We start from the raw sequence: 115,343 nt of genomic DNA, 5'->3' as shown, positions 1-115,343 counted from the left end.
TATTGGCGTACCGCTTTCATGCCAGTACCGGTAAAAGATTGATAGGTAGAAATTACAAGCCGATCCAAACCATATTTTAAATGAAGTGGATTTAATGCCATCACCATTTGAATGGTTGAGCAATTTGGATTTGCAATAATTTTAGTGCCTGCATGGATCGTGTCAGCATTAATTTCCGGAACTACCAAGGGACATGATGGATCCATCCGCCAGGCCGAAGAATTGTCAATTACATAACAACCGGATTGCGCAAATCTCGGTGCCCATTCCAAAGAGGTGGAACCTCCTGCTGAGAAAATTGCAATGTCAGGTTTTGATGCAACTGCATCCTCCATAGAAATGACTGTGTGATCCTTTCCATTCCAGGAAATGATTTTACCCACAGAACGCTCAGAAGCAACAAAACTTATTTTATCATAGGGAAGTTTGATTTCATTCAATAAATCCAAAACTACTTGTCCTACTAATCCTGTAACGCCAACTACTGCTAAATGCATACGCAAATTTTCACAAAGTTACATGTTAGCTTTTGAGATTGGCCTTTCTTGAGCTTATTAATAATTTTTTAGGATTTGGTAACTGTAAAAAACTTGGATATTTTAATTTTTTTTACCTTAGAGCTACTATGAGAACATATATGACCCTTATATGCCTGTTTGGCATTTCTGGGCTATTCGCCCAATGGAGTGATTCATTTAGTCAATCACTCAACCCTGCCTGGAAAGGCGATGTCCATAACTTTAAGGTTAATTCCCAAATGCAACTCCAGTTAATGGCCCCATCAGCGGGCAGTTCAACGCTGTTTCGATCGTTTCATTACGAAGACAGTTTGATTTGGTCATTCTATTTTAAATTGGATTTCAGTCCATCAGCTACTAATAAACTGGCAGTTGTTTTAATGGCCGATCAAATGGCATGGGATTCTTCGAAAGCTTTTTATATTGAAATTGGCGAAAATGGAACGAACGATAACTGGAAATTTTTTTATAAAGATGCTTCTATAAAGCAACTTTTGGGTTTTGGAGAATTGATGCAGCTTGCTTCAGATCCGGCATTAGCCAGGTTTGATATTTCATTATTTCAGGATTCTATTTGGAATTTTAAGGTAAATTATACTGGAGAATACCCATTAAATCTTGAACGAACCTTGTTTAAACAAATTCCATTTAAGAAGGACTCTTGCTATTTTGAATTTATTTGCACGTATACAGATACGCGCAAAGATCGATACTATTTTGACGATGTAAGTATTCTTAAGTTTGCTAAAGATACACTCATTCCTTTTATTCAATCCGTTGAAACCCTGGATGAAAATCGTTTGGAACTTCAATTTAACGAGGCACTAAATATTCAATCCTCGTTTGTAAAAACAAATTTTGAAATTGTTCATGTTGGCTTCCCGGATTCAATTTACTCGATAAACTCAAATTCTTGCGTGCTGCATTTTAACCAAAATCTCACATTCAATTCCAATTATATTTTAAAGTACTATAACATAGCCGATCTGAATTCAAATACCAATTCAGGCTCAGCGTTTGAATTTAAAGCAATCTTTTCTGTGCAACCGGAATACCATGATTTGATTATTACCGAAATCATGGCAGACCCCAGTCCACCGGCAAGTTTGCCTGACCGCGAATACATCGAAATTAAAAATATAAGTCCCAACATACTCAATTTGGAAGATTGCATTTTGTCAGATGGTTCTACTGAAGCCTATTTTGGGAAAAGCTCGATCAAACCAGATTCATTTTTAATACTATGTGCAGCAAGAGATACTGATTTATTTAAAGCGTATGGATCCGTGTATGGGTTAAATGAATTTCCTGCAATAAATAATGCTGCTGATGCAGTACAATTATACAACGCCGACTTTGAGTTGATAGATCTTGTGCAATTTGATGACAGTTGGTATGGTTCAGAAATTAAAAAAGAGGGTGGCTATTCATTAGAATTAATAAATGAATCCAATTTATGTTTGGGAAAATTTAACTGGACCGCCAGCCAGCATTTTAGTGGGGGCAGCCCTGGACACGAGAATTCTGTTGCTTCTCATGCAACAGTTGATTCAAATTTACTTGTATCTAGTTTATATGCTGTAAGTGAATGGGAAATTAAAGTCAGTTTCAACCAAAATTTAGATTTTAATACCATTTACCATCTTGAATGGTTAAAAATTACTCCCAATCGTTCATTGGCTACTTTGTCTTTTATTGAACAAAGAACCAACGAACTGCTGATCCTATTAAACGAACCTTTAGAAAAGGGAATCAACTACACCCTGGACTTTACCGGGATTCAAAATTGTGTAGAACAAAAATTTTATTTTAATTCAGAACCCTTCAATTTACCGGCAGAACCTAAAATAGGCGATTTAACATTTTCAGAGGTTCTTTTTAATCCAAACAGTGGCGGACAAGATTTTATTGAAATTTATAACAAGAGCCTTCAATCTTTGAAATGTTCCGAACTGATGATTTTAAATCCAAATACATCCAATACCTGGATGAATTTAAAGACAGATCAAGTTATTTTGCCCGGAGGATATTTAGCATTTAGTTCCGATCCCGAAAATTTGATAATTCAATACCCATTTCATGATTCCTCTAAAATTGTAGCATCAAATCTCCCATCAATTTCTGATGAAGGCGGTATTTTAATTTTAGCAGCCAGAGATCACAATGCACTTTTGGTTTTAGATAGTTTTCAATTTGATGAATCCTGGCATCATCCCTTTTTAAAGGACCCTGAAGGGGTTTCACTTGAAAAAATTCATTTAGAATTAGCTTCTGACAATAAACAGAATTGGCAATCTGCAGCCAAAACCTATTTTTATGCAACACCTGGAATTAAAAACAGCCAATGGCAAGATAGTTTAAAAAATGCTGATCAATTTATTCCAAATTTGTCATCGATTTGGATAAGTCCAAATGGTGATAACTTAATGGATTTCCTGGAAATTAAATTTCATCTGCCTAAGTCCGGATATAATTCAAGAATTGAGGTATTTGACCTTTCTGGGTATCGGGTCAAAAAGTTCGATGGTCAAGTTCTTGCAACGGATGATTTTGTAATTTGGAATGGTGATTCTGATCAGGGAAGCCGATTAGCCCGGGGGAATTATATAATTCGTATGGAATTACTTCATCCGGATGGAGACATACTCCAGTTTAAGAACAGAATTGTTGTAGATTATTAAACGCAAGTATAAATAATTGAAATCTGATGAAACAGTTGAAAACGCATCTTGAGCGTAGATAAGATTGAGTTAAGCACCTTATTTAATCTGTTTAATTGGATCGTTGATGTGATCCCAGGAGGCTATCAGAGTTCAAATAAGGCTTTAAGACGGGTCCTCAATTTTAAATCTGCATTATTTTGACTTAAAATGAAGCTTTAATTGAGGAATATACCAACTCTTGTGAGTTTTTAGAGCTTCCTTATAAATTGTAAAGTGCAATCATTAATTTTGTACATAGGATCAACAGAAATCAATTTTATTAAAACAATCAGCATATACATACCAGAAAAAATTCAGTGGATCTTGATTGCAATGATCTTGGGAATTTCCATATTGTTTATATTTCCACCAGCTTTTCTGTTGATTTATAGGTTTTCCGATTATGCAATTCATTGGATGCTTTTATGCCTTTTAATTGGCATCGTGTCATTGTTTATTGGCAATGAAAAGTTTTTATACAGTTGTTTTTTCTCTTCAGGAATCCTGGCTTTTTTTCTGATGAATTCTTTTAATACGGATTTGAGACTGGTTAGTTTAAATAATCCGGCCTCAATCAGTTTGTTATTTGTGAATCTGACATTTACAAACGATGACATTAATTCTTCTCTTCAGTCAATTTATAACATGGATCCGGATATTCTCGTATTGGAGGAATTATCGCCGGATAATATAGAAAAACTGCAATCAACACGAGCCAGATATCCTTATCAAACCATGTTGCCACGTATTGATCCTTTGGGAAAGGCCGTGTTGTCAAAATTTCCTTTTTATGAAGAATCCAGTTTTGGAATATTTGGAAATCCAATTTTGAGTCTTGGCTTAACGAACCAACTGAATGATAGTTTTAAAATACTAGTATCCAATTCTTTGCCTTTGGAATCATCTAATTCATTTAGCAGAATGAATGAATTTTTAGATTCTTTGAGTGTTAAAATCAAAAAAGATTTTCCAAATGTGATCCTATCTGCCAATTTTAATTTGGTTCCCTGGTCACGTGACTTACGTAATTTTAAGATAAAAACAGGATTGATGGCCAGTCGGAGGGATAATAATGAAGGAATTTCGAATACCAAAACACTCAGTATATTGAACACTCCGAATAATGAAATATTTTATACCAGGAGTCTGGAATGCTCCTATTTCAAAGTGCTTTTAGATAGCGAGGGAAATGAATTAGGTTTGTATGGAAGGTATCAAAAAAGAGTCGCTTTTTAATTGAGGGATGCCTTTAAATTCTTAATATTCCAATAATCAATTTTTAAATCCTTCATTTACAATAGTAAACTGGGAGTTTATAGAAAACAAGCTTTCCCAAGGAGTTTAAAGAGTTCCATATATGCGGATTTGTTGTATTTTTAATTTCAATTTGCTTTTATAGCATATGGCTTTACGATCTGATTTTACAAGTAATCGGTTGTTTTTAATTTTAATACTTATCCAATTGGTTGGATTAAGTATTGCAAATTCGCGGGAGCTAGACCAATCAGCGAGTCGAAGTATCCGTTTGCCATTTAAGTATGTTCAGTCATTTATAATCGTTGAACTGAAATTAGAGAACCTGATTCCGGTTAATCTGATATTTGATACAGGGGCTGAACACACAATCATGTTTGAAAAAAAATGGACGGATTTATTTCCAAATGTATATCAAAGAGAAATTAGAGTCATTGGATCCGATTTACAACAGGAAATTCCAGCTTTGGTTACCAGTCCTATGGGTCTGTCCTTTGGAGACCAATATTCAATTAATACACCGCTGATTGTTTTAAAGGAAAAGATTAATGACATTTCACAAGTGATTGGTGAACCGGTTCATGGGATTCTAAGTGCTGCCATTTTTAATTCGTACCAAATAGAAATAAATTATAAGCTCCGATTGATCATGTTGCATCCGAGTTCAAAAAAAATAAGTCCTTCCTTTACTGCTGTTCCAATTCAGATTTATAAAAACAAGCCTTACATAAGTACAAGAATTTGTATTTCTGATACACTTTCCCAGGTGTTCAATTTATTGTTAGATACCGGTGCGAGTTTGTCATTAATGATGTATTCAGATACTACAGGGAACCTGCAATTGCCAGATAAAATGATTCCGGGTTATTTAGGAAGTGGTCTTGGAGGTGTTTTAAACGGATATGTTGGTAAAATCAATTTACTTCAATTTGATACTTTTAAAATACAAGAGGTGATAACCCATTTTTTAAAAATTCAAACAAGTATTGGACGAACGGAAAGTCAAAGTAAAGCAGGTTTGATTGGGAATCACATCCTGGATAAGTTTCAACTAATATTTGATTACCAAAATGAAAAATTGTATCTAAAGACAACCAGAAATTACAAAAGAAAAATAGACTATGATAAATCCGGAATGATCGTAATTTCTGGGGGACTGGATCTCAATTCATTTTATATAGCACATATTTTACAAGGAACACCGGCAGCAAACGCAGGTCTTATGGAAAATGATCAGATTATAAAAATTAATTCATGGCCGACGTCTTTCTATTCATTGTCAAAGATTAATAGAATGTTACAACAGAAAGCTGGAAAAAAAATCAAATTGAGTGTTCGAAGAAATGGTCAGAAACTAAAATTTGAATTTTACTTAAAGCCCCTGATTTAAATACGCTTAATACTAGATATCTTTTAATTTTGTGCTTCATTATAGATACTGTTTATGAAATCAATGTTTGAAATGATCCAGGCCTTCCCAACTCAATTGGAGCAAGCTATCCAAATTGGATTAAATGCTTTAATTTCGGGTCATTCCAAGCGCATCCAACGGATTTATGTTAGTGGAATGGGCGGTTCTGGTATTGGCGCCGATTTTGTTGCCTCATTTATTAAATCATATGCTGAGGTTCCTTATATCGTTGGAAAAACGTATGATGTTCCTGCATTTGTAGACGACGAAACACTGGTAATCATCTCATCCTATTCGGGAAATACAGAGGAAACCATCGAGAGTTTTGGTAAAATAATTTCCAGAGGTTCAAAAATAGTTTGCATTGCATCAGGGGGGGAAGTATTGCGCATGGCAAATCAATATCAGTTGGATTATATTCAATTACCATCTGGTTGGTCATCACCGAGAGCTTGTCTGGGATTCTCACTGGTGGCCCAGTTATTTGTCATTCATAAATTAGGAGTTATACCGGATCATTTTATTTCAGAATTGAATTTGGCGATTGAAAAAATGAAGCTTGAATCAAATGCCATCATTGAAAAGGCAAAACACCTGGCTTCTTATCTGGAGGGAAAAATTCCTGTAATTTATTGTGCAGATACTATTGAACCGGTTGCAGTGAGATTTAGACAACAGCTCAATGAAAACAGCAAAATTCTTTGCTGGCATCATGTAATTCCGGAAATGAATCACAATGAGTTGGTAGGATGGCGTTGGCCTCAAAATGCATTAGCGCCTGTTTTTATAAGAAATGCCAGTGATCATCCACGCATTCAGGCTCGTATTGAATTGACAAAAGAAGTGGTATCTCATTATACTCAAAATTTAATTGAAATTTATTCTTCCGGTGATTCAATTATTGTTCGTTCAATTTACTTAGTTCATTTATTGGATTATGTCACCGTTTTTTTGGCAGATTTTAATCAAATAGACGCAGTTGAAGTTCGGGTTATCGATTTTTTAAAAAGCGAACTTGCAAAACTATAGTTAATAAAAAGAACAGGGCAAGCACACTAAATATCAAACAAACGTAAGCAATCAAATCACCTGTTTTATAATAAATTGTCTCATAACTTGAAAATGCCATTGTGTTCGTTATGCTGCCTTGAGTTCCATATGCAAGTGGATGGCTTATATCTCCACGTGCATTTACAAAACAGGAAATTCCCGTATTTGCGCATCGTGCAATTGGTCTTCGGAACTCAATAGCGCGCAATGCTCCAAAAGCTAGATGTTGTTTATGTCCGGGTGTATTATCCCACCATCCATCATTTGTCATAATAAAAATCGCTTGTGCACCTTTCCTGATATAGTCGCCTACATAATTTCCATAAATAGATTCATAACAAATAACAGGTGCGATTGACAGCGATTGATTGTTAAAAACAGAACGCTCCTTTTGGATTCCTAAGCCATGTACAGAACCTCCAAGTTTATCAACAATAGGTTTAAGAAAAGGTAATAATTTGCGATAAGGGAAAGTTTCAACTCCAGGGACTAGTTTAGATTTTACATATACTGGAATTTCACTTGAATCAGATTTTAACTGGATTGCACTATTTTGAATTTCAAAGTATCGGGGATATCCGCCTCGTTTATTTTCTCTGGCTGCTGCAGACAAGGGTTCACCCTCCTTAAATGGTTTAAGAGTAGTTAATCCTGCAACCAGACACAAGTCAGACCCCTTGCCAATAATTTCTTTCATACGCTGAATCCGCCAGTCAGTATCAATTTGATCGATTTGGATGTATTCAAAACTGGTCTCAGGCCAGATTAGATATTTCGTATTGGGAGTGCAGGCAGCTTTTGACAAGGCTTCAAACCGTAGCATTTGTTCTCGTTGGTCAATGGAAAATTTTTCAAAATGGGGTTCATAATTAGGTTGAATGATTCCAACCTCAATATTTTTTCCATTTAAATTAACCCGATCGTATTTATAGTATCCTATCCAGACAGGAATTAAAATTAGCATGATAGCGCCCGGTATATAAGCCCAATTCCATTTATTATTTTGATATGTTTTAGAAAATAGAAGATTGACTAATAAAATCCACAAGCTGCCCCCAAAAGTACCTGTGCAATCATACCACTGAATCCATTTTGGATAAAATGCAAATCCATTTCCAAGGCTAAGCCAAGGCCAGGAAATTTCCCAGCTTTGATGAACCCATTCAAAACTAATCCAAAAAAACAGCAATGAAAATCCCATTATTTTTGGAAAATGCCTTTCAAATACAACCGAGGCGCACCAGGGAATGGCTATAAAAAAGCTGTTTAGCAAAATGGCAACAAAACCCGGTATCAATGCAGCATTGGCAACCCAATAGGTAGCGCATATATTCCAGACCATAAATGCATTAAATGCATAAGCTCCATGAACCAGTAGCTTTGGTCTTATCGCTCGGTTTTCTAGATTGGATTTTAAAAAAAGGAGTGGAATGAATCCAATAAAAAGTAGCGGACTGTCATAAACGAAGGCTTTTCCTAATAGAATACCCGATAACAAACTAAGCCAAATCCCTGATTGATTTTGAAATAGCGACTTCGAATAGATTAGCAATCCAAATATTAGACTAAACCACAGTGGAAGTATCAAGAATAGTGGGAAATTGCCCCAAAAGGTATGCCCAACCATATAATTGGAGGCAAAAACAACCATAATGAGGGAGCCTCCTAATAATATCCCGATTTTTAATTTTGAAATATGCATAAATTCTTGGGCGGCAAGTTAATACATTTTGAAAATTGTGATATTATTAATTGATTATCAATATGTTACAATAATTTTGATCTTGAAAACCCAAATTCTTTCTTTAAATTCCAGTATAAAATGTATCTTTGCATTCCAAATTTTCAAAAAATGAAAAAAGATATACATCCGGCTGGTTACCGATTTGTGGTTTTTAAGGACTTTTCTTGTAATGAAGCCTTTTTAACCCGCTCTTGTACTGCAACAAAAGAAACCATTGTTTGGGAAGATGGGAAAGAATATCCATTAATTCGTTTGGAAATTAGTTCTAAATCCCACCCGTTCTTTACTGGTAAAATGAAGTTCATTGATACTGCTGGACGGATTGACAAATTCAATAAAAAATTTGCAAGCACAAAATTCGCAAAAAGTTAATAATTTAAACCCCGCCAAAAGCGGGGTTTATAATTTATGGACACTAGGAATTTAATCTTTGTTGAACCCGATCACCGGGATAGTTTGAAACCATTTTCATGGTCCAGACCGGTATCCAGTTTTAGAATTGGCATTTTAACCATTGCTGAAAAATGGGAACGCCACTTGAATGCAAAATCATCCAATTTTATTCCTGGATATTTGCAGGATAAATTTAAATGCAGCATTGAAGCAGACAATCTATTAATCAAATCACATTGCATTCCAAATCAAACATTGCTTCAATTAGTGAATCAATTAAAACTCGGAGAATTCATCCGTTGTGATCAAGATTGGATTGCTGCCCGATTGTCTGATCAGCAATGTGAAGATTTTTTAAACAATCCGGGTTCTTTCAATATTTCGGGATCCAGGGTAGCTGCTGATCAATTAAATTTATTGATGAATCTTTGGGAGATTTTTCAATGGAATGATGCCGGATTAAAAAGTGATTTTAATTTAATATGCAATGGACGCAAATCTCAACCATTGGATAATTCCAATCGATTGATAGGAAATTCAATTTTTATCGAAGAGGGAGCTGTGATTTCCCACAGTGTGATCAATACAAATACCGGGCCGGTCTATATTGGAAAGGACGCTGAAATCATGGAAGGATGTATGATACGTGGAAGTTTGGCCGTATTGGAAAAATCTCAACTGAAAATGGGTTCAAAAATTTATGGAGCAACTACCATTGGTCCTGAATCAAGAGTAGGAGGGGAACTCAATAATGTTATAATTCAAGGATTTTCAAATAAAGCGCACGATGGATTTTTAGGAAACAGTGTCATAGGGGAATGGTGTAATTTGGGTGCTGACAGTAATAGTTCCAATTTGAAAAATAATTACGAAGAAGTAAAAATCTGGAATTATCCAACAAAACGCTTTATTAAAACGAATTCATTATTTTGTGGATTGATGATGGGCGATCATGCTAAATGTGGAATTAATACGATGTTTAATACCGCAACTGTAGTTGGGTTTGGGGCAAATGTATTTGGTGATGGATTCCCAAGACAGTATATCCCTGAATTTTCATGGGGAGGCGCATCTGGTTTTTCTACGTTTAAACTAGAGAAGTTTTTTCAAACAGCGATGGCTGCCATGAGCAGACGTGGACAAGTGTTTAATGAAATTGATCAGAATATTTCTAAAGAGATCTATGCTTTAAGCCAATCATTCAGAACATGGGATAAACAGGATTGACCATGAATGCAATCAACTAAATTAATATTGAAGCAATTACTACAAATTAATCATGTTTAAACTAAAGTACTACCTGAGTTTTTTATTTGATGTACTGCTTGAACAACATGAAACTCCTATTAATCCGCTCTTAAAATTGTATCTTTCTCAAGGACAGCTTAAATTGGTTTCTTCCAATGCTGTTTATTCTTATGGTAACCACTACTATAATTTCAGAGATAGCTTTTCCATTTTGCATTTAGACCAATTTAAATTAAAGGATATACTTATTTTAGGTTTAGGTACCGGAAGTATTTTGCAAATTCTCGAACAAAAGTATAAGATACATGCTGCATTCGATGCCGTGGAAATCGACCCGGTAATCGTTTCTATTTTTGAAAAGTACAAAAACGAAATATCTAATAATTCATGTAAGATCTTTGTAAAAGATGCTTTGGAATTTATGAATTCCAACCAAAAAACATACGATTTAATTTGTATGGATATTTTTAATGACCGGACTGTTCCAGTACAATTCGAAACCAATGATTTTTTAATTTCTTTAAAAAATTCTTTGACCGATCATGGTATATTAATTTATAACCGAATCAATTATAATGGAATGGATCAGGATAAAAATGAACAATTTTTTAAATTATTTGAAGAGGTATTTCCTAATGCAGGCATTATTAAATTGGATTTTAACTGGATGTTTGTTGTTAAACCTGGGGGCTTACTAAAATAAAACATGGGCTCTGTAGAAAATTGAAGCTAAACATCATTTTATTATACATAATATGTGATCGAATCAAATAGCAAAGGATTCTTACAATTTGAAGTAAAAAAAGATATCTTTTAATCATTCCATCCTTCGATAACATTTTACTTACTATTTTGGATTCGGATCAGCATAATTGCTGCATATAGTTCAATTATGTATAGGAATGTAAACAAATAAATAGCTCTTAGGAATATTAAATGTCCTTGCAATTGACTGTAAATGTTTCCATAAAGAAGTTAAAATAATTGCAATTGAAGTAGGGCTTAGGCTATTGAATGCTATCTGACTTCAATTTCCCCAACAAATAACCAGGCTTTATGTCCAGCACCATTTTGATTGCCTTCTATCATTCCGTGATTTCTAACTTTGATCTGTATATAACGGGCAAAAACATGCTCTAATGGAATAAAGGGTTGAATGTGTTTTGATTCCGTTTCATTGATTTGATAAAATACCGGAGTACTAAAATCTGTACCATTCAAGCTGGTTGAAATTTCCAAATCTTTTGGTCTGTAGATCCATGCAGTAGGATCGTGGAAAAATTGAATTTTTACAGATTTAATGGAGTCAATTTTATCTAAATCAATACGGGCAGTAAAATCTTGTCCTTCAAGTCCAACCCACTCGGGTCCTCCATATCTCTTGTGAGGCGATTCGATTCCATTTACAAGGCATTGTGTTCCACCCTGAAAATATTTTAATGCGGGTGTTTCAGTCAGCGTGATTTTTTTTCCACAGGCCTTATGATTTTTAAAATCAATCAAGAGGGGTTTGCCGAGTGATTTATTCGTCAATTGATACCAAGCTTTAAATTGAATGTCTTTATTTAAAACAAAGCTATCTTGTTTTAAATATTCAGCAACATTGTCTCCTCCACGTTCAGATTCAACCAGGATTTTTCCTTCAACAGGTGGTTTTTGAAATACCAATACAATTCCATTTTGTGAAGGAATGGTTGTATAATCAATATCAAGAACGCCCTGTGTAATCGTCATGTTTTTAGTTTTAAACCAAGGGACATGAGATTGCAAACGGTTTAAAAAACTACTGTAGTTTTTGTTGGATTCAGCACTCCAGTTTACTTCAGCTAATGCCAGTGCTCTTGGATAACTCATATACAAAACCTGTTCTTCAGTTGGCATGTATTCAGTCCACACATTGCCTTGAGCTCCTAGAATGTAATTTTTATCACCAGGCTTCAGACTATCTGGTATTACTTGAAAAGAATAGGTTTTCTTAAGCGAGGTATATCCACCTATTGCTAATGGTTCGCTGGATTGCATTGACTGATAATGATCAAAATAACAATGACTGCCCGGACACATAATTACTGGATGCTTTTGCTTTGCAGCTGCAATTCCACCTTCAACACCCCGCCAAGACATAACGGTAGCATTTGGTGCAAGACCGCCTTCCAAAATTTCATCCCAACCAATTATTTGTTTTCCTTTAGAGTTGATATATTTTTCAATTTGACGGATAAAATAACTTTGAAGCTCTTCTTCTGATTTTAAATTATTTCTACGTTTTACGGCTTGGCATTGCTCGCAGGCTTTCCAATTTTCTTTAAGACATTCATCTCCACCGATGTGGATATACTTTCCTGGAAATAAATCGCAAACTTCATTTAATATTTCTTTTAAAAACCATAAGCTGGTATCTTTTGTACAATAAATTCCCGAATCAAATACTCCCCAGGAATTAGCAACAGCAGATGGGAGTCCTTTACAACTAAATTCAGGATATGCTGCCAATGCAGCAGCACTGTGTCCTGGCATTTCAATTTCAGGAATTACAGTGATAAATCGTTCGTTTGCATATTGAATAATTTCTTTGACCTGTACTTGTGTATAAAAACCACCATAACGGCTTGTATCAAATTTTTGAGGACGATCTCCTGGTTTACCAATCAGAGTTCCTTTTCGATATGCACCAACTTCTGTCAAATTTGGAAATCTTTTTATTTCAATTCGCCAACCTTGATCATCGGTCAGGTGCCAGTGAAAATAATTGTATTTAAATCTGGCCATTAAATCCAGATAATTTTTAACAAAAGATACCGGAAAGAAATGCCTTGAAACATCTAAGTGCATTCCTCTATAGGGAAATCGAGGTTCGTCTTCTATAATGCAATATGGTAAAAGATTGGCATCGCGTTTTGTGTTTTCATTCAATTGTACAATTTGATTTAATGTTTGTAAAGCATAAAACCATCCCCGATCTTGACTTGCTTGAATCCAAATGCCATTTTTAGTAATATGTAATTTATAATATTCTGGTTTATCAGGATTTGAAATCAGACTAAGGGTAATGCTTTTGGATTTTTGAACGATGGTCCCTTTGATCCTTTTTACCGGCAATTCCGACAATCCCAATAAATTTTGAATTCCCCTTCCAATTTTAAGTGCATTTTCGGCTTTTGCCGGGATAATAATTTGCTTTAGAGTAGATGCTTCAAAATTACCACCTACGATTTGTTCTGATTTTGGTTTTGGAATCAGGGGAAGTTCTTTTATGATACCTGTTTGGGCATTGACAAAGAATAAATTATAAAGTAGCAAAAAGTATAATGTGATTATATAGTTCATGACTAAAAATAGGACTGCGAAATTAGGACTTACAACTCAAGAAAAATCAATTTATTGTGTAATTCTACATTTCGAAATGCAATTTTTGCTTTGATGCTTTCGAGCAGATGGTGAAGTATCCTCCTAAAGAGTAATTCTCAATACCTCTATTCTTTCTGGTTTCTCAAATTTCGATGGAAATTTCACCAACATAGCGGCAATGGGAGCTTGGATACGATTTTTAATGTGCTAGATTTATTCATAGTATCTAGCTAAGCAATTTGCTTTTACCTTTGCAAGCCCAAACCAGTTAAATTAAGTCACATGTTTACAATCAATATATATCTAAAATTTGCTTTGATTGCGTTGTTTTTGGGCGGCGGTATTTTATTAGCCTTTACAATCAGCTTTTGGTATGCATTGCCCTTGATCCTAATAGGCTTAGGATTATTAGCCAGTTATATTTTTCTGGGTACCATTCAATCAGCAGCTTTATTGATGCAAAAAATGGACTTTGATGCTTGCGAACAACGATTAGCCCTTACGTTCAAACCAAATTGGTTGTATGTAACCAATCGTGCATATTATTTTTTGATCAAAGGTTCCATCGCAATTCAACGCAATCAAGCAGAAGATGCGGAAATATGGTTTAATAAAGCCCAAAGTCTGAAATTGCCTTCGGATAATGAGCGGGCCATGATACTCATTCAAATGATCAATATCCATTTAACCAAAAACAGAATTACACAGGCAAATAATGCCTATCGTGAATTAAAAAAATTAAACCTGACCACCGATATGTTTAAAGATCAAATTAAAATGATTGACGACGTTATGAAACAACAAGGCCGCATGAAAATGGCAGGTCAAATGGACCAACGAATGATGTTTCGACCTGGCGGAAAACGAAAAATGCCCAGAATCAGATAGAATTATTTCCAATTGTAAATTGCAAATTCAATTTTTATTTCATCCCGCGAGTACGCGGGATGTCCGCTCCGTTCCCATAATTCTTAATTCTTAATTCTCAATTCTCAATCCTCAATCCTCCCCCTTCCCTCTTATGTTTCCACCTCCTATGTGTCCATAACCAATTTCCTGGAGCATCTTGAATGTTTTGCTCTACTGCAGCCATATACATTTGTGTCAATTGTCCGGGAGCTAACAATTCAGCTTGTTCGGTTAATAAAGAAAAACTCATCGTATAATATCCTTTTTTAACTCGCCTAATTGATCCAAAAATTACAGGTAACTTATATTGTTTGGCATATTTTTCTATGCCATGCAAACATGCAGTTTCCTGATTTAGAAATCGAGTCCAAATTGCATCTTTTATATTTGAAGGGTTTTGATCACCCATTAAAAGTATTATCTTTCCTTTAGGAATTTCTTCTGCAATTAATCGGGTTTCACGTGTAGATAATAGTTGAATCGTTGATTTAGCACGAAGTGAGTTGATATAATGATTTAAATATTCATTTTTTATTTGTTTATAAATTCCAATGCTTTTGTTTTTGAAATAATAACCAAATTGCAAAACGGCCCATTCCCAATTTCCAATATGGCCATTAGCTACAATAACTGATTGGTTGTTGTTGATGTATTTAAATATTAGCTCCGCCTGTTGAAATTTAAATCTTTCATTCAAGGTTGCTTCATTAAAACTTAGTCCCTTTATGCCTTCAATCGTAATTTCAGTTAAATTTCGATACGTATCTTTTGTAAGTAAATCCAATTGACCCTTTGATAAACCAATGTAACTATTGGTTAGGTTGTTTTTAACTACCGTACGTCGATATCTGATGAGATAGTATAATATGAAGTACAAAAACCTGCTTAAAATATAAATTGCATTGTAGGGAATTAAACTTAAAACTTGTATGAGAAATCTTATGACTAAATAAATGAGTCGCTGCATAGGGGTGTAAAATTAATAATAAAACGGTTCTTTGTGTCCTTGTACACTTTGACAGTTTGAATCGATTGACGATGAAATAATTAAGCTAAGCTTCTTAGATTGAAAATACATTCCGGTTTGACTTATATTTGAGAATCCAATTGGATGTCAAATAAAGATTTTAATGAAAAACGCATTAGGATTTTCTGAATATACAAACGTGTTTCGGTTGCTTTGCATATGCTTATTTACAGCATGTTGCTTGACCGATGGACTTGCAATCAATCAATCCAAATTTAAGGCGGGCCATCTTGCAACCGATACCTCTAAGCGCAAAGTCACGAACTTAAAAAAGGCCACTGGAGTTATTCAAGATTATGCCGCATGGGTCAATCCATTTGTTGGAACCGGAGCCCATGGTCATACCTTTCCAGGTGCCGTTTATCCATTTGGAATGATGCAGTTAAGTCCAGATACCCGACTTGAAGGTTGGGATGGATGTTCGGGTTACCACGATTCCGATTCTTTGATTTATGGTTTCAGTCATACCCATCTTTCTGGTACCGGAGTTCCAGATTATTGTGATGTATTATTTATGCCAGGAACAGGATCGCCAGTTTTTAATAATGGTGCAGATGGGCAAGCAGGTTATGCATCTGCTTTTAAAAAATCCAGCGAGAAAGCGAGTCCGGGTTATTATAGTGTTTTTTTAGATAAGGATAAAATCAGGGCAGCGTTTACAGTTGGAAAACGCACAGGGATTCATCATTATACTTATCCTAAGCATACGGATCAATGGATCATCATAGATTTAAAACATCGTGATAAATTATTCAGCGGTGGTTTCACAAATTCAAGCAAAAACTCAATTGAAGGATTTAGAATTTCAATTGGTTGGGCGCGAAAACAATACGTTTATTTCAAAAGTATTTTTAGTAAGAATATTAAATGGATTCAGTATAGTCCGGATTCTTTAAAAGCCATTATTCATTTTGAAGAAAATGGATCAAAGGAATTATTTGCCCAAGTGGGAATTTCAGCTGTAGATGCTACGGGGGCAGCCAAGAATCTTGAAAGTGAATTTGATGAATTCAATTTTACTAAAATGCTTACCAATACAAGAGATCTATGGAATAAGTTGCTTGGTAGAATTCAAATTAATGATCCGGATTCTAAAGAAAAACTTGTTTTTTATACTGCTTTATACCACAATTTAATTCACCCAAGTTTGTTTCAGGACATTGATTTACGCTATCGGGGAATGGATTTAAATATTCATTCAACGCAGGCTGATGATCAGTTTACTGTATTTTCATTATGGGACACCTACCGCTCTACACATCCTTTATATCAATGGATTTATCCGGAATACAATTCTAAATTTATTAGAACTTTTTTGCGTCAATATCAGGAATGCGGTCATTTGCCAGTTTGGGAATTGGCAGGGAATGAAACCTGGTGTATGATTGGAAATCATTCAATTCCTGTTATTGCAAATGCTTTTCACCATAAAGTATTTGATTTTGATACAATCCTTGCGAAAGAGGCCATTCAAAATACTTTACTTAATGGAAGCAATACAGGAATTAAATTTATGCCAAAAGGATTTATTTTATCAAATGAGGAATCCGAATCAGTTTCTAAAACCATAGAAAATAGTTTGGATTTTGCAGCAGCAGCTTCAATCCATTGTAAAGGGCTGGAACGTTACAATGCAAATTCATATAAAAATTTATACAATCCGGAATCTGGTTTTTATCAGGCTCGTTGGAATAACCAATTTATAAAACCCTTTGATCCCCTTGAGGTCAACCATCATTATACAGAAGCCAATGCCTATCAATATCTTTTTGGTGCACACCACGATATTGAAGGGATGAAGCAACTTTTTTTACTTTCTGACAAAGATGAAAACAAAGAACGCGTATTGTTAAAACGACTGGATGACTTGTTTTACAATAAAGCAGAAATGACTGGTAGAGTTCAGCCGGATATCACCGGATTAATAGGTCAGTATGCACATGGCAATGAACCCAGTCATCATTTAGCATATTTATACAATGATGCAAATGCCCCGGAAAAAGCACAAGACCTCATTAAGAAGATTAAAGAAGAATTTTATAGTAATACACCAGAGGGTCTGATAGGCAACGAAGATTGCGGTCAAATGTCTTCGTGGTTTGTTTTTAGTGCTTTGGGATTTTATCCGGTAAATCCTTTTAATGCAAACTACGCAATAGGCTTTCCAAGTTTTAGAAATGTTAGCATTCAAATTCCAAATCAGAAACCAATTACAATTAAAACAAGCTCTTCGTCAAATTCCAAATACGTAACTAATCTTTTAATCAACGGAAAGCCCGTATCAGACGATTTTAAATTAAATGCCGGAGATCAAATACAATTTCAACTGGGTGAAAAACCCTACCAGGTACGGTATCAAAAATCCAGGCAAACAGGTACGGAGTATTCAGTAAGACCTTATGTATATTCTGGCCAACGCGTTTTTAAAGACAGCACCCATGTGCGTCTGGTTTCAATTGATAGGAAACCCATAGAATTTTGCTATGATACAACTACCGGTCAACGATTTATATTTTCAAATGATTTGATATTCCATACTGAGACGCGACTTTACTTTAGAAATAAATCAAATAGTCAAACAACAGAATGGTTGTTTGCAGATTTTATCAAAAAACCTCAGGGCATGCAGCTTAAATTGAATGCTGAATATGCAAATCAATATGCAGCAGGCGGCAATGATGCATTGATTGATGGTTTGCAAGGCAGTATGGATTTCAGAGATGGATTGTGGCAAGGATATCAGGGAAATGACATTCATCTGGTGCTGGAATTTTCTGAAGAACGAAATTTAAATTATTTGGGAATTCGTTTTTTACAAGATCAGGGACCTTGGATTTTAATGCCTTCTCAAGTTGAGTTTAAGATATCTGAAGATGGAAAGCACTATGAATCCCTCGATCTGATTCGAAATCAAATATCACAGAAAGAGGAAGGATCTATTTTGCATGAATTTAAAACCAGTCAAAATTTTAAATGCAGATTCATTCAAATAAAAGCAAAAAATGCAGGACCCTTGCCGGATTGGCATCCTGGAGCGGGTGGATCCTCCTGGTTATTTACGGATGAAATTATAATAAGATAGTTATGTTTAATCGTCGCACATTTTTAAGTTCAACAGCCATTGGAATAGGTAGTTTAGGTTCAGTTGATCATTTGACAGATTGGTTTGCTGGATTTGGAAAGATTCGAAAACCTGTTGTCATTGCTACCTGGAATAATCGGAAAGCTGTAGAAGCAGCTTGGAATGTTTTAAATTCTAAAGGAAAAGCCTTGGATGCAGTGGAAGCCGGAGCCCGGATACCGGAAAGTGATCCGGAAGACACCTCTGTTGGATATGGAGGGTTTCCGGATCGGGATGGATTTGTCACTTTGGATGCTTGTATTATGGATGAATTGGGTAATGCCGGTTCTGTCGTTTTTTTAGAACATATCATACATCCAATATCCGTTGCACGACGTGTAATGGAAAAAACACCCCATGTAATTCTTGCAGGATCAGGAGCACATCAATTTGCAATCGAACAAGGATTTAAAGAAGAGAATTTATTGACCGAAAAAGCACAAAAAGCCTTGGAATCCTGGCGTATAAAGGCAGAATACAAACCCAAAATCAATGTCGAACGACATGATACGATCGGGATTTTAGGTTTAGACCAATTTGGCGATCTTTCAGGAGCTTGCACCACCAGTGGATTGGCATTTAAAATGAGAGGAAGGGTGGGCGATTCACCAATTATTGGCGCCGGTCTTTATGTTGATAATGAAGTGGGGGCCGCAACTGCAACTGGCTTAGGAGAAGCTGTTATTAAAAAAGTTGGGTCTTTTTCAATTGTAGAAATGATGCGTCAGGGAATGCATCCAGAAAAAGCTTGTAAAATGGCAGCTAAACGCCTTCTGGGGATTAAAACACAGGATGAATTTCAAGTAGGATACATTGCAATAAATAAAAAAGGTGAAATTGGCGCATATGCACTTCGATCAGGATTCGAAGCAGCAGTGATCACGCAAGAGGGCTTCCAGCTGATAAAAGCAAATTCCATATTGTAAAAACCCATAAGAATTAGCTATTTCCAAAGAATTTATTAAAATTCTTGGTTAAAGTTTTGTGCATGTGCTACGACGGGAAAACAAGGAAGTATATTTATCCCCTCATTTAAATCCTGTTTCCCTAAAAAGAAAATTTGTTACCAATGAAGTTTTTCTACTCTACCATTTACAAGATTAAATTCCTGTTTATCCTGCTCCTATCGCCTGTGTTTATGCCTTTTGTTTCAAGTCAAACCGGTGGAACCCTTGATAATAGTTTTGCAACCGTAGGATTTACATCCTTCGGATTTCCCCAAGCCAATGCTACGTGCAGTGCTGCTGCATTGCAATCAGACGGCAAATTGATATTGGCAGGTCAATACATCTCTGGAAATACAGGCACCCTGGCTGTAGTTCGTCTAACGAATATTGGATTACCTGACAGTACCTTCGGACTTAATGGACAGGTGTTACTACCATTTTCTAATGTAAATGTTGAAGCAACCACTGTTCAAATTGTAAGCGATGGTTCGATATTAATTGCAGGAAAATCAAACAATTTGCCCCTCCTGATTAAAATGAGCCAAACAGGGGTATTGTCTGGTAATTTTGGTACTGGAGGGATCTTGAGTTTTGATAATGGTTTAAGCGGAATAATCGATCTTATCCTATTGGAAGATGGTAAATTATTGGGATGTGGCAAGAAAGCAGATCAGTTTTGTGTTTTCAAAAGAAATGAAGATGGTTCAGAAGAACTTAGTTTCGGGATTGCAGGATTTAGTTGCATCGATGCTGGTCCACTTTCCGTTCTCAGTCGGATGACGCTTCAAGCAGACGGTAAAATATTATTGACTGGGAGTTTAAATGCTACAGCTACAAAAAATGACATCGTGGTCATGCGACTTACTAAATCTGGATCACTGGATAATACATTTAATAATACTGGAACTGCCGTATTGGCCCTTGGAAATGCTGGAACGGATGAAGTTGGAAATGCAATTCGTGTTCAAAAAGATGGAAGAATTGTTGTTGCCGGGAATTTTGTGGATTCTTCAAAAACGAAATTTATCGTAGTAAGATTATTGCCGGAAGGCGTGATTGATACATCATTTGCCTCAACCGGATCTGTGATTGTGGCATTCAATACGACGAAAGATGAAGCAAAGGATTTAGTAATTCAGGCAGATGGACGTGCATTGGTTTGTGGCACAACAAATACTGGAAATGGAAGCAATGTCGCCATGGTTCGATTTAAAACAGACGGCAAACTGGACCCAAATTTTGCCGGACTAGGAAAGATTAGTAGTAAAATCGGAAACCGTGCAAATGGAGAAGTTGTCTTATTGCAACCTGACAATAAAATTATAGTCGCAGGTTATGCCATGTTTTCTAATCAAAACCGCTTCATGGCTGCTCGTTACAATCCAGGCGTTGTAGTTGGAACAAATGAAGCTTCAAAGAAAAAATTATCAGAGATTGTACTGTGGCCAAATCCAATTCAACCAGGCAATAAAATATATGTCCAAGGCAATTTTACATCATCAGAACAACTTAGGATTAAGCTAACAACTTTAGACGGGAGACAAGTGCATAATTGGGCAGTTCGTGCCCCGCAATTTGAAAATCAAGTGATTGAATTGGAATTGCCAGCGGATCTTTATCCGTCTGCATACTTGATGAATTTTTATTCAAATTCAATTTCAGGAGGAAAATTGGTTGTAATAGATTAGGTAAGTTAAATATTATATTACTGATTATCAATAATTTATATTTAATTTAGTCTTTTAATAGGTCAGCTTTGATGGCCTAAATCCCGCTCAAAAGGATTCTAGAGGCTTGAAGCTTATACCACCAATCCTCAGAAAACCCTAATTCCAATTCAAGTTTGTATTCAATCTATGTGAGCATTGCGCAAACATTCTGATGTTTTAATCCATTCAAAAACCACTTCACAAGACCTGGGGTTTAAGCCCCAGGTCTTGTGAAGTCATTTTTTGAAGGCGAGCTTCATTTTAAAAAATAACCAAGAAAAGTAAATTTAAATTACAATATAAAATATATATTAATAATTAATAATCAATAATATATAAGTGTAATATAAATATAATCTAATAATAAAATAAAATCAGCATTATACATATTATAAAAATTTGGCATATGTTTTGTTGTGATTAAGCGGGGTATTAAAAATCCTCGATTAAACGACTAAACATCTGCTTATGAATCTGCATTGCTTTACTCAAAAGATTAGCCTTTACATTTTTTGTACGCTAATGATCCCTTTGATCAGTTTGGCACAACCTACCAACTGCATTGAAAACTTTAACAACCAATCTGCATTAGGTCCTGTGACTCAGGCAGGAAATTGGAAATCGGTAAATTCATTTTTGTATTTTCAAGTTGATGCCATTACATCAAGTATGGTACTTAGAGCATCTGATGATTCAGGTGGTTCTGTTTTTAGTAATATTACCGATTACGATTTTAACTGGTATTCACAGTATGGTGGTTGCCAATTTTGTTTTGATATCCGCTACGATGGGGGACCCAATAATCCTGCTTTAGGATTTAATCCTATTTCCATCTTTCAAAATGGACCCGTAGGAAATCCGATTCCATCTTCCGCTGCGATCTATGCAACTTTTCAGGTTAATAGTGGCATCGGAAATAACTGGGTACGAATTTGTCTACCAATTGATAAATCAAGTGGAGGAAATTTGCCATCCAATTCATATGGAACCTGGGTTGGGCCCAGTGCCGCGCAGTGGGATAACTTGATTCAAAATGTAGATGGTATTTCAATACCGGTTGATTTTGCCGGTGGATCCAATCCAGTTGAAAATATTTATGTAGATAATTTTTGCTTTGATCGTTGTCCGCTTCCAACCTTAGCCTGTGATGATCACGTAAATGTCTCTTTAGACAGTACCTGTTGTGCAGTAATCACCCCAGCCATGGTATTGGAAGGCAATTATCCTACAAACTGTTTAAAAGTAGTATTAAAAGATAAGTATGGCAATGTGATTCCAACAAGTCCAAAGATTTGCGGACCGTATATAAATCAGACCATCACGTTTGAGTTGATCGATACATGTACTAAAAATAAATGTTGGGGAACATTAATCGTTGAAGATAAACTAGGGCCAAAGATTGTTTGTCAAAATCCGGATACCGTATTATGCAACAATACAGGTTACAATTGGACGATTCCACCGGGCGTAGATAATTGTGGAGGTCTTGTAAATACAATTGTGTTATCAGATGAAACAACAAAATTACCCTGTGATTCATTTTGTATTGCCCGTCGTAAAATTACGTATTGCTATCAGGATCAGTATGGAAATCGCAGCGATACTTGCGTGAAAGAAATATGCTTCAAGAAAATAGAATTTAAAGATATCGTTTGGCCAAAAGATACTGTATATAGTTGTGAGGTATGGGATACCATTCCACCACCATCTGTGTCCGGTGTACCTACTGCAGGGGGCTATCCCTTATATCCGGATTGGTTTTTATGCAAAATGGCCGTTACCTATGAAGATCAATTAATTCCAATTTGTCCAAAAACATTCAAAGTATTGCGTACTTGGACGGTATTGGATTGGTGTAAAAGATCACCTGAAAATGTATACAAGCATTTCCAAATTGTAAAAGTCCTGGATGAGAAAGGACCCCAATTGGAATGTGCGCCCGATGTGACTGTGAGTACCGACGTATGGAGCTGCACTGGAACAGTTATAATTCCACCTCCGCAAGTTAGCTGGGAATGTTCGGATAGTGTGTATGTATCTGTTGAATATAAGATCACTGGAAGAAACGGACAGTTGACATTTGAAGGAACAAGTATAAATAATATTAAAAAATTACCCAATGGATATTTTTCAATAACAGGACTATCGATGGGATTAAATCTGATCATATTTCATGTTACGGATCAGTGTGGTAATTCGAATGAATGTATTACAGAAGTTACAGTGGAAGATCATATTCCGCCAGTAGCAGTATGCGATCAAAAAACAACGGTTGCATTGACCATAGATGGAACAGCTAAAATTGAAGCATACACCTTTGATGATGGTTCACATGATAATTGTGGAATCGATTATTTTGAAGTAAAACGCATGGATGATGGATATCCATGTGATACAATAAGAGGAAAAGAATGGGGACCTTATGCGTTTTTCTGTTGTGAAGACATTGGCAAAACAATTATGGTAGCGATGAGAGTTTGGGATCGTGCAGGAAACAGCAATACCTGTATGGTAGAAGTTGAAGTTCAAGATAAAATCCCACCGGTAATATTTTGTCCACCACATATTACAATTAGCTGTGAATACGACTATCCGGATCTGAGTGTATTTGGAACCGTCGTGTCGGATATCAGCAAACAAAAAGCAATTGTAATAAAAGATCTGAAAGTAAAATTTAGCGGTCCGGCTATTGATGGTTATGCCTATGATGGCTGTGGTGTCAGCGTAGTTGAATTGCCTCCGGTATATGCGCTTCCATGTGGTAAAGGTACCATAACCCGCACTTGGGAAGCAACAGATCCAAGAGGACTTAAAACGAGATGCAGTCAGGTGATTACAGTAAATGATTACAATCCGGATAATGTTACCGTGGTATGGCCAAGAGATACATTCAGTACCAGCATCTGTACCAGCAAACCAGATTTTGATGCTGATCATTTAGGAAGACCAAAAGTATATGGAGCTGATAAATGCAACACGATTATGATCAACTATACAGACCAAATATTTACATTGGAACCGGATGCGTGTATAAAAGTCTTAAGAAAATGGACGGTGATCGATTGGTGTATTTATCAACCAAATAATCCACAAACAAAAGGATATTGGAGCTGGATTCAGGTAATTAAAGTAAATAATTTTATTGCACCAAACTTTACAACATCGTGTAAAGACAGAACAGTTGCAGTATTCGGACCAGGCTGCGGCGGTCAAGTTGATTTAAAAGCACAGGCTACAGATGATTGTACGGATTCGGCTGATTTGGTTTGGTACCATGAGGTAGATTTATACAATGATGGCTTATCACCAGGAAATGAATATTTGCATTCAGGTCCGGGTGCCGATGCATCTAATTATTATCCGATCGGTACACACAAAATTACATTTAGAGTAAAAGATGCATGCGGCAATGAAAGCTGGTGTGTGTTTTTGATAAAAGTAATCGATGGAAAATTACCAACCCCATATTGCATTGGAAACATTGTAACGACGGTGATGCCAACAACTAAAAACATTGCGATTTGGGCAAAAGACTATAATCTAAATTCAGAAGACAATTGTACGCCAAAAGATAAATTGGAATACTTCTTTCTGGTAAATAATGTATTAGTTCCATCATTGACATTGGATTGTTCAAACATAGGAATCAATAAATTAAGAGTCTATGTACGCGACGAGGCAGGTAATTTAGATTACTGTGAGGTAAGCCTTGATTTACAAGATCCAAATCATGTATGCGGTACCAGTAACCTGGGCTTAAGTGGTAAAATTACTACAACCGACAATCGTACGATGAAAGATGTAACAGTTATCATGGAAAGAAATAATCCAATTGGAATCAATCAGAGTTATACAGATAGCCAGGGTGGTTATAATTTTAGCAATCTGACCAAAGGAGCAGACTATCAGATAAAAGCCAGTTACAATCAAAATCACATCAATGGAGTTAGTACACAAGATATTGTAATGATCCAAAAACATATCTTAGGAATTCAGTTGTTTGACAATGCATACAAATACATTGCAGCAGATGCAAACAATAGCAATACTATCACTGCAGCAGATATTGCAGAAATACGGAAACTGATATTAGGAATTACCAACCAATTTACTAAGAATGAATCCTGGAGATTTGTACCTAAACAAACAGTCTTTAATGATCCAAACAATCCATGGCCCTATACAGAACAAATCAAACACCAGGAGTTGTTGACTTCAAAATTGAATGATGATTTTTATGCTGTAAAAATTGGAGACCTGAGTGGAAATGCAACACCAACTGGTTTCCAGGGAACCGCATCAAGATCAAATGAAAGCTATGCAATAGCAATTGCAGATCATTCTTTTACTAAAGGACAAGCATTAAGAATACCAATATATGCAACAGAGCAAATGCTGGTGTCCGGAATGCAATTGGAATTAGAAGTAAACGCAATTGGAACATTGACTGGAATAGAATCTGGTGTAATTAATCTTGAAGATGATAATTATTTGATCCGTGAAAATCGCATCAGAATCAGTTTTGCAAGCATGCATGACCAGATTATAAAATCTGGAGATGTTTTGTTTACGATCCTGGTAAATGCAAAGCAAAATGGAAGCATAAATCAAATCATTAGTCTAAATACCAATACGATAGCAGCTGAACTTTATGATAATAAGATTGAGGCAAATCGATTGAAACTTGATTTTGATACAAATTCAAATGAACAGACTGGTTTGAAACTGTTACAGAATGTACCAAATCCTTTTGATGAAAGCACGAGCCTGCGATTTGAGTTATTAAAAGCGGATGAAGTACAATTGAATGTATACAATCTGTCAGCTGAATTAGTTTACTCTATGAGAGATGGATTTACAGCAGGAAAACATGAATTTCAATTAAATCAGAATCAATTAAATGGTTCGGGAATATTCATAGTACAAATGAAAACATCGGATTCCAACCAGACCCAGAGAATTATAAGAATTCAAAAATAAAGATTGAGTATTTGCAGTGTTATTGCCTGATCATGGAAACATGGTCAGGCTTTTTTTATTTTAGAGATCATTAAATGGTCGGTACTTCGTTGAAGCATATTGTCTTTTTAATCTGCTTTTCATCTCTAATTTTAGTAAATCTCAGCAAAGAAAGCCGTTAATTTTCCACTATTCTCATGTGTGTTTGAAGCAATTTCTAATTTAATATTAAGGTAAAGTGCCATGTATAATTAATTGAATTTTGAAATCATTACGTCTGAAACACAATACTGATATAATGATTTTAAATTTATTTTTCAAATATCATATTACATTTATTTGCCATGTATAAAATATTTATTATTAGCCTTTTAGTCAACTTTTGTTGATTATAATTGCATGATTTTCAAGGGCTTATATTGACTGCTACTCCATTTTTGGCACTTATTTTGCTTAATCATAATATGTTCGACGAATTACCAGGAAGTACACATGGATAGGATACGTTATGTGGTAGCAGATGACCATCAACTTTATGTTAAAGGATTTAACCTGCTCCTGCAACGGATCAAAACCAGATTCCCCTTAGAATGCATCGGCGAAGCATTCAATGGTCAGGAACTTCTGAGATTGATCAATCCGGATTCTGTGGATTTACTGTTTCTTGATCTGAACTTGGCAGATAATGATGCCGCCCTTTTAATACCTAAACTCAAAGAATTGCATAGCAATCTGAAAATTTTATGCATCAGTATGTATACCGATGATAAAGTAGTTCGGGAAGCTTTGCGAAAAGGTGCCGACGGGTATCTTTCTAAAAATACAGACCTCGATGAATTATCCAATGCAATTGATGCGGTAATGGATGGTGAAATGTTTCTCGGATCAAATATCCGAATTACTAATCCGGAACGCAAAACAGTGCAAGCTAGTCAGAGTATCAATCGCTTTAATGCAAAATACCAACTGACCAAACGCGAACGTGAAATTCTCGAACTCATTGCAAAAGGTAAATCCAATAAAGACATTTCAGCTTTATTGTTTATCAGCAAAGACACGGTCAGTGTTCATAGAAAGAACCTAATGAGAAAACTGAATGTAAAAAATGCATCCGGTTTAATCAAAGTCGCCTATGAGTTTAATTTGATTTAACCCCCAATTAAATCTTGATAAAAACGTGCATGCCTGTTATGCAGGAATGGACTAATTATAAATAACAAACATGTATTACTTCAATCCTTTAAACCGAGTAAAAAAATGAAAAAGGAAATTTTTACAAATTATTTAAAAAACGGAAGTTATGACTTCTCGCGGATCCTATTGGTTTCCGTGATGATGTTGTTTACATTCGTTCAATTCAGCTATGGGCAATGTCCACTGGCCTGCGACAATTTAGTCCAGGTTTCATTGGATGAAAGATGCAAGGCTGTAATTACTCCGGACATGATCCTTGAAGATATGGGTCAATCTCCATGTATTTACACAGTAGTTGTATTTGGAACGAACGGGCTTCCATTGCCAAATGCTACTGTAACCAGTGCACATATTGGCAAAACATTGACTGTCGCAGTTTACCTGGACAATAATTCCTGTTGGGGATCTATCTTTGTTGAAGATAAATTACCTCCTACCATTATTTGTCCTCCTGACGATACTGTATTTTGTAATCAGACAAAATATGTTTTATTACAACCAACAGTTTTTGATAGCTGCTCAGGTGTTACAAAACATTTACTTTCTGATGTAATTACAAAGTATCCTTGCGATTCTGCATTGGCAGGAAAACGGACTATTACGTATTATTACACGGATGCAAGTGGAAATCATTCTGATACATGCAATCAATGTGTGTATTTTAGAAAGGTTGATCCGGTTGTTAACTTAGTGTGGCCAAGAGATACCGTTTTTGGTAAAGACACCATACTTTGTATTAATGATATTCCTTTACCTGATATTACAGGTGTACCAACAGTTGCAGGTGAACCCTTGTATCCAGATTGGTCTGTTTGTAAAATTGGTGTAACATACGAAGATCAATTAATCCCGGTTTGTCCTTATACCTTTAAAGTATTGCGTAAATGGACCTACATCGATTGGTGTAGACCTTCCGGTCAAAATGTATACACACATTATCAAATTATCAAAGTACTTGATGAAAGAGGGCCTGTAGTTTCTTGTGGCCTGAATGTAACTATAAGTACAGATATTTGGACTTGTACCGGTACAGTTATATTACCAATTCCAACTGTTATTAAGGAGTGTTCAAAAACTACCGTTCAAGTTGGTTATAAATTAGTTAGAAATGGAGATACAGCCACTTTGGATGGAACTTCAACCAATGGGGTTACTAATTTAGGAAATGGTTTTTACAGTGTCTCCGGATTGCCTTTAGGATTAAGCTGGGTTATTTTTAGAACTACAGATGAATGCGGTAATTATACAGATTGTGCTACGGAAGTTTTAGTAGAAGACAAAGTTCCTCCAACTCCGGTTTGTGATCAGAAGACAGTAGTTACTTTGACTATAGATGGTACAGCTAAAGTTGCTGCGGAAACATTTGACGACCGTTCGCATGACAATTGCGGCATTGATCATTTTGATGTGAAAAGAATGGACGATGGAGTTCCTTGCGGTACTAAAAATGGCGATCAATTTGGTCCTTATGTTTATTTCTGCTGTGCAGATATCGGAAAGACATTAACAGTAATCCTGAGAGTATGGGATATCCATGGAAATTACAATACCTGTATGGTAGACATAGAAGTTCAGGATAAATTACCTCCTGTGATTGTATGTCCTCCTCACATTACCGTTTCTTGTGAATTTGACTATACTTCATTGGATGCATTTGGCACAGTTCGTGACAATGTCGCAAATCGAAAACCGATTACTATAAATGATAAGTATAAAAAATTCAGCGGTCCGGCAATTGATGGATATGCATACGATGGATGTGGTGTTACGATAACGGAAGTTGTTACTAACAACACAAAGTGTGGAAAAGGAATTATCCAAAGAAGATTTACAGCTACCGATCCGGGTGGATTGAGTTCATATTGTGACCAATTTATCACGATTGTGGATTCAACTGCTGATAATGTAAAAGTTGAATGGCCTGTAGATTATTACAGTTCTACGATCTGCATGGATAAACCGCATCTGACACCTGATATTACGGGTAAACCTAAAATTACAGGTGCCGATAAATGTGCAAATATTATTCAAACCTATGATGATCTTGTATTTACATTAGATCCAGATGCTTGCATTAAAATATTAAGAAAATGGATTGTGATTGATTGGTGTGTATATGATCCAAATCTTAAAAATTCTCCGGGTTATTGGAGTTGGACACAAGTTATAAAAGTGATCAATACGGTGGCACCAACTTTCCAATCGAATTGTAATGACCGCACCGTGGATGTATTTGGTCCAGGTTGTGCAGGTCAGATTAGTCTCATCGCATCGGCAAAAGATGATTGTACGGATTCCACTTTACTAGCCTGGACTTATCAAATTGACTTATACAATGATGGTTCGACAGATATCAATGGATCCGGAAAAGATGCTTCAGGCAATTACCCAATTGGAACACATAAAGTTACTTTTAGAGTAAGAGATGCTTGTAATAATGAAGCCGTATGTACCTTTTTATTAACTGTGCGTGATGGAAAAAAGCCAACACCCTATTGTTTAGGTCATATTGTAACGACTGTGATGCCAAGCACACAAAATATTGAAATTTGGGCAAAAGATTTTAACTTAAATAGTGAAGATAATTGTACTGCAAAGGAAAATTTGAAATACTATTTCCTAATTAATGGTCGATTTGAACCATCTATGTTATTTAATTGCTCAAATATTGGTAAAAATATACTTAGAGTTTATGTTGTTGATGAAGCAGGAAATTCAGATTACTGTGAAGCAACACTTGAAATTCAAGATCCAAATCATGTTTGTCCTACTGGATTAACGATCCACGGAACTATACAGACCATTACCAATAAACCAGTTAAAGATGCTTATGTAACCTGGGAACGTACAAGTCCTGCTGGAAATAATTCTACCTATACGAGCGATAATGGCGAATTCAGTTTCCCAAGTTTGACTTCAGGAATGAGTTACACCATTAAAGCTGAAAAGAATTTTGGATTCATCAATGGAGTCAGTACGTATGATATCGTGTTGATTCAAAAGCATATTCTTGGAACGCAAGTTTTTGATTCACCATTTAAATATCTTGCAGCAGACGTCAATGCAAGTTGTACAATAACTGCAGCTGATATTTCAGAAATCAGAAGATTGATTTTAGGAAAGATTAATGCGTATGCACAAACTCCTTCCTGGAAATTTGTACCACAAAACAGTTTGTTACCAGCAAATACACCTTGTGGTTTTGAGCATATCCTTGAATTTAACCTGATCAACAGAGATCATATGGATGCAGATTTTTATGGTATAAAAATGGGTGATATCAACATCGATGTGGATTCAGGAAATGCATTGAATACAACAACTCGTAGTGATAAAAAAATTCAGTTGTTTGTTCAGGATGTTGAAGCGACCCCTGAGGAAATCAATAAAGTAGCGGTCTATGCATCTGATGTTATTGGATTTGAGGGAATGCAAGCATCCTTTGCTTTTGATGCAGATTATATGCAAATAGAAAATCTGGAAGCTGGACAATTAAATGTGAATGGTGACTTTTATTCAATCCAGGGCAACCAGTGTTTTGTTTCGTTGAGTGGACAAAGTGGTTTAACCATTGATCCTACCCAGCCTTTATTCTACATGAATGTAAGAGCAAAGCAAAATGCACGTTTAATTGATCACATTCGTTTGAATGATGATTTATTAAAAGCAGAATGGTATGATGAAGGATTAAATATTTACAGTTTGCAGTTTAATGCTAAAAATTCAAATGCAAAGCCGGGTGAACTTACAACAGTGCTTTACCAAAACAAACCAAACCCATTCAATGAATCAACTGTGATTGGATTTGAGTTGGCAAGCAAACAAGAAGTAGAATTCATATTTTATGAAACCAATGGAAAAGTAATTTATCGCAAAACCGGTACATACAACAAAGGTTATCATGAATTTGAAATTAAAAAATCAGAATTAAATACATTCGGTGTTTTCTTTATGCAGATGAATACCAATGATTTTACAGATACAAAACGAGTAATTCTTATCCGTTGATAAGGATTGAGTAAATGCAGTGTTATTGCCTGATCATGATTACATGGTCAGGCTTTTTTTTTAGTTTCAAGCAAGGATCCGTCTTCGTGGCCCTTAGCGATGACGCCTTCGGGAACTGGTTGATTGGTAATTAAAGCTCAATTTTTGAAATTCCTTGAATCGGATCCAGCTCCCTTTATAAATTAAATGCTCGCCGACAAATTAGCCTTGGTTCCCTGGAGCCGGGCTCCAATTTCAAAGCAAGTCAAATTCTAATTTTTGGCCGAATTATTGCTGTAAATCGCATAAATAATTGTATATTTGCATAGAAGACCCACAAATTTCAATAGTTTTCAATCAAAGCCACTCAAAACTTATTGCATCCGGGAGTGAATTTCCGGGTAAAACTTAAAATATCCTGAAAATGGAGTATTGTATTATGAAAATTGATAATATTCATTGAAAAGATTATTAAACACATACTAAATTTGTTCCCGGTTTGGAATCCAATTTCTGCCCAAATCCAGTAAACTATGAAAAAATACATAATTTCTTCCTTTATCCTCTGTACGGTGCTACTCGCACAAGCACAGGTGAATTTTCAAATTGCCAGTGTTTCAGGTAATAAAAATGACACAGTATCCGTAGCGGTTACTACTACTGGCTTCAATAATGTGGTGGCTACTCAATATTCCTTGAATTATGATTCATTGGTACTGGCTTTTATAGATGTAACAAAAACAGCCAATTATGATGTGAATTTTGCATCACATGTAGGCAGTGCATCAGTTAAAAATGGCCAATTGGGATTTACCTGGGATGCCCCGGGTGGGGTTGGAAAATCATTGGCAAATGGGACTTTGCTCTTTACGATTAAGTTTAAACTGATTGGCAAAGAATGCGATTCATCATTTATAAAATTAGCGAATAAGCCTACTTCAATTGAAGTTCTGGATGGAAATTTTAACAATCTCACCTTAACAGCTCCTGATGGAAAAGTGAAAATAAATGGAGCAGGTTGCCAGGGCGGTGGTCCACCTCCGGATACTTCGGGCTTGCAAATCATAGCTTCCACCGAAACAACACCACAGGGGGTTGTGAAGTGTATAAAAGTTACAGCTAAAAATTTTAAAAACATACAAACAGCCCAATTTACCATGCATTGGGATAAAGCCGTTGCAACCTTTGATACCTTAAATTCAGGGGCAATGACCCTCTCATGGGGTCAGAATTACGCAGCCTTACCCGATCGTTCGGGTGTTGGGATCAATTGGGATGCAGGTGCCAATCCTGTGACGATTGCCGATGGAGTAACCCTGTTTGAAGTTTGTCTTAAACCTGTAGGTGCTCCGGGAACCAGTACCAATATTACCTTCGATGGAACTCCGGTTTTAGTCGAAATTACAGATGGCAATGGGAATGTCGTTACACCAAAATTTACTACCGGTAAACTTAGCATCACCAGTCCCCCAGCTGCAAATATTAATTTATATGTACGGGATACTACGGTTGAAGAAGGTGGAGAATTCTGCATTCCAATCCGAGTAGACGGTTTTAAATGCGTTCAAAGTTTTCAGTTTAGTATAAAGTTTGATAATACCAAATTGAAATTCAATAAGATTTCTGGAATTGGAACAGCCCCTTTAAGTTTGGGAGGAAACAATTTTAATATCGTTAAAGATTCAATTCGGGTTACCTGGGATGCTCAGTCTGGACCGGTTGATCTTCCAAATGGCGGCATTTTATTTTCTGTTTGCTTTGAATCAATTGCCGCAACGCACCCTTTTGATACAAAACTACTTTTTACAGATCTTTTAGGGAGTCCACTTGAATTTTCAGATTGTAATAGCAATAATTTTGGAGTTACAAAAGGTGAACCGGATTGGACAGTTGCTGCTAGAACAGTTGTGACTCACGTAACCATAGTCGGCGGAGGTTCAACAGTTCCGGTAAAATGTTTTGACGATTGCAACGGTTCAGTTACCGGGCTTTCATTAAAAGATGGCAAAGGACCTTTTGAATATGAATGGAGACTGCAACCTTCCGGAGTGGTTGTTTCAACCGTATTAGCTCCTACTGACCTGTGTGCAGGAAAATATAAACTTTTTGTAATTGATAGAGGGGATAACAACTACACCACTTCTACACCTGAATATGAAATTACAAGTCCGGAAATACTGGCATGTACTGCAACCATTACCCACGTTTCCAGCACAAGCAGTGGTAAAATTGACATAACGATTAGTGGAGGAACGCCACAATATTCCGTCATGTGGTTTAATCAATCCGGAACCAAAATTTCCTCCAATGAGGATCTTTCAAACCGGTCTGCAGGGACCTATACAGTGATGATTACAGATTCTAAAGGTTGCGTAAAGAATGATACGTTTGTAATTAATCCGGCACCTTTGTTTTTAGATCGATTCACACTTCTAGATTCCAATAAATGTTTCGGCGATTGTCGTGGAAAAGTAACCGTTTCTATTGGTGGAGGTAAAATACCTTATACCTATTTATGGAGCAATGGCGATAAAACGGCTACAGCAGATTCAATTTGTAAAGGAGATGTGACTGTGACGGTCACAGATGCAACAGGAGCCACCCTTGTGGAAACGTATAAAACTATCAGTGAGCCAGATAGAATAGATATTACTTTAGATAGTATTAGAAAATCCAATGGCACCAATGGTGGTGTTTTTGTAACAATTAAGGGGGGAACACTTCCGTATAAAACTTACCAATGGCGAAATACCGCTGGTAATGTGGTTAGTAATGTAGAAGATTTATTGAATGTACCTTCAGATACTTTTACACTTTGTGTTACAGACAAAAATGATTGTGTACAATGTGTAAAATACTTTGTAAGTGCCGAAAACTCAACACCACCGACCATTACAGTAGATTTAAAAATAGAAGCAAAAGCAAATGGCCAAGCCATCAGTTGCGTAGGAAGATGCGATGGAAAATTAGTAGTCACAGTAACTCATTCTGATCCAAGACCTCATACTTATAGGTACCGATGGTCCCACGATGCAGCATTAAATTCAAATGTTGCACTGGGATTGTGTCCTGGCTCCTATTCAGTAACCGTTACAGATGAGGCTGGAAATTCAAAAGTTTCAAATAATATCACCATTCAAGATGCACCATCAATCAGTCTGACGGCAAAACGCATCAGCTGTGCATCAACCAATACATCTTCCGATGGAGTCTATGAAGCCATTGTAACAGGTGCTTCACAACCTATATCGTATTCATGGTGTAGTGGAAGCACTTTAGTTAGGGCAAATGATTTATCAGCAGGGGAATGTACGCTTACAATAACGGATGTAAATAATTGTACAGCAACAGAAACCTTTACTGTCTGCGTTGGAAATGAACCGGAAGATTGCTATAAAGGCCGTCTGGCAATTTCACCCAATGGGGATGGATTCAATGAAGTTCTTGAAATTACCTGTGCAAATTTGAATGATAATGTTTTAACAATCTATGATCGTTGGGGAAATCAGGTTTACTCAAAAATTAATTATGTAAATGATTGGAATGGTAAAGACGAAGATGGAGACGATTTGACTGAAGGAACCTATATGTGGGTACTGAAAGTCAAAGAACCGGGTAAAAATGATGCTTATTTTAAAGGCACTGTAACCATAGTACGTTAATGTTTAACGCATACAAAGTAAATATTATGAAAAAATATAATATATTAAGTCTTGTAATTATGATCCTTGCATTTGGTAGTCTGAATGCTCAGGATTATGCAAAAGCCTTGAAAACGCAAGCGGTTTATAACCATTATTATGCAAATCTTTTTTTGGTTAATCCAGCCAATACAGGGTTTAATGGTACGTCCAACTTGCTTTTTAACTTTAGAAATCAATGGGCTGGTTTTGATGGGGCACCGAAAGGACTTACTTTAGGAATAGATGCCAGTCCAGCCAACAATATGGGACTTGGAGCCATGATTTATTCTGAAAATTATGGAGTTGCCAACCGATTTCAAGGTCAGATAAATTACGCTTACAATTTTCGACCAAGCGATAATATGCGGATGTCTTTTGGACTTTCCGGAGCATATATCCAATATAACCTGGATAATGAAGCAATTACAGATCCGTTGCATGAAAGTCCGGATCCATATATCAACAGTGCAGTAAATGGCGAAAAGTACTTTGGTGCAGATTTTGGTTTGTATGCCGAAATCCAGGATAAATTCCGCATTGGAATCAGCATTCCTCACTTGGTGGAAACACGATTAGACAATTCTAATAAAACAACCACAGGTCCAAAGGAAGATAAACCGGTGAGTTTTACCGGATTCTTAGGAGCTATCTGGAGACTGCCTGAATATCGTATGGTCATTGAGCCATCGATTGGACTGCGAAAAATATCGGATGTACCATTTGGCACAGATTTAAATGTATTAGCTAAAATGCTGGATGACAGGTTGTTCGCTGGTTTTACCTATAGTTATAATCCATCCTGGCATCGGGTTTCACTCCTCGGTGGGGTGAAAATCGACCGGTTTAGTTTCATGTATTCCTACGATCAGTCCTATTTGGAATTTCAAAACTTTAATAATGGGTCTCATGAACTTACACTTGCCTTTGAATTGTACAAGGCCAAGCCTAAAGCTCCCAAAATGGATGAAGGGATGAGTAAATCAGAACCAGAAGCAGTTCCGGCAATGGAAGAAAAGAAGTAAGGAATTTCAGATTTTATAAATAATTTTGCATCTCCATAAAAAGCTTGCCTTGCGGTAGGCTTTTGTTTTTTAAACCTGATATTAAATAAATTTATCATATCTGTTTAAATACAGGATTTAAATAATAGATGACGCATGAATTAGGGGATTCGGAATAATTATTTAAATGCATGTTTCCAGATAATGAATTTATTAAATTAATTAACCTGGATCTTATAAATCTGAATTGAACCTATTCCTAATGCTAAATCTTCCCATTATATTCAATGATTTAAAAAGCTATGGAAGCTACTTGCTATTATTAATAGTTTGTTCTTTCCATCTCAGCTGTTCCAAATCATCTGAAATTAAAAAAACTACTTCAGATCCTTTGTTTGTGCTGCGGGATTCCACGCAAACCAATATCAACTTCATAAATTATGTTGAAGACGGGGAAGAAATTAATATGTTTAATTATGAGTATTTCTACAATGGGGGAGGAGTAGCAGCTGGTGATATCAATCAAGATGGCCTGGCAGATCTTTATTTTAGTTCGACTATGGGTTTTTGTAAACTGTATTTGAATCTGGGCAATTTTAAATTTAAAGACATTACTCAAGAAGCCGGAGTTGATGGTGGCCTTGGAATCAAGACCGGTATTTCTATGGTTGATTTAAATGGTGATGGCCTATTAGATATTTTTGTAAGTAAAAGTGGTTTGTTTGATCCAATCTACCGGGAAAATATAGTTTACATCAATAATGGAAATTTGACATTTACAAATCGCGCCCCGGAATACCATCTGAATGATCAGAGTTTTTGTACGCAAACTTATTTCTTTGATATGGATCTGGACAATGATCTGGATGTATTTATGGTAAACCATCCGGTGAGTTGGCAGGATATTAATAATATTTATATCTATCAAGATGAAAAAGGCCGTTATTATGTACCGGAAGATACGAGTCGCACCTATATTAGTAATCGTCTTTATGAAAACTTAGGCAATGGCAATTTTAAAGACATTTCTTTAAAAGCTGGGATTGGACATGTAGCATTTGGTTTAAGTCTATGTGTTCTGGATGCAAACCAAGATGGTTATCCGGATTTATATGTATGCAATGATTACCTTCAACCGGATGTCTTATTTATTAATAATAAAAATCACACCTTCACAAAATCATTTGAAAAATATTTCAGTCATCAATCGCACTCTTCGATGGGTTCAGAAATTTTTGATTTAAATAACGATGGCAATTTTGATTTGATGACAGTTGATATGAAGCCGGAAGATAATTTGCGTCAGAAAACCTTAATGGACGATCAGAACTATGATCGTTTTTATAAAATGGTGAAGTATGATTTACAAGCCCAATTTTCAAAAAATTGTGTTCATTTAAATAATGGAAACAAGTCTTATAGTGATATTTCATTTTTGTTGAATGTTGAACATACAGACTGGTCATGGGCTCCCATTGCTGCAGATTATGACAACGATGGATTCGAAGATCTTTACATTACCAATGGGTATCGAAGGTATGTTACCAACATGGATTATAAGAAATTCACACTCGATTCATTGATGAAAGCCACTGGTGGTCGCGGTGCAATTTCATTTCCGGAATGGAAAAAAGTCTGTCCGGAAGGAAAAATCCAAAATTACTTTTACAAGAACAATGGTAATTTAAATTTCTCCAAAGTTAGTGATGAATGGAATGCCGGCCCGGATTCCTATTCTAACGGGGCTGCCTATGTCGATCTTGATAATGATGGGGACTTGGATATTGTCACAAATAATATAAATGATCATGCTTTTGTATTGGAAAATAAAGCCACTCAAAAATTCAAGTATAATTTTTTGAAAATTAAATTAAAAGGAGCAGGAAAAAATACAGGAGGAATAGGTGCAAAAGTGATGTTGCAGTTAGCTGGTGGAAAACAACAATTTCGATATGTTAATCCGGTTCGCGGATTTATGTCATCTGTTGATCCGATTATTCACTTTGGCTTAAAAGACGTCGCACAAGTTGATTTTGTAGAAGTACATTGGCCGGATGGGATAAAGAAACGTTACAATACAATCCAAATAAATGCAATCAATACGTTAGATAGTAAAGATGGAACGGTTATCCAGGATTCAAAAAACAAACAAGACCAAACGCTTCGGTTTATTGAAGAATACGATGCGGGTATCAATTTTGTGCATCGTGAAGACTACTTTACAGATTTTAAAAGAGAGCCAATCATCCATTTAAAAAATTCAACGGAAGGCCCGGCCCTGGCTATTGGTGATGTAAATAAAGATGGTACTGAAGATGTTTTTTTAGGAGGAGCTGTTGGGCAGGAAAGTGTCTTGTATTTTCAAAAGGAAGGTTCATTTAAAATTTCCACTCAAACTGCTTTCAAAAACGACTCAAGTTATGAAGATGTCTCTGCTGCATTTATAGATATAGATCAAGACCAGGATTTGGATTTGTATGTGGTCAGTGGCGGCTATTTGTGGGACAAAGGAAATAAAATATACCAGGATCGTTTGTATTTAAATGATGGCAAGGGCAATTTTTCCAAATCGGATGGACTCATTCCACAAGAATTTCAGAATGGATCTAACGTAATTGTCATTGATGCAAATGGAGATGGTAAGCAAGATTTATTTGTTGGAGGAGGCGTATCACCTGCTGCATATCCTTATGCTGAACAATCCTTTTTATTAATTAATAAAGGAGGAAGTTTTACAAATGAAACAAAATCCTGGTTTAATAAAGATACATTATTTGGCATAATTAAAGATGCTGTGGCCTGTGATTTGAACGTCGATGGTAAAATGGATTTGATTGTTTGCGGAGAATGGATGCCAATAACTGTTTGGATCAATACAGGAACCGGGTTTGAAAATAGAACAAAAGACTTCAATTTAAATGGAACGGAAGGATGGTGGCAAAGTTTGCAGGTTGAGGATTTAGATGGAGATGGAGACCTTGATGTGGTAGCCGGTAATTTAGGCCTTAATTCGAAATTCAAGGCAAGTGCTACCGAGCCAGTTGAAGTGTTTGCTGCAGATTTTGATAATAGTAAAACCATGGACGCAATTTTAAGTACATACGTATTTGGAACTTCGTATCCTGTTGTTTCAAGAGATCGCTTATTGGAACAAATGACCTCGCTTCGAAAAAAATATTTGAGATATGCTCAATATGGAATTACCCCTATGAATAAAATTGTCGCAGAAGATAAATTGGAGAAAGCATATCACCTGAAAGCCTATGAAATGTCGAGTTGTATTTTTTGGAATGAATCCGGTAAATTTAAAAAACAATTAATGCCGGCAGAGACCCAGGTTTCTATGATTAAAGGGATTTTAATTCAGGACATTGATAAAGATGGAAAAAAGGACCTGCTGACCTGTGGTAATTTTTATGATACCGACATAGATTTTGGTCGCTATGATGCATCTATTGGATGTCTGTTGCTCCAAAAGAACCAGGAATCAGTTGCTACTTTTCAACCGGTGCCAGTTTCGAATTCGGGTTTTTATGTTCCAGGCAATTTGCGTCGAATGAGATTTATTAAAGTAGCGGATTCAAAAAGCATCTTGGTTACTGAAAACAATGGTAAAACCAAGTTATTAAAAATCAGAAATAACTAATGGGATGAATAAATTATTATTTATTATTTTAATATCTGGACTCGGAGCTTGCACTCACAAAGAGCAATCTGCTGCTGTTGATGAATCTTTTATTCATTATTGTACAGATAAAATATTGGATATAACCATGGAGGATATCTATTCTCCGCCGGTCGCAAGTCGTGTATTCGTTTATCCTTATGTTACTTGTTATGAAGTTATGGAGAATGGTTCTGGACGTTCTTTTATGAAGTATATTTCAAAAGAATGGAATCCGAAACCAGATTTTGATACGTCAGGTATTTCATATCCATTGGCTGCTTTAAAAAGTTTTTGCATTGTTGCAAAGGGGATGGTCTTCAGTGAATATCTGATCGATTCGCTAACAACAGAATTTGAATTGAAGATTAAGGATGTACCAAAGGAAACCCGTCAAAAATCAGAACTTTATGCTGAATTTATTGCTAAACAGGTTAAAGCCTGGATTTTAAAAGATAATTATGCTTTTGTAAAATCAGCTGCACAATATACCATCCCTGATGCGGATAGTACCTGGACCATCACGCCTCCAAGTTATGATAAAGCACTTGAGCCAAATTGGAAATCTTTACGGTATATTTTATTGGATTCCATTAATCAATTTTTCCCGCCGGCTCCTCCACTATTTAGTAAAGATAAGAATTCGCAATTTTATAAATATACTAAAGCGGTATACGATACCAATAATTTAAAAAATAAGGATTTCCAATTATTGGCAAAATACTGGGATGATAATCCAAATGAATATTTTACTACTGGACACAACACCTATTTTACACATCGCATCAGTCCTCCGGGTCATTGGTTAAACATTACCAAAGAATTTTGCAAAAAAAATAATTTAAACCTGCACGAATCCTCTAAAATTTATGCACACGTTTGTCTGGGTATATTTGATGGCATTATAAGTTGTTGGAATGCAAAATATACCTGTCAACTGATACGTCCGGTAACTTATATCAATCGATACATCGATCCGAAATGGACTCCATTTATCCAAACACCACCTTTTCCTGAATATACCAGTGGTCACAGTGTAATTTCAGGTGCGGCTTCGGAAATCTTAATCCACTTTTTTGGAGATAAGTCTTTTCAGGATTCAACCATTGTTCGTTGGGGATTTGATGTAAGATCCTTTAATTCTATTTCTGATGCAGCACTGGAAGCTTCAAGAAGTCGTTTTTATGGCGGCATCCATTATGAGTTTGGTATCAATGAAGGATTGATTCAAGGTCGGAAAATAGGTCGGCATGTAATTAATAAACTGGATTTATTATCAAAAAATAATTCAAACAATGAGAATTCAAAATAAATTGAATTCAGCTGAAATAAACTTGGATTTTAGTATGCTAAAGTGGACACATGATACTGTTTTTATTTTGAATAAAAGATTGATTCAATTGATAATTGGAATTGGGCTTTCCTTTTTACTAACAAATTGTACAACAAAGAATACCCAAGCAGATGAGAAATCTGAGCAAGGAGTTTTTGAGCTTATGGATTCATCAAAAACAGGCGTTTTGTTTAGGAATGATATTGTAGAGTACGATAGTTTTAATTATTTTTATTACGATGAATTTTATGAAGGGGCAGGTACTGGAATTATTGATGTCAATAATGATGGCTTGCAGGATTTGTTTTTTGTATCAAATCAGGGACCTGAAAAATTATACTTAAACAAAGGAAATTTTCAGTTTGAAGACATCTCAGCGAAAGCGGGTATTGAAGGTGGTATGGAATGGTCTAACGGAGTAACCATAGCCGATGTTAATGGGGATGGCTTTCAGGATATTTATATCTCATGCAGGTTATCCGACATAAAGGATTACCGCACAAATCGATTGTATATCAACAATAAAGACAACACATTTACAGAGCGAGCGAAAGAATATGGAATTGATGATGCTGGTTACACGGCACACGCAAGTTTTTTTGATTTTGATTTAGATGGTGATTTGGATTTATATGTAGTCAATCAACCTCCAAATAGCAGGAAGTATAAATTTGAAATGACCGGCAAAGTAGATTTTCAATATACTGATCATTTATATGAAAATGTTAACGGTCGGTTTGTTGACATTACTAAGAAAGCAGATGTAACAAATTATGATTACGGATTGAGTGTGATGATTGGGGACATTTCAAATGATGGCTATCCGGATATTTATGTAGCAAATGATTTTGATCATCCTGATATCTTATTTTTGAATAATCAGGATGGCACTTTTAAGGATATTACCAGTATAAGTCTTAAGCATATGAGCACTTTTAGTATGGGTGGTGATATTGCCGACATGAATAATGACGGTTGGTTGGATTTGATTGTGGTGGATATTGTTGCTGAAGACCATTATCGGAACAAGACCAATATGAGTGGAATGAATCCCAAGAAATTTTGGGATCTTGTTAAACATGGCTATCAGTATCAATACATGTATAACTCATTCCAATTAAACCAAGGCAACGGCTTATTTAGTGAAATAGCATTGATGTCTGGTATTTCAAATACAGATTGGAGTTGGACAACCTTACTAACTGATTTTAATAATGATGGAACCAAGGATGCATTTATAACAAATGGACTTTTAAGAGACGTTCGAAATAAAGATTTTAATACCAAGTGGTTTGAAAAATTAGGGGGAGATATTTCAAGTATGAATCCAATAAATGCAAAGAAAGGTTCTGTCCTGGAGATGATCAATATGGCTCCTTCATACAAGATTAAAAATTATATGTATTCAAATACCGGGGATCTATTATTTAAAAATGTTACTGATTCCTGGAATGTAAACCAATTGTCATTTTCCCAGGGAGCATCAAGTGCAGATTTGGATAACGACGGCGATTTGGATTTAATAGTTAACAATATGAATGACCTTGCTTTTGTTTATCGCAATAAAACAACTGATTTAAAATTACATAATTATTTTCAAATTAAATTGGAAGGACCATCAGGGAATAAAGATGGTTTTGGTACTCGCGTAAAATTATTTATTAAGGATCATTTTCAAATGCAGGAGATGACCAATGTAAGAGGTTATATGTCAACTTCTGAACCTTTATTTCATTTTGGTCTTGCTTCTGAGACTAAAATTGATTCCATTTTATTAAGATGGCCGGATGGGACATATCAAATGTTTAAAGATGTAAATGCAAACCAACGAATAGTAGTAAAATATACAGACGCAAATCCAAATAAAATTGAACAGTTGGATTTTTCTACAAAGAATGTATTTTCTGAAGAAATTTCAGAGCAATGTGTTCCGGGGATCAGCTATCAGGAAAATGAATACGATGACTTTAAAAAGGAAGTTTTACTTCCGCATAAAATGTCCACTTTAGGACCTTGTTTAGCAACCGCAGATGTCAATGGGGATGGCAAGGAAGATTTTTATTTAGGGGGTGCAGCTGGGAAAAGTGGTCAGTTATTTTTACAAAATGACCAACAGACTTTTGATCAAACTGCAAATGGTCCCTGGTTATTACACAAAGCCCAAGAGGATTTGGATGCCTTATTTTTTGATGCAGATGGAGACGGGGATCAGGACCTTTATGTAGTTTCTGGTAGCAATGAATTTGAAGAAAATTCGCTGCTTTATCAGGATCGTTTGTATTTAAATAATGGTAGTGGAAACTTTCAGGATGCGACAAAAAATTTACCAACTATGCTCAACAGTAAATCTGTGGCAAAAAGTGGTGATTTTGACGGGGATGGAGATCTTGATTTATTTGTAGGAGGAAGACAAGTCCCAATGAAATATGGTTTATCAACGAGAAGTTACATCCTTATTAATGAGAAAGGAAGTTTTCAAGATCAGACCGAACGCATCTGTAGTGAGTTGAATGGTTCATTTGGAATGGTAACCGATGCCTGGTGGTTGGATTTAGACAATGACAAAGATTTGGATTTAGCGGTAGTGGGGGAATGGATGCCACTTACGATATTAATAAATGATGGTGGTAAATTAATTAATAAATCAAAGGAATGGAAAACAGATCAATCTGAAGGTTGGTGGAATACTTTGGCCTATGTTGATATCGATGAGGATGGGGACATTGATTTACTTGGAGGCAATTTAGGTTTGAATTCTAAATTTAAAGCTTCCTTAGATAAACCATTTAATGTTTATTTAGGTGACTTTGATAAAAACGGAACACATGATACCTATCTGGGAAGTTTTGATAAAGATGGTAAAGTGTATCCGGTAAGAGGTCGGCAATGTTCATCTGAACAAATGCCATTTATTAAAGACAAATTCAGAACGTATAACGAATTTGCTTTAGCATCTATTGATCAGGTATTAGAAGGAAAGTTAGATGATGCGGTAATTAAAAAAGTACACGAGTTTCGATCCGGTGTTTTTGTAAATATGGGAACTTATTTTGAATTCAAAGCATTTCCCAATTATGCACAAATTGCTCCAATTTATAGTTTCGCGCTCATTGATATTAACCGGGATAAGCATGTAGATTTAATTTATGGTGGAAATTATCACAATCGTGAAGTAGAAACCACGCGGAGTGATGCAGGAGTTGGTGGGATTTTATTAAATCGCGGAAATTTGAAATTAGAATCTGTACCAAGCAATCGGACCGGTTTATTTCTTAACAATGATTTAAGAGAAATGCGTTTGATCTTACTTGGAAATTTCCCGGTTTTATTAACCGCAAATAATAATCAAATCATGCAGGCTAATAAAATTTATATTTATTAAGAGCTTTTGTTTTTAACTTTTCGTTAATAGTTCTTGGATATGATAGATTCTAATTTTGTAAGTTTTAAAATTGAAAGATGAACACATCAAACTATTATTTTTTCGTTTTAATTATTTTTGGATTTATTGGGTGTACTAAATCAAAAAACAATAAATCCGAATCAGGTACCCTGTTTACACTAATGGATCCGAAGGAGACGGGCATACGCTTTGAAAATACCATTCAGGAAACCGAACAACTTAATTATTATTATTATGATGGAATTTATCAAGGCGCAGGAACTGCTGTACTCGATATTAATAAAGATGGTTTGATGGATGTATTTTTTGTTTCCAATCAAGGGCCGGAAAAATTGTATCTAAATAAGGGTGATTTTAAATTTGAAGATATTTCCAATACTGCAAGAATTGAAGGTGGCCCTGAATGGACCACGGGGGCCACGGTTGCGGATGTCAATGGTGATGGATGGGATGATATATTTATAAGTTGTTTTTTATTGGAAAATGTTGAATTGCGAAAAAACAAATTGTATATAAATAATAAAGACAATACGTTTTCAGAACGTTCAAATGAATTTGGATTAAACGATTCAACTTATACAATTAGTGCAACTTTTTTTGATTATGACCTTGATGGTGATTTAGATATGTTTCAGGTTAATCAGCCACCAAATATCGTTTTAAGAAGAATTTCTTCGAAGTTATGGGAGGCAAATCATTCATGTAAGTTGTTTCGAAATGATAATTTTCATTTTACTGATGTAACAAAAGAAGCAGGCGTATTCACACTAGGATATGCACTGAGTGCAGTGTCTGCTGATGTTAATAACGATGGGTATCCAGATTTGTATGTTACGGTAGATTATAAAGAACCAGATTTCTTATTTTTAAATATGAAGAATGGCACATTCCGGGATGTTGCAAAGTCTGCAATGAACCATTTCTCTTTGTTTAGTATGGGATGTGATATTGCGGATTATAATGACGATGGCTTTTTAGATATTTTTTCAGTGGATATGGTTGCCGAGGACCGGTATAGAAATAAAACCAATATGGCAGGGATGGATATACCTAAGTTTTGGAAAAATGTGGAACTCGGATTTCATTATCAATACATGTTTAATTCTTTACAACTAAATCAAGGCTTCGGTTCGTTTAGTGAAATAGCACAATTGGCAGGTATTTCAAAAACAGATTGGAGTTGGTCGGTTTTATTAGCAGATTACGATAACGATGGAGCTAAGGATTTATACATTACAAATGGTTTAATGCGGGATGTAAGAAATAGAGACTACCAAGCCATGTTTGAACAACCGTTTGATTCAATTAAGAGCAAACTGGAATTGGTTAAGAAGGCACCTTCTGAAAAAATCGTGAATTACATGTACCACAATGTAGGGGAATTAAAATTTAAAAATGTGGTAGATGATTGGGGTATGGCGCAAAAAAGTTTTTCAAATGGTGCATCATATGTTGATTTGGATAATGATGGTGACCTGGACCTCATTGTAAATAATATTGGTGATAATGCTTTTATATATCAAAATAATGCAAATAATCGTCCCGGTAGCAATTACCTGCGTTTGAATTTAGTGGGTCCTGAAGGCAACTACAGATCGTATGGGGCGCGAGCAGCGATTTATTATGATAATGGTAAAATGCAAATGTTGGAATTAACAAATGCACGCGGTTATATGTCAACTTCAGAACCTTTCATGCATTTTGGAGTCGGGTCGGTTGAAAAATTGGATTCATTGATTGTACGATGGCCATCCGGTAAAACTTTAAAAAAGAAAGCTGTTAAATGCAATCAAACACTTACTTTAAAAGAAACTGATGCAAGTGAGGAAACGGGAGCACAGTTATTTGAGTTAACTGGAACCGTTTTAACAAAAGATGTTACTCAGGAAATAATTGGTGAAATTCATTCACAGGAAAATTATTACGATGATTATAAAAAGGAAATATTAATTCCACATAAAATGTCTACACTTGGTCCTTGCTTAGCAACAGGTGATGTTAATGGAGATGGAAATGACGATATTTATTTAGGAGGTTGCGCGGGTACAAATGGAGTTTTGTATATTCAACAAGCAGATGGAGGATTTTTACCTTCAACTTCCAGTCCGTGGAATGCACATAAAGCATCCGAAGATATCGATGCATTATTTTTTGATGCAGATGGAGACAAGGATATGGATCTGTATGTTGCCAGTGGGTCCAATGAATTTGCAGTGGGTTCACCACTTTATAAAGACAGACTTTATATTAATGAAGGTGCAGGAAAATTTAGTGATGGAAGCAATCGGATTCCTGCATTGACATTTAGCAAAGGAGTAGTTCGTGCGGCGGATATTGACCAGGATGGAGATCAGGATTTATTTGTTGGAGGAAGACAAGTCCCAGGTTTTTATGGTAAGTCAGAGCGCTCTGCTTTTTTAATAAATGAAAAAGGAACATTTGTTGACAAAACGAAAGACTTGTGTCCTGAAATGGCAACTGCAATTGGCATGGTTTCAGGCGCAACATTTGTGGATCTGGATAAAGACCGTGATTTCGATCTGGTCGTTGTTGGAGAATGGATGAGTCCAATGGTATTTAGTAATGAATCTGGTAAATTTAAAAACGAAACGACTAAATATGGAATGGAGAATTTAAAAGGTTGGTGGAATGTGATTCTATCAGAAGATGTGGATGGAGATGGAGATCAGGATTTAATTGCAGGTAACCTGGGAATGAATACTAAATTTAAAGCAAGCGTTGAAAAACCATTTAAAGTATTCTTAAAAGATTTTGATGAGAATGGGACTTGGGATATTTACCTGGGTTCTTATGATCGCGATGGAAAATACTATCCGGTGAGAGGCAGACAATGCAGCAGTGAACAAATGCCGTTTATTAAGGAAAAATATAAAACCTACAATGAATTTGCTTCACATTCAATCGATGATATTTTAGAAGGCATGAAAGAAGGTGCTATTGTTAAGGATGTAACGGAATTTCATTCCGGTATATTTATAAATGAAGGAGGTTCATTTGCATTTAAGCCATTTAATAATATGGATCAAATTGCACCCATTCAGGATGTTGTTGTGTACGATGTAAACAAAGATGGATACAAAGACTTAATCTATGGTGGAAATTATTACAATCGGGAAGTTGAAACTACACGAAGTGATGCAGGAGTTGGAGGTATCTTGTTAAATGATGGAAAAGGTAATTTTAAACATGTACCTTCGAAACAAACCGGTTTAAAATTAACCCAGGATTTGCGAAAATTGCGCTATGTAAAAAGTGGACCCTATGACCTTATGATAGCTGGATTCAATAATGCCAATTTGAAAGCATATTTATTAGGGCAACAGTAATTGGATTTTTAAAAGAATATAAAAGAATGAGATTAAACATAATAAACTGGATCACCGGATGCTTTGTATTGCTAACGATTAGCAATTCATGTAAAAATGATTATGCTGATTTAAAAGAAGGGACTACAGACCATGGTTACCATTTTATTTGGGCTCGAAATGAAAAGACTCCTGTGGTAAAACCGGGTGAAGTCATTTTTTTTAATGCAGAACTTTACGTGGGGGGTGTATTGGAGCGGAGATCCCAAGACTTGGGGCGAACTATGAAAAAACTCCTTGAGCCTAAAGACAGTTTGCTGCTTGGAACTAAAAAGGTTCCCATTGATCAGTTTTTTCCAATTGCTGAAGTATTTTATTATGTATCTAAAGGAGATAGTATAATAATAGACAAAACAGGAATGTACAAACCGGAAGACAGTTTAAAAACCAAGGAAATAACCTGGAAGATTTCAATATTGGACATCAAACCAGTAAAAGTTGTAGAAGAAGCGGAAGCAAAGCGACTAAAGAAACTTGAAAAGGATAAAGAAATTTGGGAAGGAACACGTAGGGCCGTAGAAACAAATTTTGGACTTTATCTTAAAGATATTGAAGACGGTAATAAATTGGGCTATACCAGTTATACAAAAAGCAATGTCAAGGTTGTGATTTTAAAACCAGGAATGGGTTTAAAACCCGTATTAGGGGAAAAGGTTCGCTTTCATTTTTATGCAAAACATGCAAAATTGGGGCTTGTTGAAGAATCTTACTCCAGAGGAAATCCTGAACAAATTATTGTTGGAGCATTTGCATTAAATATAGGAATTGAAGAAAGCTTATTAGAAATTCCAAAAGGAAGCAAGGCCATGTTGTTTATTCCAGCCAAGATTGCTAATATCTCCTCTAAAATTCCAAGTGCGATCCCAGAAGGAACTAACCTGGAAGTCTTTATAGATTTGCTGGAAGACGAGCCGGAATATTAAATGATTCTTAAAAGTAAGTTAAAATTTTATATATTAAATATAAATCGAATATGAAAATTACCACTTTATTGGTAATGCTAGCTATGTGTCGATTTCTATCTTTGTGCATTCACTGCCCTGTTGTGGGTTGTGATGAATTATAAATAAACCAAACTCAAGACTTAATCTACACGGACGAAGCAATCCCCACTAGTATAAGTCTTTATTTAATGATGTGATTTCAATCAGGCTGTAATCGGCATTGGTAAATCATGTTGTTGTATTTAAAAGATCATTTGATTGTAATAACAATCAGGTGAGCTGATTTGAAACCATAAGGGTTTTGATGCATAGCAGTATGTCTCAAGGCTTTTTTGATAAAGATTTTTTTAACTTAATAACCAAAACTAATTCTCATGAAAAGAACGAATTTGAGACTTTTGGAAAAAGTTGGATCTGCAGGCTTTATTCTATTGTTTATCCTTGCATTTCAATTTTCTTCAATAGGTCAAACAGTGAACTTGGCGAATGCCCCTTTGCCATTTCCAGCGTTAAAAGACCGGGTTAGTGCGATCAACACGATCGATCAGGAATTCCAGACTTATCAATCCTATAAGTCAGGTGTCTTGAACGTAGGTGATCCACAGTCTTTTATGTTACGTGCACGGATTTTATCCCGCTTACGCGAGATCGCTCAATCCAATGCGAGCATTTCTACGTCATCTTGCTTGACGGAAGTATTTTTTGACACCAATATTGGGTATACTACCAACCAAAGCATCAACAGCTTTTATGCTGGAATTTGGCCGGATGAATACAAATATGTGGTTAACCTACTGAAGCGTTAATCTAAATGGCTGTCAATAATCAATTTAAAAAATCTTAAAAACAATATCTCATGAAAGATGTCTTGACATTAATTTCAAAATTTCCCCGGTTCAGCTTGCTGCTTATGGTAGCTTGTTGGGGATTGAATGTGCAAGCTCAAACGTTTACATTTCCAGGCGGTTCAACCGTTTTTGATAATACTTGTACGTTTGCTGCTGCCATGAAATCAACAACAACAGCTTCCGGTTTAACTAGTTGCCACCGATTGGCAAGAGTTACTTTAACTTATACCATGGACTGGCAGACGGACGTTTATTACGGTCTTCAGGCACCAGGTGGTAGAAGAATTTCTTTGTTCACTGGTTCTGGCTGGATCGCTGGAGGTACACATACCTTCAACTTTAATGATACAGCATTGCAGTCAGCAACAGATGCAGGGTTCTTCTTAAATGCAAATCCATATAAGCCAGATGCTACAATCGGTTCCAGTTCTTGGGCTTCAAGAAATGGTGTTGGTTGTTCTACTGACTTCAATCCTCAATTCTGCTCATTAAACGACCTGACCAGTACTACTGTTGCTGGAGATCGTATTGGTGATGTTGCGAATTTGAACGGAACTTGGACTATGGTAGGTTATGATACCTGGGGTGGAAATCAAGGAACGTTTGTTACTGGTAACGTAATATTCGAACAGGCTGCAAACATTGTTGGTTCTCCTACTCCAATTATACTTCCATTGGCTCCAGGGTCATGTTCTCCTGCTCCTATTGCATGTATTGCTTCAACAGGTTGTGCTCCAACGCAACCAGTTCGGACTGAATATAGCTTAACTCCGGTTAGTGCAACCTGCTTTAGTTCTTTAACAGGATTTCGAAGCTGTCCTGCTGGTGGTGTTGTAATTGGTCAAGCTGGTACGACCAGATTGTACTGGAGAACTCGTGCTGGTAGCGTTGACGATACAGCTTCTCAAACCATTGTAATCGCAGATACAGAACCTCCTGTATTTAATCCGGCTTGCCCTAAAGGAGGTCGTGTTAACTTAAATGCAGGTCCTGGCGAATGCGAAGTGGCTTGGAATGCTCCTATGTTTATGGCGATGGACAACTGTCCTTATCCATTAGTATTCGGTCAAAACGTAGGTCTTGTTGGTTGTAATTCATATGGTCAGAATTTCTGCGGGATCAACGCATGCGGTGACTCTGGTGGTTATTTCTTTGACATTAGAAATAAAAGCAACTGTCCAATGTATATCCGCGGTTTTGCAAGTGTATTTACCAGTGGTGCGAATACCACAGCAGGTACCTTCGAGGTTTATACCCGTAATACTGCAAATACATCTTGGAGAGCAGCTCCAACTGGTGGTTGGCCAGCAGCAGGTAATACTTGTTTAAACAATATGCCTAAATCTGCCTGGACTCTTTTAAAAACTACTGGTGCAACTGACTCAGTTCGTACCTATGCATGGACGAATGGTGCGGCTTTCCAAAAAGATACGATCTATTTGGCTAAACCAGCAGCAGGTACACGTCAAGGTCCAATTTGTAATGCGAGCAATGTAACTCAAACTGCAAGTGGTAATGGTGGTATCTTATTGAATCCTGGTGAGATCAGAGGTTTTGGTATCTTAGGTACTATCAACTCTGGTATGAGTATGAACTTACCTGGATTTGGTACTTGCGTTAATACTTTCCAAGACAGTATCATCGCAATCAATCCAGTTCACAACTCTCCAGCAGGTAGTGTCGGTGTTATTTCTGTTAACTTAGCAGGAGCTAACTTCGGTATTGCTTGTAGCCCATTCGGATTTCCTGGTGAGGTATTGTATTCAAGAATTGACCCAAATGGCTTAGGTATGGTTCCGGTTATTCAAACCTGCGGACAACCTTATGGTCCTGGATCTTATTTCCCAATTGGTTGTAAGACATTATGCTATGAAGCTGTTGATGCTTCAAATAACCGTACAGTTTGTCAATTTGACGTATGCGTACTTCCTTATCCAAATACAGTAACAGCTTTAGCATGTCATGATGAAATTCAAGTGAGCTTGGATGAAAACTGTTTTGCTACAATTGGCGCTGATGAGGTATTATCCGGTGGCCCATACCGTTGTTACGATGATTATACTGTAGAGGTTCGTGATTGGATTACCAATACCATCATCGATCGTCAGCCTAATGTAACTGGATCTCAGGTAGGTAACCAAGATATCGGAAGAGAATTAAAAATTACTGTACGTGATCCACAAACTGGAAACAGTTGCTGGGGACATGCTACCGTTGAAGATAAATTACCTCCAGTATTAACATGTGCAAGAGATACTTGCGTTCCTTGTTATTCTGAAACAACTCCGTTCTTTACAGGTACACCTGGTGTACGTGAAAACTGCGGAAGCTATACAATTTCTTACAAAGACAATGTAACTCAAGGTTCTTGTGCAATTGGCAACGACCGCGTTATTAGACGTACCTGGACTGTTGTTGATGCATCTGGCAATAAAGCTACTTGCGTTCAGACAATTACAGTTGGTTTAGGTTTATTAACAGATGCTGTTGTGCCTTTAAATTATGACAACATTGAAAATCCAATGTTGAATTGCAATGAGAAAATCTATGATAAAGACGTTACCCCACATTACTTAGCATACCCATATTGTGTTGATGGCTACTTGTTAGACTCTGCACATTGGTTTGCAACAGGTGGTTTCTTACCAAGTCCTAATGGTGACTTAGCCGGAGAGCGTTTACCTAGAGTATTAGGTTGGAATTGTTTGGATTCAGGTCCATACCAAGGCCACCCAAATCCTTACCCAGTGTATTACCCTGCACACCCAAGCTGGAGAGCAAACAATCCAGTATGTTGGGGACCAGATGAGGTAGTTATGTGGCAAGGTACAGGATACCCAGGTGGTATCAACTGCCGTAACTTAGGTGTTACTTACAAAGATATCGTTATTGACTTGGCTCGTCCAGGTTGCGATGCAGGACCAGTAGGTTGCTATAAAGTATTAAGACAATGGACTGTTTTGGATTGGTGTACCAGCTTAGTTGGTGGTCATAACCAAATCATTAAAGTTGCTGATGCTTATGGACCAGAAATTCTGTATCCAGATACAGTTAACGTTAATATGGAAGTTTGGACATGCACAGGTCGTTGGGAAGTTCCACCAGCCTGGTTGAGAGACAATTGTTCAAATGAAATCCACTATACAGTTGAAGTTGAAGATGGTACTGTTTTGGGTGACGAAAATGCAGGATATGTTGTAATCAACATGCCGGTTGGAATCCAAAGTGGTTATATCATTGCAGAAGACTGCTGTGGTAACGTAACTAAGAAAAGAATTGCATTAAACGTATTTGATAACGTGCCACCAGTTGCAGTTTGCGAAGCTAAAACTGTAGTAAGCATTAATGGTAATCAATCACCTGGTGAAAACTTTGCAAAAATATTTGCAGAATCTTTTGATCAGGGAAGTTTTGACAACTGTGCTCCTCATATCTTCTTCAAGGCAATCCGCATGGAGCAGTTAAGAGGTACAAACAACGGTAGCAATGCAAATCAGGCTGATAACGGTACAAACTGTGCTGGAATCAATGGCGATGACAACTCAGTTTTGGATGGTAACCAAATTTATTTTGATGACCATGTTAAATTCTGTTGTTCAGATGTTGGTAAAACAGTAATGGTTGTATTCCGTGTATTTGATCGCGATCCAGGCGCAGGCCCAATTGCACCAAACCGTATGAACCCAGGTGGACCATTGTTCAACCGCTTCAGCGATTGTATGGTTGAAGTTGAAGTACAAGATAAGAGTGTACCTACAGTAGTTCCACCACCAAATATCGTGGTAAGCTGCTGGTTCTGGTTTGACGTTGATAAAATTGACGATCCAAACGATCCAACATTCGGTCGTGTAGTTACTGACTTGTCTCAAAGACATAAAGTAGTTACTAATGACTTAGTATGTTACAAATATTGTGTACGTAATGATTATACTGGTTACCCAGGATATGTACCTGGTGCACCACCATCAAACCCACCAGCTTGGAACAGAGCTTGTGATTACTACAGAAGCTTGTTTGATACAGCTCATTATGACAGAAAATATGAATTGGTTTGGGGATTTGACGGATACGTATTAAGCGCATGCGGTAATACACCAACCATCAGTGTAAATGATAACAGAGAGTGCGGTCAGGGTCAAATTACCCGTACGATCGTAGCTCGTGGACCAAATGGTATCAGCGTAACAGGAACTCAGATTATCTGGGTTGTTGATTGCGATCCATTCTATATCAACGGAGCTGACAATTGCGATCCAGATGATGACATTACCTGGCCAGGTAACTGTACAGGTCAGGCAACTACTATTGATGGTTGTGGAGCTGACATCAGCCCAGACAATCCATTATTAGGAAGACCTGTAGTAGAAAACGGAGCAGACGATCTTTGTGCATTAATCAGTATCGAGTATGTGGATGAAATATTCACAATCGAACCAGATGCATGCTTCAAAGTATTACGTCATTGGACAGTAATTGACTGGTGTCAATACGATCCAAGCATCGATCCAGAAAATGGTCGTTGGGAATATTTACAGATTATCAAAGTTCATGACACAGACAAACCAGTTGTAAGTATCAGCGTTGGAGATTGCGAACCAGCAGTTAAGAATGCAACAGACAACATTTGTTATGGTCACATCAGCTTAACAGCAGATGCAACAGATAACTGTAGCCCATTGGATTGGTTATTCTATGACTATAAAATTGATTTATTCAATGATGGTAAAGGACAACATTCAGGATATGACTATAAAGTAGGTCCATTAACTCGTAAAGAGTTTGCTGCAGGTCGTACACCATTGTTCCACCATAACCCAGCTGCTGACGATGAAAACAATCCATTCGATGCAAGCGGTAACTATCCAGTTGGTATCCATAAGATCTGCTGGTTTGTAGAAGATGGTTGCGGAAACATTGGAACATTATGCCAATTATTTGAAATCAAAGATTGCAAAGCACCAACACCATATTGTTTGACCGGAGTAATTACCGTACCAATGCCAACAAGCAAGTGCGTAACAATCTGGGCAAAAGATTTGGATAGAGGAAGCTATGACAATTGTACAGATCAGGATGACCTGAAATTCTATTTCAATGGAGATCCAAATGCAACAAGCATTACAATATGCTGCGATGATTTCGTAGCAGCAGGTGCAAATGACGAGTTGTTAGTAGATGTTCAAATGTGGGTAGAAGATGAAGAAGGAAATACTGACTACTGCAAAACAGTAATCATCGTACAAGACAATCAAGATGTTTGTCCTAATACAGGTTCATTCGGTAATATTACTGGTGAATTGAAAACTGAAAACGACGATCAGACTGAATTATCTAATGTTGAGTTATTAGTTTCTTCAAATATGATGAAGAGTATGGTTACCAGCAACGATGGTAAATACTTATTCGGAGATTTGAAACCTAATACATACCGTGTTAAACCTACTAGAAATGACGATCCATTAAATGGAGTATCTACTAAAGATATCGTTAAGATTCAAAGACATATTCTTGGAATTGAGACTTTAAACAGTGGATACAAAATGGTTGCGGCTGACGTTAACAACAGTGCTACAATTACTGCTGCAGACGTATCTGAAATCAGAAAGTTAATCTTAGGTGTAAACAGCAACTTCTCTAAAGTACAATCTTGGACATTTATTCCTAAGACTTATGTTTTCGGAAGCAATCCATTCATTGCACCAAGAGAATCTAATCAGGTTATTACTGCTCAAGAAAAATTGATTGAAAACTTTGTAGCCGTTAAAATGGGTGATGTAACAACTGACGCCAGAGGCCACAACGTTGCAGGAAGCAGCAGCAGAAATAATGGTAAATTACATTTAGAAGTTGACAACAACGTAACTGTTGCAGGTGAGCTTTATAAAGTAGCTTTCAAATCAAGCGACTTTACAAATATCGCAGGTTACCAGTTTACATTGAAATTCGACCGTCAGGCATTGGCATTCGAAGGAATCGAAGCAGGTGCATTGAATGTTGATGAGTCAAACTTTGGAACAACTCAAGTAAGCAACGGTATTTTGACTACAAGCTGGGATAGCAAAGTAGCTCAAAGTGTTGATGCAAATGCAACCTTATTCACAGTTGTATTCCGCGCAAGTAGCCAATCAAGCATTGGAAGCTTGTTAGCAATTACAAGTGATGTAACTACAGCAGAAGCTTATGATGCTCAATTGAGCACAAAAGACATCAGCTTAGGTGTACGTACAGAAAAAGGTGTGGTAGAAAGTGGCGTATTCGAATTGTATCAAAACAGTCCGAACCCATTTGCTAAAGAAACTGTAATTTCTTACAGACTTCCACAAGCAGGAGAAGCTAAATTGAGTATCTATGACGTAACCGGCAAGGTATTGAGAGTATTTGAACTCAATGGCGTAAAAGGAATGAATACTGTTAAAGTACAGAAATCAGAATTGAACGCTACCGGAGTATTATACTATCAGTTAGATGCCGCTGACCATACAGCAACTAAAAGGATGGTAGTGATCGAATAAGATCACTACTTTCCCAAAATCCTCTTAGTTAGCGATGATATATTATCGACGATTGAGAAAAAGTTAAATCGGTTTTTGGGATGGCCTCTTCTCGAGTGATCGGGAGGGGGCTTTTTTTTTGTGGCAATCTCAGATTTTAGGTTTCCACCTTATCTTAAGAATATACTTCAATCAAATTTTATTTCACCTCTTCTCGAATGATCGGGAAGAGGTTTTTTTATAATGTAGATCCAATCAAAAAATTATCCCTGAACTTTGATATCTACTAAAGTCAGGAATAGTATTAAAATTTGTTTGAGATTTAAAGAAGTTACCAAGACTATACTTCAAGTAAAAATTTAGCTGAAGAAGGTTTTTCAATTTTCTACTAATCAAATTGCAAATGAGCTAGCAGAATTTAAAACTATTGTCCACTACAACATACCCTGTGAGCATTAGACAATAAAATCAAAGGGCAATTCTAGAAAAGTAAACTTCCGGACATTGGAACTTTAAGCGTTCAAATTAGAAATATGCTGTATTGAGGAAAATGCTAAGCTACTTTTACTAAAGCCTTCTTTGGTATTGATTTTAAATACCGAATAAAATGTAAGAACCTTATTCTTGGTTCATAAAGGCCTAAATGGCAAAATCACCCATTCTCATGATGCCTGATTATTGAATGTATGTGATTCATTCTGCTAAAATTCTTATGACATTAGGTTTTATGATTTCGATCCATATGCATTTGCTAACAATAACTAATTAAAAATGAGCGAATTAGAAACCTGGTTTATATATAGGAAATAAAAATATTAAAAATACCCAAACAATTGTATTACAGACTAATAAACATTATATAATTTTGTAATATGAAATAAATTCCATTAGTGAGTTTATTTGAACATCCCTGATTCTCCCACCCATACAGTTTAATTTAATCCCAATACGGTAGCCTGTATTCCAGACTTACACACAGAGGTTTATTCCTCAAATTTTACATTGACCATTCAGGTAAGACATAGGGTTTCTTCGGTTTTCCCAACCGGATAAGCTTGATTTAGGATTTAGCAAATTACAAGTATATGTGCACCGTAAACTCTTTAGCAGCCTATTGGCTTTGTTTTTTTAGTAATTCATCCTGTCGGACTGTCCTGATTGCCTGCTTAATTTGTTGGGGTCTGGACAGTTCGAGTGCACGTGCAGAAAACGCGCCGAGTTTGAATTTTCAATTGGTGGCTCCGCCGGATATTACCATTCAAATAAAGAGGCCTCAAGCATGTGATACCCTGTTTAATATGCCTGCGGCAAGTGTGAATTATTCAGGTGCTTGTCCAACCGCGATTACATATACAACTTCCAATGTTTTTACTGCTTTAAATACTAATGGAGGAATCCTGTTTTTTGCTACGGGTGTTTACAAAGTGGTATATACGGTTACTGATCATTGTGGAATGTCAGGCAGAGATTCTACTTATGTAACCGTTTACGATGCCTCAGTACCGAATTTAGTTTGCAACCCACAACAAACAATTAATTTACCAAGTCCAGGCTTTGCAGATATACCTGCAACAGTTTTTGATGCAGGTTCTACTGATAATTGTGGTCATGTGTATTTCAAAATTAAACGGATGTTTAATCCATCCGGTTACTCATGTTCAAATCCAGGGAATCCGGCAAATCATTTTGATGATAAGATTCGTTTTTGCTGTCAGGATGTTGATTCATCTAGTATCCGGGTAATTTTAAGAGTTTATGATGTCTATCCAGGTGATGGTCCTGTTTCAGATTCTTTGCATCGCGGACATTATGTAGACTGTATGATAGAGGCAATTGTACTTGATAAAATTGCCCCCGATATTACCTGTCCTTATAATGTAACTGTAAGTTGTGGTGCAGATTTGGACAGCGTGTTGCTCACAATGGGTGCTTTTATAAGTGATAATTGCGCCTTGTTATCTATTGATACAATTATTGACAATCAATTGGATGCATGCGGTTCTGGTGAAATAAGAAGAACATTTATTGCTACAGATATTCACAGGCAACAAAGTTCATGTACCCAAATAATTACCGTATTAAAAACAAAAACATTTAATGGCTTAGATCCAAATCAACTCAAATGGCCAGAACATAAAATTGTATTTGCATGTCGCATAGATTCAGATACCATCAATGCGGGAATACCAATTATAAACGAAGATGCATGTGCCAACGTCCAAACATCCAAGAAAGATGAAAAATACAATTTTGACAGAGGGGGTGTTTGTGCAAAAATTTTAAGGTATTGGTATGTTATTGACTGGTGTCAATACAATCCAAATCTTAAACCGAATCCTAACATTGCGGCGAATGGATATTATTCTTACATACAGGAGATTAAAATAATGGATACCGTTGCTCCTGTATTGACAGGACTCGTGGATACACTTGTTTTTATTCAGACTCCTGCTTGTCAACCAGGACAAGTAATCTTACCAAATATTATTGCATCTGATTGCGGATCAACCTCCAATTTGACCTTACATTATACCATTGATTTTAATGGAGACGGACAAATTGATGTTCAACAAAATGGGAATAATGCCAGTGGCATGTACCCATTAGGCAGGCATTTGATTTGTTTTTATGCGAATGATTCATGTCATAATACAGGTATCTTAAAGACCGTCATCGAGGTTCGAGATGGAAAAGCGCCAACAGCAACTGCGATTTTCGGACTATCCAGTAGTTTGATTCAAATGGCAGCCGGCCCTATGGTATCAATTACCGCAAGAAGTTTTAATTTAAAAAGCACAGATAATTGTACTTCTGATTCTGATTTGCGATTTTCATTTTCACAGGACATAAATGATACACTGCGCATTTTTACCTGTGACAGTATTGGTAAACGCGATATCCATTTATATGTATGGGATTTAGAAGGAAATGTAAATAATGTAACAACATTTATAGTGATTGATGATGTTAATAATTTGTGCCCAACCAGTCTTCAAAACGTAAGCATTTCAGGTTTGGTACAAACTAAAACTAATCAACTTGTTAAATCTGCATCAGCTAATTTAATTGTTGATAGCAAGGCATACGGAGTTGCAGCAGATAAAAACGGGTACTATTCCTTTAGCAATATTCCAGCAAATAAAATTTTCAAATTAGGAATGGTTTCTAGTCAAGCAGATCCTTCCGGCATTTCAACAGCTGATATTATTAAAATCCAAAGGCATATTTTAGGAATTGAATTACTTGAAGAAGTTGAAGATTTACTCGCAGCTGATGTAGATTTGAGTAAATCAATATCAACAAAAGATGTAGCATACATCCGTAATTTAATTTTAGGAAGAGTCACTGAATTTCCTTCGCACAAAACCTATCATTTTATAAATAAAGACTACAAATTTATAAACCCAAATGATCCATTTGAAGAATTGGATGCCAGTTTAGAGATTCAGGAAATTGCCAGCAATGATATGCAGCATTTGGATTTTATTGCCATTAAATTGGGAGATGTTAATCAAAGTTATCAAAGCTCCAATTTAAATCCAAAGTATCCTTCATCCACTGGATTTAATGTAGTTACAACACCAGGCTATATAGAAATTTATCCTTTGTGGAAGGAATTAATTTATGGATTTCAATTTGAGTTAAATGTAAAAAATATTTGTGCTGACTTTGCGACGAAATTGGAGTCTAGCCTTCAGGATTTTAATGAATCCAATTATCAAATTTCAGGAAATACGGTAAAAGTTTCATATGCATCCGTTAATCCGTTGTCGCCTGAATTTATTATACGTATTCCAATAAATAACGAACAACAACACTGTCAGGCAAATTTAAAGTTGAACGAATTTTTCTTAAATGAAGTATATGGATTAAATACCACCATACACATTGACAATCTATACTATAATTTGATTGAAGATAAAGCAGAAGTAGCATTATATCCCAATCCAATCACGGATAGATTGTTTGTAAACTTGAAGCATTTTGAAAACTCAGAAGTATTAATAGAACTTTTTGATGTAACAGGAAATCGTGTTGAAAGCAGAAAATTTAATATCCAGGATATTTTTGAAACAATTGAGTTTAACGATAAAAACATTTTAAATAAAGGAGTATACCTGGTAAAAATTTCAAATAAATCATTCTCTAATTACTATAAAATAGTTGCTGAATAATAGTTGTTTTTCGTCAATTGATAAATTGCAAATTATGAAAACTACATTTTTAATAAATCCCATCCCAAAATTTTTGAAAAGTGTACAACGTATTAAGACACTATTCATTTATTCCGGTTTATTACTCTGTTTAGACTTGAAGGCCATTCCAGAAGATTGGCCTTCAACAGACAGATTAGAAAAACCATTATCAGTGCAATCTGTCGATGCCCAAGCCATAACTTGCATAGGGAATTTGCAAATATCTTTGGACTCACTTGGCAAAGCTTTATTGACCCCTCAAATGTTGCTAGTGGGTTATTATCCATCCTATAATGGATTTAAAGTTATAATTAATCAAACGAATAGTAATCTTGTTACATGCAATGACATAGGTAAAAAGCTATCAGCAACGGTCATTGACACAACCAATGGGATGATGTGTTGGACGCAAATACAGGTTGAGGATAAATTAAAACCGGTAATTACATGTATTGCTGATACCATTTCATGTGCAAATGACCCATTTACATTTGATTATTCACCATTCGTACAAATTACAGATAACTGCGATCAGGATGTTGATCGATACTACGATCTTACACTGAGTTTATTTGATTGTTCAAATACACGTTATTCGGCAGTAGTTCATTTAAAATGGACGGCAATTGATAATTATGGAAATACAAATGTATGTATACAGGATATTTATTTTAAGAAAGCATCCGTAGACAGTGTAAGTTTTCCGGTTAATGATACGGTGTATTGTCCTAATCCTGATTTAAGTGCAACCGGTGTACCATTAATGTTTGGTGATACCGTTAGTCATTTATGTAATTTATTGGTAACACATGTAGATGATTCAATAATAGTTTGTGGTGGAATGATGAAAATCAGAAGACTTTGGTCAGTGATGGATTGGTGTACGCAAGCCATTCGTTCGCAAACTCAGGAAATACTTGTATCAGATACCACCAGACCTGATGTGATATGCCCAAAAGATACGATCTTATTTTCAGGGTATGCAAGTTGTAAAGTAAATTACACCATTCCTGTTTTTAATGCCAGTGATGCATGCAGTCCTTCCAATTTGTTGATACTTGTTGTTCGATTAGATAGCAGTATTTTATTGAGACCCGGTCAAAGCATTTTACTTGATTCTGGTAAGCACAGTTTAAATTATATAGCAATTGATCCATGTGGCAATTCGGATACATGTACTTCATATATCTGGGTAAAAGACCGGATTACACCATCATTGGTGTGCCCACCTGCATTGGTTGTGTCATTAGACCCTCGAGGGCAGGTAATATTGTCTGCAGAACATGTTGCTTCAAGAGGCTTGGTTACAGACAATTGTTGTATTGATACCGTATTAATTAGAAGAATGACTGCTTCATGCGGTTACCCACAAGATACCTTGTATAGTGATGAAGTCCATTTTTGTTGTGAAGACATTCGGGATACGATTATGTTGGTTTTGAAAGCAACAGATTGTAGTGGAAATATGAATTTCTGTATGATTCAAATTTATGTCCAGGATAAAAATCCGGTCGCACCCCCGAGTTGTCCAAATGATATCACGATATCTTGTTCAGTAGATTATACTGATTTGGGTGAAACAGGTGCCTATTATGTAGTTACTTCTTGTTTGGATTCTATAACAAGCACTTTTAGGGATAGTCTTGCAATAGATAGTTGTAAGAACGGAGAAGTCTATCGTAAATTTTATTTGACCTATCCAGATGGTAGTTCCGATAGCAGTTGTACTCAGATTATTAGTATATTAAATAATTACCGGTTTAGTTCTTCTGATATTATTTGGCCAAGAGATACAATAGTTCCAGAATGTGTAAGTCATAACCCAAATGCACTTGGTAATCCAATAGATCCACTGGATACCTGCAATAGCGTTTATTTTAGTTATACTGACCTTCAACTTCAGTTTACTGCAGACAGTTGTGAAATTACAGACCGGGTTTGGTCTGCTTATTCAGCGTGTACGCAAGAAACGGTCAAGGATACGCAGCGGATTATTTCTGTTAGTTTAAAAAGATCCAGGTTAAGTGTGGCAAGAGATACGACCGTTGCAAACGGACCGGATTCTTGTTATAAATATGTAAATCTTGTAGCAGCAAGTTTAAGTGGATGTACTCGTTTTGCAACGATTACTAATTCATTCAATAACGGAGGCGCCAATGCCAGCGGAATTTATCCTGTTGGAACTACGCATGTCATTTTTACAGCTAAAGATTCATGTGGAAGTATTAAAGATACCACTACAATCATTGTATTGGATCTTGAGAACCCACGCATAAGTTGCAAGGTATTGTTTTTAGATATGAATTCCAATGATACCATCCAATTGACAGCCAGAGGTTTGCTTAATAGTTATGTAGACAATTGTACTGCTCCGAGTCAGTTAAAAATTTCCTTTAATGCCTCAAATCCTAATGATACCATTAAATACATTACTTGTGCAGATCTTCAAACCATTCCGGATACGTTTGATTTTGCTGTATTTGTAAAAGACTCGTCAGGAAATGTTGGAAGTTGTACGGCAAAGGTGCATGTCCGGGATCCAAACTTCTATTGTACAACTACAGTCAGAATAGGATCCGTAAGTGGGCTCATCAAGTCGCATACCAAAGGAGCCATGAAAGAGGTTGAAGTATTCTTGGAAGGTTGTAACAAGCAAGTAGCAACTGATGATTTAGGAAATTATTTATTTTATAATATTATCACCAATCAAGAGTATATCATTAAGCCACAATCAGACAGAAATTGGCCGGAAGATTTAAGCACCCTTGACATAGTAAAAATTCAAAGGCATATATTGGGCATTGAAGAATTTACTTCGCCCTTGGAATGGATCGCAGCAGATGTAGATCACAATAGCAGAATTACGACAGCTGATATAAGTTGGTTGCGTAAAATTATATTAGGTAAAGTCAATGCGGTACCTGGTAATAAATCCTGGAGATTTATTCGCGATAATTATACATTTAAGGATCCTGAATACCCACTTGAAGAATTGATTGACGAGAATATCTCATTGAAGGGAAGATGGCAGGATACCGTTGTGAATTTTAAAGCTATTAAAGTTGGAGATGTCAGTGGTATTAATTCCTATCAATTACTCGAATCCAGATTGCGAAATACTGATTTAATTATTGACAACAAAACGTATCAGGAAGGGGAGTTAATCCAACTGGATATTCGATTAAAGAAAGAAATGGAAGTTGAAGGCATACAAATTGCTTTAAATTTAGATGCAAGCTCCTTAGAGCTTTATAGAATTGATGAATTTTTAAGTGCAGAAACCGGGAGGGCATTGCATCAGGATGAGTATGTGTATGATGGTAAGAATCTACGCTTTGTTGTGATTCACTCCGATTCAAAGCCAGCAACCAAAGCGAATAAACTAATCCGTCTGGTATTTAAGGCACAAAAAAAGAATACTGTTTCAAATAGTATACAATTAAATATTCAGGAAAGAAATGAAATTTATCCCAGTTCAGATGTGCCATTAAAAGTCAATTTGAATTATGGAGATGTATTCGATAGCAATGAGCCTTTGACAGATTGGCAAATTGATCCAAATCCATTTAAGGATAGAATTTGGATAGGCTTTAATTCAAAAGCAGCGCAGACCGGAACATTTAGCTTATATGATCTGACCGGAAAGTTAGTACTTGAAAGAAAGCTGGCAATTCAAAAAGGCTCGAATGGATTTATATTAGAATCTAAAGAATTACCTCAAATTGGGACATATATTTATTCCATAAGAGATAATCAAAACAGCTACAACGGAAAGATTATCTATGTAGAATAGCCAAGGAGCATCAAAACTAGGATATAAATCAGAAAAATGGGGTTCCCATTCCAAAAACGCATACCCCACTGCCAGGAAACGCATAAGTAAATATTATTAATCATAAAATATTGATTAATAATAATATATACATAATATATATTAATAATATTAAATATCACCATATTTGGGTATATAAAATCTATATCTATCAAATACCTTTGCCATTGTATTACAACAAATAGCTATTTGTAATTGCTTGAAAAAAAATAATTAACAAATAGTTGTAAGTTTGAATATAATTTCTACCTTTGTTGTGGAAATTGTCTTTCCAACCCCAGAAATAATAAAGATCCTCTCTTTAAAGCATACGTTTTAGCGCGTATTTTTTTCTCAACCCAACAATGATTCTAGACCTTCTATTCTGTATTTAGGTTTATTCTATTTTAATAAACTTTTCATACAGGTTCTCTGAAGGATTTTTTCACCTGTGCGCATTGCATGGGGACTAACTACGTATTACTTATTTTTTAACAATTAAATAGAGGATCTCATGGAGAAAACGAATATTACGTTTGACTTCCGCAGATTAAAAAGTTTTCAAATATTTTCTATCTGCCTTTTGTGGCTGGTTTCGACGCTTCATACCAGTTCGCTAAACGCCCAATGTTCACTTGCTTGTAATGGTTTAATTCAGGTTTCACTGGATCAAAATTGTCAGGCAACAATTACACCGGCAATGATGCTGAATGATACATTTACAAGTTGTAGAAATGGTCAATTCAGTGTTCGTGTATTAAAGTATGACAAGTTAATTCCAGGTTCGCCTGTTGTTACTGGTTTATACATTGGTGAAACATTGAAAGTTGAAGTAACGGATAATATATCCGGTAATCGTTGTTGGGGTTACGCCAAAATTGAAGATAAGCTACCGCCAGTAGTTGAATGCACCTTGGATACCATTCCTTGTTTTGTCGCATCAGCTTACATACCGTATGCTTATGATAATTGTGCATTTGATAAAATCGTCTTAGTGGATGAAATTATCACTCCAATTACTTGTAATGAAAATGTTATTAAGGAAGTAATCAGGAAGTATGTTGCTTATGATAAAAGCGGCAACAAATCAGCAGTATGTGCTGATACAACCTATTTAAGAAGGTTTGATACTGCAAAAGTAAATTGTCCAAAAAACTGGACGCTTGCTAACAATTGTCCGATTTCTTGTAAAGATATTTATTATAACAGAATCCCACTCGATAAGAATGGCCATCCCGACCCGAGCTATACAGGAGTTCCAACATACACAGATACCGTAACAAAAAATCCGGTGACTACTCAGACTATTGATCTGTGGCCGGTGCGTGATATCTATTGCAATATTGCTGTTACGTATGAAGACATCGATCTAGGAATAATAGGTTGTGTGCATAAATACATGCGTATGTGGACCATTCGAGAATGGTGGTGCAATACCGAACGCGTTCGGATTTGTATTCAGATTCTTGAAATTGTCGATCGGGAAGCACCTTATGTGCATGCACCGTATGATTTTGATGCTACTACTGATGGTGGATATAAATGTCAATCTACAGTAGTCATCCCTCCGGCTGTTGTATTTGATAGTTGCGGTGGACCGGTACGTGTAGACGTTGTGTATCCAGGAGGAATTCTCTCCAATAAAAATGGTGGAGTAGTTGTACTTCCTGTTGGTGATAATGTGATTGAATACCGCGTCTATGATCAGTGCTACAATTCAAGTTCTGATGTAATGACCGTTCATGTTTTAGATAAAACGGCTCCTGTTGCAGTATGTGATAAAGAAACAGTTGTGTCTTTATCTATTTACGGAACAACGCATGTTTATGCTAAAACATTTGATGATGGTTCATATGATGATTGCCATATCGATTCCTTCCTTGTTAGGAGAATGGATAATGGGGCACCTTGTGGACAGAATGTTTGGTGGTTTAGACCTTATGTAGAGTTCTGTTGTGAAGATGTTGGTAAATCAATCACGGTTGTATTCCGTGCAAAAGATAAACATGGTAATTACAATGATTGTATGGTCCAGGTTGAAGTACAGGATAAAATTAAACCTACCTGTTATGCTCCAATCGATTTGACAGTAGCATGTGATTTCCATTTCGATATCAAGGATCTGTCAATTTTTGGATTGATCCAAACAGACTCAGCTTATTTTAATAATAAGCGTTCAATCACATTTAAAGAATATAATGGTTTAAGTAAAACGATCAACTTCCACGATGGTTTTGCGCACGATAATTGTGATTTTACAATCGAACATTCAGCTGTAGACAACAGAACCCAATGCAACGTAGGAACAATCGTACGTACATGGGTAGTTAAAGATAAAAACGGATCAGATACCTGTCGTCAGGTGATTACATTCTTCAATTACTCACCATATGATTTTAAAGACATTTGGTGGCCAGCAGATACTACATTATATATGTGCTTGGATTTGGCTGCATTAACTCCAGAAGTACTTAATAGTAAGCCTATTTTGCACAACGAAGACAAATGTGATTTGGTTGGTTTAAGTTCTGAAGATCATGTATTCAGAATTGTACAAGGTGCTGACGCTTGTTATAAAATTATCCGTAAATGGAAAGCGCTGGATTGGTGTCAAGGATACTATGATCAAACTGGATTCCACTATCCATTTGCAGTCCACGAACAAATTATCAAAATACATAATTTAGATGATCCATTAGTTAATGTAATTCCGACCACAGATACGACCGTATGTACTTTGGATTCATGTACCAATGGCTATATCAGCTTGCTTGGATTTGGTTCCGATTTATGTACACCAGGAAACGAACTTGCATGGGAATATTTAATCGACTATTATAACAATGGCACATTTGATGTTGTGCGCAGTGGTGTAGGAGATGAAATTGATGCCAGTGGACGCTATCCATTAGGTAAACACAAAATCAAATATGTATTTGAAGATCGTTGTGGAAATAAAACTGCAGTTGAAAAATTATTTACAATAATAAATTGTAAAGCACCAACACCATATTGTATTAATGGAGTATCCATCGATTTAATGCCGGTTGATACCAATAGAGACGGTAAGATCGATTGGGGTATGATTGAAGTTTGGGCAAGTGATGTCGATTTAGGAAGTTACGGTGCTTGTAAAAATCCGATTGTACTCAGTTTTTCAAGTGATACCAATATTCGTTCACGGGTTTTTGATTGCAGACATTTAGGTCAACAAACGGTTGAACTTTGGGTTACAGATAGACTTACAGGAAATCAGGCATTCTGTCGCACATTTATTGAAATTCAAGACAATAATAAAGCTTGTGGCAGAACATTTACCGGAGGAACTATTAATGGTTTGATTTCTAACAATACTGATAATAATTCAATGAATGATGTTGAAGTATTGTTGGTTGATAATGCGACACCTTCTAAGCAAATTATGTCAAACATTCGTACAATAGCTGATGGTAAATTTGCTTTTGCCAACATGCCGTTTACTAATGGTAACTACAGCGTTGCACCTGGTAAGAATAATGATCCTTTGAATGGAGTTACAACTTCTGATATTGTAAAGATTCAAAGACACATTCTTGGAATAGAAACATTAACAAGTCCGTACAAAATCATTGCAGCAGACGTTAATAACGATAAGAAAATTACAACTAAGGATATTACAGATCTTAGAAGATTAATCCTGGGTGTAACGGATCGATTTGCAAACAATGAAAGCTGGGCTTTTATAGATGCTAAATATAACTTTATTAACTCGGATGAGAATGTATTAGGTGAAACTTACCCAAGAACCTATACAATCAGTCCATTCAATAAAGATGTAAATGGAATTGACTTTAAAGGAGTTAAAATTGGAGATGTTTCAGGAAATGCATCCGCAGGTCTAAACGCTGGAATTTCTTCTCGTACCGGATCTAATGAGATTTTATTTATTGCAGATGATCGTGAATTTGCTAAATCTCAGGCAGTTGATATTCCGGTATTTATTGAGAAGAAAGCCAATTTGGTTGGATATCAGTTTACACTGAAATACGATCCAAGCAGATTAGAATTCGAAGGAGTTGAAGCAGGTTTGTCTAACATTAATCTGGATAATTTAGGTCTCTCCAGATCAAATGATGGATATATCAGCTTTAGCTGGAACTCAAATAAGAATATCGAATTCAATGAAAGTGAAGCAATCTTCACGCTCAAATTCAGCGCTCTTTCACAAGGTCAGGTTTCAAACGTACTACAATTAAATTCAATAATAACTTCTGCACTCGCATTTTCAACTGAGGCGGAAGATATGGATATCAGTTTAGGTTTTAGAAATTCCAAAGGAGTTATCGAAAGTAATTCCGGACTTATTCTGTATCAAAATCAACCCAATCCATTCTCAGATTTCACAACTATTGGCTTCGAGTTGTCTCAAGCAGCTCCTGCAACACTTACGATTTATGATCTTAATAGTAAGGTCTTATTTAAATCGGATCTAAAAGCAGTAAAAGGATACAATAGTATAGAAATCGCAAATGCGCAATTAGGAGTAACCGGTGTGTTATTCTATCAAATTGATGCAGCCGGTTTTACGGCAACCAAGAGAATGATTGTTATCAAGTAAGGCTAAATTCGTTTTGTTCTAAAGAGTTTACTGTTTTTGGGATGGGACCCCTCTTCGCAAACGTTGCGAAGGGGGTCTTTTTTTTTATTAAACAATTTAAGCTTAATTTTGCTTTATAGCTATGGGCAGAATTGTTGGCATTGATTATGGACTTAAGCGAACGGGATTATCTGTTACCGATCCGCTGTGCATCATTGTCAATGGATTGGATACGGTACCCACTGTAAGTTTGTTGGATTATCTGCAGAACTATTTTAAAAACAATGAAGTAGAAAAACTCGTTTTGGGGTATCCGGCAACAAATTCAAATCAAGTGAATCAAATGGGTGAGCTTGTTATTAAATTTAAGAAAACTTTGGAAGATAGTTTTCCAACAATGCAGGTAATATTATTTGATGAACGAAAAACTTCAATCCAGGCAATGGAAATTATGTTTAAGTCTGGAATGCGAAAATCACAGCGAAGAGACAAATCAACAATAGACAAACTGAGTGCAGTTTTAATTTTGCAAAAATATTTAGGACATATTTAATAGAAAATGGTACTTCCAATTTATTTATACGGAAAACCTGTTCTAAAACTCAAAGGACAGGACATTCGAAGTGATTATGAAGGGCTTCAAAAACTAATAGCAGATATGTGGGAAACCATGTATTTTGCAAAAGGTGTTGGATTGGCTGCTCCACAAATCGGTTTAGCGATTCGATTGTTTGTGGTAGATTCTACAGCATATTATGAAAAGGAAGATGCCCTAAAAGGAATCAAGAAAGTTTTTATAAATGCACAGATTCTCGAAGAAACTGGGAAAATCTGGGGATTTGAGGAAGGTTGTTTAAGTATTCCTAAATTGAATGCTGAAGTTAACAGACCTTCTAATTTAAAAATCAGGTATTTTGATGAACACTTCCAGGAACATACAGAAGTGTATGATGATATGAATGCTCGGATTATTCAACACGAGTATGACCACATTGAAGGTATTTTGTTTATCGATAAAATCAGTCCGATTCGGCGAAAAATACTTCAAAAGAAATTAGACAAAATCCGTAATGGATTGGTTTCAACCTCATATCCCGTGAAAGCCTGATTGGATTCGTATTTTAGAATTCAGCGGTTTATCTTTGTGGAAATTGTACACTTATGAAATGTAAATTATTATTAATATTAGGTATAAATTTAATTTATAATTTATTAGCTACTAGCCAATTAAAAGAAATATTAGTATTAAATGAGGGCTCTTATGATTATACTTCCGGAAAAATATTGGTTCCAGTAACCGTTGGAGTATTTGATTTGAATTCAAACAGTTACCAACAATTAAATATTATTGAAAATGCTCGCTTTGCCTCAGATATTATTTTAGATCAATCGAATTACTGGGTAGCAGCAGATCAACGGATTTTGAAATTTGACTTATTGAATCGTCAGTTACTGGCTTCAATGGATTTGGAAGGGGTTAGAAAACTTGCAATCCATAAGGACCTGTTGATAGTAACCAGAGGCGAGTATCTTAATAAATTGGATGCATATGTTCAAATATATAATAAGAACTCATTCAAATTATTATTTGAAATACCTGCAACTGATTTGCCCTACACAACGGAGTCCATAGTTATAAAGGATGACAATGCATACATTGCGGTAAACAACGGATTTGATTTTGGAAATGAAGTTGGCAAAATTATTAAAGTGAATTTGAATTTATTGAAAGTTGAGTCCATTGTTGATTTAGGTTTGGAAGGGAAGAATCCTGAAAATCTAATGTTAAAGGATAATTTGTTATTGAGCCTAAATAACAAAAGTTTCAATGGAAGTTCAGTTAGCTTGATTGATTTGGAAAATTCCGGAGTAGAGACTTATAATTTAAGTAATGTGAATTCATTATGCGGGACGTCTGTTTTAACTGGTGAGTCAATTTTATATCAGGAAATTAATAAAACAGATGTCGGTAAGTTTAATATTGCATTTAAGCAATCAGGTTTTTATAAAGACCTCGGTCGTAGTTTTTATGGAATGAATTATGATCCAATAACAAAATTATTATGTGCAGGTGAAACAGATTTTAAAACATCTGGAAAAGTACATGTATATGATGAGCAATTTGATGAGAAATACCTTTTTGAAGCTGGAGTAACTCCGGGTTATTTTGCATTTGTTGATGCTTCATTGGTGGCTAGCAAGCAAGTTCATCCTTTAGAATTTGAAGTGAGTCCAAATCCGGTTGTAAATAAAATTCGGGTAATTTGTCAGGAAACCGTAATAGAAACCCAAATATTGGACTTATATGGAAAGACCTTATTGAAGAGTCAACAAAAATCACTTGATTTGGAGTCTTTGCAAGCTGGTGTATATATTTTAAATGTTAAAGCCCGGGATCAGATCGGATACAAACGATTTGTTAAACGATCCAATTAAAAGGGTACACTCAAATTGGTTGCAAAGAATAGGATGCCGTTATAGAAATTAGTTATAATTTTGCGGTTCTGGAAGGTTGCAAGAGCGGTTTAATTGGCACGCCTGGAAAGTGTGTGTACTCCAAAAGGGTACCCAGGGTTCGAATCCCTGACCTTCCGCAAAAAAAAGGGCTTTAAGAATGATTACATTTAATATTTGTAATCTGATTTATAGTTAAGCGAAAGTTCTGAAGTAGTCGCAGCCCAAAAATTGAGTTTTCTCAGTTTGAAGATTACCTTCAAGAAAATAGTAATTTATCTTATTTACAGCAACTTGGAAATCTTCAAGAAGATTGAAAATCAATTTGTTTAGATCTTAATTATTCTTGAATTTAATAATGTTCGTTTTGAAGATATTATTGTTATAATCTATATTTGAATATTAAAATTCTAGATCTATAATTTATCAACAATATGCATTAATATGAATTTCAAAATCCTAAATTGTTATTACATTTATTTAGCAACATAACGTTGGGATATTTTAATTAGAGATTTTCGTAGGTAGTTGCATAGTTCTCAAAATGGAAAAGGCCTTCTGCGTTTTCAGTTGTTTTAATTGCAATAGTTTCCAGAGAAAGATCAAGTATTTCAGAAATTTTTTCTGCTATGATTGGTATGTAAGAAGATTCATTTCGTTTTCCTCTAAAAGGTACGGGAGTTAAGAAAGGGGAATCGGTTTCTAAAACAAGATGTTCTAATCCAATTTCAGCAATAATATTTTTTAAGTCAGAATTTTTATAGGTTACAACTCCTCCAATGCCTAAAAGAAAACCAAAATTAATAATTTGTTTTGCTTGAGTTAGGTCACCTGTAAAACAATGAAACACTCCCCTTAAACTACCATCCTGATGTTTTGATACCAATTCGATGTTTTGAGGAATACTTTCTCTTGAATGAATTATTATAGGAAGTTGTAATGTTTTGGCCCACTCAAGTTGTCTGCTAAAAGATTTGGTTTGATTCTCCCAAAAACTCAAATCCCAATAGGCATCGGTTCCAGTTTCTCCAATGGCAATAAATTGCGTATTGCTAAATTCCAGTTCCATGGAATCAAGAATTGTCATGTAATTTTCTTTTACATCACAAGGATGCAATCCAATGGTAGGATAGCAAATTCCAGGAAATTCTTTAGCAAGATTTAGTTGATCCTGATAACTGATAAAATCAATATTAGGTAATACAATTTTGGTTACTTTTGATTCTAAAGCCCGTTGAATGATCTGTGTTCGATCTTCTGTAAATTCCTTCAAATATAAATGTGCATGTGTATCTATAAATTCCATCAGCATTAAATGGTAAAATCTAAAAAATATTATGTTGTATGGCATGGGAATCAACCGGGAATCTATGATTCATGGGCTGATTGTCTTGCTCAGGTTAAAAATTTTCCAAATGCAAAATACAAAGCTTTTTCAAGTAAATCACAAGCAGAGGAGGCTTATTTAGGAGCATATGAAGAACGACCCCAACTTCGGAAATCCAAAGTAAGTCAGGGCAACTGGCAAAATGAAATAAAGCCAGGGAGTGTTGTAGTGGATGCTGCTTGCAGTGGGAATCCCGGTGATTTAGAATATCAAGGTGTCAATCCATTTAGTGGCGAAAAATTATTTCATGTAGGCCCACTTGCAGAAGGGACCAACAATGTGGGTGAATTTTTGGCGATCGTGCATGCATTGGCTTTATTAAAGAAAGCTCAAAAGGATCAAACAGCTATTTACTCAGATTCTAAAATTGCAATCAACTGGGTAAAACTTAAACATCCAAATACCAAATTGGTCTTTTCGAATAGAAATCAGATATTATACGATTTAATTCAAAGAGCGGTTAAATGGTTAAATGAAAACAAATACAACAATCCCATATTAAAGTGGAATACCGAACAATGGGGGGAGAATCCTGCAGATTTTGGTAGAAAGTGAGCTTATTTTTTGTAATCTGCTGCAGATCTTAAAAATCGCATGGTCAAAACTCCGGACAATGCTTCTTTAATAATATAAATATTCATTTTTGATTTTCCTCGAATTCGGTCTGGAAACTGAATTGGAATTTCTTTCATTTTAAAACCAAGTCTATGTGCAGCGTATTTCATTTCAATTTGAAATGCATATCCAATGAAACGAATATTATCCAGGTTTATTGAATTTAATACATGTCGAGAATAACAAACATAACCTGCGGTTGGATCTTTTATGTTCATACCGGTTATCATGCGTACATAGATAGAAGCTCCTTTGGAAAGGTAAAGTCTGGATTTAGGCCAATTAATCACTCCGCCTCCTTTAACATAACGCGAACCGATACTTAGGTCAGCCGTTTTTGAGGTGCATGCTTTATACAGTTCGATTAATTTATCTGGCGGGTGCGAAAAATCGGCATCCATTTCTGCAATGAATTCATAATCGCGCTCCAATGCCCATTTAAATCCTGCAATGTAGGCTCTTCCTAAACCCGATTTTGTTGTTCGTTCTAGAATGTGAATCCTGTTTGGAAATTGATTTTGAAATTTTATAACTGCAGCAGCAGTTCCATCCGGTGAACCATCATCCACGACCAACACTTCCACGGGAATCTCTAATTGCATAATGGTTTGTAAAATCGATTCAATGTTTTCGATTTCATTATACGTTGGAATTATTACCAATAAACGATTTGTATGATTTGGTTCCTGCACGCAGTCTAATTATCAATTGAGTAATTGGAATTTATTCTGGATAATTTGATGGATCGTATTCATGCATCATTTTTAAAACAGTTTCAATAATATCTTCAACACCTGGTTTGGAAAAATAATCTCCGGCACTTCCATAGGGTGATCGATGATCTCTTCCGGTTATTGTTTGAGGCGGACTGTCCAAAAACTTAAAACCGTTTTGTTGTTCTAATATTTGTTGTAACATGTAAGCACTGGCACCACCTGGCACATCTTCATCGACTATAAGTAATTTATTGGTTTTCTTAAGTGATTCTGATATGGTTGCACTGCGATCAAATGGCAGTAAAGTTTGGATATCGATTAATTCAATTTCAATACCAAATTCTAATAGTCTTTCAACAGCTTTTTGTGCAACTCGAATACAGGATCCATAGGTAACCAGCGTAATATCTTTACCTGTAGTCAGTATTTCAACTTTACCTAAAGGAAGTGTAAATTCATCTAAATTATCAGGAAGCTTTTCTTTTAAGCGGTATCCATTCAAACATTCAATGACTAACCCTGGATCGCCACTTTTTAAAAGCGTGTTATACATTCCTGCTGCTTGTGTCATATTTCTTGGCACACAAATATATATACCGCGAAGTGAATGCAACAACATTCCAATTGGTGAACCGGAGTGCCAAATCCCTTCCAACCGATGGCCTCTGGTCCTTATAATGACAGGTGCTTTTTGTAATCCGCCGGATCGGTATCTGAGGGTTGCCAGGTCATCCATTAAAGGGGAAAGTGCGTACACGATGTAATCCAGATATTGAATTTCTGCTATGGGTTTTAAGCCCCGCATGGCACTGCCTATGGCTTGACCGACAATGGTCCATTCTCGGATACCTGTATCAAAAACCCTGCTAATACCATGTTTTTCCTGTAAACCCATAAAACCTTGGTTCACATCGCCAATCTGTCCAACGTCTTCACCGAAAGCAAGAATGCGGTTATCTGATGCTAAACACGTATCAAAAAATTGATTGAGGATTTGATATCCATTCACTTCTTTTGATTCTGATGAGTAAACTGCTTCAACTTCTGTAACCTGGATTGCTGAATCAGTTGTTTGAGAATACAGGTTTTTATGAAATACAACATCTGCTTCTTTAAATTGCTTATCGATCCATTCTTTCAATTTAATTTTTTGACTTTGATTTATAGCAGTCAGTTGTGTATTTCTTGCAATTTCTACCAATTCATTCCATCCAGGCTCCTTGAGTGAATTTAATTCGTTGGAAGCATGTAATAATTGATTTTCATTACAAATTTCAAGAAGCTCATTTTTTAATGTTAAAATGGGTTGCAAATAATTTTGCCAGGCCTTTTGTCTTTCTTCTTTTACATGTTGTTTAGCCAACTCTTTAATTTCTTCCAATTTGGCTGCATCCAAAATGTTTTTAGACAATAACCAATCGGCCATGATTTTAATGCAATCATTTTCTACTTCCCATTCCATTCGGGATTTCGATTTATAACGCTCATGTGAACCTGAAGTTGAATGCCCTTGAGGTTGGGTCACTTCTTGAATATGAAATAAGGCAGGCATATGATGGGTACGAACATATTCAATCCCATTTTTATAAGTGCTTACCAGCTCAGCGTAATCCCATGCTTTTGCTGTAAAAATTTTTATTCCTTGAGCCGGCCCTTCTGATTCAAAACCAGCAACTGCTTTGGAGATACTTCCTTTCGTTGTTTGTAATTCAATGGGTACCGATATACCGTACCCGTCATCCCATACTGAAACAGCTAAAGGAACTTGTAAAACACCTGCTGCATTAAGCGTTTCCCAAAACACGCCTTCAGAAGTGGATGCATCGCCAATGGTACAAAAAGAAACTTCATTTCCTGATTTGGAAAAATTGGAATTATGAGAAAGTTCTGGATGTTGTCTGTAATATTTGGATGCAAACGCCAGTCCAAATGCACGCGCCATTTGGCCACCAGTACTTGAAATGTCAGATGAAATATTAAATCGTTCGGTATGGTTTAACCAATTACCCTGCGAATCAATTAATTCAGATGAAAAATGGGCATTCATTTGAAGACCTTTGCTAAAGGGATCATTGTAAGGGTCTGCATACAGTTGGGCAAAAAAATCTTTAATGGTACATTGCCCGATAGCCATCATAAAAGTTTGGTCCCGGTAATAGCCTGATCGAAAATCCCCTTTTTGAAATGCCCTAGCCATCGCAACTTGCGGGACTTCTTTGCCATCTCCAAGAATTCCAAATTTTGCCTTACCGGTTAGCACTTCTTTTCTGCCTGCAATCGAACATTCCCTGCTGACCTGACAAATCCAAAAATCTTTAATCAATTCCTGTTTAAAATCAGCATATTTTCCTTTTACGGAATTGAGTAAAGCTTGAATGGGTTCCAGAATCTGCATATCCTTGGTTTCAGCTACAAAAATAATCCAATAAACGAAACAAGCGTTCTGGGGATTTGAGTATGACGCAATGGTCTTTAACTTTTATTGACAATTGAGTCCTATTTAATGTTTGAAACGGCCTCAATATTTTTGGCTGAGTACAGCTTTAACTTCGTTTTAAGGAATGTGAAAATCCAGGATTAATGCTTGATTTACTGTTATTTGAATATATGATAAAATTCGATAATTCATATTTAACACGGACTTAACACACAATTTTGGTATTTTTGTAACTAGATACGGTATGAATATCGTTAAATTTGTAATCAATAAAAAAATTAAATACATGAAAAACATTTTATCTCTTATTGCAATGGTTTTCTGTGTAGGATATCTGTCTGCTCAGACTGCAGCTCCAGCGTCTAATACAACACCAGCAAAAACAGGAGGGCCGCATCTTCAATGGGAGGCAACTGTAATCGATTACGGCGAAATCAAAAAAGGATCTGACCCATTACGTAAGGCTTTATTTACTAACACTGGTACGGAGCCTTTAATCATTAAAAGTGCACGTGGAAGTTGTGGTTGTACCGTTCCAACTTGGCCAAAAGATCCAATTATGCCAGGTGAAAAAGGAGTAATTGAAATCAGATACGACACACAGCGCGTTGGTCCAATCAACAAATCTGTAAGCGTTTCTACAAATGAAAGTGATGAAGAAACCCGAGTTACCATCAAAGGAAATATTTCATCAGATGAAGAACAAACACTTCCTAAAAGTGAAGGAAATGTGTTAACCCCAAAAGGATAATTCATATCCAAACAAAAAAAAAATCCTACCGGATTCCGGTAGGATTTTTTTTTGCACTTTATTGAACACCTTATTTATTCATATTTAAAATGATTTCATCCCCAAATTCACTGCACTTTAATAAACTTGCACCTTCCATTAATCGATGAAAATCATAAGTCACCCGCTTGGTCCGAATTGCTTTTTCTAATCCGTTTATTATAAGCTGAGCAGCTTCATTCCAGCCCATATATTCAAACATCATTACTCCTGACAGGATCACTGAACTAGGATTTACTTTATCTAATCCGGCATATTTAGGGGCAGTTCCATGCGTAGCTTCAAATATGGCATGTCCGGTTGTATAATTAATATTTGCACCTGGAGCAATACCGATTCCACCGACTTGTGCGGCTAAAGCATCTGAAATATAATCTCCATTTAAATTTAAGGTAGCAATTACATCGTATTCTTCAGGACGCAATAAAATTTGTTGAAGAAAAGCATCAGCAATGACATCCTTAATGATAATCCCATTGGGTAATTTCATCCAAGGTCCTCCATCTAATAATTCTGCGCCATATTCAGTTTTTGCCAATTCGTAACCCCAATCCATAAAACTTCCCTCAGTAAATTTCATGATGTTTCCTTTGTGTACAAGGCTAACAGATTTGCGTTTATTATTAATTGCAAATTCAAGGGCAGCGCGTACTAAGCGAAACGTTCCTTCTTTTGAAACTGGTTTGATACCAATACCAGTAGATTGTGGGAAACGGATTTTTTTAAATTTATCAGGAAAATTGGTTTTTAGCCAATCCATAAATTTTATTGAATCTTCTGTTCCTTCCTGAAATTCAATCCCTGCATAAATGTCTTCTGTGTTTTCCCGATAGATGGTCATGTCAACTTTATGAGGCTCTTTAACTGGTGATGGAACTCCTTCAAACCAGCGTACCGGACGAACGCAAGCATATAAATCAAGCTGTTGACGCAAAGCCACATTTAAAGAACGGATGCCACCACCAACGGGTGTTGTCAAAGGTCCTTTTATAGCAACCAGACATTCCTTAATTACATCCAAAGTTTCTTCGGGTAACCAATTTTTCGTTTGATTAAATGCTTTTTCACCGGCTAATACTTCTTTCCAACTGATCTTTCTCGTTCCCTGATATGCTTTGTCAACGGCAGCATCAAATACACGGACAGAGGCAGCCCAAATATCCTGGCCCGTTCCATCTCCTTCAATAAAAGGAATAATTACATGATCCGGTACATTCAACTTTCCATTAGCAATCGTAATTTTTGTTGCGTTCATATTTTTATAATTTAGGCGACAAAAATAGCTAAGATGGTCTTTAGATTCAGGATGAAGACGTCTATTAGCAATTTATTAAAGACATAATTTACCTAGATTCAAGGTGTTATTGGCATTTGCCTGTTGAAAACTGTATTTTTGCAGAAAGTTTAGGAGAAAATCACGATGCGTAACCCAAATCTGGATGGAGATGCCCAAAATCTGAATATCGATGACAAGCAAGTCGAACGGGCCTTACGTCCTAAAGAATTACTTGATTTTACCGGTCAGGAATCGGTTGTAGATAATTTAAGAATTTTTATTGCAGCAGCTAAACTAAGAGGCGAAGCTTTGGATCATGTCTTATTGCATGGGCCACCAGGTTTAGGAAAAACAACCTTATCACATATCATTGCCAATGAATTAGGGTCTGATTTAAAAATGAGTTCTGGTCCGGTGCTCGAAAAACCTGGAGATTTGGCAGGATTGCTGACAAATCTGCAAGAAGGGGATGTTCTGTTTATAGATGAAATACACCGACTGAATACGGTAGTTGAAGAATACCTCTATTCTGCTATGGAGGATTATCGGATCGATATCTTGATAGATACTGGTCCAAGTGCCCGGTCAATCCAGATTAATGTAAATCCATTTACCTTAATTGGCGCAACAACCCGTGTGGGAATGCTAACCGCCCCTCTTCGTTCTAGATTTAGTATTACCTGCCACCTCGATTACTACAATCACAAACAATTGGAAATTATCTTGAGGCGTTCCGCTCAGATTTTGCAAATTCCATTTGAAGAAGAAGGCATTCAGGAAATTGCCCGCCGAAGCAGAGGCACTCCTCGAATTGCTAATGCACTATTGCGAAGGATTCGTGATTTTGCTCAAATTAAAGGAAATGGAAACCTGACTGCAGAAATCGCTTCTTTCGGATTAAATGCTTTAAATGTAGACAGCTTAGGTTTGGATGAAATGGACAATCGAATATTAAGTTCAATTATTGAAAAATTTAATGGGGGTCCGGTTGGTTTATCAACCATAGCCACAGCTGTTGGGGAAGAAGCTGGAACGATTGAGGAAGTTCATGAGCCCTTTTTAATAATGGAAGGGTTTATTCAACGCACTCCAAGAGGCCGCATTGCAACTCCAAAGGCTTTTCAACATATGGGGTATCCAGGCGGGAATAGTAACCCTGGGCTATTGTTTTAATGGTCTCCCTAAACAACCATGCAAAGGCAACGATATTGTTTAAACTATAGAAAATCTTCCTTTAATTTTAGCAAGCTGAAAGCGCTGGAACCTAGAGGAATCGTATAGAGTTACCTGACAATTAAGCTTGAGCAGTAGGCGTATTAAATGACATCGGTGGCATCATTTGAGGTTCAGGATCAAGGATTACACCATATTGATTTTCATACTTAGATAAATTATCATTGAGTGCTTTTAAAAGTCTTTTGGCATGCTGCGGTGTGAGCACGATGCGCGATTTTACTTTTGCTTTAGGTACATTTGGCATCAACCTTATAAAATCAACTACAAATTCGGAATGAGAATGTGATATAATGGCTAAATTCGAATAAATACCTTCTGCTATTTCTTCAGTTAACTCAATATTTAATTGGTTTTGGTTATTTTGTTCTTCCATGGTTTTTAATTTTAGGCAAATTTAATGAATTCAGTGTATGACAGAGAAACGGTTTTTAGATCAGGCTTATTTTGATGAAAATAGTGAATCCTGGGATAAGCGTGTTGCAATTCATGAAAAGTCATCATTCTATGACTTAAATGGATTTTTAAATGGGAATAATAGTCTAACTGAGATAGAACAAACAGAATTAGGAGATGTTTCGGGAAAGCGTCTTTTGCATCTTCAATGTCATTTTGGAATGGATACGCTTTCATTAAGTCGTTTGGGTGCCGATTGCGTTGGTATTGATTTTTCCAGAGAGGCTATTTTAAAAGCACGATCTTTAAACGAACAATTAAAATTGAATGGTAGTTTTTATGAGTCGAATGTGCTCGATGTTTTAGACTTAGGACTTGGTTTATTTGATATTGTCTTTACAAGTTATGGTACCATTTGTTGGTTGCCGGATTTAGATCAATGGGCTTATGTAATTGCAAAATCACTCCATAAAAATGGCATGTTTTATTTTGCGGATTTCCACCCATTACTTTATTTATTTGATTTTAATTCCAAAGAAATTCGATATTCTTATTACAATTTAAGAAAACCATATACCGAAATTGAAACAGGAAGTTATGCAGAAGTGAATGATCCATCAACATTTAAGTCGCATTTTTGGTCTCATTCAATAGATGAAATCATTGGCGTTTTATTGAAAAACAAACTTGAAATCAAACAATTAAATGAGATAGATTATTCTCCTTACAATTGCTTTCCAAATTTAAATCCTATTGGTAAAAATAGATTTAGATTTGAATTAGAACATACGAGCCTTCCGCATGTTCTATTAATCAAAGCATTTAAAAAGTAACATGGATTCAATAACTCAGGTAATTCTTGGCGCAGCTTGCGGAGAAGCAGTTTTGGGTAAAAAAATAGGAAACCGCGCCATGATTTGGGGAGGAATTGCCGGAACGATACCCGATTTGGATGTTGTCGCCAATTTGGTTTCAGACCCTTTAACTGCTTTAGCATTTCACAGAGGACCGATGCACTCTTTGTTATTTGCCTGCGTTGTACCCTTTATTTTAGGGCCCTTAATTAAGAAATTGTACGACAGGAATTGGCCAGAACGACGGGCATGGAAAATTGCCGGATATTCAATCGGACTGTTACTTTTTGTTTTTGTAAGTATCCTGATTACATTACTTGCTAATTTATTTACCGGAGGGATCGCGTGGTGGAGTATTTTATTTTTTAGCAGCTTAGGAATCCTGTTTTTTTACTACAGATACCAGCAGGTTTTTAAACAAGTCAATGTAGTTGAACAAGCATCAAAATGGGAGTGGATCCATTTGTTTTTCTGGGCCATTTTCACACATCCCATTTTAGATATGTTTACAACCTTTGGAACGCGCCTTTTTTGGCCATTTAGCGATGTCAGGGTAGCGATTTCCAGTGTATCCATTGCAGATCCATTCTATACAATTCCGTTTGCAGTTTTTTTGTTATTAGCTGCTTTGCAAAATCGACTGAGCATCTGGAGAAGGTATTTTTATCGAACAGCCGTAATCGTCAGTTCGATTTATTTTGTTTTTACCCTTTACAACAAACAGAAGATTGATACATTATTTGAGAACAGTTTAAAAATGAATCAAATTGAATGTGAAAAGTATATGACGGTTCCTACCATATTAAATAATTTCCTCTGGTTTAATATTGCTAAAAAGGGAGATCAGTATCATTATGCATACTATTCCATTTTTGATGAAGAAGATACAATAGGTCCATTGGCTACCGTGAATGGGAATCACTCGCTGTTTAATCCTTATAGAGATCAAGATGTTGCGAAATGCCTTCCCTGGTTTAGTAATGATTTTTATAAATTGTCTGCTAAAGATTCTGGAACTTTAATTTATTATGATTTAAGGTATGGTGCTACAGGCAATAATTTGAATTCTGATGATGATATCGTATTTAAATTTATGCTGAGAGATAGCTCCGGAAAATTAATGATGGATAAATCACAACCTCAACCAGAAAATAATCGGGATCAAATCGATAAATTTAAAAGGCGCATCGTTGGAATTAAGGATTAAACCAAAGTCCTCAATTTGCTCCTAGAGGCTACTCTTAATTAAATAGGATGATCTATTTCCTGCCAGCGATCTCCGGATTTAGGAATATGAAGTTCATTTTCCCATTTACCTACCACTGCGGTAGCTAAACAATTGCCTAAGGTATTTACAGCAGTGCGTGCCATATCCATCAAAGCATCAATTCCTAGTATAGCGGCGATGGGCCAATCAGGTAAACCAAAACTGGCAGCCATTCCTGCAAGTATTACCAAAGATGCGCGAGCGACCCCTGCAACTCCTTTACTGGTCAACATCAAGGTGAGTAACATAATGATTTGCTGACTAATACTCAACTCGATTCCAGCAGCTTGTGCAACAAAAATAGTTGCCAACGCGAGATAGAGTGTTGAGCCATCCAAATTAAAACTTAGACCTGTTGGTAATACAAAAGCCACAACTTCTCGGGAGACTCCAAATTTTTCCATATTCTCCATCGCTACTGGTAATGCTGCTTCTGAGCTGGCAGTTCCAAATGCTATGGTAACGGGTTGGGCTGCATGGGATAAAAAGCGTTTGATAGGAATTTTAAAAAACAACGCAATAGGGAGTAAGACACCAAGTATAAAAACAAACAATGCACAATACAAGGTTGCAAGCAACAAGAGTAGGTTTTTTAAAACATCAATACCCATATTGGCAATGGTATAAGCAATTGCACCTGCAACAGCAAATGGCGCTAAATACATGATCAAATCTGTAACTTTAAACATGACTGCTGAAAGGGATTCAGCAAAATCCAATATGGGTTTTTTCTTTTCATGTTTTATTTTCATTAAGGCAACTGCAAAAAGAACACAGAATACTACTATTTGCAACACTTGACCTTCAGCGATCGATTTTATAAAATTTTCAGGAAAAATATGCATTACAATATCTTTCCAACCCTGTGCTTTTGCAACTTCAGGAAGTTTTTCAGAATTGTTTAATGCCTGAATACCAACTCCGGCTTTACTAATATTGATCGCAACCAATCCGATAATAAGCGCTAGTGTTGTAACAACTTCAAAATAGATAAGCGATTTTAAGCCTAGTCGTCCCACCTGTTGTGTATTAGAGTGTCCAGCGATCCCAACAATCAAAGTCCCAAATAACAATGGGGCAATAATGCATTTAATTAATTTAATAAAAATTTTGCTAAAAATATTTAATTCTATTCCGATTGCCGGAAAGTCATAACCAATTTCAGCGCCAATTAACATGCTGACAAAAATCCAAAGGGTCAGACTTTTTTTAGGTAATGCATAGAGTATAAGTACACAAATTCCTAACCACCGTAAAGATCCTGTAACTTGATCGGAAATATCAAGATCTATAAAAAACAGAATACACGAGACTAATGCGCAACCACTGGCAATCCATAAAAATAATTTTTGGAATTTACTAAGTTTAGAAATCATATTGTTGCTATTTTTTTGAATGTATCCATGCAGAAATTAAACCGATTAACATAGGCAAAACGGATAGAATCAGAATTGCTAAAACTATAATAGAGAAATTTTCTTTTACTACAGGAATATTTCCAAATAAATAACCAACACCTACAACAGGAATTATCCATAATAATGCACCTGCTACATTGTACACAGTAAATTTATACGAATCCATTTGACTAATGCCCGCAACAAATGGAACAAAGGTTCTAATAAATGGAATGTATCGGCCTATAATGAGTGCTTTTCCGCCGTGTTTTTCATAAAACAAATGTGTTTTATCCAGATAATCTTTGCGAATGTATTTTCGATCTTTCTCAAAAATTCTGGGTCCAAAATATTTTCCAATTGTAAAATTGACTTGATTTCCTAATACAGCACCAAGAATACAAATTAAACACAGAACAAAAAGGTTCATATTACCTGTAGCAGCCATCGTCCCAGCAGCAAACAATAAGGAATCTCCTGGCAAAAAAGGTGCTATGACTAATCCTGTTTCACAAAATAAAATTAGAAATAAAATAATATAGATCAGGATTCCATAGGTCGCAACGAGTTCCGACAAATGACTATCTATATGTAAAATAAAATCAATCAACTGATTTATCCAATCCATACTGCACATTTTAGGCTGTAAAGATAGACACAATTCAAGCCCAGCATAAATTATTAAAAACTATATATAAAGGATGCAAATTTATAAAGCCTTGATTTTAAATTAAATATATTTATAATTTGTAAAATATTGGTTATCAATATTATAATATAAATTTAGTAACTTTGTAACTCCCAATAATCTTGATATGGAACAAGCTGTTCAAACACTAAAAAATCTTCGCAAGGGACTTATACAGGAGCCCTCCAAAGACTTGCTCTTAGCATTATTAATTGCAGTCATTGGTTTAACTGGCAGTTATCTGGTATTAGGTAAATCTATTCTTTCACCTTCTGAATCTAATTTTCAAGGGAATTCTCAAGTCGATTACAGTAAGTTAAAGGCAAAGGACCTATGGTTAGAAAATGTACAGAAGAAGGCAGACGAGTTGCATATTGAAAATCTAAGCATTCAAGGAAATATGACCGTAGGAGGCATTATAAGAATTAACAATCTCGCATTTGATGCTCAAAAAATTTATAGAATTGATTTTGGAAATGGAATTCAACATCAAATGACATCTCAGGTCATGAGCATGCGATATACCAGTCCAGGTATTTATCTTGTACAGTGTTATTTGCAGCAGGAAAACCAGTGGCTGTTGATTTCAGCAACCAGCATCAATATAAAGGAAGATAAGAACAGATCTTATTAAGTTGCTTTATTACTATCGAAATTTAAAGATTCGATGGTTTAAAAAGTTTTAATTTCGGTAGATTCCTAAATGATACAATGATTATTGTATAAATACATATTGAATAATATTTGCACCCATACGAAGTGCCTGTAATCTCTTTTCTTCAGGATCTTTATGCACTTCCGGATCTTCCCATCCATCTCCCAGATCACATTCATAACTATAAAAACATACCAATCGTCCTTTGTATATCAATCCAAAGCCCTGTGGTGGTTTTTTATCATGCTCATGAATTTTTGGTAAACCGGCAGGGAAATTAAATTTTTGTTGATAAATAGGATGACTAAAAGGTAATTCAATAAAATCAAGTTCAGGAAATACTTTTTTCATACTTGGTCGAACATATGGATTCAAACCATAATTATCATCGATATGTAAAAACCCACCACCTATTAAATAGGTTCGCAAATTTTGTGCATCAAAATCACTAAATACCACATTGCCATGGCCAGTCATATGGACAAATGGATAATTAAACAACTCTACACTTCCTACTTCAACCGTAGCATAGTTTGGATCAAAATTTGTATGCAGCTCTTTGTTGCAAAATTTTGCAAGATTAGTCAAAGAGGTGGGATTTGCATACCAGTCACCTCCACCATTGTATTTCAATAAGGCTAGTTTTAATGGCAAAGAATTTTTAGGTGTAAAAGAAATGAAACCTGTGGTAAAAATCAGAGCAAGTAGAATAGTAGATAAATGTTTCATTGATTACGAATTGTTTGTAAAATGAGTAAGGCACTTAAGCCGGCTGTTTCTGTTCGCAGTCTATAGTCTCCCAATGAGACCGGAATGAATCCGGTTTCTTTGGCCAACTGAATCTCTTCCAATGTAAAGTCTCCTGCGGGTCCGATTAGAACGACCGCATCTACTTTTGGATTGTACGTATTTCCTAAAAATAGTTTTGAGTCTGACTCGCAATGTGCAATAAATCGTTGGGACAAGGAAGCGCATCCTTTGACAAATATTTTAAAATCAACCAGTTCATTTATTTCAGGTCGTAATGGGCGCAAGGTTTGTTTCGCTGAACTGGTAATGATTTTATCCAGGCGATCCAGTTTTATTTTGTTATTCTCAGTTCGTTTGCAATGAATCGGTACAATTCGATGAACTCCACATTCAACAGACTTTTCAACAAACCATTCAAAACGATCCATTTGTTGGGTAGGACTTATAGCAATGGTGATTCGATGTTCTCCTTTTTCTTCTTTTTTAAAAATGGATTTAATTGAAACATAAGCTTCTGATTGGTTAATTTCAGTGAGTGTACCCTCATAGATTAATCCATTAAAATCGGTGACTAAGACCAAGTCTCCAGCTTTATGTCTGGTTACACGGATACAATGATGATATTCGTTCTCCTTGAGAATAAATTTACTTTCAGATAACTTCGTTCCTACAAAAAGATCCATATTAATTAAATGCAGCTTGTAGAATCTCTTTCAATTGGGCATCATGGATTTTTTTAAATCCAACAGCTGAAGAAGCACTGGCTGGTCTGCAAATCATCTCCAATTTATTTTTGTTCAGTTTTGTTTGAATATAGCTGGCAGCGCCCATGTTGGCCGGTTCTTCCTGAACCCAACTGAGTCGCGCTGTTTTATGCTTGTTAAGAATTTTATCTAGCTGAGCTTGTGGGAATGGATAGAGTTGTTCAATGCGTACAATCATGCAATCTTCTAATTTTAATTCTTCGCGTTTTGCTTTTAAATCATAATAAATTTGACCTGAACAAAGTAAAATGCTATTTACCTCTGAAGATATTTTATCCACAAGAATTTCTTTGAATGTACTACCTGTTTTAAATTCCTCTAATTGCGAATGACATTCCGGATGTCTGAACAAAGATTTTGGCGACATAACAATTAGTGGAATTCTAAAATTCCAAAGCAATTGTCGTCTTAGAAGATGGAAAAAATTGGCAGGCGTACTCACATTTACTACTACAACATTTTGTTCAGCGCAATTTTGTAAAAACCGTTCAAGTCTGGCTGAAGAGTGTTCGGGGCCCTGCCCGTCATATCCATGGGGTAGCAATAAGACCAGTCCACTCATTCGATTCCATTTACTTTGCGCAGTTGTAATAAACTGGTCTGTAATAACCTGAGCGCCATTTGCAAAATCTCCAAACTGTGCTTCCCAAATCACCAATTGATTGGGTGAGGCTAAAGAGTATCCATACTCAAATCCCAGTACGCCAAATTCAGATAATAATGAGTTATAAATAAAAAAATGGGCTTGTTGATCAGACAATTTTGATAATCTGTTGTAATCTTCATTTGTGATCGCATCAAATAAGATGGCATGTCTATGTGAAAACGTACCTCTTTTTACATCCTGCCCACTCAGTCGCACATTTTTTCCTTCAACCAATAAACTGGCATAAGCCAATAATTCAGCGAGCGCCCAATCCGTTTTATTAGTAGATATGAGTTGTTCCCAATTTTGGAAGAGTCTTTTTATTTTTGGTAAAGGGTTAAAATCTTTTGGAATTTCAAGTATGGAATTTAAAAGAGACTTGATTTGTTCCATAGAAATTCCAGTATCTGGATTTTTATCAAAATCTTTGGCTTCTATCTTATTTTTCAAACTTCTCCAAGCCAGCTCGGGCTCTTGATAGGTATAAGGTAAAGGGTTTTGTTTTACCTGGTCCAGTCGTTCCTGAAGCAAATTCCAAAAGGTTTTTTCCATATCCTGAGCCAGCTGGGCTTGAAGATCTCCACGTGATTCCAATTCTTTGATGTAAAGTTCACGTACGTTTGGATGTTTACTGATAATCTCATACATCCCCGGTTGCGTAAATTTTGGATCATCGCCTTCATTGTGTCCGTGTCTCCGATAACACACCATATCAATAAAAATATCCGAATTAAATTGTTGGCGATATTCAGTTGCTAATTTTGCGGCATAATAAACTGCTTCAGGATCATCGCCGTTTACATGAATAACAGGTGCCTGTATTACGGATGCTACAGAACTTGAATACGTTGAAGAACGCGCATCGTCAAAGTCTGTTGTAAATCCAATTTGATTATTAATTATAAAATGGATCGTGCCACCCGTATAGTATCCAGGTAATTGAGACATTTGGATCGTTTCATAAACTATACCTTGACCAGCAATTGCGGAATCTCCATGAATCAAAATAGGCAGTATCTTATCATAATCAGAATGGTACAATATATCAGCTTTTGCTCTGGATAAACCACATGCCACGGGATCAACTGCTTCAAGATGTGAGGGATTGGGTGCAAGTTTTAATTGCACCATCTTACCGGAATCTGTTTGAATCTGCGAAGAAAAGCCTAAATGATATTTTACATCGCCACTTCCAAAGCTAATGTCAGGAATAGCATTTCCTTCAAACTCATTGAAAATTTGTTCATACGTTTTGCCAATAATGTTAGCCAAAACATTTAAGCGACCTCGATGCGCCATTCCAATGATTAGTTCTTCTACACCAAGGGATGCGCTGGTTTCAATAATGCAATCCAATGCGGGAATGGTGCATTCACCCCCTTCAAGTGAAAATCGTTTTTGACCTACGTATTTCGTGTGCAGAAATTTCTCAAAAATGACCGCTCCATTTATTTTTTCAAGAATGCGTTTTTTGGTTGTAAGATTCAGGTTAAAATCGACAACCGGAATGCGTTCTTCAATTTTTTGTTGAAACCAATTTCGTCGTTCATTGGATTCAATGTATGTAAATTCATATCCGATTTTTGAACAGTAAATGGATTTTAACTGCTCTAAAATTTCTGACAAGGATGCATTTGGCAAATTGAGATGTTTTCCTGCTTCAAAACGAAGATTTAAATCATCCGGGCTCAATTCAAAATCTTCCAGATCTAATTGCGCGTTTCGATCTTTTCTTTTTCGAATCGGGTTTGTATCAGACAGTAAGTGGCCCCGCGATCGGAAATCTTGAATTAATTGATAAACCTTTAGTTCTTTTTCAAATTGGTTTATGTTTTGCTGGGTTTCTCCGTCTGGATTGTGCTGTTTAGCAAAATCAAACCCTTTGAAAAATGCCTTCCAGGAAGGATCTAATGCTTCTGGATTATTCAAATACGTTTGGTATAGTGAATCAATAAAATCAGGGTTTGCATTATTTAAATATGAAAAGTCCTTCATAGGTGAATATAACAATTAAGGATGCGCAAAGTTACCAGCAGCAAGGTATTTTAGCTTGGATATCCTCTTGAAAGATCCTCGTTCCCACAGGTTCCCACCTATTTATCTGAAAAATTGAGATTAAAGTAAAGGGCATTAAGCGACAAAACCCTTATTGTGCAGGCATTACCCCTAAATTCAGACAGATATATGTGAATAAATCATATTTGTTTATTGGCTATTTCAAATATTTTATATATTTTTAAATAGCTAATGTATAAGATGTGAAATATTAATCACCTATATATTATGATTATAGTAAATCTAATTGCTTGATTTTCAACGAATTCAATAATACTGGGTTTAATTGTTGATTATCAATGGAATGTATATTAAAAAAAAAATTATTTTTTTTGTGGCGAAAAGTGGTAAAATGTGGAAATTGTTTCTACATTTGTACCAAGGAAACCAACTGAGCTAAAAAAATGTACAATCTAAGCGGTGAGTACGAAGTCAGATTAGACGAAAAGAGCAGACTACGGCTGCCCACTGCTTTGAGCGCCCAAATAGGTGAAAGTCCATTAAAGCTTGTTGTTAACCGAGGATTTGAAAAGTGTTTGCTCCTCTACCCGGAGTCAGTCTGGGTCGAAAAGACGAAGGAAGTCAATCAACTTAATCAATACGTAAGAAAAAACAGAGAATTCGCCAGGTACTTCTTTAGAGGTGCTACGCAATTGTTGACCGATGCGTCTGGACGCATTTTGATTCCAAAGCTCTTGCAAGAGCATGCCGGAATAAATCAAGATGTTGTTTTGTTAGCATATCATCAACATGTGGAAATCTGGTCCAGAGAACACTATCTAAAGATGGTGGCAGAAGAACCAGAGAATTTTGGAGAATTGGCAGAAGATGTATTTGGACATAAAGATGTCTGAGCCGGATAAATTATATCATCACATCCCGGTATTGCTTAAAGCATCGGTGGATGAATTGATAACAGATCCTGATGGTATTTATATAGATGTAACTTATGGTGGTGGAGGTCACAGCAATGAAATATTAAGTCGCCTCAGCAAAAAAGCGAAACTGTTTTCTTTTGATAAAGACCCCAAAGTTGCTGAGCATTTACCGGCTGACAAGCGGTTTGAATGGATTTATTCTGACTTCAGGTACTTAAAGAAGTACATGGATTATTTTGAAATAAAACAAGTGGATGGAGTTTTAGCAGATCTTGGGCTTTCTTCGCATCATATCGATGAATCAGATCGCGGTTTTTCTATTTTTTCGGAAAAACCTTTTGATATGCGAATGAACACCCGGCAAACCCGAACAGCTTACCATATTTTGAAAACGTATTCCGAAAGCCAATTGGAAGCAATGATTAAAAATTATGGTGAGTTGACAAATGCAAGGTTACTTGCTAAACAGTTGGTTATTGCAAGATCTAAATTCAATTTTAATTCTTGTAAAGAAGTTTCAGATTGGGCAATGGGTTTTGCGTATGGAAATAAGATAAAATTTCTTGCGCAATTGTTTCAATCTTTTCGAATTGAAGTGAATCGTGAAATTGAATCTTTGAAAAACCTGTTAGATCAGGCATCCACAATGATTAAACCGGGAGGTCACATGGTGGTTATAAGTTACCACTCTTTGGAAGATCGTTTAGTAAAACAATGGTTTAAAAATGGTAAAACGGAAGACACATTTGAAGTAAATCAAAATGCAACTTTTATACCAAAGTATAAACATGCAATACTACCGGACGAACATGAAATTAAAAGGAATTCACGCGCTCGTTCTGCAAAAATGAGAGTAGGAATTAAACAATAAAATTATAAACATGAATCCAATAAATACAACTGAAACTGGCAGGAAATACGGGACTGTAAGCAGTATGATTTTTTGGAAAAATAAAATGTATTTTCTCTTTTTACTGGGCATTATGTTATTGTACATCGCAAATGTTCAGTACTCAGAATTTCGTATTCGCAAAGCGCAAATACTTGAAAAAGAAATAACTCAATTGAAGTGGAATTACTGGACTATGAAATCAGGAATGATCTTCAATGGAATGGAAGAACAAGTCGGAAAAAAAGTTTCCGAAACGGAGTTAATCATTAAAGATGAAGCTCCAAAAATATTAATCCAGCAAGGACAGAAAAATTAATGGATCGCCGGAAAGAATTTTTAATCAGAGTCTATGTAGTATTAGCAGTTTTTGCGCTAATAGCAGGCGTACTGATGTGGAAGGCGTTTACAATCAATGTGGTCCAAGGTGACGGGTGGAGAAAGAAAGGAAAAGAATTGTATTTTTCTTTAATGCCGGTCAAAGCGGAACGCGGAAAAATTCTTGCTGAAGATGGAAGTCCATTGGCGACTTCCCAACCGATCTTTGAAATCAGGATGGATACTAGAGCATCCGGTCTTACACAGGAACTGTTTAATAGACATGTTGATTCTCTTGCTGACAATTTGCAACGGTTTCTGTACCCAGAAAAGTCGAAACAGGCAATTAAAAATGTGCTTGTTTCAGCCAGGAAAAAATCAGACCGGTATGTCTTAATAGCACGCAATTTGAATTATGACCAAATGGTCACTGTAAAAGGTTTCCCCTTGTTTAGATTAGGTCCAAATAAGGGTGGTATGATTACAATAACAGAAAATCGACGGGAAAAACCTTATAAAAATTTTGCTAGCCGAACGATTGGATTGGATCGTGAAAACGCAGAACCAATCGGTTTGGAAAAATCATTCGATCAGTTTCTCAAAGGCCACGAAGGCCAACGAGTCATGCGTAAAGTGGGTCCAAATATTTACATACCTGTAAATGGCTTGGAGGAATTGACAGCAAAAAAAGGGAATGATATTGTAACTACATTAAATCCAGGTATTCAAGAAATTGCAGAATTAAGTTTAGCAGATGCGATCACAAAGCATCAGGCTGAAGAAGGATGTGCAATTGTAATGGATGTAGCAACCGGTGCAATAAAGGCAATTGCAAATTTATCTTGGAATAATGCCGGCGAATTGGTTGAAAATTACAATTACGCTATTGGAAAATCAAGCGAACCGGGTTCTACATTTAAACTTGCAAGCTTGATTGCTTTACTCGAGGAACGAACTGTCGATACCAGTACTGCAGTTGACTTAAATGGAGGGGCTTGTAGATTCTATGATCGGATTATGAAAGATTCCAAAATGCATGGAGTTGGAAAGTCTGATTTAACTTATTCTTTCATTCAATCTTCTAATGTAGGTATTTCTAAAATTGCAGCTTCTGTTTTTGAAAATAATCCAGCCCGTTTTGTGAATTACCTGAAACGATTTGGGTTAAGTACAAAAACAGGCATTGAACTCGATGGCGAACCTTCACCTCTTATCAAAGATCCTCAAAAGAATAAAGACATGTGGTATGGAACCACTTTGCCCTGGATGTCGGTAGGATATGAGTTGCAACTCACTCCATTACAAATTTTAAACTTTTACAATGGAATTGCAAATGGAGGAAAGGTAATGAAACCCTATTTAGTAAGTGATATTTTAAATGGCAATCATACAGTTAAACATTTTGATCCGGTAGTACTTCGGGATTCAATCATTTCTGAATCCACACTAAACAAAGTGTTTGAATTAATGAAACAGGTTGTGGAAAAGGGAACAGCAAAAAACATTAAAAGTGATGTTTATTCAATTGCTGGTAAAACGGGTACTGCTGTTTCAAATTATTTTGAAAAAGGCTCCGAGAAGAAAAATTACCAATCATCGTTTGCAGGTTTTTTTCCAGCAGATGATCCAAAATTTTCTTGCATCGTTGTAGTATATAATCCTCAGGAAGCTGGATTTTATGGTTCTGAGGTTGCTGCACCGGTTTTTAAAAGAATTGCTGATCGATGCATGCGAACTGTTTTTACAAAAACAGCAGCTATAAACTTGATTCCGAAATCAACTCCAGTCAATGAACGATTGCCTGTAGGAAATAAAGGATTTGCTAAGGATTTTGAAATGGTTTTTAAACACATAGGGTTACCATTGCATCAAAAAGAACAGTCAAAATGGATTGAAACAAGCACGGGTGAAGACGGAGTTTATACTGTAGATTGGAATTTCGATGGTAAGCTTATGCCGGATTTACGTGGAATGGGATTGCGTGATGCAATGTATGTGATGGATGGCTATGGTGTAAAATTAATACCACATGGAATTGGAAAAATTACAACACAGAGTATCAGTCCTGGTTTGCAAATTAGTAGCAAATTAGTTGAATTATATTTAGAATAAAAAAATGTTCTTTGAAAAGTTTGGGAAATCTTCTATCGGGCATTGCAGGTTTTGAATTAAAAGGTCCTGTTGATAAAACGATTGATGGATTTGAGTTTGATTCAAGGCATGCAAAGAGAGGAATTGTATTTGTAGCCCGGAATGGAGTTCAATTTGATGGTCATGATTTTATAGAGTCAGCCATTCATCAAGGTTGTGAAGTAATTATTTGTGAGAAGTTTCCAGCGAATTGTATTGAAACCATTTGTTATATAAAAGCAAATTCGATACCAGATTTGTTGGCCGAAATAATGCACAGGTTTTATGACTTCCAATTGCATGGAATTCAATTGATAGGTGTTACCGGAACCAATGGAAAAACAACGATTGCAAGTTTACTGTTTCAATTGTTTACAAAATTGGGATTTAAATGTGGTTTGTTGTCAACGGTAGAAAATATTTTGGTTGATGAGGTTATACCAGCAACACATACAACACCTGATCAAATACGTTTGTATGAATTGCTGCATAAAATGGTTCAGAAACAATGTGCTTATGTTTTTATGGAAGTGAGTTCACATGCTTTGGATCAAGGTCGGGTTACAGGTTTGAATTTTTGTGCCGGGATCTTTACTAACATAACGCACGATCATTTGGATTATCATAAAACATTTAAAGCATATATAGCGGCTAAGAAATTGTTTTTTGATCGGTTACCAACCAATTCATTTGCCTTAATTAATTCGGATGATCCGAATGGATGGGTCATGGTTCAAAATACAAAAGCACGAAAAGTTAGTTATGCCATGTCAGGATTGGCTGATTATAGAGCCAGAATTCTTGAAAATGGTTTTGATGGCTTGCATTTAAAGTTTAATGAGCAAGAATGGCATGCCAGGTTGGTTGGAGAATTTAATGCATATAATCTTTTAGCAGTTTATGCATGTGCTATAGAACTTGGTTTTGCAGGAGAAGAAGTGTTATTAAAAATGTCAGAATTGTATCCTCCTCAAGGTCGTTTGGATTGGATACGTAATGAGCAAACTGGTAAAATAGGCATTGTAGATTATGCACATACACCGGATGCTTTGGATAAAATATTAAAAGCAATTAAGAGTATCCGGAATGTGGATCAAAAAATTATAACTGTTATAGGTTGTGGAGGTGACAGAGATACAAAAAAAAGGCCCGTCATGGGAAGTATTGCTTCTGTTGAAAGTGATTTAGTGATTTTAACATCAGATAATCCGAGGTCTGAAGATCCGGATCAAATAATAAAACAAATGGAATCAGGTATTCCTGAAAATAGAAAAAAGATCTATTTGATAATTGAAGATCGTTCCCAAGCAATTAAAACAGCTTGTACTCTTGCCGCAGCAAATGATATTATTTTGGTTGCTGGAAAGGGACATGAAAATTATCAAGAAATCAAGGGCAAAAAGTTTGCTTTTGATGACAAACAAATTTTGAAAACATATTTGTTAAACTTATAAAAGAAAATAGAGTAGGTTCTATTATCATTCTCAGGTTGGTTTTAACAGATACAGCAGGTGATTGTGACCAACGGGATCAGATCCCTGCTGTACTGTTAATCTTAATGGGATCAAATGGTGAATTAAACGACAGTCGTATTGAAATGAGAAAAGGCATTTCTGAATTAATTGTCGTTTAATTTAACCTCAAATTTTATTGGTATTAAAATTTTTATAGCATATTGGGAAATCCCAAACTAATAAATAAGGAATGTTATATTACTTATTTCAATTTACAGAAAAATTATTTCACCTTCCAGGTGGTAGGCTCTTTCAATATATTTCTTTTAGGGCTGGTCTTGCAATAATTTTATCCCTTATAATTTCAATGGTTTTTGGTAATCGGATCATCCGATTGTTGAGAAAATTACAAATAGGAGAAACGGTTCGTGATCTTGGATTGGATGGTCAAAAGCAAAAGGAGGGTACCCCAACTATGGGCGGTATTATTATTATCCTTGCTATTTTAATTCCTTGCTTGCTTTTGTGTAAATTAGAAAATGTGTACATCCAGGTCATGTTATTCACTACAATCTGGATGGGTTTGATAGGATTTGCTGATGATTATATAAAAGTATTTTTAAAAGATAAAGAAGGCTTAAAAGCCATTTTTAAAATTCTTGGTCAGGTTGTTTGTGGATTAGTTATTGCTTTGGTCATGCTTTACCATGAGAAGGTATTGGTCAGAATGCCTAAAGCAGAAGCTTTAAAAATGAAATACACCGTCGAAGAAGAGTTTACCACATGGGACGCTATTCGGAATCAGACCCATGAATATGTTTATGTAAAAACGCAACTTACAAATGTTCCATTTCTGAAGGGGAATCGCTTTGATTACTATTGGATTTCAGAATTTTTTGGAGACAATAATCATCTTTGGATGTGGCTTATTTTTATACCTATAGTGATATTTATTGTTACTGCAGTTTCAAATGCAGCCAATTTAACAGATGGTTTGGATGGATTAGCCACGGGTGTTTCTGCAATCATTGCAATTACGCTGGCCATTTTAGCTTATGTTTCTGGAAATGCAATTGTTGCAGATTATCTGAACATTTTTTATCTGCCATATAGTGGAGAACTGGTAGTGTTTTCTGCAGCTTTCCTTGGCTCATGTATTGGGTTTTTATGGTATAATTCATTTCCTGCAAAAGTTTTTATGGGGGATACAGGCAGCCTTGCAATTGGGGGCATCATTGCTGCACTTGCAATTTTACTTAGAAAGGAATTATTGATTCCCTTATTCTGTGGCGTATTCTTCGTAGAAAATCTTTCTGTTGTTTTGCAAGTGAGCTACTTTAAATATACTCGTAGAAAATATGGGGAAGGTAAACGTATTTTTCTAATGTCTCCATTACATCATCATTTTCAAAAAAAGGGAATGCATGAAGCAACTATTGCCGTTAGATTCTGGATCATAACTGTAATCTTATCTGTACTTACCATCATTACACTAAAAATCAGATAAGCCATGTTGTTAATAATAGGAGCGGGTGAAAGCGGTATCGGAGCAGCATTGCTGGCAAAAAAGTTAGGAATGATCGCATTGGTGAGTGATGCAAATCTCATTCGGGACTCGTTTAAAAATGAATTAATTTCAAGTGAAATAGATTTTGAAGAAGGAGGACACCAAATGGCTTTTGAGATTACACCAGAATTTGTGGTTAAAAGTCCAGGAATTTCCGATCAGACCGAAATCATTGAACATTTTTCAAAAAATGGAGTTGAAATCATTTCTGAAATTGAATTTGCTTATCGCCATTGTAACGCATTTATCATTGGTGTAACCGGTAGTAATGGAAAAACGACCACTACAAATCTGATATATCACATATTGGTTACTGCAGGAAAAAATGTAGTCAAAGCAGGAAATGTTGGGCACTCTTTTGCAAGGGCCTTGAGTCAGAAAAACTGGGAATTTGTTGTTCTGGAACTTAGCAGTTTTCAATTAGACGGTATTAAAAAATTTAAACCGGATATAGCAGTCCTGTTAAATATTACTCCGGATCATCTGGACAGATACCAGAATAGTTTTGAAAAATATGTAGCTTCCAAATTTAGAATCACCTTAAACCAGGATTCGAAAAACCATTTTATTGTATATGGAAACGATGAAGCTATAAAAAATTATTTGTTATTGCATCCATCAAATGCAAAGACACTAAACTGTATTCCGGAATTAACAGATTCTGAGGATTTGCTGGAAAACAATTTGCCAATTTTAAATTTAAACCGTTCAAGTTTAAAGGGAAAACACAATGCAATTAACGCCTTGTGCGCGGTTAAGGCAGCAAAGCTTTTAGATATTGCGGATGGAATCATTCAAGAAGCTATTGATAGTTTTGTGAATGACCCACATCGCCTGGAGTTTGTAGTTTCTATAAATGGAGTTGATTTTATTAATGATAGCAAAGCAACCAATGTTGATTCTGTATTTTGGGCTTTGGATGCAATGAAAAAACGGGTGGTATGGATCGCTGGAGGTCAAGATAAAGGAAATGATTATACCGTCTTGGAGCCATTGGTTAAGAAGAAAGTAAGTTCATTAATTGCGATGGGAGTAGATAACCGTAAGTTACTGGATGCATTTGGAAAGATAATTCCTACGATTAGAGACACACATAACCTGGAAGATGCTGTCAAAAATGCAATGGAGTGCGCACAGGAAGGAGATGTAGTCTTGTTGTCACCTGCTTGCGCAAGTTTTGATTTATTTAAAAACTATGAAGACAGAGGTACACAATTTAAAGAAGCTGTTAGAAAACTGAAAGTTCTGCAATTATGACATTGGATATTAGTGAATTAAAAAATAGAATATTAAGTCCAAATTTTATCTGGACTTTGATTTTTTTTCTGGTAGCAATATCATTGGTTGCAGTATTTAGTGCGTCTGGAAGCATTACAAAATATGATACAGATAACACCAGTTTTTTTCTTGGAAGACACGTTAGTTTTATCCTGGTCGGCTTATCCATGATTTGGCTATTTAGTAAAATTGACTATCGGTTATTTAATCGATGGGCACCTGTGTTGTTGATTTTAACCATTGCATTGCTGATTCTTACTTTTTTTATTGGGGTTAATGTAAATGATGCGAAAAGATGGTTGAATATACCCATCATCAACATGACGTTTCAAGTTTCTGACTTAGCAAAATTGGCATTGATTCTCTATCTGGCCCGCTCTATTTCTGATAAACAAGATGTTATAAAAGGTTTTAGATCTGCATTTGTTCCTATTATGTTACCAATACTTATTGTGTGTGGTCTCATAGCGCCTTCAAATTTAAGTACTGCTGCAGTTTTATTTGCAGGATCTATAGGGATGATGTTTGTTGGCCGCATTGATATGAAATATATTTTAATTCTGGCTGGCTTGGGTATTTTGTTGCTGGTTATTTTATTGTGGGTAGAAACCGTGTTTCCTGGTTTAACCAGAGCAGAAACCTGGGTTGCTAGAATTACCCGATTCTGGTATGGATCAGAAGATGACTATCAAATCGAACAAGCTAAAATTGCAATTGCAAACGGGAACATCCTGTTGCCAAATCCTGGAAAAAGTTTACTGCGAAATTTTATTCCTTATTCATACGCAGATTTTATCTATCCTATAATATGTGAAGAATGGGGTTTGATTCTTGGAGCATTCGGAGTAATTTTAATTTATCTTTTATTGCTATTTCATTGTGTTGGAATTGTTAGCAATACCACACGAGCGTTTGGTGCTTTGCTTACGATTGGGATAGGAATTAATATGGTGACCCAGGCATTTGCAAATATTGCGGTAGCACTGGGATTGGTTCCGGTCACGGGATTGCCATTACCATTTATAAGTATGGGTGGAACGTCGCTGGTTTTTACAAGTATCTCATTAGGAATGATTATAAGTGTTAGCAAACATATTCAAAATTTGAAATTGGAATCTGAATCAAGTGATAAAGCAGAATATATGTGGCGGGATCAGGAGCTTAATGAAATTCAAAATGAAGTTGCTAATTAGTGGAGGTGGTACGGGTGGACATGTATTTCCTGCAATTGCTATTGCGGATGCTGTAAAATATTTAAATCCGGAAGTGGATATTTTATTTGTTGGGGCATTGGGGAAATTGGAAATGACCAAAGTACCTGAAGCCGGATATAAAATAATCGGACTTCCAATTCGTGGATTTAATAGGAAGTTGAGCTTGGAAAATTTAAAATTTGGATACCGTTTAATAAAAAGCATGTGGATGGCTTTTAAAATAATTAAAAATTTTAAACCCGATGTAGTTCTGGGAGTGGGTGGCTATGCCAGCGGACCAGTATTGCGTATCGCCTCATGGCTTGGAACTACCACAATGATTCAAGAACAAAATTCATACCCGGGTATTACAAATAAATTACTTTCCAAAGCGGCATCTAAAATATTTGTAGCCTTTAACGGTATGGATAAATATTTTGATGGTGCTAAAATTATTTTCACAGGAAATCCAATACGGAAAGATCTCATTCGTGTGAAAGATAAATCAGAAGGATTGATCCATTTCAATTTAGTACCTGAAAAAATAACAATTGGTGTTTTGGGTGGAAGTTTAGGTGCAGGTGCTATCAATCAAGCCATGTTGAATTGTTACGAATCAATACTAAAGAGATCAGACATTCAGTGGATTTGGCAAACGGGTGAATCGTATAAAGATAAAATAGCACAGCATCCGATTGCTAATTGCAAACAAGTAAATGTATTGGCATTTATTGATCGAATGGATTTATTTTATGCTGCTTGCGACATCGTGGTATCTCGTGCGGGAGCTTTAACACTTGCTGAACTCAGTGTACAAGCTAAACCTTGTATTTTAATCCCGTCTCCTAATGTTGCAGAAGATCACCAACGAAAGAATGCACGGGCATTTGTTGAAACTGGAGCTGCGCTGATGATTGAGGATTCAGATTTGTTAAATAAGTTTTGGGCTGGTATTGTGAGTTTAACTGAAGATTCAGGAAAAAGAAAACAAATGAGTGAGCAACTCTTGAATATCAGTAAGCCTATGGCAGCTCAAGAGATTGCAAAATATATTGTTGATTCTAAAGCGGTTTAATTTGTATAAAAATTTATATTTTATAGGAATTGGTGGAATCGGCATGAGTGCCCTGGCTCGTTATTTTAATCAGCGGGGTGTTGTAATTTATGGTTATGACAAAACAGAAACAGAATTAACACGCCAATTGGAACAGGAAGGCATGTTGATTCATTATGAAGATCGACCGGATTTAATACCTCAATCATTGGATATGGTAATACTTACACCGGCAGTGCCTAATGATTTAAAAGAATTCCAAACGATTCTTGAGCGAAACATTCCTTATCTAAAGCGGTCACAGGTTTTAGGGCAAATTACAGCAGGAAATAAAAATATTGCTGTCGCAGGAACCCATGGAAAAACCACAACGAGTAGCTTATTAGCTCATTTGATATATTGTGCCAACACACCTATGACCGCATTTTTAGGAGGAATTGCGGTTAACTATCAATCAAATTATTTAGATACAGGAGATGATTGGATGGTAGAAGAAGCAGATGAATACGATCGCTCGTTTTTACAATTGAGTCCTGACCTTGCTGTTATTGGATCATTGGATCCTGATCATCTTGATATTTATGGGACACATGAAGCAATGATTGAAACGTATCTGGAATTTGCAAGGAAAATCAAACCAAATGGGTTGCTGCTTTTAAGTGATACTATACCAAAACAAGTTCAGGATCAATTTAGAAATCAACTTCAATCCATAAGAATAAAAACCTATGGAACCGGTCAATCTGATCATCGTTTTGAAGTAGTTGGAACTGATTCTGGGTGGATGCTGTTTAATTATATTAGAAATAATTATAATATGAGTAACTTGCGCCTTCGAATGCCTGGAAATCACAATCTTAGAAATGCAGTTGCAGCAATTGCCCTGGCCGAGGAATTAGGGATTTCTCAGGAAAGCATTCGAATGAGTCTTGAAAATTTTAAAGGCATTAAAAGAAGATTTGAGTGGATTGAAGAATCAAATGGGCTTGTATTGATAGATGATTATGCACATCATCCGGAAGAATTGAGAGCAGCAATAGAAGCCTGTCGTTCAATTTATCCTGGAAGAAACATTACAGGAATATTTCAGCCACATCTTTACAGCAGAACCAGAGATTTTTTACATGAATTTGCACATGTTTTAAGTCAATTGGATCAGGTGATTTTAGTTGAATTGTATCCGGCAAGAGAACCGGCTATTTTAGGAATCAGTTCTGAAACCATTTACAATCTGCTGACAGTAGATTCAAAATATTTAACCACAAAGAAACAGTTACCGGAATTGTTGCGCACCCTTAAGTTGGATGTAGTGATGACATTGGGTGCTGGTGATCTGGATATGATGCAAAATGAAATTAAACATGCAATTTTTGAGAAAGCAGCCATAAATAATTTACAATGAATGGGAGATTAAAGGGCTTGTTGATAATTTGTGTAAACCTGACCATCGTGTTAGCAATTGCTGCATTGTGGATGCAGGCTATTCGTAAACAAAGAAATGAACGATCTGAAGGAATTCGGGTGCAAATTATTTCAGAAACATCAGCAGACACTTTAATTTCAACAAAGGAAGTTTATAGTTGGTTATATAATTTTTATAAAAAAGATCCTCGGAAAATGCCAGTGCGTAGTTTAAATCTGGTAAAGTTGGAGGAATTTATTAATAGTCAGGATTTGGTAAAGAGATCTGATATTTATTTGGACAGCAAAGAGCATTTAAATATAGATATTTATCAACGACACCCAATTATTCGGATCAGTGATATTCAGGGAAATCAATTTTATTTGGATGAAGAGGGTTATAAAATTCCAGTTTCATTAAAGTATACCACACGTGTAATTGTTGCAACCGGCAATCTGTCTGTGGTGCCTGGCAAATCGCTTGATAAAAAAACAAGAAGTTATTATTCAGGACTTTTGGATGTTGCGAAAGCACTGAAGAAGGACACATTTGCAAATTCATTGATCGAGCAAATTTATTTGGATGAAAATGGTGAATTTACATTGATACCAAAAATTGGAAATGAACGGATTTTTCTTGGAAATTCAGAAATACTTGAAGATAAATTGATGAGATTAAAATTATTCTATAAAGAGAATATGGGCAGACAAGGTTGGAATGTTTACCAATTGGTCAATCTTAAATTTAAAGGGCAAGTTATTGGAAAAAAATTACAGCAAGAGAGCTGAGCTAATATTAATAAATTAAAATTTGTATTATGGAAACCATACTCAATCCGAATCCTGAAATCGTAGTTGCACTGAACATCGGTTCAAATAAAGTGCTTGCAATTGTCGGCAAGAAAAACATCCTCGGTAAAATGGAAATATTGGGTTCTGGGAAAGCACCCTGTGATGGAGTCGTTCGTGGAGTTGTAACCAATATTGATAAAACTGCTAAAGCAATTGGAGATGCCATTGATCTTGCTGAGAAAAAGTCAAAGCAATTGATTGAAACAGTTTTTGTAGGTATTGCAGGAGATCATATAAAAAGTATGCACCATCAGGGTGTTTTATATCGGGACGATCCTAAAAAGGAGATAACACAAGAAGACATTGACCGGCTCAGTCAGGATATGTATAAAATTCCTTTGGCACATGGTGATAAAATTTTGCATGTGTTGCCACAAGAATTTTTGGTTGATCATAATGATCCTTGCATGGACCCAATTGGAATGTCGGGTTCTCGTCTTGAATCAAATTTTCATATCATCACAGCAAATTCAGATGCCTTGGAAAATTTAATGCGTGCAGTGGATAAAGCGGGCTTAAGTGTTTCTGGATTTATTTTGGAATCTTTGGCTACTGCGGATGCTGTTTTATCAAAAGAAGAAAAAGCAGGCGGAGTTGTATTGGTCGATATGGGTGGAGGTACTACGGAAGTTTCAATTCACCTTGAAGGAATTATTCGCTATACTTCTGTGATTCCTTTAGGATCCAATGTAATTACAAAAGATATAAAAGTTGGATGCAGTGTGTTGCCCGAGCAAGCTGAAAAATTAAAAGTTCGTTTTGGATCGGCCTTGGCTGATGAAATTGTGGATAATCGCGTGATTACTATACCCGGACTCATGGGGCGTGAACCAAAAGAAATTTCAGAGAAAAACTTAGCCCGAATCATACAATCACGTGTGGAGGAATTATTCGAATATGTAATGTGGGAAATCAGACGAAGTGGTTTTGAAAACAGTTTGATTGCCGGAATGGTATTAACAGGTGGAGGATCAAAATTAAGAGATATTGAATTGTTGGCGGAATTGCAAACCGGTCTTTCTACCCGGATTGGAGAACCACTTGAAAATAAAATTTCATTGTTTGACCAGGAATATGCACATCCCTCGTATGCAACCGCAATTGGGATATTGTCGGATGCACTAAAAAGGGTTACGCCACATCTACCGGTAGAAATACCCGAGCGCAAGACTACGGCAGAGATTATGGATCTGCAGGAAGACGACGAACCGGTATTTGCTGAAGTGGAACCCCAAGCAAACCAGTCTAAAGAACTGAGTTGGATGGGAAAAATCAATACAAAAATCAAAGATTCCCTCTTTACCTTTTTCAAAGAGAACCCAGACAATGAGTTTTAGGATTAAAATAAATTATATATAAAAAAAAACTATAATTTATTTTTATTTTTAATATGTAATTACATATCTTTACACCACAAACAGATATTGAAAAATATAATATGAGTATCGGTTCTATCATCAAAGTCATCGGAGTAGGGGGTGGAGGAACAAATGCCGTTACGCATATGTACAGCCAGGGAATTCGTGGAGTCGATTTTGCCATCTGCAATACAGACCAGCAGTCCCTGGATATTAGTCCGGTACCTGTTAAAATTCAATTAGGGCCTTTATTAACTGTCGGACGGGGAGCTGGAAACAATCCCGAGGTAGGCAAACAAGCTTGTCTTGAATCGGTTGAAGACCTGAAATCATTCCTGCAGGGGGATACTAAAATGCTGTTCATTACCGCTGGAATGGGTGGGGGTACGGGCACAGGTGCTGCGCCTATCTTGTCGAAGATTGCACGTGAATTGGGCATTCTTACAGTGGGAATCATCACATTGCCCTTTTTATTTGAAGGCCCAAGAAGGGGTAGATTAGCTCATGATGGCCTTGAGCAATTGAAGCAAAATGTTGATGCACTTATTGTAGTATCAAATAATAAACTTAGGGAAATGTATGGCAATTTGCCAATGTCCAGTGCATTTAGTCATGCAGACAATGTACTTGCCATTGCAGCAAAAGGAATTGCAGAAATCATTACGGTTCCAGGTTATATCAATGTAGATTTTGAAGATGTCAATTTTGTAATGAAAGATAGTGGGGTGGCTATCATGGGTTCAGCGGTCGCAGGGGGAGAAGATAGAGCCCGCAAAGTAGTTGAAAGTGCATTGAATTCACCACTGTTGGAAGATAACGACATTCGGGGAGCGAAACATATCTTATTAAATATAACTACCGGCAGAAATCCAGAAATTACAATGGACGAAGTTGGAGAAATCACTGAATATATCCAGCAAGAAGCGGGCTATGAAACCGATTTGATATGGGGTTCCTGTGTAGATGACAGTTTGAATGACCAGATCAGCATAACTTTAATTGCAACAGGTTTTGGAGCTGGTTACAAGGACCGGAATTCCCAATCTAATGCGCAAAAAATAAATTTAGATCAAGAAGAACATGGCGTTTCAGAACTTTTTGAAGATGTTGCCAGCGCACGTGTTTTTGATTTTGAAGATTCGGATGATTTACAAGCTAAAAAAGTAAACTCACCTTCTTTATTTGATATGGGTGCAAATTCCTTCAATCATTTTAAAAAGAAGGAGGAACCAGTAAATCCAATTTTAAACATAAGAAATCCTGGTTACAATAACCAAAGACCTGCACTAACAGATGTAAAGAATTTGTCAGAAGCAGAAAACATTCCAGCATATGAACGAAGGAACGTACGTCTGGATAATTTGAATCATTCCTCTGAACTCAACACGTCCAGAATTAAAATGGTCATGGATGAGGACAATAAACCGGAAATCCGGGAGGAAAATTCATTCCTTCACGATAATGTCGATTAAAGATGCTTCGTCTTTTCATACCTTTTCATGAGATTGGTTTATTGGTCCGGATGCTAGTCCGGACCTTTTTTTTTTGTAGAAAATTCAAGATTTTAACAGGTTCAAAGCAACCTTTTCTTGCTACCTTCGTAATCTATATTGACAAGTTTATTTTATTCAAAATTTCATATATGAAGCACTTAAAGACCTTATTTTTAGTACTTATTTCATCTTTTACCTTATTTAGCCAGACCCAGGTTTATAAAATTGTTGGGACTGTCTACAATACAAATAAAGAGGTAGTGGCTGATTGGCCGGTTGCTATTATTGATGCCAGCGGAATAGCTGTAAAATTACAAACGGATCCCAATGGCAATTATGAGTATAAATTTGAATTAAACCAAAACCGCTTGCAGGTTTACCAAATTCAAGTGGTAGATCCTTGTCAGCCTCAGCCGCTGATCCAAAAGGCAGTTGCCAAAGTTGGTGAAGAACGTTTTGATTTTGTGATCTGTGCTAAAAACACTTCTGGAGGCTCTCCATGTGATGGTAAATTTACTTTTACAGTAAACCAAGACGGATGGACAGAATTTCATGTCACTACACTTTACAGTGATGCAAAATATTATTGGGATTTTGGTGATGGTCAATCCGGAGAAGGGGCTGACATAAAACACCAATACGGTCGCCCAGGTACTTACGAGGTTACATTAGTAATAGCAACATCAACTTGTAAGTCTCGAGTTAGTCTGAAAGTCGATGTTAAATTTCCAGTACCTCCCAATCCAACGACAAATTGGACAAATAACTGTTGTGGAAAGGTCAATATTTCAAGTATCCCAAACCCATCAGGTTCAAGCCCAAATAGCTTTATTTTTAATGCAGGTTTTGATTTTAAAGCCACTGATATCCGTTGGGATTTTGGTGACGGTACCGGCGAATCCGGTGTAGATGTTAAACATACTTACGCCCGGGAAGGAAAATACCTGGTAACTACAACGATTAAGGGTGAATTGTGCACTGTTATACTCAATACCTGGATTCATGTAAATGGTGTTGTTACACCACCAAATCCTTGCAATATTGATTTTCTTTTTTCAACAGATAATTTGTCGGCTAAATTTCAAGCTGATTTAAAAGGAGCTAAAGCAGATAAAATTTCTTGGGATTTTGGTGATGGAAGCAATGCATCAGATCTAGTCACTTCTCACACCTATGCAAAAGAAGGAGAATATAAAGTAACCTTGTATGCCTCAATAAATGGAGTCGTTTGTCAAATTACAAAAGTTATTAAAGTTGGAACCAGAGTAAATCCAAATCCTTGCAACATTGATTTTAATTTTGCAACTGATAATTTGTCTGCAAAATTTCAGGCAGATTTAAAAGGCTCCAAAGCCGATAAAATTTCATGGGATTTTGGTGATGGCAGTTTTTCTTCAGATTTGAATACCAGCCATACTTATAAAGATGCTGGTGAATATAAAGTTACATTATACGTTTCAATAAATGGAACTGTTTGTCAGATTACCAAATTGGTAAAAGTTGGTTCAAGAGTAAATCCAAATCCTTGCAATGTTGATTTTAAGTTTTCTGTAAATAATTTAACTGTAAAATTTCAGGCAGATTTTAAAAATGCCAGACCCGATAGAGTTTATTGGGAATTTGGGGATGGAACCAATTCGACTGATTTGAATCCGGTGCATACATTCGGAAAAATTGGAGAGTATACAATCACACTTAAAGTTTCGATTAATGGTGCAGTGTGTACAATAACTAAAGTGATTAAAGTGGGTACACGAATCAGTACGCCCGGTAATTCACTGATTGTCATTTATGATGTAAGTCCAAATCCAGCAATCGAAGACATCATGGTTTCAGTAAAAAGTAATATCAAAGCTTCTACTACCTTGGTAATTGCAGATTTAAGTAACAATAATCTTGTGAAAGCAGCAGCATCGTTGGAAATCGGTGACAATAAAATACCAATGGCGGTAAAAGATTTAAAAGCTGGTACCTACGTAGTATATCTCTACTATAATAATAAAATAGTCTCTCGGTATAAGTTTGAAAAAATTTAGAGTTTAAATAAATAGATTAAATCAAAGAGCTACCTGCCAGGTAGCTCTTTTTTTTTTGATCCTATATAAGAATGTTCCGGATGCTAAACACTTTACCTGCAAATGTGTTAGTTGCTGTGTATGGCAACTAGACAAAAAATAACAAAGGAAGGATTTTTGAAATCTTATCGCATATTGCGATTTATTAAACCATATCGGTGGTATTTTATCATTGGGATGGTTTGTCTGGTCATCAGCAGCTCTATGTTTATGATATTTCCCGCTGCAGCTGGCGAAATGGCAAACACCGCCATTGGAAAAGGGACTTGGAATATCCCTGTGAATCAGTTTGGATTAATTTTTCTGGTAATATTAATTATTCAGGGGGTACTTTCTTATTTTAGAACAACCTGTTTTGCAGTTGTCAGCGAAAAAGGCATCGCAGATGTAAGATCTTCTCTATATGAAAAGCTTATTTGCCAGGATCTCAGTTATTTTGAATCTCACCGTGTCGGTGAATTAACAAGTCGACTTACTGCAGATGTCGAGCAGCTTCAATCAGCTTTTTCAGTAACACTTGCAGAATTTATTCGCCAATTGGTCATTTTAATCAGTGGTGTTTTTATTCTGGCCTGGATGAGTCCGAAATTGGCTCTGATCATGTTGTTGAGTTTTCCCGTAATCGTGATTGCAAGCATTTTGTTTGGAAGATATATCCGGGGATTATCCAGAAAGAGGCAGGATAGTTTGGCAAACACCAATATAATTGTAGAAGAAAGTTTTCAATCATTCCAGACAGTTAAAGCATTTACAAATGAATTTTTTGAAATAAAAAGATTTACAAATTCAATTTCAGAAATGATTGCTATATCAATGAATTATGCACGAATGCGTGGTTTGTTTTTTATATTTATCATAACGGTATTGTTTGGGGGTTTGTTTTTTATTTTGTGGGAAGGTGCTATGATGGTTGAAAAAGGCACAATGCCAGTGGGTGATTTGTTCTCATTTATAATTTATACCGGGATCATTGGAGGCGCCATCGCAGGACTTGGAAATTTATATACAGCACTTGCAGGATCGATTGGGGCAACTGAGCGTATCCAGGATATTTTGGATCGCCATCAGGAAATTAATATAGCGGATCATCAGTCAATTGAAGAACTTAGATTTAAAGGCGATGTCTCATTTGACGATGTTAGTTTTTCCTATCCTGGAAGACCGGAATTTCAAGTATTGAAACACATTCAATTTGATATTAGCAGCGGTCAGCGCATAGCACTTGTCGGGGCCAGTGGCGCTGGAAAATCAACTTTAATCCAACTGTTAATGCGGTTTTATAATACCGATAACGGAGTAATCAAAGTGGATGGTAAACCAGTTTCAGATTATAATTTAACTGCCTTTAGAAAAAATCTGGCAATAGTACCTCAGGAAATTTTACTTTTTGGAGGTACAATTCGTGAAAATATTTTATATGGAAAACCAAACGCTTCTGAGGAAGAATTAATGGAAGCATGCAGAAAATCAAACTGTTTGGAATTTATAAATTCATTTCCTGATAAATTTGAAACCATTGTAGGGGAACGAGGTATCAAGTTAAGTGGTGGACAAAGGCAACGTGTTGCTATTGCACGTGCAATTTTAAGAAATCCATCTATTTTAATATTGGATGAAGCAACCTCTTCACTAGATGCAGAAAGCGAGCGACTTGTACAAGATGCACTTGATAAATTAATGGAAGGACGAACATCCATCTTAATAGCCCACAGACTCTCTACAATAAAAGATGCGGATTGTATTTATGTATTAAAAAAGGGCCAAATTCAGGAAAGCGGCAGCCACGAAACTTTATTGCAAAAACCAAATGGAATTTATAAGTCATTGGTAGAATTGCAATTGGAAACAACAGATGTATAAAGCTTTTTATAAATTTGAACATGCATTCATTAAAAGAATATAATAGTTTTGGGATTGACGCAGTAAGTAAGGAATTGATATTAATTAACGATGTAAGTGATCTTGTTAATACAGATTTTACAAAGCCTTACAGGATCTTAGGTGCAGGAAGCAATGTGTTGCTGTTAAGTAATAGCTACGATCGGATTTTGGTCAATAAGTTGAAAGGAATTCAAATAGTAGATGAAACAGACAAGGATGTTACCATTCAGGTTGCATCAGGTGAAAACTGGCATGAGTTTGTAATTTGGTCGGTTTTAAAAAATTTTTCAGGAATTGAAAATCTTAGTCTAATACCCGGTACAGTTGGTGCAGCACCTGTTCAAAATATTGGAGCCTATGGGGTAGAATTAAAGGATGTACTGCAATCTGTAGAAGGATATTTATTACCACAGAAAACTAAAAAAGTATTCAGCATTCAGGAATGTGAATTCGGATACAGGAGCAGCTTGTTTAAAACAACATTAAAAAATCAGTTTTTTATAAGTGGGATCACTTTAAAGCTTTCTAAAATTCCAACCTTAAAAATAGAATATGGAAATCTTAAAGAAACGCTTGCTAAAAAGGGGATTGACAATCCAACGATACAGGATATAAGTACTGCAGTGATCGAAATCCGCCAATCAAAATTACCGGATCCTAAACAAATTGGAAATGCAGGCAGTTTTTTTAAGAACAGTTCTATTCCCCAAATTCAGTTTGATGAATTAAAATCTAAATTTCCCGAAATGCCGGGTTACCCTGACCATACAGGATTGGTTAAACTTTCATCTGGATGGCTTATTGAACAATGTGGGTGGAAAGGCAAACGGATGAATCAGGCCGCATGTTATGAAAAACAGGCATTGGTATTAATCAATTTAGGAAAGGCTACCGGAGAGGATATCCTTCAATTGGCAAATAAAATTCAAGAGGATGTTTATTTGAAGTTTGGTCTGCATTTGGAGCCCGAAGTCAATTTATGGTATAATTGATTTCTTCAACCTACAATGCCCAATAGGTTGCTTTTACGGAGCAAATTGCATCCGTGACTCGAGCTTTTGACAGTCAAATTCAATGAAGTTCTAATTTTCTTCTGTTCGAAATTCCAGCAAGGCCTATTAGCCTTTTTAAGCTTTAGAATCTAAATCAATACGGGGTTCCTAATTGAATATTGAAATTTAATTAATTATAAATCAATATAATATATATTAAATAATATATTTATTTATATAGTACCTTAATTTTTAGATCTCAAGACCTATTCAACTGATTGACATTTTAGACAAGTTCAATAGAAAATTTGGCTTGCGTGTTGAATATTCTAATTAAATTTACTCAATTAAGGCTTGCTTAAGTTATTAATACCTTGAAATCATTGGAATTAGTTTCGTCATAAATAAATGCAGATTGTTACGCTTTTTTATTGGTTAATGGCTTGTTGGTCATTCCCTGTTTCAGTACAGAAAGGAAATGTATCCGCTGAATCTACAATGGCTTGTGCATGCAACCGGCAAGAGGATTCCTTGATTCTCGTTGAATTTTACAATGCGGCTGGTGGACTGAATTGGAGTAATACCTGGCAATTAAATACGCCTATGAGCCAATGGTTTGGGGTAAGTTTAAATGCCATGGGTTGTGTTCAGAGCATCAATCTTCCCAACAACAATATTGAAGGAGAGATTCCTTTCAGTTTAGGAAATTTAAGTGGCTTGCGACTGCTTCATTTATTTGGAAATAAATTATCTGGAAATCTTCCATCCAGTATTGGCAATTTATCGAGTTTAGAAGATCTCGCTCTGGAAGATAATCTTTTCAATGGAGAGATTCCGACTGAATTAGGAAATTTGGGTTCTTTAAGATTTTTAGCACTTGCAAAAAATAATTTTAATGGAAGCATTCCTTCCAGTTTGGGAAATTTATTGAACCTCATTTTATTAAATCTGAGTTTTAATGAATTATCTGGAACGATTCCGGTTTCATTGAGATTTTTAACCAAACTATCTATTTTAGATCTTCATCAAAATAAATTGGAAGGAGTTGTTCCTTCTGCATTGGGTCAATTGGTTAATCTTACAGAATTGTATTTAAACCAAAACCTATTAACGGGCGAATTGCCAGCTTCTTTTAGCAGCATGACGAAATTGAATCATGCTTGGTTTAGTGATAATTTTTTTGTTGGATTAGTACCTGATTTACGTGCTGCACCTTTAAATAGTCTAAGGCTTGAAAATAATGGATTTGATCAAATTCCGGATTATAGCACTGTAACCACCTGGGGAAATCAATTACCCTTTGGATTTGTTATTTACGGAAATAAATTTACGTTTGATGACTTAATCCCATTAAGTAAAATTCATAAAAGATATTATTATTCATTTAAACCACAAGATCCTATAGAATTAGATTCTGTAATTTTTGTTCCTTCTGGAAATACTTATGTGATTAATACAGGTGTTGATCCAGGTTTGTCAGATAATAATTTTAAATGGTTTAAGGATACCAGCATTGTTTATATCAGCAACCGAAATACCTATGAACTGATTCAGGTTTCGGAATCCGATGAGGGTTATTACAGTGGACGCATAACTAATCCAATCATAACAGATTTTGAATTGGAAATTGCACCGTTTCGTGTCGTTGTTTACAATCCTTCTCAATGTGATAAACCTCTGGCGTCCCGTTCTTGTAAAGATGCACCTGAATTTTGCAGTACACTTGGTTTAAATAGTTATTGTGGTACCCTTGCAGTAAAAGATACGAATTCACAGGTTTTTCTTTGTGATTCTTCTGGATTCACTACAAATGCCAGATGGCTTTCATTTGTTGCACCATCAGATACCATTGAATTTGAAATTTTTCCTATGAATTGTTTAGGAATTGAAGTAAACGGTGAAGAATTTATTGGAATGCAAGCTGCCATTTGGTCAAGCTGTGGTGGAGATCCTGCAAATATCATATCATGTACACCTACCTGCCATGAAGTGCATTTTAAAATTGGTGGGACTAATTTTAAAATTGGCGATAAATATAGTTTGGTATTAAATGGTTGCATGGGTGATTTGTGTGATTATTTAATAAAAGTTAGAATTGGCAAAAAGAATTTTGAATTGGAAGAACCCGGAATGATTAACGGAGATCAATCTTTTTGTCCAGACAATCAGGATCATATATTTTCAATTAAACGCGTTACCGGAGCCTCCGGATATTTATGGTTTATCAATGATACCCTGTTTCAAACAACGACTGACAGTTTTATAAACATACAAAATCTTAAACCGGCAATTTATCAATTAAAAGTAAAAGCAATCAGCATATGCGATACCACAAACAGTTCGTTTTTGGTTTTTCAGATTACTCCGGCTTTAACATTAAGTGATGAACTCATTCATAAAATTAAAGTTGATTCTGCATATTCTGTTAGTTTTAAAGTGAATGGAGGTGTACCGCCTTATAGTGTCACCAAGGGTCGCGGTAAAATTGATTCAGTTACTTCAAGTTTTGTTTCGGATACTTTTTTATGTCGTTCCGGCTATGATTTTGAAATCACGGATTCCAGAGGTTGTACAGCAAGTTTTAGCGGTACTGAAAATTGTGGTTGCAATTCGCAAGCGGGGGCCATGCCAACAGATTCAATTCATATATGTGAAGGTCAGAATTTTACTGTAAAATTTAGTGGACCTGAAATTCAAGATCCGGGAGATGTTGGAGTTTATATATTATTTTCAAATCCAATCAACCCAAAAGCCTCTATACTTAAAACAAGTACCAATGGATTATTTCCATTTGATCCTGCCAAATTCAAATTTGAAATTCAATATTACGTTTCACGGGTGGTAGGACGGGCCTTGCCCAATCGCGATGTTAATTACAATCATCCCTGTTTGAGTTTTTCAAATTACCAACCGGTGAAATTTCATGCAAGACCTTTGGTTTCTGCTGGTCCGGATTTAAGTTTTTGTGGATTTGAGGGTTCGATCTCCAGTTTTGGAAATTATGCTACCGGAGTATGGAAAAAAGTAAGTGGACCGGGTAAGGTTTCATTCGAAAACCCTTTGAGTGATCAAACTAAAATATCCGTAGATTCATTTGGAGTTTTTGTAATCAGTAGAGAAGTAAGTAACGGTTACTGTATTAATAAGGATGAAATCAAAATTAGTTTTACTGAAACTCTTAAGCCGGTTATCGATGGATTTTATTTTGTATGCTCAGGACAAACCACTCGCCTGGATGGTGGCCCGTATGCAAAATTTAGTTGGTCAACTGGAGACACCAGTAAGATACTAACCATTAGCAGTTCTGGAACTTATTGCCTGACGGTGACAGATATTAGTGGTTGTACCGGATCAACTTGTATAGCAGTTAGCAATTCAACAGCCCCTTCACCTGTTTTAATTGGTCCGGATACCGTTTGTACTGGAGACATAAAGTTTATTCAATTATCTCAAACATTTTTAGCTTATAAATGGAATACAAATGATAGCACCGGCATCTTACCAATTGATACCGGGGGTACGTATTGCGTAACGGTTACCGGTTCGAATGGATGCCTTGGTACAGATTGTATTTTTGTAGGTTCGAAATCAAGAGCCTACTCGGTAAGATTTGATACGGTATGTTTTGGAGAAACATTTTCTTTAAACGGTCAATTTTTTGATCAACCAGGAATTCATGATGTAATTATTGATGGAGGTGCTGGCAATTCATGCGATAGCGTCGTTAGAGTTCATCTCAGCTGGTGGCCTCAGATTATTGTTAAAGATACTACCATAATTAAAGATGATGGAACCAATAGCGGTGCAATCAGTATTGTAATCAATGGTGGTTCTCCACCTTATAATTATCTATGGAGTAATGGATCAAGATCTTCAATCATAACAAATTTGCGGACGGGATCCTATAGTGTTGTCGTTACAGATTCCAGAAATTGCAAAGCAAGTTTTGTATTTAATGTTCCTCGACTCACAGCAGTTGATCAATATACAATTAAAAAGAAATTGGTTACTGTATTTCCAAATCCAATGCGCGTTAATCAACAATTGATTGTTAGAAACGAAAGTGGTTTGGGTAATTTATTTATAAATATATATTCTCTGGATGGTTCCTTATTCTATAAGACGGAATGGTTAACCCGGAAAAATCAGGATCTGCTTCAGTTGGACGTATCCATGCCGGCGGGAGTATATTTTGTAAAAGTTTTTAATTCAGAGAATAGCTCTGAAGTCCAACGACTTGTAATTCAAAATTAAAATAGAACACATATGAAACAATTCTTTGCAATTTATTTTGCATTGTTTATTATTATTAATATAACAAAAGCTCAAAACGGAATTCGCGTTAGCAAATACATAGCTGGTGTTACTGCACCCGTGGGAATGGCGCATTGCAATGATGACAGATTATTTGTTATCGAACAAGGAGGTAAAATCCGAATCATTGAAAATAGTAAGTTGGTTGATTCTCCTTTTTTAGATATCACCACAAAAGTTAGATTTAGCGGTGAACAAGGATTATTGGGTTTGGCCTTTCATCCAAAATATGACTCTACTGGATTTATTTATGTGAATTACATATCGAGATCCTCACCTGCACAAACCGTTATTGAGCGTTATAAGGTTTCGGCTACCAATAAGAATAAGATTGACCCAAATTCCGGACAAGTAATATTGACAATTAACCAACCTTATGTAAATCACAATGGTGGTTGTTTAAAATTTGGAAAAGATGGCTTTTTATATATTGGCATGGGCGATGGAGGCAATTCAGGAGATCCCCAGAATTATGCGCAAAACAAAAAATCGTTGTTGGGGAAAATGCTGCGAATTGACATAGATACTGCTTCACGGTATAAAATTCCTAAATCAAACCCATTTGTAAATGATACAGCCTATTTGCCAGAAATTTGGGCAATCGGATTGAGAAACCCCTGGCGTTTTAGTTTTGATAAGCTCACCCAGGATTTATGGATTGGTGATGTTGGACAAGGAACCTGGGAAGAAGTAGATTTTGATGCCTATGGTTCCCCGTTTGGAAGAAATTATGGCTGGAAATGTTGGGAAGGCAATAAAGAAAATAGCACTACAGGATGTTTACTAAAAAACGCCTATACATTTCCAATTCATCAATATGCAAGAGATCCCGGAGTGAATTGTGCATCGATTACAGGCGGGTATGTATATAGAGGATCGGATTATCCATCCCTTTATGGAAAGTACTTCTATGCGGATTATTGTGTTGGTAAAATTTGGCTCATCAACAGAACTTCGGATACCTCGTATTCAAATCAAT

Annotated in this window: 67 protein-coding genes and 1 tRNA gene (2 of these 68 cut by a window edge); 54 read left to right on the top strand and 14 right to left on the bottom strand. The window is 36.0% G+C overall.

Annotation, left to right across the window (positions count from 1 at the left end; genetic code table 11):
* On the bottom strand, positions 1-497 hold the 5' portion of the coding sequence (locus IPJ80_02350; protein MBK7912321.1) for an aspartate-semialdehyde dehydrogenase. The gene continues 508 nt to the left of window position 1, outside the view; 497 of the gene's 1,005 nt are visible here — the first part of the coding sequence; it begins with the start codon at positions 495-497; its stop codon lies off the left edge, out of view.
* A gap of 128 nt (positions 498-625) precedes the next feature.
* Here IPJ80_02350 and IPJ80_02345 point away from each other — a divergent pair, with 128 nt between their 5' ends.
* The 4 genes from IPJ80_02345 to IPJ80_02330 all read left to right on the top strand — a co-directional run bounded on the left by IPJ80_02345 (position 626) and on the right by IPJ80_02330 (position 6,914).
* On the top strand, positions 626-3,199 hold the full coding sequence (locus IPJ80_02345; GenBank protein MBK7912320.1) for a lamin tail domain-containing protein: 2,574 nt from the start codon (positions 626-628) through the stop codon (positions 3,197-3,199).
* A 255-nt stretch (positions 3,200-3,454) separates the two neighbouring features.
* Positions 3,455-4,456, top strand: a complete 1,002-nt coding sequence (locus IPJ80_02340; protein MBK7912319.1) for an endonuclease/exonuclease/phosphatase family protein — start codon at positions 3,455-3,457, stop codon at positions 4,454-4,456.
* A 166-nt stretch (positions 4,457-4,622) separates the two neighbouring features.
* On the top strand, positions 4,623-5,864 hold the full coding sequence (locus IPJ80_02335; GenBank protein ID MBK7912318.1) for a PDZ domain-containing protein: 1,242 nt from the start codon (positions 4,623-4,625) through the stop codon (positions 5,862-5,864).
* A gap of 54 nt (positions 5,865-5,918) precedes the next feature.
* Positions 5,919-6,914 (top strand): bifunctional phosphoglucose/phosphomannose isomerase, encoded by a 996-nt coding sequence (locus IPJ80_02330; GenBank protein MBK7912317.1) that lies wholly within the window; start codon positions 5,919-5,921, stop codon positions 6,912-6,914.
* Here IPJ80_02330 and lnt read toward each other — a convergent pair.
* On the bottom strand, positions 6,877-8,637 hold the full coding sequence (gene lnt / locus IPJ80_02325; protein ID MBK7912316.1) for an apolipoprotein N-acyltransferase: 1,761 nt from the start codon (positions 8,635-8,637) through the stop codon (positions 6,877-6,879). The genes IPJ80_02330 and lnt overlap by 38 nt on opposite strands.
* Positions 8,638-8,787: 150 nt before the next feature.
* On the opposite strand from lnt, the gene IPJ80_02320 reads away from it, so the two are divergent.
* The 3 genes from IPJ80_02320 to IPJ80_02310 are packed head-to-tail and all read left to right on the top strand — an operon-like array spanning position 8,788 to position 11,023.
* Positions 8,788-9,051, top strand: a complete 264-nt coding sequence (locus IPJ80_02320) for a type B 50S ribosomal protein L31 (protein ID MBK7912315.1) — start codon at positions 8,788-8,790, stop codon at positions 9,049-9,051.
* Positions 9,052-9,087: 36 nt separating this feature from the next.
* Positions 9,088-10,299, top strand: a complete 1,212-nt coding sequence (locus IPJ80_02315; protein ID MBK7912314.1) for a glucose-1-phosphate thymidylyltransferase — start codon at positions 9,088-9,090, stop codon at positions 10,297-10,299.
* 52 nt (positions 10,300-10,351) lie between these two features.
* Positions 10,352-11,023, top strand: a complete 672-nt coding sequence (locus IPJ80_02310) for a fused MFS/spermidine synthase (protein ID MBK7912313.1) — start codon at positions 10,352-10,354, stop codon at positions 11,021-11,023.
* A gap of 314 nt (positions 11,024-11,337) precedes the next feature.
* On the opposite strand, the gene IPJ80_02305 is transcribed toward IPJ80_02310, so the two are convergent.
* Positions 11,338-13,647 carry a beta-N-acetylhexosaminidase gene (locus IPJ80_02305; GenBank protein ID MBK7912312.1) on the bottom strand — a complete coding sequence of 770 codons (2,310 nt, stop codon included), beginning with the start codon at positions 13,645-13,647 and terminating at the stop codon, positions 11,338-11,340.
* A 303-nt stretch (positions 13,648-13,950) separates the two neighbouring features.
* Here IPJ80_02305 and IPJ80_02300 point away from each other — a divergent pair, with 303 nt between their 5' ends.
* Positions 13,951-14,556, top strand: a complete 606-nt coding sequence (locus IPJ80_02300) for a hypothetical protein (protein ID MBK7912311.1) — start codon at positions 13,951-13,953, stop codon at positions 14,554-14,556.
* Positions 14,557-14,653: 97 nt separating this feature from the next.
* Here the strand turns inward: IPJ80_02300 and IPJ80_02295 are convergent, their stop codons facing one another.
* Complete coding sequence (locus IPJ80_02295; GenBank protein ID MBK7912310.1) at positions 14,654-15,544, bottom strand: lysophospholipid acyltransferase family protein; 891 nt, start codon at positions 15,542-15,544, stop codon at positions 14,654-14,656.
* Positions 15,545-15,707: 163 nt separating this feature from the next.
* On the opposite strand from IPJ80_02295, the gene IPJ80_02290 reads away from it, so the two are divergent.
* From IPJ80_02290 to IPJ80_02185, 22 genes are all read left to right on the top strand, one after another.
* Positions 15,708-18,686: a GH92 family glycosyl hydrolase gene (locus IPJ80_02290; GenBank protein MBK7912309.1), complete on the top strand. Its 2,979-nt coding sequence runs from the start codon at positions 15,708-15,710 to the stop codon at positions 18,684-18,686.
* A gap of 2 nt (positions 18,687-18,688) precedes the next feature.
* On the top strand, positions 18,689-19,651 hold the full coding sequence (locus IPJ80_02285; GenBank protein MBK7912308.1) for a N(4)-(beta-N-acetylglucosaminyl)-L-asparaginase: 963 nt from the start codon (positions 18,689-18,691) through the stop codon (positions 19,649-19,651).
* Between the two features lie 143 nt (positions 19,652-19,794).
* Complete coding sequence (locus IPJ80_02280; GenBank protein ID MBK7912307.1) at positions 19,795-21,360, top strand: hypothetical protein; 1,566 nt, start codon at positions 19,795-19,797, stop codon at positions 21,358-21,360.
* A 489-nt stretch (positions 21,361-21,849) separates the two neighbouring features.
* Positions 21,850-26,361: a T9SS type A sorting domain-containing protein gene (locus IPJ80_02275; protein MBK7912306.1), complete on the top strand. Its 4,512-nt coding sequence runs from the start codon at positions 21,850-21,852 to the stop codon at positions 26,359-26,361.
* A 471-nt stretch (positions 26,362-26,832) separates the two neighbouring features.
* Complete coding sequence (locus tag IPJ80_02270; protein MBK7912305.1) at positions 26,833-27,492, top strand: response regulator transcription factor; 660 nt, start codon at positions 26,833-26,835, stop codon at positions 27,490-27,492.
* 105 nt (positions 27,493-27,597) lie between these two features.
* Positions 27,598-31,542: a hypothetical protein gene (locus IPJ80_02265; GenBank protein ID MBK7912304.1), complete on the top strand. Its 3,945-nt coding sequence runs from the start codon at positions 27,598-27,600 to the stop codon at positions 31,540-31,542.
* A 512-nt stretch (positions 31,543-32,054) separates the two neighbouring features.
* Positions 32,055-35,183 (top strand): gliding motility-associated C-terminal domain-containing protein, encoded by a 3,129-nt coding sequence (locus IPJ80_02260; GenBank protein ID MBK7912303.1) that lies wholly within the window; start codon positions 32,055-32,057, stop codon positions 35,181-35,183.
* Between the two features lie 26 nt (positions 35,184-35,209).
* Positions 35,210-36,226, top strand: a complete 1,017-nt coding sequence (locus IPJ80_02255) for a PorP/SprF family type IX secretion system membrane protein (protein MBK7912302.1) — start codon at positions 35,210-35,212, stop codon at positions 36,224-36,226.
* Between the two features lie 241 nt (positions 36,227-36,467).
* A complete protein-coding gene (locus tag IPJ80_02250) occupies positions 36,468-39,851 on the top strand; it encodes a VCBS repeat-containing protein (protein ID MBK7912301.1) in 3,384 nt (1,127 codons plus the stop codon).
* Positions 39,852-39,855: 4 nt separating this feature from the next.
* Positions 39,856-41,181: a vanadium-dependent haloperoxidase gene (locus tag IPJ80_02245; protein ID MBK7912300.1), complete on the top strand. Its 1,326-nt coding sequence runs from the start codon at positions 39,856-39,858 to the stop codon at positions 41,179-41,181.
* The gene (locus IPJ80_02240; GenBank protein MBK7912299.1) at positions 41,165-44,584 is read left to right on the top strand and encodes a VCBS repeat-containing protein; all 3,420 of its coding nucleotides are present in this window, start codon (positions 41,165-41,167) and stop codon (positions 44,582-44,584) included. Before IPJ80_02245 ends, IPJ80_02240 begins: the two co-directional genes overlap by 17 nt.
* A gap of 77 nt (positions 44,585-44,661) precedes the next feature.
* Complete coding sequence (locus IPJ80_02235; protein ID MBK7912298.1) at positions 44,662-47,952, top strand: VCBS repeat-containing protein; 3,291 nt, start codon at positions 44,662-44,664, stop codon at positions 47,950-47,952.
* A 26-nt stretch (positions 47,953-47,978) separates the two neighbouring features.
* Positions 47,979-48,914, top strand: a complete 936-nt coding sequence (locus IPJ80_02230; GenBank protein ID MBK7912297.1) for an FKBP-type peptidyl-prolyl cis-trans isomerase — start codon at positions 47,979-47,981, stop codon at positions 48,912-48,914.
* A 395-nt stretch (positions 48,915-49,309) separates the two neighbouring features.
* Positions 49,310-49,741, top strand: a complete 432-nt coding sequence (locus tag IPJ80_02225; protein ID MBK7912296.1) for a hypothetical protein — start codon at positions 49,310-49,312, stop codon at positions 49,739-49,741.
* Between the two features lie 50 nt (positions 49,742-49,791).
* Positions 49,792-56,295, top strand: a complete 6,504-nt coding sequence (locus IPJ80_02220; protein ID MBK7912295.1) for an HYR domain-containing protein — start codon at positions 49,792-49,794, stop codon at positions 56,293-56,295.
* Positions 56,296-57,359: 1,064 nt separating this feature from the next.
* Positions 57,360-60,449, top strand: a complete 3,090-nt coding sequence (locus IPJ80_02215; GenBank protein ID MBK7912294.1) for a T9SS type A sorting domain-containing protein — start codon at positions 57,360-57,362, stop codon at positions 60,447-60,449.
* A gap of 34 nt (positions 60,450-60,483) precedes the next feature.
* A complete protein-coding gene (locus tag IPJ80_02210; protein MBK7912293.1) occupies positions 60,484-64,263 on the top strand; it encodes a T9SS type A sorting domain-containing protein in 3,780 nt (1,259 codons plus the stop codon).
* Positions 64,264-64,795: 532 nt separating this feature from the next.
* Entirely contained in the window at positions 64,796-68,878 is a 4,083-nt protein-coding gene (locus IPJ80_02205) for a T9SS type A sorting domain-containing protein (protein ID MBK7912292.1), read from the top strand.
* Between the two features lie 121 nt (positions 68,879-68,999).
* On the top strand, positions 69,000-69,410 hold the full coding sequence (gene ruvX, locus IPJ80_02200) for a Holliday junction resolvase RuvX (protein ID MBK7912291.1): 411 nt from the start codon (positions 69,000-69,002) through the stop codon (positions 69,408-69,410).
* Positions 69,411-69,416: 6 nt separating this feature from the next.
* Positions 69,417-69,965: a peptide deformylase gene (gene def, locus IPJ80_02195; protein ID MBK7912290.1), complete on the top strand. Its 549-nt coding sequence runs from the start codon at positions 69,417-69,419 to the stop codon at positions 69,963-69,965.
* Between the two features lie 53 nt (positions 69,966-70,018).
* Complete coding sequence (locus IPJ80_02190) at positions 70,019-71,293, top strand: T9SS type A sorting domain-containing protein (protein MBK7912289.1); 1,275 nt, start codon at positions 70,019-70,021, stop codon at positions 71,291-71,293.
* 70 nt (positions 71,294-71,363) lie between these two features.
* A tRNA-Ser gene (locus IPJ80_02185) sits at positions 71,364-71,451 on the top strand.
* A gap of 368 nt (positions 71,452-71,819) precedes the next feature.
* Here IPJ80_02185 and IPJ80_02180 read toward each other — a convergent pair.
* Complete coding sequence (locus IPJ80_02180; protein ID MBK7912288.1) at positions 71,820-72,617, bottom strand: TatD family hydrolase; 798 nt, start codon at positions 72,615-72,617, stop codon at positions 71,820-71,822.
* 9 nt (positions 72,618-72,626) lie between these two features.
* On the opposite strand from IPJ80_02180, the gene IPJ80_02175 reads away from it, so the two are divergent.
* Complete coding sequence (locus tag IPJ80_02175) at positions 72,627-73,253, top strand: ribonuclease H family protein (GenBank protein ID MBK7912287.1); 627 nt, start codon at positions 72,627-72,629, stop codon at positions 73,251-73,253.
* Positions 73,254-73,255: 2 nt separating this feature from the next.
* Here IPJ80_02175 and IPJ80_02170 read toward each other — a convergent pair whose 3' ends face one another.
* Together IPJ80_02170 and IPJ80_02165 are read right to left on the bottom strand one after the other, a co-directional pair.
* Positions 73,256-74,005 carry a polyprenol monophosphomannose synthase gene (locus IPJ80_02170; protein MBK7912286.1) on the bottom strand — a complete coding sequence of 250 codons (750 nt, stop codon included), beginning with the start codon at positions 74,003-74,005 and terminating at the stop codon, positions 73,256-73,258.
* Between the two features lie 31 nt (positions 74,006-74,036).
* Entirely contained in the window at positions 74,037-76,424 is a 2,388-nt protein-coding gene (locus tag IPJ80_02165) for a transketolase (protein MBK7912285.1), read from the bottom strand.
* Between the two features lie 328 nt (positions 76,425-76,752).
* On the opposite strand from IPJ80_02165, the gene IPJ80_02160 reads away from it, so the two are divergent.
* The gene (locus tag IPJ80_02160) at positions 76,753-77,217 is read left to right on the top strand and encodes a DUF1573 domain-containing protein (GenBank protein ID MBK7912284.1); all 465 of its coding nucleotides are present in this window, start codon (positions 76,753-76,755) and stop codon (positions 77,215-77,217) included.
* 70 nt (positions 77,218-77,287) lie between these two features.
* Here the strand turns inward: IPJ80_02160 and icd are convergent, their stop codons facing one another.
* Positions 77,288-78,511: an NADP-dependent isocitrate dehydrogenase gene (gene icd / locus IPJ80_02155; protein MBK7912283.1), complete on the bottom strand. Its 1,224-nt coding sequence runs from the start codon at positions 78,509-78,511 to the stop codon at positions 77,288-77,290.
* A gap of 165 nt (positions 78,512-78,676) precedes the next feature.
* Between icd and ruvB the strand changes: the two genes are divergently transcribed.
* Positions 78,677-79,705 carry a Holliday junction branch migration DNA helicase RuvB gene (gene ruvB / locus IPJ80_02150; protein ID MBK7912282.1) on the top strand — a complete coding sequence of 343 codons (1,029 nt, stop codon included), beginning with the start codon at positions 78,677-78,679 and terminating at the stop codon, positions 79,703-79,705.
* 121 nt (positions 79,706-79,826) lie between these two features.
* On the opposite strand, the gene IPJ80_02145 is transcribed toward ruvB, so the two are convergent.
* The gene (locus tag IPJ80_02145; protein MBK7912281.1) at positions 79,827-80,141 is read right to left on the bottom strand and encodes a DUF3467 domain-containing protein; all 315 of its coding nucleotides are present in this window, start codon (positions 80,139-80,141) and stop codon (positions 79,827-79,829) included.
* A 37-nt stretch (positions 80,142-80,178) separates the two neighbouring features.
* Here IPJ80_02145 and IPJ80_02140 point away from each other — a divergent pair, with 37 nt between their 5' ends.
* Together IPJ80_02140 and IPJ80_02135 are read left to right on the top strand one after the other, a co-directional pair.
* On the top strand, positions 80,179-80,994 hold the full coding sequence (locus IPJ80_02140; protein MBK7912280.1) for a class I SAM-dependent methyltransferase: 816 nt from the start codon (positions 80,179-80,181) through the stop codon (positions 80,992-80,994).
* 1 nt (position 80,995) lies between these two features.
* On the top strand, positions 80,996-82,222 hold the full coding sequence (locus tag IPJ80_02135) for a metal-dependent hydrolase (protein MBK7912279.1): 1,227 nt from the start codon (positions 80,996-80,998) through the stop codon (positions 82,220-82,222).
* Between the two features lie 38 nt (positions 82,223-82,260).
* Here the strand turns inward: IPJ80_02135 and IPJ80_02130 are convergent, their stop codons facing one another.
* Positions 82,261-83,658: a cation:dicarboxylase symporter family transporter gene (locus IPJ80_02130; GenBank protein ID MBK7912278.1), complete on the bottom strand. Its 1,398-nt coding sequence runs from the start codon at positions 83,656-83,658 to the stop codon at positions 82,261-82,263.
* Between the two features lie 7 nt (positions 83,659-83,665).
* Positions 83,666-84,307, bottom strand: coding sequence for a DedA family protein (locus IPJ80_02125; protein ID MBK7912277.1), 642 nt, complete (start codon positions 84,305-84,307; stop codon positions 83,666-83,668).
* Positions 84,308-84,494: 187 nt separating this feature from the next.
* Here IPJ80_02125 and IPJ80_02120 point away from each other — a divergent pair, with 187 nt between their 5' ends.
* Complete coding sequence (locus IPJ80_02120) at positions 84,495-85,001, top strand: hypothetical protein (protein ID MBK7912276.1); 507 nt, start codon at positions 84,495-84,497, stop codon at positions 84,999-85,001.
* Between the two features lie 81 nt (positions 85,002-85,082).
* Here IPJ80_02120 and IPJ80_02115 read toward each other — a convergent pair whose 3' ends face one another.
* Genes IPJ80_02115 through IPJ80_02105 form a run of 3 tightly spaced genes read right to left on the bottom strand, consistent with a single transcriptional unit; the run spans position 85,083 to position 89,177 of the window.
* Positions 85,083-85,751 (bottom strand): DUF4159 domain-containing protein, encoded by a 669-nt coding sequence (locus IPJ80_02115; GenBank protein ID MBK7912275.1) that lies wholly within the window; start codon positions 85,749-85,751, stop codon positions 85,083-85,085.
* The gene (locus tag IPJ80_02110) at positions 85,748-86,455 is read right to left on the bottom strand and encodes a 16S rRNA (uracil(1498)-N(3))-methyltransferase (protein ID MBK7912274.1); all 708 of its coding nucleotides are present in this window, start codon (positions 86,453-86,455) and stop codon (positions 85,748-85,750) included. The genes IPJ80_02115 and IPJ80_02110 overlap by 4 nt, the downstream gene beginning before the upstream one ends.
* Before the next feature lies 1 nt (position 86,456).
* Entirely contained in the window at positions 86,457-89,177 is a 2,721-nt protein-coding gene (locus IPJ80_02105) for a 2-oxoglutarate dehydrogenase E1 component (protein ID MBK7912273.1), read from the bottom strand.
* 464 nt (positions 89,178-89,641) lie between these two features.
* Here IPJ80_02105 and mraZ point away from each other — a divergent pair, with 464 nt between their 5' ends.
* From mraZ to IPJ80_02015, 18 genes are all read left to right on the top strand, one after another.
* Positions 89,642-90,091, top strand: a complete 450-nt coding sequence (gene mraZ / locus IPJ80_02100) for a division/cell wall cluster transcriptional repressor MraZ (protein MBK7912272.1) — start codon at positions 89,642-89,644, stop codon at positions 90,089-90,091.
* Entirely contained in the window at positions 90,084-90,986 is a 903-nt protein-coding gene (gene rsmH / locus IPJ80_02095; protein MBK7912271.1) for a 16S rRNA (cytosine(1402)-N(4))-methyltransferase RsmH, read from the top strand. The genes mraZ and rsmH overlap by 8 nt, the downstream gene beginning before the upstream one ends.
* A 10-nt stretch (positions 90,987-90,996) precedes the next feature.
* Positions 90,997-91,323, top strand: a complete 327-nt coding sequence (locus tag IPJ80_02090; GenBank protein MBK7912270.1) for a hypothetical protein — start codon at positions 90,997-90,999, stop codon at positions 91,321-91,323.
* Positions 91,323-93,434, top strand: a complete 2,112-nt coding sequence (locus IPJ80_02085) for a transpeptidase family protein (protein MBK7912269.1) — start codon at positions 91,323-91,325, stop codon at positions 93,432-93,434. Before IPJ80_02090 ends, IPJ80_02085 begins: the two co-directional genes overlap by 1 nt.
* A gap of 11 nt (positions 93,435-93,445) precedes the next feature.
* Positions 93,446-94,906 (top strand): UDP-N-acetylmuramoyl-L-alanyl-D-glutamate--2,6-diaminopimelate ligase, encoded by a 1,461-nt coding sequence (locus IPJ80_02080; protein MBK7912268.1) that lies wholly within the window; start codon positions 93,446-93,448, stop codon positions 94,904-94,906.
* Positions 94,907-95,156: 250 nt separating this feature from the next.
* Positions 95,157-96,413: a phospho-N-acetylmuramoyl-pentapeptide-transferase gene (locus tag IPJ80_02075; GenBank protein MBK7912267.1), complete on the top strand. Its 1,257-nt coding sequence runs from the start codon at positions 95,157-95,159 to the stop codon at positions 96,411-96,413.
* A gap of 3 nt (positions 96,414-96,416) precedes the next feature.
* Positions 96,417-97,730, top strand: coding sequence for a UDP-N-acetylmuramoyl-L-alanine--D-glutamate ligase (murD, locus tag IPJ80_02070; protein ID MBK7912266.1), 1,314 nt, complete (start codon positions 96,417-96,419; stop codon positions 97,728-97,730).
* On the top strand, positions 97,727-98,944 hold the full coding sequence (locus tag IPJ80_02065; protein MBK7912265.1) for an FtsW/RodA/SpoVE family cell cycle protein: 1,218 nt from the start codon (positions 97,727-97,729) through the stop codon (positions 98,942-98,944). Before murD ends, IPJ80_02065 begins: the two co-directional genes overlap by 4 nt.
* Positions 98,916-100,019: an undecaprenyldiphospho-muramoylpentapeptide beta-N-acetylglucosaminyltransferase gene (gene murG / locus IPJ80_02060; protein MBK7912264.1), complete on the top strand. Its 1,104-nt coding sequence runs from the start codon at positions 98,916-98,918 to the stop codon at positions 100,017-100,019. Before IPJ80_02065 ends, murG begins: the two co-directional genes overlap by 29 nt.
* 1 nt (position 100,020) lies before the next feature.
* Positions 100,021-101,400 (top strand): UDP-N-acetylmuramate--L-alanine ligase, encoded by a 1,380-nt coding sequence (locus IPJ80_02055; protein MBK7912263.1) that lies wholly within the window; start codon positions 100,021-100,023, stop codon positions 101,398-101,400.
* Positions 101,397-102,188, top strand: coding sequence for a hypothetical protein (locus tag IPJ80_02050; GenBank protein ID MBK7912262.1), 792 nt, complete (start codon positions 101,397-101,399; stop codon positions 102,186-102,188). Before IPJ80_02055 ends, IPJ80_02050 begins: the two co-directional genes overlap by 4 nt.
* A gap of 29 nt (positions 102,189-102,217) precedes the next feature.
* The gene (ftsA, locus tag IPJ80_02045) at positions 102,218-103,588 is read left to right on the top strand and encodes a cell division protein FtsA (GenBank protein ID MBK7912261.1); all 1,371 of its coding nucleotides are present in this window, start codon (positions 102,218-102,220) and stop codon (positions 103,586-103,588) included.
* Positions 103,589-103,689: 101 nt separating this feature from the next.
* Entirely contained in the window at positions 103,690-105,081 is a 1,392-nt protein-coding gene (ftsZ, locus tag IPJ80_02040) for a cell division protein FtsZ (protein ID MBK7912260.1), read from the top strand.
* 170 nt (positions 105,082-105,251) lie between these two features.
* On the top strand, positions 105,252-107,138 hold the full coding sequence (locus IPJ80_02035; protein ID MBK7912259.1) for a PKD domain-containing protein: 1,887 nt from the start codon (positions 105,252-105,254) through the stop codon (positions 107,136-107,138).
* Between the two features lie 120 nt (positions 107,139-107,258).
* The gene (locus IPJ80_02030; GenBank protein ID MBK7912258.1) at positions 107,259-109,037 is read left to right on the top strand and encodes an ATP-binding cassette domain-containing protein; all 1,779 of its coding nucleotides are present in this window, start codon (positions 107,259-107,261) and stop codon (positions 109,035-109,037) included.
* A gap of 20 nt (positions 109,038-109,057) precedes the next feature.
* Positions 109,058-110,050: a UDP-N-acetylmuramate dehydrogenase gene (murB, locus tag IPJ80_02025; protein MBK7912257.1), complete on the top strand. Its 993-nt coding sequence runs from the start codon at positions 109,058-109,060 to the stop codon at positions 110,048-110,050.
* A gap of 408 nt (positions 110,051-110,458) precedes the next feature.
* Positions 110,459-114,304, top strand: coding sequence for a T9SS type A sorting domain-containing protein (locus tag IPJ80_02020; GenBank protein MBK7912256.1), 3,846 nt, complete (start codon positions 110,459-110,461; stop codon positions 114,302-114,304).
* A 12-nt stretch (positions 114,305-114,316) separates the two neighbouring features.
* Positions 114,317-115,343, top strand: the start of a protein-coding gene (locus tag IPJ80_02015; protein ID MBK7912255.1) for a PQQ-dependent sugar dehydrogenase. The gene runs 1,181 nt beyond the window's last position; only the first 1,027 of its 2,208 coding nucleotides appear in the window; the start codon lies at positions 114,317-114,319; its stop codon lies off the right edge, out of view.

Source organism: Saprospiraceae bacterium (assembly GCA_016714025.1).
Lineage (GTDB): Bacteria > Bacteroidota > Bacteroidia > Chitinophagales > Saprospiraceae > Vicinibacter.
This window is presented reverse-complemented; position numbering and strand designations above follow the sequence as displayed.

Excerpts from the sequence above, each read along its gene's own strand:
- IPJ80_02160 (MBK7912284.1), top strand. The coding sequence starts at position 76,753 with ATGAAAAACATTTTATCTCTTATTGCAATGGTTTTCTGTGTAGGATAT.
- IPJ80_02145 (MBK7912281.1), bottom strand. The coding sequence starts at position 80,141 with ATGGAAGAACAAAATAACCAAAACCAATTAAATATTGAGTTAACTGAA.
- IPJ80_02270 (MBK7912305.1), top strand. The coding sequence starts at position 26,833 with ATGGATAGGATACGTTATGTGGTAGCAGATGACCATCAACTTTATGTT.
- rsmH (MBK7912271.1), top strand. The coding sequence starts at position 90,084 with ATGTCTGAGCCGGATAAATTATATCATCACATCCCGGTATTGCTTAAA.
- IPJ80_02280 (MBK7912307.1), top strand. The coding sequence starts at position 19,795 with ATGAAGTTTTTCTACTCTACCATTTACAAGATTAAATTCCTGTTTATC.
- murG (MBK7912264.1), top strand. The coding sequence starts at position 98,916 with ATGAAATTCAAAATGAAGTTGCTAATTAGTGGAGGTGGTACGGGTGGA.
- IPJ80_02320 (MBK7912315.1), top strand. The coding sequence starts at position 8,788 with ATGAAAAAAGATATACATCCGGCTGGTTACCGATTTGTGGTTTTTAAG.
- IPJ80_02330 (MBK7912317.1), top strand. The coding sequence starts at position 5,919 with ATGAAATCAATGTTTGAAATGATCCAGGCCTTCCCAACTCAATTGGAG.
- murD (MBK7912266.1), top strand. The coding sequence starts at position 96,417 with ATGTTGTTAATAATAGGAGCGGGTGAAAGCGGTATCGGAGCAGCATTG.
- IPJ80_02180 (MBK7912288.1), bottom strand. The coding sequence starts at position 72,617 with ATGGAATTTATAGATACACATGCACATTTATATTTGAAGGAATTTACA.
- murB (MBK7912257.1), top strand. The coding sequence starts at position 109,058 with ATGCATTCATTAAAAGAATATAATAGTTTTGGGATTGACGCAGTAAGT.
- IPJ80_02345 (MBK7912320.1), top strand. The coding sequence starts at position 626 with ATGAGAACATATATGACCCTTATATGCCTGTTTGGCATTTCTGGGCTA.
- icd (MBK7912283.1), bottom strand. The coding sequence starts at position 78,511 with ATGAACGCAACAAAAATTACGATTGCTAATGGAAAGTTGAATGTACCG.
- IPJ80_02165 (MBK7912285.1), bottom strand. The coding sequence starts at position 76,424 with ATGCAGATTCTGGAACCCATTCAAGCTTTACTCAATTCCGTAAAAGGA.
- IPJ80_02335 (MBK7912318.1), top strand. The coding sequence starts at position 4,623 with ATGGCTTTACGATCTGATTTTACAAGTAATCGGTTGTTTTTAATTTTA.
- IPJ80_02310 (MBK7912313.1), top strand. The coding sequence starts at position 10,352 with ATGTTTAAACTAAAGTACTACCTGAGTTTTTTATTTGATGTACTGCTT.
- IPJ80_02260 (MBK7912303.1), top strand. The coding sequence starts at position 32,055 with ATGAAAAAATACATAATTTCTTCCTTTATCCTCTGTACGGTGCTACTC.
- IPJ80_02205 (MBK7912292.1), top strand. The coding sequence starts at position 64,796 with ATGGAGAAAACGAATATTACGTTTGACTTCCGCAGATTAAAAAGTTTT.
- IPJ80_02105 (MBK7912273.1), bottom strand. The coding sequence starts at position 89,177 with ATGAAGGACTTTTCATATTTAAATAATGCAAACCCTGATTTTATTGAT.
- IPJ80_02250 (MBK7912301.1), top strand. The coding sequence starts at position 36,468 with ATGCTAAATCTTCCCATTATATTCAATGATTTAAAAAGCTATGGAAGC.
- IPJ80_02215 (MBK7912294.1), top strand. The coding sequence starts at position 57,360 with ATGTGCACCGTAAACTCTTTAGCAGCCTATTGGCTTTGTTTTTTTAGT.
- IPJ80_02240 (MBK7912299.1), top strand. The coding sequence starts at position 41,165 with ATGAGAATTCAAAATAAATTGAATTCAGCTGAAATAAACTTGGATTTT.
- IPJ80_02285 (MBK7912308.1), top strand. The coding sequence starts at position 18,689 with ATGTTTAATCGTCGCACATTTTTAAGTTCAACAGCCATTGGAATAGGT.
- ruvB (MBK7912282.1), top strand. The coding sequence starts at position 78,677 with ATGCGTAACCCAAATCTGGATGGAGATGCCCAAAATCTGAATATCGAT.
- IPJ80_02290 (MBK7912309.1), top strand. The coding sequence starts at position 15,708 with ATGAAAAACGCATTAGGATTTTCTGAATATACAAACGTGTTTCGGTTG.
- IPJ80_02225 (MBK7912296.1), top strand. The coding sequence starts at position 49,310 with ATGAAAAGAACGAATTTGAGACTTTTGGAAAAAGTTGGATCTGCAGGC.
- IPJ80_02140 (MBK7912280.1), top strand. The coding sequence starts at position 80,179 with ATGACAGAGAAACGGTTTTTAGATCAGGCTTATTTTGATGAAAATAGT.
- IPJ80_02275 (MBK7912306.1), top strand. The coding sequence starts at position 21,850 with ATGAATCTGCATTGCTTTACTCAAAAGATTAGCCTTTACATTTTTTGT.
- lnt (MBK7912316.1), bottom strand. The coding sequence starts at position 8,637 with ATGCATATTTCAAAATTAAAAATCGGGATATTATTAGGAGGCTCCCTC.
- IPJ80_02135 (MBK7912279.1), top strand. The coding sequence starts at position 80,996 with ATGGATTCAATAACTCAGGTAATTCTTGGCGCAGCTTGCGGAGAAGCA.
- IPJ80_02295 (MBK7912310.1), bottom strand. The coding sequence starts at position 15,544 with ATGCAGCGACTCATTTATTTAGTCATAAGATTTCTCATACAAGTTTTA.
- IPJ80_02220 (MBK7912295.1), top strand. The coding sequence starts at position 49,792 with ATGAAAGATGTCTTGACATTAATTTCAAAATTTCCCCGGTTCAGCTTG.
- IPJ80_02265 (MBK7912304.1), top strand. The coding sequence starts at position 27,598 with ATGAAAAAGGAAATTTTTACAAATTATTTAAAAAACGGAAGTTATGAC.
- IPJ80_02210 (MBK7912293.1), top strand. The coding sequence starts at position 60,484 with ATGAAAACTACATTTTTAATAAATCCCATCCCAAAATTTTTGAAAAGT.
- IPJ80_02300 (MBK7912311.1), top strand. The coding sequence starts at position 13,951 with ATGTTTACAATCAATATATATCTAAAATTTGCTTTGATTGCGTTGTTT.
- IPJ80_02175 (MBK7912287.1), top strand. The coding sequence starts at position 72,627 with ATGGTAAAATCTAAAAAATATTATGTTGTATGGCATGGGAATCAACCG.
- IPJ80_02110 (MBK7912274.1), bottom strand. The coding sequence starts at position 86,455 with ATGGATCTTTTTGTAGGAACGAAGTTATCTGAAAGTAAATTTATTCTC.
- IPJ80_02020 (MBK7912256.1), top strand. The coding sequence starts at position 110,459 with ATGCAGATTGTTACGCTTTTTTATTGGTTAATGGCTTGTTGGTCATTC.
- def (MBK7912290.1), top strand. The coding sequence starts at position 69,417 with ATGGTACTTCCAATTTATTTATACGGAAAACCTGTTCTAAAACTCAAA.
- IPJ80_02230 (MBK7912297.1), top strand. The coding sequence starts at position 47,979 with ATGAGATTAAACATAATAAACTGGATCACCGGATGCTTTGTATTGCTA.
- IPJ80_02030 (MBK7912258.1), top strand. The coding sequence starts at position 107,259 with ATGGCAACTAGACAAAAAATAACAAAGGAAGGATTTTTGAAATCTTAT.
- ftsA (MBK7912261.1), top strand. The coding sequence starts at position 102,218 with ATGGAAACCATACTCAATCCGAATCCTGAAATCGTAGTTGCACTGAAC.
- IPJ80_02035 (MBK7912259.1), top strand. The coding sequence starts at position 105,252 with ATGAAGCACTTAAAGACCTTATTTTTAGTACTTATTTCATCTTTTACC.
- IPJ80_02255 (MBK7912302.1), top strand. The coding sequence starts at position 35,210 with ATGAAAAAATATAATATATTAAGTCTTGTAATTATGATCCTTGCATTT.
- ftsZ (MBK7912260.1), top strand. The coding sequence starts at position 103,690 with ATGAGTATCGGTTCTATCATCAAAGTCATCGGAGTAGGGGGTGGAGGA.
- IPJ80_02235 (MBK7912298.1), top strand. The coding sequence starts at position 44,662 with ATGAACACATCAAACTATTATTTTTTCGTTTTAATTATTTTTGGATTT.
- IPJ80_02190 (MBK7912289.1), top strand. The coding sequence starts at position 70,019 with ATGAAATGTAAATTATTATTAATATTAGGTATAAATTTAATTTATAAT.
- IPJ80_02305 (MBK7912312.1), bottom strand. The coding sequence starts at position 13,647 with ATGAACTATATAATCACATTATACTTTTTGCTACTTTATAATTTATTC.
- IPJ80_02050 (MBK7912262.1), top strand. The coding sequence starts at position 101,397 with ATGAATGGGAGATTAAAGGGCTTGTTGATAATTTGTGTAAACCTGACC.
- IPJ80_02065 (MBK7912265.1), top strand. The coding sequence starts at position 97,727 with ATGACATTGGATATTAGTGAATTAAAAAATAGAATATTAAGTCCAAAT.
- IPJ80_02125 (MBK7912277.1), bottom strand. The coding sequence starts at position 84,307 with ATGGATTGGATAAATCAGTTGATTGATTTTATTTTACATATAGATAGT.
- IPJ80_02085 (MBK7912269.1), top strand. The coding sequence starts at position 91,323 with ATGGATCGCCGGAAAGAATTTTTAATCAGAGTCTATGTAGTATTAGCA.
- IPJ80_02115 (MBK7912275.1), bottom strand. The coding sequence starts at position 85,751 with ATGAAACATTTATCTACTATTCTACTTGCTCTGATTTTTACCACAGGT.
- IPJ80_02120 (MBK7912276.1), top strand. The coding sequence starts at position 84,495 with ATGGAACAAGCTGTTCAAACACTAAAAAATCTTCGCAAGGGACTTATA.
- IPJ80_02090 (MBK7912270.1), top strand. The coding sequence starts at position 90,997 with ATGAATCCAATAAATACAACTGAAACTGGCAGGAAATACGGGACTGTA.
- mraZ (MBK7912272.1), top strand. The coding sequence starts at position 89,642 with ATGTACAATCTAAGCGGTGAGTACGAAGTCAGATTAGACGAAAAGAGC.
- ruvX (MBK7912291.1), top strand. The coding sequence starts at position 69,000 with ATGGGCAGAATTGTTGGCATTGATTATGGACTTAAGCGAACGGGATTA.
- IPJ80_02315 (MBK7912314.1), top strand. The coding sequence starts at position 9,088 with ATGGACACTAGGAATTTAATCTTTGTTGAACCCGATCACCGGGATAGT.
- IPJ80_02075 (MBK7912267.1), top strand. The coding sequence starts at position 95,157 with ATGTTATATTACTTATTTCAATTTACAGAAAAATTATTTCACCTTCCA.
- IPJ80_02130 (MBK7912278.1), bottom strand. The coding sequence starts at position 83,658 with ATGATTTCTAAACTTAGTAAATTCCAAAAATTATTTTTATGGATTGCC.
- IPJ80_02245 (MBK7912300.1), top strand. The coding sequence starts at position 39,856 with ATGAATAAATTATTATTTATTATTTTAATATCTGGACTCGGAGCTTGC.